Source organism: Nocardia colli, assembly GCF_008704205.1.
GTDB classification, from domain to species: Bacteria; Actinomycetota; Actinomycetes; order Mycobacteriales; family Mycobacteriaceae; genus Nocardia; species Nocardia colli.
Map to the genome: position 1 here is coordinate 1 of NZ_VXLC01000018.1, position 115343 is coordinate 115343.

At 67.4% G+C, this 115343-nt stretch carries 109 protein-coding genes and 2 pseudogenes (1 of these 111 running past the window's edge); 68 read left to right on the forward strand and 43 right to left on the reverse strand.

Features of this window, described 5'->3' with window-relative positions:
• Nucleotides 1–67: 67 nt before the first annotated feature.
• A complete protein-coding gene (locus F3087_RS31905; RefSeq protein WP_150405821.1) occupies nucleotides 68–610 on the reverse strand; it encodes an HD domain-containing protein in 543 nt (180 codons plus the stop codon).
• 141 nt (nucleotides 611–751) lie between these two features.
• Between F3087_RS31905 and F3087_RS31910 the strand changes: the two genes are divergently transcribed.
• The 3 genes from F3087_RS31910 (at nucleotide 752) to F3087_RS31920 (ending at nucleotide 3491) form a co-directional block, all read left to right on the forward strand.
• Entirely contained in the window at nucleotides 752–1915 is a 1164-nt protein-coding gene (locus F3087_RS31910) for a glycosyltransferase (protein WP_150405822.1), read from the forward strand.
• 143 nt (nucleotides 1916–2058) lie between these two features.
• On the forward strand, nucleotides 2059–2250 hold the full coding sequence (locus tag F3087_RS31915; protein WP_150405823.1) for a DUF3046 domain-containing protein: 192 nt from the start codon (nucleotides 2059–2061) through the stop codon (nucleotides 2248–2250).
• Nucleotides 2247–3491 (forward strand): phosphotransferase, encoded by a 1245-nt coding sequence (locus F3087_RS31920; protein WP_223885503.1) that lies wholly within the window; start codon nucleotides 2247–2249, stop codon nucleotides 3489–3491. The genes F3087_RS31915 and F3087_RS31920 overlap by 4 nt, the downstream gene beginning before the upstream one ends.
• Nucleotides 3492–3494: 3 nt before the next feature.
• On the opposite strand, the gene F3087_RS31925 is transcribed toward F3087_RS31920, so the two are convergent.
• A complete protein-coding gene (locus F3087_RS31925) occupies nucleotides 3495–4013 on the reverse strand; it encodes a CGNR zinc finger domain-containing protein (protein ID WP_150405825.1) in 519 nt (172 codons plus the stop codon).
• Nucleotides 4014–4167: 154 nt separating this feature from the next.
• Between F3087_RS31925 and F3087_RS31930 the strand changes: the two genes are divergently transcribed.
• The 3 genes from F3087_RS31930 to F3087_RS31940 are packed head-to-tail and all read left to right on the forward strand — an operon-like array spanning nucleotide 4168 to nucleotide 6039.
• Entirely contained in the window at nucleotides 4168–4629 is a 462-nt protein-coding gene (locus tag F3087_RS31930) for a VOC family protein (RefSeq protein ID WP_150405826.1), read from the forward strand.
• A gap of 48 nt (nucleotides 4630–4677) precedes the next feature.
• Nucleotides 4678–5565 (forward strand): pyridoxamine 5'-phosphate oxidase family protein, encoded by an 888-nt coding sequence (locus F3087_RS31935; protein ID WP_150405827.1) that lies wholly within the window; start codon nucleotides 4678–4680, stop codon nucleotides 5563–5565.
• 24 nt (nucleotides 5566–5589) lie between these two features.
• Nucleotides 5590–6039 carry a nuclear transport factor 2 family protein gene (locus F3087_RS31940; RefSeq protein ID WP_150405828.1) on the forward strand — a complete coding sequence of 150 codons (450 nt, stop codon included), beginning with the start codon at nucleotides 5590–5592 and terminating at the stop codon, nucleotides 6037–6039.
• Nucleotides 6040–6209: 170 nt separating this feature from the next.
• Here the strand turns inward: F3087_RS31940 and F3087_RS31945 are convergent, their stop codons facing one another.
• A complete protein-coding gene (locus F3087_RS31945; protein ID WP_223885504.1) occupies nucleotides 6210–7619 on the reverse strand; it encodes an MFS transporter in 1410 nt (469 codons plus the stop codon).
• Between the two features lie 98 nt (nucleotides 7620–7717).
• Between F3087_RS31945 and F3087_RS31950 the strand changes: the two genes are divergently transcribed.
• The 4 genes from F3087_RS31950 (at nucleotide 7718) to F3087_RS31965 (ending at nucleotide 11228) form a co-directional block, all read left to right on the forward strand.
• Entirely contained in the window at nucleotides 7718–8740 is a 1023-nt protein-coding gene (locus F3087_RS31950) for an Lrp/AsnC family transcriptional regulator (protein WP_150405830.1), read from the forward strand.
• 261 nt (nucleotides 8741–9001) lie between these two features.
• Complete coding sequence (gene recA, locus F3087_RS31955) at nucleotides 9002–10045, forward strand: recombinase RecA (RefSeq protein WP_150405831.1); 1044 nt, start codon at nucleotides 9002–9004, stop codon at nucleotides 10043–10045.
• 343 nt (nucleotides 10046–10388) lie between these two features.
• Nucleotides 10389–10937 carry a recombination regulator RecX gene (gene recX, locus F3087_RS31960; protein WP_150405832.1) on the forward strand — a complete coding sequence of 183 codons (549 nt, stop codon included), beginning with the start codon at nucleotides 10389–10391 and terminating at the stop codon, nucleotides 10935–10937.
• Between the two features lie 81 nt (nucleotides 10938–11018).
• A complete protein-coding gene (locus tag F3087_RS31965; RefSeq protein ID WP_150405833.1) occupies nucleotides 11019–11228 on the forward strand; it encodes a hypothetical protein in 210 nt (69 codons plus the stop codon).
• A 147-nt stretch (nucleotides 11229–11375) separates the two neighbouring features.
• Here F3087_RS31965 and F3087_RS31970 read toward each other — a convergent pair whose 3' ends face one another.
• Nucleotides 11376–11696 carry a hypothetical protein gene (locus F3087_RS31970; RefSeq protein WP_191094242.1) on the reverse strand — a complete coding sequence of 107 codons (321 nt, stop codon included), beginning with the start codon at nucleotides 11694–11696 and terminating at the stop codon, nucleotides 11376–11378.
• 351 nt (nucleotides 11697–12047) lie between these two features.
• Here F3087_RS31970 and F3087_RS31975 point away from each other — a divergent pair, with 351 nt between their 5' ends.
• The 3 genes from F3087_RS31975 to F3087_RS31985 are packed head-to-tail and all read left to right on the forward strand — an operon-like array spanning nucleotide 12048 to nucleotide 13603.
• The gene (locus F3087_RS31975) at nucleotides 12048–12269 is read left to right on the forward strand and encodes a hypothetical protein (RefSeq protein WP_135232271.1); all 222 of its coding nucleotides are present in this window, start codon (nucleotides 12048–12050) and stop codon (nucleotides 12267–12269) included.
• Nucleotides 12250–12768 carry a DUF6879 family protein gene (locus F3087_RS31980; RefSeq protein WP_150405834.1) on the forward strand — a complete coding sequence of 173 codons (519 nt, stop codon included), beginning with the start codon at nucleotides 12250–12252 and terminating at the stop codon, nucleotides 12766–12768. The genes F3087_RS31975 and F3087_RS31980 overlap by 20 nt, the downstream gene beginning before the upstream one ends.
• On the forward strand, nucleotides 12749–13603 hold the full coding sequence (locus F3087_RS31985) for a helix-turn-helix domain-containing protein (protein WP_150405835.1): 855 nt from the start codon (nucleotides 12749–12751) through the stop codon (nucleotides 13601–13603). Before F3087_RS31980 ends, F3087_RS31985 begins: the two co-directional genes overlap by 20 nt.
• A gap of 12 nt (nucleotides 13604–13615) precedes the next feature.
• Here the strand turns inward: F3087_RS31985 and F3087_RS31990 are convergent, their stop codons facing one another.
• The 7 genes from F3087_RS31990 to F3087_RS32020 form a co-directional block, all read right to left on the reverse strand.
• Nucleotides 13616–15871, reverse strand: coding sequence for a M20/M25/M40 family metallo-hydrolase (locus F3087_RS31990; protein WP_150405836.1), 2256 nt, complete (start codon nucleotides 15869–15871; stop codon nucleotides 13616–13618).
• Between the two features lie 232 nt (nucleotides 15872–16103).
• Nucleotides 16104–16415: a hypothetical protein gene (locus tag F3087_RS31995; RefSeq protein WP_150405837.1), complete on the reverse strand. Its 312-nt coding sequence runs from the start codon at nucleotides 16413–16415 to the stop codon at nucleotides 16104–16106.
• A gap of 12 nt (nucleotides 16416–16427) precedes the next feature.
• Nucleotides 16428–16697: a hypothetical protein gene (locus F3087_RS32000; protein ID WP_150405838.1), complete on the reverse strand. Its 270-nt coding sequence runs from the start codon at nucleotides 16695–16697 to the stop codon at nucleotides 16428–16430.
• A gap of 341 nt (nucleotides 16698–17038) precedes the next feature.
• Complete coding sequence (locus F3087_RS32005) at nucleotides 17039–17938, reverse strand: amino acid ABC transporter permease (RefSeq protein ID WP_150405839.1); 900 nt, start codon at nucleotides 17936–17938, stop codon at nucleotides 17039–17041.
• Nucleotides 17935–18615 carry an amino acid ABC transporter permease gene (locus F3087_RS32010; RefSeq protein WP_150405840.1) on the reverse strand — a complete coding sequence of 227 codons (681 nt, stop codon included), beginning with the start codon at nucleotides 18613–18615 and terminating at the stop codon, nucleotides 17935–17937. The genes F3087_RS32005 and F3087_RS32010 overlap by 4 nt, the downstream gene beginning before the upstream one ends.
• A 95-nt stretch (nucleotides 18616–18710) precedes the next feature.
• On the reverse strand, nucleotides 18711–19547 hold the full coding sequence (locus tag F3087_RS32015; protein WP_150405841.1) for a glutamate ABC transporter substrate-binding protein: 837 nt from the start codon (nucleotides 19545–19547) through the stop codon (nucleotides 18711–18713).
• A gap of 97 nt (nucleotides 19548–19644) precedes the next feature.
• The gene (locus F3087_RS32020) at nucleotides 19645–20373 is read right to left on the reverse strand and encodes an amino acid ABC transporter ATP-binding protein (protein ID WP_150406037.1); all 729 of its coding nucleotides are present in this window, start codon (nucleotides 20371–20373) and stop codon (nucleotides 19645–19647) included.
• Between F3087_RS32020 and F3087_RS46135 the strand changes: the two genes are divergently transcribed.
• From F3087_RS46135 to F3087_RS32030, 3 genes are all read left to right on the forward strand, one after another.
• Nucleotides 20357–20650, forward strand: coding sequence for a hypothetical protein (locus F3087_RS46135; RefSeq protein WP_191094265.1), 294 nt, complete (start codon nucleotides 20357–20359; stop codon nucleotides 20648–20650). The genes F3087_RS32020 and F3087_RS46135 overlap by 17 nt on opposite strands.
• A gap of 93 nt (nucleotides 20651–20743) precedes the next feature.
• Complete coding sequence (gene miaB / locus F3087_RS32025) at nucleotides 20744–22303, forward strand: tRNA (N6-isopentenyl adenosine(37)-C2)-methylthiotransferase MiaB (protein ID WP_150405842.1); 1560 nt, start codon at nucleotides 20744–20746, stop codon at nucleotides 22301–22303.
• A complete protein-coding gene (locus F3087_RS32030) occupies nucleotides 22300–23046 on the forward strand; it encodes an Rv2732c family membrane protein (protein WP_396897593.1) in 747 nt (248 codons plus the stop codon). The genes miaB and F3087_RS32030 overlap by 4 nt, the downstream gene beginning before the upstream one ends.
• Before the next feature lie 199 nt (nucleotides 23047–23245).
• Here the strand turns inward: F3087_RS32030 and F3087_RS32035 are convergent, their stop codons facing one another.
• Nucleotides 23246–24607, reverse strand: coding sequence for a DUF349 domain-containing protein (locus F3087_RS32035; RefSeq protein ID WP_150405843.1), 1362 nt, complete (start codon nucleotides 24605–24607; stop codon nucleotides 23246–23248).
• 253 nt (nucleotides 24608–24860) lie between these two features.
• Here F3087_RS32035 and F3087_RS32040 point away from each other — a divergent pair, with 253 nt between their 5' ends.
• From F3087_RS32040 to F3087_RS32065, 6 genes are all read left to right on the forward strand, one after another.
• Nucleotides 24861–25610, forward strand: a complete 750-nt coding sequence (locus F3087_RS32040) for a class III extradiol ring-cleavage dioxygenase family protein (protein ID WP_150405844.1) — start codon at nucleotides 24861–24863, stop codon at nucleotides 25608–25610.
• A complete protein-coding gene (gene miaA, locus F3087_RS32045) occupies nucleotides 25607–26539 on the forward strand; it encodes a tRNA (adenosine(37)-N6)-dimethylallyltransferase MiaA (protein WP_150405845.1) in 933 nt (310 codons plus the stop codon). The genes F3087_RS32040 and miaA overlap by 4 nt, the downstream gene beginning before the upstream one ends.
• Nucleotides 26536–27372, forward strand: a complete 837-nt coding sequence (locus tag F3087_RS32050; protein ID WP_150405846.1) for a TrmH family RNA methyltransferase — start codon at nucleotides 26536–26538, stop codon at nucleotides 27370–27372. The genes miaA and F3087_RS32050 overlap by 4 nt, the downstream gene beginning before the upstream one ends.
• 33 nt (nucleotides 27373–27405) lie before the next feature.
• Nucleotides 27406–28308, forward strand: a complete 903-nt coding sequence (gene dapF, locus F3087_RS32055) for a diaminopimelate epimerase (protein ID WP_150406039.1) — start codon at nucleotides 27406–27408, stop codon at nucleotides 28306–28308.
• Between the two features lie 401 nt (nucleotides 28309–28709).
• The gene (gene hflX / locus F3087_RS32060; RefSeq protein ID WP_150406040.1) at nucleotides 28710–30164 is read left to right on the forward strand and encodes a GTPase HflX; all 1455 of its coding nucleotides are present in this window, start codon (nucleotides 28710–28712) and stop codon (nucleotides 30162–30164) included.
• A gap of 913 nt (nucleotides 30165–31077) precedes the next feature.
• The gene (locus tag F3087_RS32065) at nucleotides 31078–31983 is read left to right on the forward strand and encodes a lysophospholipid acyltransferase family protein (protein WP_150405847.1); all 906 of its coding nucleotides are present in this window, start codon (nucleotides 31078–31080) and stop codon (nucleotides 31981–31983) included.
• 900 nt (nucleotides 31984–32883) lie between these two features.
• Here F3087_RS32065 and F3087_RS32070 read toward each other — a convergent pair.
• The gene (locus tag F3087_RS32070) at nucleotides 32884–34875 is read right to left on the reverse strand and encodes a glycosyltransferase family 39 protein (RefSeq protein ID WP_150405848.1); all 1992 of its coding nucleotides are present in this window, start codon (nucleotides 34873–34875) and stop codon (nucleotides 32884–32886) included.
• A 256-nt stretch (nucleotides 34876–35131) separates the two neighbouring features.
• Here F3087_RS32070 and F3087_RS32075 point away from each other — a divergent pair, with 256 nt between their 5' ends.
• A complete protein-coding gene (locus F3087_RS32075; protein WP_150405849.1) occupies nucleotides 35132–36277 on the forward strand; it encodes an acyl-CoA dehydrogenase family protein in 1146 nt (381 codons plus the stop codon).
• A gap of 90 nt (nucleotides 36278–36367) precedes the next feature.
• On the opposite strand, the gene F3087_RS32080 is transcribed toward F3087_RS32075, so the two are convergent.
• Nucleotides 36368–37006 carry a MerR family transcriptional regulator gene (locus F3087_RS32080; protein ID WP_191094244.1) on the reverse strand — a complete coding sequence of 213 codons (639 nt, stop codon included), beginning with the start codon at nucleotides 37004–37006 and terminating at the stop codon, nucleotides 36368–36370.
• Between the two features lie 105 nt (nucleotides 37007–37111).
• Here F3087_RS32080 and F3087_RS32085 point away from each other — a divergent pair, with 105 nt between their 5' ends.
• A complete protein-coding gene (locus tag F3087_RS32085; protein WP_150405851.1) occupies nucleotides 37112–38443 on the forward strand; it encodes a YhgE/Pip domain-containing protein in 1332 nt (443 codons plus the stop codon).
• Here the strand turns inward: F3087_RS32085 and F3087_RS32090 are convergent.
• The 5 genes and pseudogenes from F3087_RS32090 to F3087_RS46815 form a co-directional block, all read right to left on the reverse strand.
• A complete protein-coding gene (locus tag F3087_RS32090; protein ID WP_150405852.1) occupies nucleotides 38423–38866 on the reverse strand; it encodes a GNAT family N-acetyltransferase in 444 nt (147 codons plus the stop codon). The two genes, F3087_RS32085 and F3087_RS32090, sit on opposite strands and share 21 nt — an antisense overlap.
• Nucleotides 38867–38909: 43 nt before the next feature.
• The gene (locus tag F3087_RS32095; protein WP_150405853.1) at nucleotides 38910–39629 is read right to left on the reverse strand and encodes an energy-coupling factor ABC transporter ATP-binding protein; all 720 of its coding nucleotides are present in this window, start codon (nucleotides 39627–39629) and stop codon (nucleotides 38910–38912) included.
• A complete protein-coding gene (gene cbiQ, locus F3087_RS32100) occupies nucleotides 39626–40387 on the reverse strand; it encodes a cobalt ECF transporter T component CbiQ (protein WP_150405854.1) in 762 nt (253 codons plus the stop codon). Before cbiQ ends, F3087_RS32095 begins: the two co-directional genes overlap by 4 nt.
• On the reverse strand, nucleotides 40388–40741 hold the full coding sequence (locus tag F3087_RS46810) for a PDGLE domain-containing protein (protein ID WP_223885525.1): 354 nt from the start codon (nucleotides 40739–40741) through the stop codon (nucleotides 40388–40390).
• Between the two features lie 33 nt (nucleotides 40742–40774).
• Nucleotides 40775–41437, reverse strand: a pseudogene (locus F3087_RS46815) (energy-coupling factor ABC transporter permease); the annotation flags it as partial.
• Nucleotides 41438–41575: 138 nt separating this feature from the next.
• Between F3087_RS46815 and F3087_RS32110 the strand changes: the two are divergent.
• Complete coding sequence (locus F3087_RS32110; protein ID WP_375904457.1) at nucleotides 41576–41929, forward strand: ArsR/SmtB family transcription factor; 354 nt, start codon at nucleotides 41576–41578, stop codon at nucleotides 41927–41929.
• A gap of 103 nt (nucleotides 41930–42032) precedes the next feature.
• Nucleotides 42033–42215 (forward strand): YegP family protein, encoded by a 183-nt coding sequence (locus tag F3087_RS32115; RefSeq protein WP_150405857.1) that lies wholly within the window; start codon nucleotides 42033–42035, stop codon nucleotides 42213–42215.
• Here F3087_RS32115 and F3087_RS46820 read toward each other — a convergent pair whose 3' ends face one another.
• Nucleotides 42216–42521, reverse strand: a complete 306-nt coding sequence (locus F3087_RS46820; protein WP_223885505.1) for a hypothetical protein — start codon at nucleotides 42519–42521, stop codon at nucleotides 42216–42218.
• 710 nt (nucleotides 42522–43231) lie between these two features.
• Nucleotides 43232–44710 (reverse strand): FAD-dependent monooxygenase, encoded by a 1479-nt coding sequence (locus F3087_RS32125; RefSeq protein WP_150405859.1) that lies wholly within the window; start codon nucleotides 44708–44710, stop codon nucleotides 43232–43234.
• Nucleotides 44711–44803: 93 nt separating this feature from the next.
• Here F3087_RS32125 and F3087_RS32130 point away from each other — a divergent pair, with 93 nt between their 5' ends.
• From F3087_RS32130 to F3087_RS32215, 18 genes and pseudogenes are all read left to right on the forward strand, one after another.
• Entirely contained in the window at nucleotides 44804–45451 is a 648-nt protein-coding gene (locus F3087_RS32130; protein WP_150405860.1) for a TetR/AcrR family transcriptional regulator C-terminal domain-containing protein, read from the forward strand.
• Between the two features lie 71 nt (nucleotides 45452–45522).
• On the forward strand, nucleotides 45523–45897 hold the full coding sequence (locus F3087_RS32135; protein WP_150405861.1) for a hydrogenase maturation nickel metallochaperone HypA/HybF: 375 nt from the start codon (nucleotides 45523–45525) through the stop codon (nucleotides 45895–45897).
• Nucleotides 45855–46685 (forward strand): hydrogenase nickel incorporation protein HypB, encoded by an 831-nt coding sequence (gene hypB / locus F3087_RS32140; protein ID WP_150405862.1) that lies wholly within the window; start codon nucleotides 45855–45857, stop codon nucleotides 46683–46685. The genes F3087_RS32135 and hypB overlap by 43 nt, the downstream gene beginning before the upstream one ends.
• Nucleotides 46686–46783: 98 nt before the next feature.
• Nucleotides 46784–47839: an NADH-quinone oxidoreductase subunit B family protein gene (locus F3087_RS32145; protein ID WP_150405863.1), complete on the forward strand. Its 1056-nt coding sequence runs from the start codon at nucleotides 46784–46786 to the stop codon at nucleotides 47837–47839.
• An 11-nt stretch (nucleotides 47840–47850) separates the two neighbouring features.
• On the forward strand, nucleotides 47851–49647 hold the full coding sequence (locus F3087_RS32150) for a nickel-dependent hydrogenase large subunit (RefSeq protein WP_150405864.1): 1797 nt from the start codon (nucleotides 47851–47853) through the stop codon (nucleotides 49645–49647).
• Nucleotides 49648–49676: 29 nt separating this feature from the next.
• Nucleotides 49677–50618: a NifU family protein gene (locus F3087_RS32155; RefSeq protein WP_223885506.1), complete on the forward strand. Its 942-nt coding sequence runs from the start codon at nucleotides 49677–49679 to the stop codon at nucleotides 50616–50618.
• Entirely contained in the window at nucleotides 50615–51256 is a 642-nt protein-coding gene (locus F3087_RS32160; protein WP_150405865.1) for a DUF5947 family protein, read from the forward strand. Before F3087_RS32155 ends, F3087_RS32160 begins: the two co-directional genes overlap by 4 nt.
• A 17-nt stretch (nucleotides 51257–51273) precedes the next feature.
• Complete coding sequence (locus F3087_RS32165) at nucleotides 51274–51927, forward strand: DUF6084 family protein (protein WP_263407248.1); 654 nt, start codon at nucleotides 51274–51276, stop codon at nucleotides 51925–51927.
• Nucleotides 51924–53249, forward strand: coding sequence for a hypothetical protein (locus F3087_RS32170; protein WP_150405867.1), 1326 nt, complete (start codon nucleotides 51924–51926; stop codon nucleotides 53247–53249). The genes F3087_RS32165 and F3087_RS32170 overlap by 4 nt, the downstream gene beginning before the upstream one ends.
• Nucleotides 53250–53263: 14 nt before the next feature.
• On the forward strand, nucleotides 53264–53383 hold the full coding sequence (locus tag F3087_RS47525) for a DUF6893 family small protein (RefSeq protein ID WP_375903795.1): 120 nt from the start codon (nucleotides 53264–53266) through the stop codon (nucleotides 53381–53383).
• A 16-nt stretch (nucleotides 53384–53399) separates the two neighbouring features.
• Entirely contained in the window at nucleotides 53400–53726 is a 327-nt protein-coding gene (locus tag F3087_RS32175; RefSeq protein WP_150405868.1) for a hypothetical protein, read from the forward strand.
• A pseudogene (locus F3087_RS32180) lies at nucleotides 53686–54216 on the forward strand (hydrogenase maturation protease); the annotation flags it as partial. The gene F3087_RS32175 and the pseudogene F3087_RS32180, both read left to right, overlap by 41 nt.
• Nucleotides 54217–54366: 150 nt before the next feature.
• Nucleotides 54367–54609: a HypC/HybG/HupF family hydrogenase formation chaperone gene (locus F3087_RS32185; RefSeq protein WP_150405869.1), complete on the forward strand. Its 243-nt coding sequence runs from the start codon at nucleotides 54367–54369 to the stop codon at nucleotides 54607–54609.
• Nucleotides 54606–57635 (forward strand): Kae1-like domain-containing protein, encoded by a 3030-nt coding sequence (locus F3087_RS46825; RefSeq protein WP_223885507.1) that lies wholly within the window; start codon nucleotides 54606–54608, stop codon nucleotides 57633–57635. Before F3087_RS32185 ends, F3087_RS46825 begins: the two co-directional genes overlap by 4 nt.
• A 16-nt stretch (nucleotides 57636–57651) precedes the next feature.
• A complete protein-coding gene (locus F3087_RS32200; RefSeq protein ID WP_150405870.1) occupies nucleotides 57652–57975 on the forward strand; it encodes a HypC/HybG/HupF family hydrogenase formation chaperone in 324 nt (107 codons plus the stop codon).
• Nucleotides 57972–59084 carry a hydrogenase formation protein HypD gene (hypD, locus tag F3087_RS32205; protein WP_150405871.1) on the forward strand — a complete coding sequence of 371 codons (1113 nt, stop codon included), beginning with the start codon at nucleotides 57972–57974 and terminating at the stop codon, nucleotides 59082–59084. The genes F3087_RS32200 and hypD overlap by 4 nt, the downstream gene beginning before the upstream one ends.
• A complete protein-coding gene (hypE, locus tag F3087_RS32210; protein WP_150405872.1) occupies nucleotides 59077–60156 on the forward strand; it encodes a hydrogenase expression/formation protein HypE in 1080 nt (359 codons plus the stop codon). Before hypD ends, hypE begins: the two co-directional genes overlap by 8 nt.
• A 138-nt stretch (nucleotides 60157–60294) precedes the next feature.
• Nucleotides 60295–61065, forward strand: a complete 771-nt coding sequence (locus tag F3087_RS32215; protein WP_223885508.1) for a DUF6390 family protein — start codon at nucleotides 60295–60297, stop codon at nucleotides 61063–61065.
• Here the strand turns inward: F3087_RS32215 and F3087_RS32220 are convergent.
• From F3087_RS32220 to lexA, 4 genes are all read right to left on the reverse strand, one after another.
• Nucleotides 61048–61446, reverse strand: a complete 399-nt coding sequence (locus tag F3087_RS32220) for a YybH family protein (protein WP_150405873.1) — start codon at nucleotides 61444–61446, stop codon at nucleotides 61048–61050. The two genes, F3087_RS32215 and F3087_RS32220, sit on opposite strands and share 18 nt — an antisense overlap.
• 749 nt (nucleotides 61447–62195) lie before the next feature.
• The gene (locus tag F3087_RS32225; protein ID WP_150405874.1) at nucleotides 62196–62645 is read right to left on the reverse strand and encodes a pyridoxamine 5'-phosphate oxidase family protein; all 450 of its coding nucleotides are present in this window, start codon (nucleotides 62643–62645) and stop codon (nucleotides 62196–62198) included.
• A 197-nt stretch (nucleotides 62646–62842) separates the two neighbouring features.
• Nucleotides 62843–64891 carry an ArnT family glycosyltransferase gene (locus F3087_RS32230; RefSeq protein WP_150405875.1) on the reverse strand — a complete coding sequence of 683 codons (2049 nt, stop codon included), beginning with the start codon at nucleotides 64889–64891 and terminating at the stop codon, nucleotides 62843–62845.
• Between the two features lie 123 nt (nucleotides 64892–65014).
• Nucleotides 65015–65671: a transcriptional repressor LexA gene (gene lexA, locus F3087_RS32235; protein WP_446430531.1), complete on the reverse strand. Its 657-nt coding sequence runs from the start codon at nucleotides 65669–65671 to the stop codon at nucleotides 65015–65017.
• A 392-nt stretch (nucleotides 65672–66063) separates the two neighbouring features.
• Here lexA and F3087_RS32240 point away from each other — a divergent pair, with 392 nt between their 5' ends.
• The 3 genes from F3087_RS32240 (at nucleotide 66064) to nrdR (ending at nucleotide 68765) form a co-directional block, all read left to right on the forward strand.
• Nucleotides 66064–66606, forward strand: coding sequence for a hypothetical protein (locus tag F3087_RS32240; protein WP_150405877.1), 543 nt, complete (start codon nucleotides 66064–66066; stop codon nucleotides 66604–66606).
• Between the two features lie 205 nt (nucleotides 66607–66811).
• Nucleotides 66812–68065 carry a hypothetical protein gene (locus tag F3087_RS32245; protein WP_150405878.1) on the forward strand — a complete coding sequence of 418 codons (1254 nt, stop codon included), beginning with the start codon at nucleotides 66812–66814 and terminating at the stop codon, nucleotides 68063–68065.
• A 229-nt stretch (nucleotides 68066–68294) separates the two neighbouring features.
• The gene (nrdR, locus tag F3087_RS32250) at nucleotides 68295–68765 is read left to right on the forward strand and encodes a transcriptional regulator NrdR (RefSeq protein WP_150405879.1); all 471 of its coding nucleotides are present in this window, start codon (nucleotides 68295–68297) and stop codon (nucleotides 68763–68765) included.
• A 4-nt stretch (nucleotides 68766–68769) separates the two neighbouring features.
• Here nrdR and hrpA read toward each other — a convergent pair whose 3' ends face one another.
• A complete protein-coding gene (gene hrpA / locus F3087_RS32255) occupies nucleotides 68770–73020 on the reverse strand; it encodes an ATP-dependent RNA helicase HrpA (protein ID WP_150405880.1) in 4251 nt (1416 codons plus the stop codon).
• 126 nt (nucleotides 73021–73146) lie between these two features.
• On the opposite strand from hrpA, the gene F3087_RS32260 reads away from it, so the two are divergent.
• The gene (locus tag F3087_RS32260) at nucleotides 73147–73773 is read left to right on the forward strand and encodes a Pr6Pr family membrane protein (RefSeq protein ID WP_150405881.1); all 627 of its coding nucleotides are present in this window, start codon (nucleotides 73147–73149) and stop codon (nucleotides 73771–73773) included.
• A gap of 210 nt (nucleotides 73774–73983) precedes the next feature.
• Nucleotides 73984–75207 (forward strand): aminotransferase family protein, encoded by a 1224-nt coding sequence (locus F3087_RS32265; RefSeq protein WP_150405882.1) that lies wholly within the window; start codon nucleotides 73984–73986, stop codon nucleotides 75205–75207.
• A 109-nt stretch (nucleotides 75208–75316) separates the two neighbouring features.
• Here F3087_RS32265 and F3087_RS32270 read toward each other — a convergent pair whose 3' ends face one another.
• Nucleotides 75317–75835 (reverse strand): GNAT family N-acetyltransferase, encoded by a 519-nt coding sequence (locus tag F3087_RS32270; protein ID WP_150405883.1) that lies wholly within the window; start codon nucleotides 75833–75835, stop codon nucleotides 75317–75319.
• Between the two features lie 128 nt (nucleotides 75836–75963).
• Between F3087_RS32270 and F3087_RS32275 the strand changes: the two genes are divergently transcribed.
• Entirely contained in the window at nucleotides 75964–77595 is a 1632-nt protein-coding gene (locus tag F3087_RS32275; protein WP_150405884.1) for an acyl-CoA synthetase, read from the forward strand.
• On the opposite strand, the gene F3087_RS32280 is transcribed toward F3087_RS32275, so the two are convergent.
• Nucleotides 77596–78324: an SDR family NAD(P)-dependent oxidoreductase gene (locus F3087_RS32280; RefSeq protein ID WP_150405885.1), complete on the reverse strand. Its 729-nt coding sequence runs from the start codon at nucleotides 78322–78324 to the stop codon at nucleotides 77596–77598.
• Nucleotides 78325–78580: 256 nt separating this feature from the next.
• Here F3087_RS32280 and F3087_RS32285 point away from each other — a divergent pair, with 256 nt between their 5' ends.
• From F3087_RS32285 to F3087_RS32300, 4 genes are all read left to right on the forward strand, one after another.
• Nucleotides 78581–79579 (forward strand): AraC family transcriptional regulator, encoded by a 999-nt coding sequence (locus F3087_RS32285; protein ID WP_223885526.1) that lies wholly within the window; start codon nucleotides 78581–78583, stop codon nucleotides 79577–79579.
• 95 nt (nucleotides 79580–79674) lie between these two features.
• Nucleotides 79675–80385, forward strand: a complete 711-nt coding sequence (locus tag F3087_RS32290; RefSeq protein ID WP_150405886.1) for a DUF5134 domain-containing protein — start codon at nucleotides 79675–79677, stop codon at nucleotides 80383–80385.
• 69 nt (nucleotides 80386–80454) lie between these two features.
• Nucleotides 80455–81132 (forward strand): ECF RNA polymerase sigma factor SigK, encoded by a 678-nt coding sequence (sigK, locus tag F3087_RS32295; protein ID WP_150405887.1) that lies wholly within the window; start codon nucleotides 80455–80457, stop codon nucleotides 81130–81132.
• On the forward strand, nucleotides 81125–81853 hold the full coding sequence (locus tag F3087_RS32300; RefSeq protein WP_150405888.1) for an anti-sigma factor: 729 nt from the start codon (nucleotides 81125–81127) through the stop codon (nucleotides 81851–81853). Before sigK ends, F3087_RS32300 begins: the two co-directional genes overlap by 8 nt.
• A 12-nt stretch (nucleotides 81854–81865) precedes the next feature.
• On the opposite strand, the gene F3087_RS32305 is transcribed toward F3087_RS32300, so the two are convergent.
• From F3087_RS32305 to F3087_RS32315, 3 genes are all read right to left on the reverse strand, one after another.
• The gene (locus F3087_RS32305; RefSeq protein ID WP_150405889.1) at nucleotides 81866–82540 is read right to left on the reverse strand and encodes a PhzF family phenazine biosynthesis protein; all 675 of its coding nucleotides are present in this window, start codon (nucleotides 82538–82540) and stop codon (nucleotides 81866–81868) included.
• A gap of 151 nt (nucleotides 82541–82691) precedes the next feature.
• Nucleotides 82692–83231, reverse strand: a complete 540-nt coding sequence (locus tag F3087_RS32310; RefSeq protein ID WP_150405890.1) for a carboxymuconolactone decarboxylase family protein — start codon at nucleotides 83229–83231, stop codon at nucleotides 82692–82694.
• A gap of 84 nt (nucleotides 83232–83315) precedes the next feature.
• Nucleotides 83316–83903, reverse strand: coding sequence for a peroxiredoxin (locus F3087_RS32315; RefSeq protein WP_150405891.1), 588 nt, complete (start codon nucleotides 83901–83903; stop codon nucleotides 83316–83318).
• Nucleotides 83904–84028: 125 nt separating this feature from the next.
• On the opposite strand from F3087_RS32315, the gene F3087_RS32320 reads away from it, so the two are divergent.
• From F3087_RS32320 to F3087_RS32340, 5 genes are all read left to right on the forward strand, one after another.
• A complete protein-coding gene (locus F3087_RS32320) occupies nucleotides 84029–84937 on the forward strand; it encodes a hydrogen peroxide-inducible genes activator (protein ID WP_150405892.1) in 909 nt (302 codons plus the stop codon).
• 81 nt (nucleotides 84938–85018) lie between these two features.
• Nucleotides 85019–85456: a gamma-glutamylcyclotransferase family protein gene (locus F3087_RS32325; protein ID WP_150405893.1), complete on the forward strand. Its 438-nt coding sequence runs from the start codon at nucleotides 85019–85021 to the stop codon at nucleotides 85454–85456.
• Between the two features lie 276 nt (nucleotides 85457–85732).
• Nucleotides 85733–86281, forward strand: coding sequence for a TetR/AcrR family transcriptional regulator (locus tag F3087_RS32330; RefSeq protein WP_223885509.1), 549 nt, complete (start codon nucleotides 85733–85735; stop codon nucleotides 86279–86281).
• 74 nt (nucleotides 86282–86355) lie between these two features.
• Nucleotides 86356–87090, forward strand: coding sequence for an SDR family NAD(P)-dependent oxidoreductase (locus F3087_RS32335; protein ID WP_150405894.1), 735 nt, complete (start codon nucleotides 86356–86358; stop codon nucleotides 87088–87090).
• Nucleotides 87090–87290, forward strand: a complete 201-nt coding sequence (locus tag F3087_RS32340) for a tautomerase family protein (protein WP_150405895.1) — start codon at nucleotides 87090–87092, stop codon at nucleotides 87288–87290. Before F3087_RS32335 ends, F3087_RS32340 begins: the two co-directional genes overlap by 1 nt.
• A gap of 56 nt (nucleotides 87291–87346) precedes the next feature.
• On the opposite strand, the gene speD is transcribed toward F3087_RS32340, so the two are convergent.
• From speD to F3087_RS32360, 4 genes are all read right to left on the reverse strand, one after another.
• Complete coding sequence (speD, locus tag F3087_RS32345) at nucleotides 87347–88549, reverse strand: adenosylmethionine decarboxylase (RefSeq protein WP_150405896.1); 1203 nt, start codon at nucleotides 88547–88549, stop codon at nucleotides 87347–87349.
• Between the two features lie 8 nt (nucleotides 88550–88557).
• Nucleotides 88558–89658, reverse strand: coding sequence for a type III PLP-dependent enzyme (locus F3087_RS32350; RefSeq protein WP_150405897.1), 1101 nt, complete (start codon nucleotides 89656–89658; stop codon nucleotides 88558–88560).
• Nucleotides 89659–89830: 172 nt separating this feature from the next.
• On the reverse strand, nucleotides 89831–92329 hold the full coding sequence (locus tag F3087_RS32355; RefSeq protein ID WP_150405898.1) for a DEAD/DEAH box helicase: 2499 nt from the start codon (nucleotides 92327–92329) through the stop codon (nucleotides 89831–89833).
• A 35-nt stretch (nucleotides 92330–92364) separates the two neighbouring features.
• Nucleotides 92365–93318 carry a proteasome assembly chaperone family protein gene (locus F3087_RS32360; protein ID WP_150405899.1) on the reverse strand — a complete coding sequence of 318 codons (954 nt, stop codon included), beginning with the start codon at nucleotides 93316–93318 and terminating at the stop codon, nucleotides 92365–92367.
• Nucleotides 93319–93563: 245 nt separating this feature from the next.
• On the opposite strand from F3087_RS32360, the gene F3087_RS32365 reads away from it, so the two are divergent.
• The 3 genes from F3087_RS32365 (at nucleotide 93564) to F3087_RS32375 (ending at nucleotide 96408) form a co-directional block, all read left to right on the forward strand.
• The gene (locus F3087_RS32365; RefSeq protein ID WP_223885510.1) at nucleotides 93564–94268 is read left to right on the forward strand and encodes a DUF5642 family protein; all 705 of its coding nucleotides are present in this window, start codon (nucleotides 93564–93566) and stop codon (nucleotides 94266–94268) included.
• A 476-nt stretch (nucleotides 94269–94744) separates the two neighbouring features.
• Nucleotides 94745–94996 carry a hypothetical protein gene (locus tag F3087_RS32370; RefSeq protein ID WP_150405900.1) on the forward strand — a complete coding sequence of 84 codons (252 nt, stop codon included), beginning with the start codon at nucleotides 94745–94747 and terminating at the stop codon, nucleotides 94994–94996.
• Nucleotides 94993–96408, forward strand: a complete 1416-nt coding sequence (locus F3087_RS32375; protein ID WP_223885511.1) for a DUF4192 domain-containing protein — start codon at nucleotides 94993–94995, stop codon at nucleotides 96406–96408. Before F3087_RS32370 ends, F3087_RS32375 begins: the two co-directional genes overlap by 4 nt.
• Nucleotides 96409–97063: 655 nt before the next feature.
• Here the strand turns inward: F3087_RS32375 and galE are convergent.
• Nucleotides 97064–98044: a UDP-glucose 4-epimerase GalE gene (gene galE, locus F3087_RS32380; protein WP_150405901.1), complete on the reverse strand. Its 981-nt coding sequence runs from the start codon at nucleotides 98042–98044 to the stop codon at nucleotides 97064–97066.
• 3 nt (nucleotides 98045–98047) lie between these two features.
• Entirely contained in the window at nucleotides 98048–98734 is a 687-nt protein-coding gene (locus F3087_RS32385; RefSeq protein WP_150405902.1) for a metal-dependent transcriptional regulator, read from the reverse strand.
• 198 nt (nucleotides 98735–98932) lie between these two features.
• On the opposite strand from F3087_RS32385, the gene F3087_RS32390 reads away from it, so the two are divergent.
• A complete protein-coding gene (locus tag F3087_RS32390; RefSeq protein WP_150405903.1) occupies nucleotides 98933–100201 on the forward strand; it encodes an acetoin utilization protein AcuC in 1269 nt (422 codons plus the stop codon).
• Nucleotides 100194–102866: a bifunctional acetate--CoA ligase family protein/GNAT family N-acetyltransferase gene (locus tag F3087_RS32395; RefSeq protein WP_150405904.1), complete on the forward strand. Its 2673-nt coding sequence runs from the start codon at nucleotides 100194–100196 to the stop codon at nucleotides 102864–102866. Before F3087_RS32390 ends, F3087_RS32395 begins: the two co-directional genes overlap by 8 nt.
• 429 nt (nucleotides 102867–103295) lie before the next feature.
• Here the strand turns inward: F3087_RS32395 and F3087_RS32400 are convergent, their stop codons facing one another.
• Nucleotides 103296–103856, reverse strand: coding sequence for a TetR/AcrR family transcriptional regulator (locus F3087_RS32400; protein WP_150405905.1), 561 nt, complete (start codon nucleotides 103854–103856; stop codon nucleotides 103296–103298).
• Nucleotides 103857–104283: 427 nt separating this feature from the next.
• Between F3087_RS32400 and F3087_RS32405 the strand changes: the two genes are divergently transcribed.
• A complete protein-coding gene (locus F3087_RS32405; RefSeq protein ID WP_150405906.1) occupies nucleotides 104284–105303 on the forward strand; it encodes a hypothetical protein in 1020 nt (339 codons plus the stop codon).
• 397 nt (nucleotides 105304–105700) lie between these two features.
• Here F3087_RS32405 and F3087_RS32410 read toward each other — a convergent pair whose 3' ends face one another.
• From F3087_RS32410 to F3087_RS32420, 3 genes are all read right to left on the reverse strand, one after another.
• A complete protein-coding gene (locus F3087_RS32410) occupies nucleotides 105701–106669 on the reverse strand; it encodes a sigma-70 family RNA polymerase sigma factor (RefSeq protein WP_150405907.1) in 969 nt (322 codons plus the stop codon).
• 194 nt (nucleotides 106670–106863) lie between these two features.
• Entirely contained in the window at nucleotides 106864–108384 is a 1521-nt protein-coding gene (locus F3087_RS32415) for a DUF7782 domain-containing protein (RefSeq protein ID WP_150405908.1), read from the reverse strand.
• A gap of 208 nt (nucleotides 108385–108592) precedes the next feature.
• On the reverse strand, nucleotides 108593–109333 hold the full coding sequence (locus F3087_RS32420) for a VOC family protein (protein ID WP_150405909.1): 741 nt from the start codon (nucleotides 109331–109333) through the stop codon (nucleotides 108593–108595).
• A gap of 150 nt (nucleotides 109334–109483) precedes the next feature.
• Here F3087_RS32420 and F3087_RS32425 point away from each other — a divergent pair, with 150 nt between their 5' ends.
• Nucleotides 109484–110764 carry an MFS transporter gene (locus F3087_RS32425; RefSeq protein WP_150405910.1) on the forward strand — a complete coding sequence of 427 codons (1281 nt, stop codon included), beginning with the start codon at nucleotides 109484–109486 and terminating at the stop codon, nucleotides 110762–110764.
• Between the two features lie 1465 nt (nucleotides 110765–112229).
• On the opposite strand, the gene F3087_RS32430 is transcribed toward F3087_RS32425, so the two are convergent.
• Nucleotides 112230–112583 carry a DUF3099 domain-containing protein gene (locus F3087_RS32430; RefSeq protein WP_449583833.1) on the reverse strand — a complete coding sequence of 118 codons (354 nt, stop codon included), beginning with the start codon at nucleotides 112581–112583 and terminating at the stop codon, nucleotides 112230–112232.
• A gap of 162 nt (nucleotides 112584–112745) precedes the next feature.
• Here F3087_RS32430 and F3087_RS32435 point away from each other — a divergent pair, with 162 nt between their 5' ends.
• On the forward strand, nucleotides 112746–112991 hold the full coding sequence (locus F3087_RS32435; RefSeq protein ID WP_085998233.1) for a DUF3039 domain-containing protein: 246 nt from the start codon (nucleotides 112746–112748) through the stop codon (nucleotides 112989–112991).
• A 12-nt stretch (nucleotides 112992–113003) separates the two neighbouring features.
• On the opposite strand, the gene F3087_RS32440 is transcribed toward F3087_RS32435, so the two are convergent.
• Nucleotides 113004–114119, reverse strand: coding sequence for a YihY/virulence factor BrkB family protein (locus F3087_RS32440; protein WP_150405912.1), 1116 nt, complete (start codon nucleotides 114117–114119; stop codon nucleotides 113004–113006).
• A 281-nt stretch (nucleotides 114120–114400) separates the two neighbouring features.
• Between F3087_RS32440 and F3087_RS32445 the strand changes: the two genes are divergently transcribed.
• A protein-coding gene (locus tag F3087_RS32445) for a DEAD/DEAH box helicase (protein WP_150406049.1) crosses the window boundary here: on the forward strand, nucleotides 114401–115343 show its 5' portion. 743 nt of this gene lie beyond the right edge of the window; the window shows 943 of its 1686 coding nt (coding positions 1–943); its start codon is at nucleotides 114401–114403; the stop codon falls past the right edge of the window.

Here is a 115343-nt window from a genome sequence, read left to right on the forward strand (position 1 = left end):
TGCATCGACCGCGTGAATCCGCCTCGGGCGATGCCTGCACCAGTTCCCCATGATCTTGATTGAGCGCTCATCGCGCGGCGACACGCCGAATGACGGGGAGCCAGGAGTCGAGGGGGGCGACGGTGAGGCCGACGACTTTGCCCGCGTCGTCGGCGCGGCGCAGGGCAAGGGCGGCTTCGAAGTCCGGGTCGCTGCGGAACTCGGTGACTTCCGCGGCGTTCATCGGGCCGCCCTGCGCGATCAGGGTGCGTTGGCTGGACGGGGACAGGCCCTCGGTGTGCGCCGAATCCGTCGCTGCCAGATAGCGTTTCGCGACGACATGCAGCTCGACCAGGCGGGCAACGCGCGCACCGAGCAGCTCGCGGATCGCGTCCGCGCCGTGCCTGCCGTGACCTGCGTCGTCACCGGGCACGAGCTGGTGGCCGATGTCGTGCACCAGTCCCGCGACCTGCAACTCCTCGTCCTGCGGATACCGCTGCCGCAGCAGTTCCGCGCACTGCCGGTCGTGGTCGAGGATGTCGACCGGATCGCCGCTGCGATCCGGCATGTCCCAGACGTCCTCGCCGTCGGCCAGCAGCACCATCAATTCGTCCACCGTGGACACCCGCACGATCGCTCCCTCTCCGACATCAATTGGTCTAGACCATATCGCGGTGCGCGCCGGAGGTCACGTGAAGTTCAGCTGACGAGCAGGTGAAGACGCGGGACATGGGTGTGACCGAGCCGTCGGGCGGTGTGGCACGCTATGCGGATGCGAGTAGCCGTAGTCGCGGGACCCGATCCGGGACATGCGTTTCCCGCCATCGCGTTGTGCTTGCGTTTCCTGGCCGCCGGTGACGAGCCGGTGCTGTTCACGGCCCCGCGCTGGTTCGAGGCGGCGCGGGACGCGGGCATCGGCGTGCGCCGGCTCAAGGGCCTGGCTCCCCGCCCCGCCGACGACGACACCGACGCCGGCCAGCGCATCCACGAACGCGCCGCGCACATCTCCACCGAGATCATGCCCGACCTCGGCGCCATGCTGCCGGAGCTGGTCGTCTCCGATGTGCTGACCGCGGGCGGCGGCCTGGCCGCGGAACGCCTCGGTGTGCCCTGGGTGGAGCTGTCCCCGCATCCGCTCTATCTACCGTCGAAGGCCTTGCCGCCCATCGGGAGTGGCCTCGCACCCGGTGAAGGGTTGCGCGGCCGGATGCGCGACGGCGTGCTGCGCACCATGACCGCGCGGGACATCCGCAACGGTCTGCGTCAACGCGAACACGCTCGCGAAGGCATCGGCCTGCCCGCCACCGACCCCGGCCCCGCCGCCCGCCTGATCGCCACCCTCCCCGCGCTGGAGGTGCCGCGCCCCGACTGGCCGGACAACGCCCACGTCATCGGCCCCCTCTTCTGGGAACCGACCGACTCGATCCTGGCGCCCCCACCGGGCGACGCCCCCTTGGTGATGGTCGCCCCCTCCACCGCCCACACCGGCGTGACCGGCATGGTCGAAACGGTCCTCGACGCCCTCGCGGGAGCCGATGTCCGCGTGGCCATCTCGACCCTCGACCCGCCGCCCGCCGACCTGCCCCCTTGGGCCACAGCAGGTCTGGGCCGCCAAGACGAGCTCCTCACCCACGCCGCGGTAGTAGTCGGCGGCGGCGGCCACGGCCTGCTCGCCAAGTCCCTCTCCGCCGCGGTCCCGATCGTCACCGTTCCCGGCGGCGGCGACCAATGGGAACTCGCCAATCGGGCCGTCCGCCAAGGCAGCTCACTCCTCGTCCGCCCCTTGACCCCCGCCGCGGTTCGCGCCGCCGTCGTGGAAATCCTTGCCACACCGACCTTCGCTACGGCCGCGAAACAAGCGGCTTCGACCGCCACGGAAGTAGCCGACCCGATCCGGCTCTGCCATCAGGTCCTCGACACGGTCCGGGCGGGTTAGCGCCTTACCCCGTGTGCCGGCCATTACGCCTACGCCGCGCGGGAAACCTCGAGCCGGTGGTGCAACGGGGAAGCCGCGTGGTCGCTGCTCCGCACGGCAACCGTCGGCGAGTAGCGGGGCGGGGTGCGGGTATGTTGGGTGCGGTGCGATTGACGGAGTTCCAGGAGCTGTTGCATACCGAATTCGGGTCGGCACGGGGCGATGCCCTGCTGGCCGATCACGTGATCCCGTCATTGGGGCGGACGGGGTCCGATGCCATCGAAGCGGGGGTCGATCCGCGCGACGTGTGGCGGGCGCTCTGCTCGGAGTTCGACGTGCCGCGGGGACGGTGGTGAGCGTGCCGGGCCAGGCGGTGGATCGGGACGGTCCGCTGTATCGGTTCGACGAGCGGGAGCGGATGATTCCGGTCGACCCGGAACGGCTGGCCGCGCGGCTGGCGAAGGCCGAGCCGGTCGACTTCGCCGGATATCGGCAGACCGGGATCGAGGCGATGCTGCTCGGGCGCTACGACCAGGCCCTCGATCTGCTCGACCGGGCGCTGGAACTCGTGGACACCGAGGAGCGCCGGATCACGGTGTGGATCAACCTCGGCGACGTCTACCGCTATCAGGGCGACGCGTTCACCGCCGAGACGCTGTACCGCCGCGCCGTCGAGCACGCGCGAGTGGCCGCGCCGGACGTGCTGTCGTTCGCCGTGCAACACCTCGGTAAGGCGCTGGCCGAACAGGATCAGCTGACCGAGGCGCACGCGCTGCTGCGCGAGGCTCTCGACTTGCGCACGGCCGAGGGCGATTCCGAGCAGATCGAATCCACCCGGGTCGCGCTGGAGCGGCTGGCCGCGCTGCCGATTCCGTTGCCGCCGAAGGTCGCCGCGCTGCTCGGCACGGAGCCGACCTGGTCGGACGAGCACGAAGGGCAAAGCGGCGGCGTCGCGTTCGTCAACGAGGCGTACTGGGTCAAGCGGGGGCCGAAGGCCGTGGTGGAGCACGAGCGCCTGAACTGGTTGCGCGACCGGGGAATTCGGCTGCCGGAGATCCTCGTGTTCGACGGTGACGTGCTGGTGCTGGCCGATGCGGGCGCGTCGAGCCTGGCCGCACGAGACGACGCGGGATCGGGTGACGCCTCGGTCGGCGCGGTCATGGGTGAGCTGCTGCGCCGGCTGCACGGCATTCCGGTCGCCGAATGCCCGTTCGACGGGCGGCTCGACGTGGTGCTGGCGCAGGCGCGCCGCCAGGTGATCGAGGGGTTGGTCGATCTCGACGACTTCGAGGAAGAGAATCGCGAGATCACCCCGGAAGATGTTCTGGCGCAACTGATTGCCGAGCGTCCGGACCCGGAGGATCTGGTCGTGGCGCACGGCGACTTCACCCCGCCGAACGTGCTCGAAGGCTCGATCCTGCTCGATGTCGGCGCGCTCGGCGTCGCCGACCGCTATCGCGACCTGGCTCTGGCCGTGCGTGACCTGCGCGACGACTTCGGCGAAGCCGAGGTGACCGCCTTCTTCACCGCTTACGGTCTCGCCGAACCGGATCCCCGGCGCCTGGAGTACTACCGCCTGCTCGACGAATTGTTCTGAGGCTCAAGGCTTCTTCGCGTAGTGCCGGGCCGCCTTGGTGCGGTTGCCGCAGGTCGCCATCGAATGCCAGCGCCGGGTGCCGTTTTTCGAGGTGTCGTAGAAGAACAGCACGCAGTCGGGGTGCGCGCACTGGCGGATGCGGTCCGGGGCCTCGGCGAGCAGGTGGAGCAGGTTGTCGGCCGCCAACCAGGCGGGCAGCCAGGTGATGTCGGGGACGTCGATGACGTTCTCGGGGCCGGCGTCGGTGAGGGTGCGCCGGATTCGTCCGTGCTCGAGCACCTCGTTCAGTGCTGAGTGTGTTGCGCTCTGCACCACGTCGTAGATGGCGGTGCGCGCCGTCAGGATCGCGGTGAGGGTCGCTTCGTCGGCGGTCGCACGGTCGGTCAGCCCCGCCGAGGCCAGCCAGATGCCCAGACCTGCCACATCGGTGAGCAGGTCCTGCGGCTGTCCATGCTGGTTCCACCGCGTGTCCAGCAGGTCGAGTGACAGCGGTTCGCCGAGGTGGGGGCGTGGATCGTGCATGACTGAGGGTATCGAGCTCCTTCTGGTGGTCGAGGCAACAGGCGCGTCTCTAACCGTTCAAAGTCAGTTTACAGGTTGACTGCGGGATCGAGTCGCGGTTATCGTCTAACCAGTTAAACCGCTAAAGACGGTTTCGCCTGTCGAGGAGGATCACATGACCACGGTCGCCGCACCCCAGCTCGCCACCGGGCACATCGGCTTGAACGTCTCCGACCTGGAGCGCTCGGTCGATTTCTATAGTCGCGCACTGGGATTCGAGCAGCTCACCGCGAGCACCGACGGCGAGCGGAAATGGGCGTTCCTCGGCGCGGGCGGCAAGCTCTCGCTGACGCTGTGGCAGCAGAGCGCGGGCTCGTTCTCCGTCGAAACGCCGGGCCTGCACCATCTTTCGTTCCAGGTCGACTCCCTCGATCAGGTGCGCGCGGTCGAGGCGGCTCTGCGCGAGCAGTCGGTGCAGATCCTCCACGACGGCGTCGTCGCGCACGGCGAAGGCGCCACGTCCGGCGGCATCTTCTTCACCGACCCCGACGGGATCCGGCTCGAGGTCTACGCGCCGAGCGGCGCCGAGTCCGCACCCGCGCCCAGCGGCGAGGCCCCGACCTGTGGATTCTTCTGAGCCGCAGCGTTGTTGAACGGATCACCTCGCCCGACGGGAGTATTTGCGATGGCGCCCTTTCATTCCGGTGAACTCGCCGTCCAGCAGCGGATGGGGCAGGCCGACATCGCCGACCGGGTCGGCCGGTCGATCCGCGCCGATATCCCGGCCGTCGCCGCGTCTTTCCTGGCCGAGCAGCCGATGGTGGTGATCGCGGCCGCCGACGACGCGGGCCGGCTGTGGGCGAGCGAACTGGTCGGGCCGCCGGGCTTCATGCACGCCGTCGACGCGGACACCATCGCCGTCGACACACAGCCCACGGCGGGAGATCCGTTGCGGGAGGCGCTGACTCATCCGGCCCGGATCGGCATGATCGCGCTGCAACCGCAGCGTCGCCGGCGGATGCGGATCAACGGCGCCGCGACGGCCGCGGGCGGCGGCCTGCGCATCGCCACCGAACAGGTCTACGCGAACTGCCCGAAGTACATCACCCGCAGGCACATCGAGTCCTATCACCCGGACCTCGAGCCGCCGCTGCCGCGACGCAGTACCGAACTCGATGCCCGTCAGCAGGCGGCGATCACCGCGGCCGACGCGTTCTTCGTCGCCACCGCCGACGCCGAGGGCAATGCCGACGCCTCCCATCGCGGCGGTAACCCCGGCTTCCTGCAGGTACTTTCGCCGACCCGCCTGCGCTGGCCCGACTATCGGGGCAACTCGATGTTCATGACCCTCGGGAACATCGAGGTGAACCCGCGCTGTGGCATCCTCGTCCCGGACTGGACCACCGGCGGCACCCTCCAGCTCACCGGAACCGCCGAGTTGACCTGGGCGCCGGAAACTTTCACCACCGGTGCGCAATGCTCGATCGACTTCACCGTCACCGAGGTCGTCGAACGCGCCGGCGCGGGCCCGCTGCGCTGGGGTCCGCCCGAGCTTTCCCCCGTCAACCCCTGAGTCACCAGAGAAAAGGAGTCGTCCGTGCGACCCCCAGTGCCACCGTTCGATCTCGAATCCGCCAAAGTCAAGGTGCTCGCCGCCGAAAACGCCTGGAACACCCGCGATCCGGAGAAGGTCGCCGCCGCCTACACCGAGGACTCGGTGTGGCGTAACCGCGACGAGTTCTTCACCGGCCGCGCCGCCATCATCGAATTCCTCACCCGCAAATGGGCTTCGGAGAACGGCTACGCCCTCCGCAAGGACCTCTGGGCCTTCGAGGGCAACCGCATCGCCGTGCGCTTCCAATACGAATGGCACGACGAATCCGGCCAATGGTGGCGCAGCTACGGCAACGAACAATGGGAATTCGCCCCCGACGGCCTGATGTCGCGCCGCGAAGCCAGCATCAACGACGTCCGCATCCCCGAATCCGCCCGCCGCATCCACGCCCCCCGCGAACCAGGCGACGATTCGGTCCTGCCCCAGCAGTAGCCACTCTCCGGACTTGCGCTGCGAACGGGACATGACGGCGGCAGAGTGCGGCGTGGAGCCGGATGGTGTGCTGGCCGCGCATCAATTGTTATGGCGCGCAGGATATTGCTAGCGAATACGTGCGCGTGGGGAGAATTGATGCGCGGCGTCAGGTGGAGCGCGGTGGGGGGTCAGGCTGTGGCGACTTTCTGTTGGGTGTTGTCCGGTGCTGCGGCGGGGCGCTGGTGGTGGAGCAGGGCGTAGGCGGTCACGCCGAAGACGATGCCGACAGCTGCGGCGACCGTGAAGGCGGCGTCGAGGCCGGTGACGAAGTGCGGCAGCGTCATCGGCTGGTCGGCGTCCGATACACCGCGAAACACCGTGCCCAGCACCGCGACTCCGAGGGCGAGACCGAGCTGCCGGGCCGTATTCACCGCGCCCGCCGCCGTGCCACCCTGCTGCGGCGGCACCGCCGCCATGCCCACCGACACCAGCGCGGGCGCGTTGATCCCGATCCCCGCACCGATCACCACGAACCCGGGAACGATTGCCGCCCAAGATGATCCGGCATCGACCACGGTCAGCAGCCCCGTGCCGATACCGACCACCACCAGCCCCGCGCCGATGGTCCACTTCGGCGCGACGTCATGCATCAGCCGGCCGAACACCCCGGCGACCAGGAACGCCGTCGCGGCCATCGGCAGCAGGGCCAGGCCTGCGTGCAGCGGAGTCATCCGCAACTGCTGCTGCAACCACAGTGAAACCAGGGGAGTGCAGGCGAAAGCCGCGAACGTCTGCCCGCTTGCCCCGAGCAGCGTCGCGCCGAAGTCGCGATTGCGCAGTAGCGCCAGCGGGAACATCGGTGCGGCGCTGCGAGTTTCGACGATGGCGAAGATCGCTACCGCGGCGGCGCCCACTACCAGCGCGGTCACCGCCCGGCCGTCCGACCAGCCATGCTCACCGCCACGAATGACGCCGTAGGTGAGCGCGGTCGCCGCGGTGGCGAAGGCGAGCATGCCGGGCACGTCGACGGCCTTGTCCGCCCGCCGCACCGACGCCGGAAACACGCTGACGGTCAACGCGATTGCCAGCACCGCGATCGGCAGATTGACGAGGAAGATCCACCGCCAGGACAACGCCTCGGTCAGCACGCCACCCAGCACCACCCCGATGCCGGCCGCCGCACCGGACACCGCGCCCCAGACGCCGAACGCGATGCCGCGGTCGCGCCCGGTGTAGGTCGAATGCAGCAGCGACAGCGTGGTCGCGAACATGGCCGCGCCGCCGATGCCCTGAACTACCCGCGCCGCAATGAGATTCGACGAGGTGTCGGCAATCCCGCAACCGAGCGAAGCGAGCGCGAACAAGACCAGACCGGCAAGGTAGGCGCGTTTCGCGCCGACCCGATCGGCAAGCGAACCGAGCACGAGCAGCAGCGCTGCCAAAGCCAGCGCGTACCCGTCCACCACCCATTGCAGGCTGGACAACCCGGCATGCAGATCGGCCGCGATGTCAGGCAACGCGACATTCACGATGGTGACGTCGATGAGCAGCATCAGCGTGCCGAGACACGCAGCGAACAGGGGGAGCCATTTCTTCACGGGTGCCTCCACGGCGGAATCGAACGATATCGACGCCAAGCGTGCGGCAATCGAACGTATCGCCCTAGTCGGATGGGCTCTCGCGTTAGATTCCTCCTATGCAGCACGATGATGCTCCGGAATCCTCCGCGCTGGACGTTCTCGATCGGCAGATCCTGCACGCGCTGGTGCACGACGCCCGGATCCCGTTCGCCAAGCTCGGCGCCGTCCTCGACGTCTCCGAGCAGACCGTCGCGCGCCGCTACCGTTCGCTGCGCGAGCGCGGCATCACGCACGTCTCCGGGCAGGTGAACGCGGTCCCGCTCGGGCACGCGCGCTGGGTGCTGCGCATCAAATCGACCCCGGACAAGGCGCTGGGATTGGCCGAATCACTGGCCAGATTCCCGGATTTGAGCTGGGTCACGCTGCTGTCCACCGGCTCCGAGGTGACCTGCGTGAGCCGGCCACGCTCCCTCGAACGTCGTGACGCATTGCTGCTGCACACCTTGCCGCGGGCCAGTCAGGTGCGCGAGGTGACCGCGCACGAGGTGATGCACCGCTTCGAAGCCGACGAGGAATGGCCGCGCTTCAGCCACCTGTTCACCGAAGAACAGCTGCGTGAGCTGGGGCCGCAGCGTTCCCGGCAGGCGGGCGCCGGACCTGATATCCCACCGGATCTGACGCCCGAGGACGAGAAGATGCTCGCGCTGCTCGGTCGCGACGGCCGCGCGCCGTACGCCCAGATCGCGGCCGAAACCGGTTGGACCGCACCGCGAGCCGCGCGCCGAATGGCCGAGCTGGTCCAGTCCGGCGTGCTGTATTTCGACCTCGACTTCGCGATCGAACGCATGGGCTACGGCGTGCGCGGGGCGCTGTGGCTACGGGTCCGCCCGGCCGATCTGGACGCGGTGGGCCGGGCGATGGTGAACCACCCGGAGATCGTGTTCGCGGCCGCGACCACCGGCCCGACCAACCTGATGGCATCGATCGTCTGCCGCGACACGCCCCACCTCTATCGCTACATCACCGAGCGCCTGGGCCCGCTGGACGGCATCACCGATTTCGAGGTCACCCCCTCGTTGCGCGTGCTCAAGCAGGCGCAGACGCTGCTGCACAGCGACCGGGTATCGCTGGTGCGTTGACCCAGGTCGAATACGGATTTCGGGCGCACCCGGATAACGTGCCGGACACCCGGCTAACCTGACCTGCGGCTCACCGCCGGCTGCCGAAGGCGCTGAGCTGCGCACACCAGTCCGGCCGGAAACTCGGAGCGGCAGAACCGGCCGCGTCGCTTGACTCGAACACGTGTTCGTCTAATCTTGCCGTCAGAACTTGTCGGTGCCGCCCTCTAATGTTGGCGCCAACCACAGCAGAGACTTACCCGTCGAAAAGGGGATCAAGACATGGCACCACAGGCGTACGACCGCGACAAGGCTCTCGAACTCGCACTCGCTCAGGTCGAGAAGAACTTCGGCAAGGGCGCGGTCATGCGTCTCGGTGAGGAAGTACGTCAGCCCCTCGCGGTGATCCCGACCGGCTCCATCTCGCTGGACGTGGCGCTCGGCATCGGCGGCCTGCCGCGCGGCCGCATCGTCGAGGTCTACGGCCCGGAATCCTCGGGTAAGACCACGGTCGCGCTGCACGCGGTGGCCAATGCCCAGGCGGCAGGCGGCGTCGCCGCGTTCATCGACGCCGAGCACGCGCTCGACCCGGATTACGCGAAGAAGCTGGGCGTCGACACCGACGCGCTGCTCGTCTCGCAGCCCGACACCGGTGAGCAGGCGCTCGAAATCGCCGACATGCTGGTGCGTTCCGGCGCCATCGACATCATCGTCATCGACTCGGTGGCCGCGCTGGTGCCGCGCGCCGAGATCGAGGGTGAGATGGGTGACAGCCACGTCGGCCTGCAGGCTCGCCTGATGAGCCAGGCGCTGCGCAAGATGACCGGTGCGTTGAGCAACTCCAACACCACCGCCATCTTCATCAACCAGCTGCGCGAGAAGATCGGCGTGATGTTCGGTTCCCCCGAAACCACCACGGGCGGTAAGGCGTTGAAGTTCTACGCCTCGGTCCGCCTCGACGTGCGCCGCATCGAAACCCTTAAGGACGGCACCGACGCGGTCGGCAACCGTACCCGGGTGAAGGTGGTCAAGAACAAGGTCAGCCCGCCGTTCAAGCAGGCCGAGTTCGACATCCTCTACGGCCACGGCATCTCCAAGGAGGGCTCGCTCATCGACATGGGTGTCGAGCACGGCTTCGTGCGCAAGTCCGGCTCCTGGTACACCTACGAGGGCGACCAGCTGGGCCAGGGCAAGGAGAACGCCCGCAAGTTCCTGCTGGAGAACACCGACATCCGCGACGAGATCGAGAAGAAGATCAAGGAGAAGCTCGGCATCGGCGCCGACGTGACCGCGGACGCGGGCACCGAGGTCCCCGCCGATTTCTGATCCGATGAACGGCCGACGCTCGCCCCAGCCGCGCCGGACCGCGCCCGATGAGTCGCGGTCCGAGCCGGTGCAGGAGATGCGCCGTCGGCTTCATGAACTCCTGTCCGCCTCTGGTGCCTCCACCGATCCACTCGGATCTTGGCCCGGCGAACAGGACCCCGGACGAGTCCGGTCGGCCGAAGGTGGTTCGGCCGAATCGGACACGTTGGGAACTCGGTCGAGCGCGTCCGATCCGCAGCGGGCGCGTTCGGCTGGGTCCGGCCGCGGACGACGAAAGTCGTCCCGGCGCACAGACTCCCAGTCGGCTGATTCCGAACATGCCGAAGGCCGATGGGCGGATCCGGTGGCGGCCGGATCCGAGCGGGGTGGCCGCTCTCCGGAGCTCACCCCGCCAGGCGGGACGGTCGAGCAGGCGAAGGAGGCATGTCTTCGCCTGCTCGCCGTCCGCGCCCGCAGCCGGGCCGAACTCGCCCAGCGCTTGGCGACCAAGGGCTACAGCGTCGAGATCACCGACCGCGCCCTCGACCGGCTCACCGAGGTCGGCCTGATCAACGACGCGGCCTTCGCCGAAGAGTGGGTACACGCCCGGCACACCTTCTCCGGCAAGGGCAAACAGGCACTCGCCCAGGAACTTCGCCGCAAGGGCGTCGCCCAATCCGACGCCGAGGCCGCCCTCGACGCGATCAGCTCCGACGACGAGGAAGACCGCGCCCGCGAACTCGTCCGCCGCAAACTCCGCAGCATCCCGTCCGGACTCGACCGCGAGAAGACGATCCGCCGACTGGTCGGCATGCTCGCCCGCCGCGGATACAACCAGTCGACGGCCTTCACCGTGGTCAAAACCGAACTGGCTCGAGCGGAGTTCGACACGTCAGATCTGGAACAGGATTAGGCACCGTTTCGAACGAGGCGTTCTCCGGCTGGTCGACGCCTCACCGAGGTCGTGTTCACCCCTACCAGTGGGAGCGATGCCATGAGCAAGTTCTTTGCCATCCCGCGAGTCGATACCTATTTCGTTCTGATGACCACCGTCATCACCGTCTTGGGCATCAATCCCCTGATCGACGTATTCCGCGGCACCGCATCGCCCCTCGATTGGATCCTGGTGATCCTGGTGGTCATCAACTGGATTGTCGCCGCGATCGCGCTGACCAGGTGGTACCACCACCGGAGCAACCAATGACGACCCGGTCAGGATTCCCTGCATTCCTGTTGCACCCCGGCGATGATCGATGAACTGCCCGCCGCCGCGCCGCACATCGTCGAAGTCGCGACTGGATACCGATCACCGGCAGGGTCGTCCCGTCGGCCAGCTCCAGCCCGCTTGACATCAGTCCAGGCGTTCGAGCCCGTCCGGGCGCTGCTCGCTGCCCGTTTCGTCGAGGGGCCTTGCCTCTTCCGTGGTCCCGGGCGCAGGCCACCGGTCCACTGGCAGAACCCAGCGCGCGTAGGTGTTCTCCGGATTTACCGTGATCACGTCGCACACCCGCACCACCCGGTCCAGCTCGTCGGCGAGATGCGCGAGATTCGGCATGACGACGGCGTCCGCCCCCACCCGCTCGATCGCGTTCAGCAGCTGCCGCACCGGCTGCTCGGTCTGCGCGCCGAACACCACGATCTTGGTCAGCTCATACCCGAGTCTCTTTGCCACACTGCGAATCTGCGTCTCGTCCCAGACCTGCGACACCCCCGACACATCGCGGCGCAGGTACCCGATCGCCGTAGGCCGTCCCCACATCCCCAGTTGCCCTCTCCTTGGTTACCGTCTGGCGTGCAACCTCCGAGATTAGAAGTGGCCGGCACCGAATGGACAGCATGTTGCGAAAAGTTGCGGACATTGGCGGGGCGGGTTCCTGGCTGGAACCTTCCCGGATTTCCCTGCACCACATGCTTATTCGATCACTTGACCAGCAAACCGGCCCTTGACCGGTGGTCCGGCAGGGCGAGACAATCGACGGGCTCGGGGCAACAGTTCGCAACATCCCAGGACAAGGGGTCAACGATGCGTCTGACTTTTATCGGCGAAGATCCGGGCTCGAATCCGAACGGTTCGCCCACGGTGTATCGCACCGACCGAGATTCGTGGATCGTCCAGGGATGGGTAGTCACCGACCCCGAAGCACTTGCCCACATGAACATTCCGCAGGGCGAAACCTGTGTGGAGATCCCGGACCGAATGATTCAGTTCTTCAGGAAGGGAGACCGTGGCATCGATAGCCTATGAAGAGTTCGAGCGATTACTGGGCGAGTTCGTGGTGGAGTCAGTGCATCTGGAGACTCGGGACACCTACAGCACGGCGGTCGAGCTGCCGCATATCGCGCAGTGGACGGCCGGCGAGCCCGACGACCTGGTCTGGTTGCAAGACTGGTGCGCAACGGTTCGCGACCACGTGTCGGCGGGCCGATCGGTGCGCCGGGCCAGAATTGTGTCCGAACCGCTGAGCGACTATCAGCGTTGGTCGCACAGCATCGCCGCGCCGATGGTCGAGGCCGGCGAGGATATCCGCTGGGTGCCCCGGCGCCGGACGTCCTCGGTCGCCATACCCGGCAACGATTTCTACCTGCTGGACAACCGGCTCGTGATCTTCCTCCACTACGCGGGCAGCGGCGTGGCCACCGACCAGGTCACCTCCCTCGACCCGCACGATATTCAGCTGTGCCGCACCGCCTTCGAGGCCGTGTGGCCGCTGTCCATACCGCACCGTGACTACCGGCCCAGCTAGTTCCGCGCAGGAGGCCCGACGGGCCCTCGGTAACCGGCTGCGGGACATTCGCAAAGCCGCCGGTATCACCATCCGTCAGCTCGGCGCGGAGACCGGCCAGCATTTCACTCGAGTGTCCAAGATCGAGAACGGCGTGCAGTTCCCGACCGATCGTGACATCAGCGCCTGGTGCCGGGTCTGCGCCGCCGTCGATCAGGAGCTCGACCTGGTGGCGACGTTGCGCGCGGTCGATTCGGCCTACCTCGAATACCGGCGGCAGAGCCGGGCCGGCATGAAGCGCGTGCTCGGCGCGCACACGCCCGAGCGATATCAGGCGACGAAGGTGTTCCGCATCTACGAGCACAACGTAATCCCCGGTCTGTTCCAGACGGCGGAGTACACGGCGGCCATGCTGTCGTTCTGGATCCGCTTCCTCGAGACACCCAACGATCTCGAGGAAGCTGTCGCCGTCCGCATGGATCGGCAGCGCGTGCTGCATCGCGGCGGCAAACGGTTCGTCGCAGTGCTGGAGGAGCAGGCGCTGCGCACCTGGTTCGGCACGGCGGAAGTCCAAGCGGGACAACTGGGCCGGCTGCTGGAGTTGATGTCGATGCCGAACATCTCGCTCGGCATCATTCCGCTCATGACCGAGCGCGAGGCGGTCGGTTCCACCGGATTCTGGATCTTCGACGACGCGATGGTCGCGCTCGAGACGCCGACCGCGGGTATTCAGGTCACCCAGCCGGCCGAGTGCGCGTTGTATGCCCGGATGTTCGAGGTGCTCAAGGGTGCGGCCGTCTATGGCCGGGAGGCCCGGGGTTTGATCTTGCAGGTGCTGAGCGAACTGGACGGATAGGGCCGCGAGATCTCACAACCCCGGAATGGTGACGAAGACCGCGCCCGCGCTGTCCTGCCGGAAGTAGATGTCGCCCGGGGGATTTCGATAAGACGGGATGCCGGAGTCGGGGAGCCAGGTGTAGTCGACCAGCTGGAGTGACAGGGGTCCGGCCGGCGCGACCAGTTGGACGTCGATTCCGTCGGGTGCGGGGGCATAGAACTGGAAACCCGTTTTCGGCACCGGGGTCAGGTCGCGACCGGCTACTCGCAGGGCGGTCGGTGCCGTCTCGTAGCGCAGAGCGATGCTCGTGGCGGCGCGCGTGGTGCGCAGACGCAGATGTACCGTGCGTTGTCCGGATTCGGTTGTGTCGGACAGTATTTCGGCAGTCGGCGGCGAGAGTTTCGCGGCCGTCGCGGGTCCGCTGGCGGTGGTGGTCGGCCAGAGCTGAGCGAACGGCCGGCTCGGCGCGCCCTCGCCGACGAAGTTGCGGGTCCACCGATCGGGGGAGTCCCGTGACAGCCACAGGGCCTCGTTGCGGTCGGCGTCGAGTGCGTACACGAGCTGCGATGTGAGCGGATGCTGATCGTCGAAACGGTCCACCGCCAGCCCGGCGGCGGCCAGCGCGACGGCGACGACGAACGCGGTCGACGGAATCGCCCAGCCGCGCCGATCCGGCCACGCCTGGGTCAGGGTCAGCAGGAGGAGCCCGCCGAGCAGCACCACTGCGGGCGCGACCAGGAACGGGGCGGTGGTGATGCCGGTCTGCAACGCCGGCCACGTTGCGCTGCCGAGGAATACCGCCGCCGGTATCAGGAAGACGGTCAGCACCGGCAGCCGCCAGCGCTCGGGCACCGCGAAGGTGGCAGCCACTCCGACCGTCGCGCCCAAGGTGGGCACGACCAGCACATGCGCGGTGGCCGGCGCGACGATCGCGAGGATTCCGCCCAGAACCGCCAGGCAGCACAGCAGTCCGGCCATGGCGGCGGTGGCGCCGAAGAGTCGCCGCGCGATTGCGTACCAGGCGAGGAGTACCGCGGCGGACAGCACGAGGATCGATACATAGTAGAACTCGGGCCGATAGGGATCGACGAACAGCGGCCGATATTCCGGCCGGATCAGCTTCACCACTTCCCACAGCCCGTACACCGCACCTGTCGCCAGCGGCGCGGGGACCAAAGCTGTTGCGGCGGAACCGAATATCTTTCGCAGACTCGTCTCGCCGGCGCGTCGAAGGTGCCGGCTGAGCCATCCGACGGCTAAGACGGTGACCGCTGCGAGCGCCATGATCACCCAGAATGGCAGCACGACGAGCATTCCGAACGGCAGCTGGAAAAACGAACGATCGGCGTCGTCCTTCGTCCTGAGATCCTTACCGCCGAACTCCTTGACCAGCGCGAGACTGTTGTCGCCCATCTGCTGCACTGTCGCCAGATCCACGTGTGCCGGGTCGTCGAAGATGTTGTGGTAGTAGGCGCTACGACCGGCGTAGGCCCAGTCGAGCACCCGCAGCCCGCCCGGCTCGAACGACGCGAAGTCGGTATTGCTCCCCGTCTGCGCGCCCGCCAGCGTCGTGGTCAACGAGTCCGTATTCGGATACGGCGCGACCTTTTCGACGGCATCGACCAGCGCGCCGTCGGGATGAGTGGTCCGCCACAACAACACCGGCCCGCCCGCCCCACGCGCCTCGTGGTTGACGACCACCCCGTTGTCCCGGCCGTCCTTGCCTGACGCGACAAACGCCTCCGCCCCGAGCAGCCCCGTCTCCTCCGCATCGGTCAGCAGCACCACCACGTCATTGCGCAACGTGCTGCCGCCGGCCCGCAGCGCCCGCACCGCCTCCAGCACCGCCGCCACCCCGACCCCGTCGTCATTCGCGCCGGGCCCCGAAGCGACGGAATCATAATGCGCCGTCAGAAAAACCGTTCCCGTCGAATCCGTCCCCGGCATCCGGGCAACGATGTTCGCCACCCGCGCCATCCCCACCACATCCCGCCGCAGCGACCCCGGATACCGCCCGACCCCATCCTGAATCTCGGTATCCAACCCGAGCCCCCGCAACGCACCGACCAAAACATCCCGAACCCGATCATGCTCCACGGTCCCCACCGGATGCGGCCGCTGCGCAATCTCCCGCACCACCCGAAACGCCCGCTCAGCACTGAAAACATCCTGAGCCACCGACTCCCCCCGATACCCATGCGGCTGCTGCTCCCACACCGTCCCCACCACAACACCAAGCAGCACCACAAACGCCAGGACCCCGGAAACCGCTCGCCCAACCCGCACCCCCGCGATGGTAGCCGCCCCCTCCGACACCCCACCCGCCCCCAATCCCACCGCCCCTCGTCAGAGGGCCCGGCGCCACAGGTGCACGCCTACCCGACCAAACATCGCCGTAGTCTCCGCAACCCAAAACGCGGTGCGCTGGAGCGAGTTACCGCATCCAATGACCGCAGCATCCGCCCTGGCGGTTCCCGGTCGGATGCCTCCGGCGACCGCATGGCGTAACGGACGTTTGTCAGGAGTCCCTGGTCTGTATTCCAGCCTTGGACTCGATGGTGAATTCGGGGCAGATCACCAGAGATTGGCCGTCCCGTACCCAGTTCGGCGCAGTGCGCGGGATTATCTGTGTGCCGTCGAAGCTCATGCAATCCACGGTCGCGCGATAGCTCCCGCCGTTCGGGCTTGTGCAAAAGGCGATGGCACCTCGCCCGACCAATTTAGATGTGCAATTTGCCGGGGCGTCCGCAGTGGCAGCTGCTGAGCCCAGAATTTGCGCGACCGAAGTGACGGCGAAGAGGCCGGCAATGGCGATGTATTTGATTCGCATGTGTTATCCCCCTTAGTTCTTCGTGTCGAGGCCGCTCGAGGACACGTACTGTGCGCCTTGGCAGAATGCCCTCGATACGGTGGTCGCGTTTTCCCACTTCCCGTATTGAAACGACCGTTCGCCCGTGCCGGCGTCTTCGCACACCGCTACCGCGCGGTGCTGTCCCGAGCCGGAACTACATACCGTGGTCACCGAGATCTTCCTGAAATCGATTGTGTCGTTGCAGTTTTCCGGTCTTGCGGAGGCGACCCCGGTGCTGAGCGCTGCCACCAGTGCCCCCATGCAGGCAACTGTCAAGGCGCCTGATGTCACTCTTGTGGTCACGGACGGTTGTTTGCGAACTGAACTGGTATACCGCATAGTTCTACCTTCGATGGATGATCGCATTTGGCAACGAACATGACTTGGACAGCCCCCGCCTGTCCGCGCCCCCCTCTGATTTCTTCTTCCAGAGGTTTTGACGCACCAGAGCTGCGATCGGTTCCATCGGATTTTGCAGGGTTCCAAAACGCCTAATCGGGCACTCCGACCTGCAACGACCCACGCCATCAAACGCGAACGGCGGTGCGCTGGAGCGGATCACCGCGTCCAAGGCACCGCCGCATCGCGTCGGGGTCGAGCTGTTACTTCTTGGTGAGGTCCATTCCGGGTGCGGCATCGGTGAGTACCGATTCCGCCCCGAGTACGGCGCCGCCACCCTTGCCCTTCTTGCGTGCGCGCAGTCGCCGCTCCAGTCGCGTAGCGACCTGGGTCAGGGCGCTGTTGAGCACGACCATGACGACGGCGATCACCATGAGGCTGGGGATCGTGTTCTGTTCGGCCGAGCCGAGCTGCTGGCTGGAGCGAACGATCTCGACGTAGGTGATCTGGTAGCCGAGCGCCGAATCCTTCAGCGCGACAACCATTTGGGAGATCAACGCGGGCAGCATGGCGGTGATCGCCTGCGGCAGCAGGATCAGCCGCATCAGCTGGTTCTTGCGCATACCCAAGGCCACCGCGGCCTCGGTCTGCCCCTTCGGCAGCGAACGAATGCCCGCTCGCACGATCTCCGCGACGACCGAACCGTTGTAGATGGTCAGCGCGATCACCACGGCGGCCAGCGCCAGATCATCGGATTTGAACACCTGATACTTCGCGAACGTGAAGAACAGGAAGATCATCAGGATCAGCACCGGAATGGCTCGCGCCACTTCGACGATCGTGCCCGCGACCAATCGCACCAGGCGATGTTCGGACAATCGCAGAATGCCGAAGATCATGCCGATCACGAGCGCGAACACGATCGACAGCAGCGCCGCGACGACGGTGCCCTTCAGGCCGGGCAGCAGATACGTCTGCCAGACCTGCAGGTCGAGGAACGGCTTCCACTTCTCGGCGGTGAACTGTCCCTTGTCGGCGAAGCCGCTGTAGAGCACCCAGAGGAAGGATGCGACGACGACAACAACGACGACCGAATAGATATGGTGCCGAAGGCGTCCGCGGGGGCCTGGTGCGTCGAACAGCACCGAAGGCGCAGCAGTCATCGTGCGACCTCGAATCGTTTGGCGAGCCAGCCGAAGAGCAGGCCGGTCGGCAGAGTCAGGATGACGAACCCGAGGGCGAAGATGGCGCCGACGGAGATGACGTCTGCGGCGTTCTCGTTGATGTCGGCCATCAAGAACGCGGCCTCGACCACGCCGATCGCGGAGGCGATCGTGGTGTTCTTGGTCAACGCGATGAGCACGCTGCCGAGCGGGGCGATGACTGCCCGGAACGCCTGCGGCAGCACGATGAGCCGCAGATTCTGGCCGAAGGTCAGGCCGAGCGAGCGACCCGCCTCGGACTGGCCCATGGCGACGGTGTTGATGCCGGAGCGCAGGGATTCACAGACGAACGCCGCGGTGTAGATGCTGAGACCGACGATGGCGTAGCGGAAGTTGTTCTGCGCGACCGAATCCGGTCCCTCGCCGGCGAGCTTCCAGCCCATCGTGGTGTAGAGGCCCAGCGACATGAAGACGATGATCAGCGTGAGCGGGGTGTTGCGGAAAATGGTGACGTAGGCGGTGCCTACCGCGCGGGCGATCGGTACGGGGGACACACGCAGCGCGGCGACTAAAGTGCCCAGGATCAGCGCGCCGACCGCCGAAAGGACGGTCAGTTTGATGGTCACCCAGAAGGCGTCGAGGATTTGATCGTCATACCTCGAGATCAGGTCGAACACGGCGTACGTGTCCCTCCCATCGGGTCTCGATTGTCAGGGGGAGTGCGGCGGGTGGCCCGGCCCGGTGAGATCGGGCCACCCGTGCGGGGTAGAACTCAGTACCGGTCGACCTTCGGCGGGGCCGGCGCCTGGTATCCGGATCCGCCGACGCTCGCGTCGAACGCCTTCTTCCAGGAACCGTCGGCGAACATCGCCTCGATCGCGTCGTTGACCTTGTCGCGGAGCTCCTTGTCGCCCTTCTTCAGGCCGATGCCGTAGTTCTCCGTGGTGAACGGCTTGCCGACGACCTTGAACGCACCGGTGCTCTGCGCCGCGTAGCCGGCCAGGATGATGTCATCGGTGGTCACCGCGTCCCACGAGCCGGCGCGCAGGCCCTCGAGGCACAGCGAGTAGGTGTCGTTGGCCTGCAGCTGGGTGTCCTTGAAGTTCTTGTCGATGTTCTGCGCGGGCGTGGAGCCCTTCACCGAGCAGACCTTCTTGCCCTTCAGCGACTCCGGGCTGCCGATGTCGGTGTTGTCCGCACGCACCAGGAACGACTGTCCCGCAACGTAGTACGGGCCGGCGAAGTCGACCTTCTGCTTGCGGGCGTCGTTGATCGAGTAGCTGGCCACGACGTAGTCGACCTGACCGTTCTCGATCAGCGTCTCGCGCTGGGCGGACGGCGACTCCTTGAAGGTGATGCCTTCCGGCTTCACGCCGAGCTTGCCGGCCACGTACTTGGCGACCTCGACGTCGAAGCCGCTGTAGGACCCGTCCTTGTTGCGCAGCCCGAGGCCGGGCTGGTCGAACTTGATGCCGATGGTGAGCTTGCCGTCCTTGGCGTGATCCAGGGCGGACTTGCTGTCACCGCCGCCACACGCGGTGGCGGTCGCGGCGACGACGGTCAGCGCGATCGCGCCGACTCCGAGTCGCAGGGCACGGTTGATCCTCATCGAGTTTCCTTCTCCCTCTCATGGGTTTGCTGGCCGTGGTCTTGGAACAAGGCCGTCCAAATGTTCGGCACGGGCGCAGCGGGTCGATCTCTATGTTTCAGTGGCTCAATATCTTGCCGAGGAAGTCCTTGGCACGATCGGACTTCGGCGCGGTGAAGAAGACCTCTGGTTCGGCGTCCTCCACCACCTGGCCGTCGGCCATGAACAGGACCCGGTTGCCCGCGCGACGGGCGAAGCCCATCTCGTGGGTGACCACCAGCATGGTCATCCCGTCCTTGGCCAGCGAGACCATCACGTCGAGCACTTCCTGGACCATTTCCGGGTCCAGTGCCGAGGTCGGCTCGTCGAACAGCATCACCTTGGGGTTCATCGCCAGTGCGCGGGCGATGGCGACGCGCTGCTGCTGGCCACCGGAGAGCTGGGCCGGGTACTTGTCCGCCTGATTGGCGATGCCGACCCGGTTCAGCAGTTCCATGGCGTGCGTGCGCGCCGCGTCCTTCTTGATCTTGCGGACCTTCATCGGCGCGAGCATGACGTTCTCGACGATCGTCTTGTGCGCGAAGAGGTTGAACGATTGGAAAACCATGCCGACGTCGGCGCGCAGCGCGGCGAGTCCGCGGCCTTCGGCGGGCAGGGGGACACCGTCGATGGCGATGTCACCGGAGTCGATGGGTTCGAGGCGATTGATAGTGCGGCACAGCGTCGATTTCCCGGAACCGGAGGGCCCGAGAACAATGACTACCTGTCCTTTGGGGACTTCCAGGTCGATATCGCGCAGGACGTGTAGGTCACCGAAGTGCTTTTGCACGTTGCGCATCGAGATCATCGGCGCGCTGGCGGCGCTGGCGTCCCCGGTTGAAGCGTTCCCGGTTGTATCGGGCGCGGCGGCGTCGTCGGTCATGGTCCAAGACTGTAAAGGCAAAATGTGGATTTGCCCGAGTTTCGGCGACACACCGTTTTGCCGCGCCGAGCTGACACGTCCCGTTAACGCGCTCGTCCGGTTCGTCCGAATCGCGATCGTCGAACGCCTGGGCGGGCGCGACCGCGACGCAGCGTGCCTGATCAGCAAGGGTGTGTGCTGCGACACCCGATGCCGTAAGTGAGCGGGCCGACGCCAAACGTGCCGCCGTTTGGCGGCGCGTTCCCGAGGCCGATGCCCCTAAAATTGGGGTTGCCGCTGCCCGTACTCTGGACGCGTGGATTCGATCGGACAGGCAGTGTTGAACCCCACCCAACTCCCCACTGACGGCTCGCGCAGCTACGAGGTACGCACCTTCGGCTGCCAGATGAACGTGCACGATTCCGAACGCTTGTCCGGACTCCTGGAGGACGCGGGTTACGTGAAGGCCGCGCCGGGGGCGACGGCCGACCTGGTCGTGCTCAACACCTGCGCGGTGCGCGAGAACGCGGACAACAAGCTGTACGGCACCCTCGGTCATCTGGCGTCGATCAAGGCCGACCAGCCGGGCATGCAGATCGCCGTCGGCGGCTGCCTGGCGCAGAAGGACCGCGGCACGGTCGTGCGCAAGGCGCCGTGGGTGGATGTGGTGTTCGGCACACACAACATCGGCTCGCTACCGGTCCTGCTGGAACGCGCGCGGCACAACGCCGAGGCGCAGGTGGAGATCCTGGAGTCGCTGGAGGCGTTCCCGTCGAGCCTGCCGGCCAAGCGCGAGTCCGCGTACTCGGGCTGGGTGTCGATCTCGGTGGGTTGCAACAACACCTGCACCTTCTGCATCGTTCCGTCGCTGCGCGGCAAAGAGGTCGACCGCCGTCCCGGTGACGTCCTCGCCGAGGTGCAGGCGCTGGTCGACCAGGGTGTGCTGGAGGTGACGCTGCTCGGGCAGAACGTGAACGCCTACGGCGCCTCGTTCGCCGACCCGGAGGAGACGCGCGACCGCGGCGCGTTCGCCAAGCTGTTGCGGGCGTGCGGCGGCATCGACGGACTCGAGCGCGTGCGCTTCACCTCGCCGCACCCGGCCGAGTTCACCGACGACGTGATCGAGGCGATGGCCGAGACGCCGAACATCTGCCCGCAGCTGCACATGCCGTTGCAGTCCGGTTCGGACAAGGTGCTCAAGTCGATGCGCCGCTCCTACCGCAAGGCACGCTTCCTGGGCATCATCGAGAAGGTGCGGGCGGTGATGCCGCACGCGGCGATCACCACCGACATCATCGTCGGGTTCCCGGGGGAGACCGAGGAGGATTTCCAGGAGACCCTGGACGTGGTCCGGCAGGCGCGGTTCACCAGCGCGTACACCTTCCAGTACTCCAAGCGACCGGGTACGCCGGCTGCGGACATGCCCGATCAGCTGCCGAAAGCCGTTGTGCAGGAACGCTATATGCGGCTCATCGCGTTGCAGGAGGAAGTCTCGCTGGACGCGAATCGGGCGCTGATCGGTACCGAGGTCGAACTGCTGGTCGCCGACGGGGCGGGCAAGAAGAACGCCGCCACCGCGCGGATGAGCGGTCGCGCCCGCGACGGCAGGCTGGTGCATTTCCGGCCGGACGGCACGCCGGAGTCGATCCGTCCCGGCGACATCGTCACCGTCGACATCACCGAGGCCGCGCCGCATCACCTGATCGCCGACTCGCCGATCAAGTCGCATCGGCGCACCACCGCGGGTGACGCGCACGAACGCGGCGTCACCCCGAAGACCGAGCCGATCGGTGTCGGCCTCGGGCTGCCCCGCATCGGCGCGCCCGCGCCGGAACCGGTCGCGGCCGCAGGCTGTTCGACCGGTTGCGGCGCATGAACGACAAGCCTGGCGACGACGGCTTCGTGGCCGGTGGCGCGGAACCCGACCACAAACCTACTACCGGCGGTAGTGGGTCGGCCGCGGCGAACGAACCCGGTGATGGCACAGTGGACGCGGGCACAGCAGCGAACCACGAACCAGCCGAACGAAACGAGGGTTCAGTGAACTCGGTCGAGAGCAGCAACTTCGAGCAGTTCCGCGATGATCTCGATGCGGTGGAACGACGCATCGCCGGCGAGATCGATCCCGGCGTGCGCGCCATGGTGGTGGCCGGCGCGGTGTTCGTACTGCTGCTCTCGCTGGTGCTGCCGCACGCCGGCGGTGCGCGCGGGTTCGACGTGCTGCTCGGTACCGAGGCGGCGCGGATGGAGCACATCGGGCTGCCGTCGCGGATCTTCGTCTGGTTCCTGGTCGTTTTCGGCGTCGGGTTCTCGACGCTCGCGCTGATGACGCGGCGGTGGTTCCTGGCGTGGATCGCGGTCGCGGGCACGGCTATCACCAGCGTGTTCGGTGTCTTCTCGATCTGGCACCGGCAGACGCCCGGCATCAACAACTACCACGGTGCCGGACCGGCCATCGGCCTCATCTTGGGCACCATTGCCGCGATCGTGTTGACGTTCCACTGGATTCGCGTGGTGTGGAGTCGCACCGCGCTGCAGCTGGCGGCGGAAGAGCAGCGCCGCAATGCGTCGATCGCCGCCGAGGAGCGCGACCGTCGTCGCCTCACCGGCGAAAAGTGAAGTAGCGGTACAACTTCCTGAGGCGGGTCTATGTCGATTCGCGTGCTGGACTCCGCCAATCGACAGACGCGCGTGCGGATACCGGCAGCCGCACACCTCCTGACGAGGCGCATACCGAATCGCATGCAATTCGGTATGCGACACATCAAGGAGTGTGCGGCTTTCAGCGATCGGTGCCGCCGCCCTCAGCGGGTCGACGTCAGCGGTTGGTGACCGCGCCCTCCGCCGCCTCGGCCCACTCCCGCCACTGCTTGGCCTGCTCCAGCGCCTTCTCCGCATCGCGAGCCTTACCCGCGGCCTGAGCCTTGGCAGCCTGCTCCTCGAATTGCGCTACCCGCTCACGGAATTGGGCTGCCCGCGCCATCGCCTCCGGGTCGGTGCGCCGCCACTGCGCGTCGACCGCGTCGCGGACCCGCTTCTCGATAGCGCGCAGCTTGCCTTCCAGCTCCTGCATGCGTTCGCGCGGAACCTTGCCGATGGCGTCCCACTTGTCCTGCAATTCCCGCAGCGACGCGCGGGCGGCCTCCAGGCCGTTGGCCGGGTCGATGTGCTCGTAGGCCGTCAGCAGTTCTTCCTTGGCGGCGGCGTTCGTGTCGAACTCGGCGTCGCGTTCGGTGACCGCGGCATTGCGGGCGGCGAAGAACACGTCCTGTGCGCTCTTGAACCGCCGCCACAGCGCCTCGTCGGCCTCGCGCGGCGCGCGGCCCGCGGCCTTCCATTCGGCGAGCAGGTCGCGGAAGATGCCCGCGGTGCCGACCCAGTCGGTCGAGCCGGACAGTTCCTCGGCGCGCACGCACAGCTCTTCCTTGCGCGTCTTCGCCGACGCGCGTTCCCGGTCGAGCTCGGCGAAGTGCGCGCCGCGCCTGCGGTTGAACGCCTCCCGGGCCTTGGAGTAGCGCTTCCACAACGCGTCGTCGACCTTGCGGTCCACGCCGCGGATCGACTTCCACTCGTCGAGGATCTCGCGCAGCCGATCGCCCGCGGCCTTCCACTGGGTGGATTCGGCGGCGATCTTCTCCGCCTCGGCGCACAGCGTTTCCTTGCGCTCGGTGTGCTCGTGGCGCGCCTTGTCCTTCTCCTCCTTGGCCTGCGCGGCAGCCTCTTCGGAGTGTTCGGCGATCGCGGCCAGGCGCTTGGTCAGCCCGTCGATATCGCCGATGACGGCGGCGGTGGGCAGCGATTCGGCGAGGGCGACGGCGGCGGCCTTGGTCTTGCGCGCGTCCGCGCCGGCCGCGAGGCGGGCTTCCAGGAGCGCGACCTCGGTGGCCAGGTCGTCGAACCGGCGGCCGAAGTGGGCCAGCCCCTCGGCGGCGTCCCCGGCCTGCCAGGAGCCGACCTGGCGTTCGCCGTCGGCGGTCTTCACCCAGGCGGTGCCGTCGTCGTCGACCCGGCCCCAGGCGCTGGGATCGGAGGTGGTGGGCACCACGGGATGCGGATGCTGAGTCTGGCCCGGCGTCGCGTGCGGCTTGGGAGGTTGGACCGAGCCGCCGGGTTTCGGGGCACCGGAAGAGCGCGGCATCGCGCCGGGGCTGGCTTTCGCGGTTCCGTTGCTGTCGGTCATTGCTCCTCGTCCCTGCCGCGCGTCACGGCTGCCTGGTTACGCCCTAGCTCATCCCATTGAACCCGGTCCGAGCGCTTGTGACCATCGACCCAGGCCTTCACGTGCAGGAATCTCGGGGATTGCAACCCCTGATGACCTGGGTTGTAGCTCATCGAACAGTATCAATCTCGACCAGCTTTGCGGCAGAGACACTCGAACCCGGGCGGTACCCGCGGTGCGTAAGGGCGTCGCGCGGAACGGTTACGGTTAACCCGTGTTCTCGATTGCCGCCCTGGTCCCGTCGCCGCCGATCCTGGTGCCCGAGCTCTGCGGCGGTGTGACGGGCGCGATTCCCGGCCGGCTCGACGATCCGCGCGCGGTGCTGCGGGCGGCCGTGCTGGCTGCCGCGGAAAGGCTTGCGGGAGTGACAGACCGCTGGACAGTGATCGGCACCGGGGCCGCCGACCAGGTGTTCGGTCCCGAGGCGGTTGGTACGTTCCGCGGGTTCGGCGCGGACGTGCGGGTCGCGCTTTCGCCGGACGCTACGGCTGAGCCGGATCCCCAGCATCCGCTGCCGGTGTTGATCGCTGGGTGGTTGCGGGGACAGGTGGCGCCGGCGGTGAGTGCCGAGGTTCGCATTGTGGCTGAGGACACTCCGGTGGCTTGTTGCTTCGAGCTCGGCGCGAAATTGCGTGCAGAATTGGACAATTCGGACGAACGGCACGGGGTGCTTGTTATCGCCGACGGTGCCGCGACGTTGTCGTTGAAGGCGCCCGGATATCTCGACGAGCGGGCAGCCGGCGTGCAGGACGAGCTGGACCGCGCGCTGGCCACAGGAGACCGGGCCGGATTACGAGCGCTGGATCCCGGCCTGTGTGCGGAATTGGTGATGTCCGGCCGGGCTGCCTATCAGGTGCTGGCCGGGCTGTTCGACGTCGATCCGGTGGTCGAGACGTTCTATCAGGACGCTCCGTTCGGCGTCGGTTATGACGTGAGTCTGTGGCGACCGGCGGAGTCCGCGTGAGCGATCCAGGCATCACCCCGATCGCCGTCGTCGGTCCTACCGCGACCGGCAAATCGAATCTCGGCCTCGACCTGGCCGAACGACTCGGCGGCGAGATCGTCAACATCGACGCGATGCAGCTCTACCGCGGCATGGATGTCGGCACCGCGAAACTCACCGTCGAAGAGCGGCGTGACATTCCGCATCATCAACTCGATGTGCTCGACGTGACCGAAACCGCGACCGTCGCCGCGTACCAGTCCGCGGCGAGCGCGGACGTGGTCGAGATCATGGCGCGCGGCCGCGTCCCGGTGATCGTCGGCGGCTCGATGATGTATGTGCAAGCGCTGCTGGACAAGTGGGAGTTCCCGGCCACCGACCCGGTCGTGCGCGCCCGCTGGGAAGCCGTGCTCGCCGAGGGCGGGGTCGATGCGGTGCACGCGGCGTTGCAGGCCGCCGATCCGGCCGCGGCGGCCACCATCCTGCCCACCGACGGGCGGCGCATGGTGCGCGCGCTCGAGGTCGTCGAACTCACCGGTCAGCCGTTCGCCGCGTCCGCGCCCGAGATCGGCACGCCGCGCTGGGGCACCGTGATCATCGGCGTCGACCGCGACACCGCCGCCTTGGACGAGCGGATCGAACGCCGCACCGAGCTGATGTTCGCCGCCGGACTCGTCGACGAGGTCCGCGCTTTGCTCGACCATGGACTGCGCGACGGCGTCACCGCCCGGCGCGCCATCGGATACGCACAAGTCCTGTCCTACCTCGACAACGAATACGACTTGAAGCACGCGCGAGAACGCACCCTCATCGGTACCCGGCGCTACGTTCGACGGCAGCGCTCGTGGTTCCGGCGCGACCCCCGGGTGCACTGGGTGGACGGCGCCGCCCCCGATCTGGTGGCGACCGCGCTCGCCCTGCTCGACGAGAAAGAACGGACTCCGCAGTGACCCGACGTGTGAGCACCCGCAATGCCTCGGTCCAGGTGTGGCAGGCGTATCTGAACAACCGGACCAAACGTCATCGGGACGGACGCTTCCTGGTGCAGGGCGTGCGCCCGATCACCCAGGCCGTGGCCAACGACTGGCCGTTGGAGACGCTGCTCTATCGCCTCGGGACTCCCGATCTGTCCGGTTGGGCCAGGGAGGTGCTCGACACCAGCGACGTGCCGCAGGTCGGCCTGGTGCCGGAGCTGATGGCCGAGCTCGGTGAAAAGGTCGGCGGCATACCGGAATTGGTGGCGGTCGCGGTGTCGCGGCAGCAGGAACTGGACACGTTCGAGCCGGGGGAGCCGGGCGAGGACGCGCCCGTGGTCGTCGTGTTCGACCGGCCGAACTCGCCGGGCAACCTCGGCACGCTGATCCGATCGGCCGACGCGTTCGGCGCCAGCGGCGTGATCGTCACGGGACACGGCGCCGACCAGTACGACCCGCAGGCTGTGCGCGCGTCCACCGGGTCGTTGTTCGCGATGCCGGTGCTGCGTGCGGCCGGCGCCGCCCAGGTTCTGGAGTTCCGGGACCGGCAGGTGCAGCGCGGCATTCCGACCCGGATCGTCGGCACCGACGAGAACGGCCCGCGCGCGGCCTACGATCACGACTTCACCGAGGCCACCATCCTCGTCGTCGGCAACGAGACCAGCGGAATGAGCGCCGCCTGGCAGGACGCCTGCGACGACATGGTGCACATCCCGATGGGCGGCACCGCGAGTTCGCTCGGCGCGCCCTCGGCCGCGGCCGTCGCGCTCTACGAAATTTCCCGGCAGCGCCGGACGTTTGCCAAATGACGAGCAGTTAGGGAGAACACGCACGTGTCGGATATCGCGTTCACCAAAGGGCACGGCACCCAGAACGACTTCGTGGTGCTGCCCGACCTCGAGGTTCAGCTGGAGCTGACCGCCGAGCGGATCAGCGCGCTGTGCGATCGGCAGCGCGGTCTCGGGGCCGATGGTGTGCTGCGGGTCGCGCGAGCCGGCGCGTTGCGCGCGGCCGGGGTGCTGTCCGAGCTGCCGCCTGCGGTGAGCGAGACCGACTGGTTCATGGACTACCGCAACGCCGACGGTTCGATCGCCGAGATGTGCGGCAACGGGGTTCGCGTTTTCGCTCACTACCTGGTGTCTTCCGGTCTGGAGACCGCGCACGAATTCGTCGTCGGCAGCCGGGCCGGCGGACGCCCGGTGGTCGTGCATTCCGCCGGTGCGGTCGACGGTGACGTCACGGTCGACATGGTCACCGTGGACATGGGCACCGTGCGCGAACTGGGCGAATCCACCGCCACCGTCGAGGGCTGGGCCTACTCCGGCATCGGCATCGACGTCGGCAACCCGCACCTGGCCTGCGTCGTCCCCGACCTGTCCGCCGACGCCCTGGCCAAACTCGACCTCACCGTGCCTCCCGGCTACGACCCCGACCTCTTCCCACACGGCGTCAACGTGGAAATCGTGACCGCCCTCGCCGACGGCTCCGTCGACATGCGCGTCTACGAACGCGGCGTAGGCGAAACCCGTTCCTGCGGAACCGGAACCGTCGCCGCAGCCGCAGCGGCCCTGGCCCGCGAAGGATTCGACATCGCCACCGACACCGGCGAAGTCCGCGTCCGCATCCCCGGCGGTGAGGTCACCGTCGGCCTCGCCAACGGCACCGCCTGGCTGCGCGGCCCCTCGGTCCTCGTCGCATCGGGCACTATCGCCGAGGGCTGGTGGCAGCACCTCGGATCGCTCTAGGTGCTCTGTCATCGGACGAGGCAGGGCGGGGCTCGGGCGCTTCGGGAGACATAGCTGAACTGCATAAATGCTCAATGCCGAGCGTAGTAGGCGGGTCGGCGGCGAAACTCGCTTGACCGCGGTCCAGCGGTACGGAACCGTGATGGGCGTAATCTGAGGGGACACCGGCACACAACCAAGTGCCAACGATGATGTCGATCTGCTTACCGGGGAGCGGTTTTTCTACCGGTCCGAGTAGCAATCGATGAGGTTGAATGACGAAATCCAAGACGTACGAATTCACTCCGGCCGACGACTTCACCGAGACGGCCGATGACGACATCCAGCTCGACGCTGCCGCTGACGGCGCTGGGGACGACGACGCCGTCACCGGCGATGTCGTCGCCGAGCACGCCGCGCGGATGAAGCGCTCCGGCGGCTGGACGTCCGCCGAGCCCACGGTCGGCGAGATGCAGCTCGACGAACGCAGCTCGCTGCGTCGCATCGCCGGGCTGTCCACCGAACTCACCGACATCACCGAGGTCGAGTACCGGCAGCTGCGCCTGGAACGGGTCGTGCTGGTCGGGGTGTGGACCACGGGCAGCGCCGCGCAGGCCGACGCGAGCATGACCGAACTGGCCGCGCTCGCCGAGACCGCCGGTTCCGAGGTGCTCGAAGGGCTGATCCAGCGCCGCGACAAGCCGGACCCGGCCACCTACATCGGTTCCGGCAAGGCCGAAGAGCTGCGGGCCGTGGTGCTCGAAACCGGCGCCGACACCGTCATCTGCGACGGTGAATTGACTCCCGCGCAGCTGACCGCGCTGGAGAAGGTAGTCAAGGTCAAGGTGATCGACCGGACCGCGCTGATCTTGGACATCTTCGCCCAGCACGCCACCTCCCGCGAGGGCAAGGCGCAGGTCGCGCTCGCGCAGATGGAATACATGCTGCCGCGACTGCGCGGCTGGGGTGAGTCCATGTCCCGGCAGGCCGGTGGTCGCGCCGGCAGCAACGGTGGTGTGGGTCTTCGTGGTCCCGGTGAGACGAAGATCGAAACCGATCGTCGGCGCATCCGTGAGCGGATGGCCAAGCTGCGCCGCGAGATTCGTGAAATGAAGACCGCGCGCGACACCATGCGGGCCCGCCGCAACTCCAGCGGCATCCCGTCCGTCGCGATCGTCGGCTACACCAACGCGGGCAAGTCCAGCCTGATGAACGCGCTCACCGGCGCCGGACTCCTGGTGCAGGACGCGCTGTTCGCCACCCTGGATCCGACCACCCGGCGCGCCGATCTCGACGACGGCCGCGAGGTCGTCTTCACCGACACCGTCGGTTTCGTCCGGCACCTGCCGACCCAGCTGGTCGAGGCGTTCCGGTCGACGCTGGAGGAGGTCACCGGCGCCGACCTGCTGCTGCACGTGGTCGACGGCTCCGACGCGCTGCCCGCCGAGCAGATCAAGGCGGTCCGCGAGGTGATCACCGACGTGATCAAGGAACAGGGCACCCCCGCCCCGCCGGAACTGCTGGTGGTCAACAAGATCGACGCCCTCGATCCCATGGCCCTCACCCGCCTCCGCGGCCAGCTCCCCGACGCGGCCTACGTCTCGGTCCGCGCCGATCTCGGCATCGACGCCCTGCGCGACCGCCTCGCCGAGGTACTCGGCGGCCTCGACGCCGAAATCAGCATCCTGCTGCCCTACAGCCGAGGCGACCTCCTCGCCCGCATCCACGCCGACGGCCGCATCATCGACTCCACCCACGAGGAAGGCGGCACCCGAGTCCACGCCCGAGTCCCGCACTCCCTCGCCGCGGCCCTCTCCGAATACGCCCACGCCGGCGGCTCCGCCACCCCCGAAACCAACGGCCACACCGCCCCTTGACCCACCCGGACTCTGTCCACACGTCAACCCCAGCCAGGTCCCACCCGACAAGCTCCGGCCGTCGACCGGGACCTGCCTGACCACTCACTCGGCCCTCGCCGCAACCATGTCCCGCTCGGCGAGCTCTCTACCGTCGAACGGGACCTAGCTGAGGCTTGACTCGCATTTCGGCACAGACATGTCCCGTTCGGTGAGTTCGCTGCCGTCGAGCGGGACTCGGCTGAGGGTTTCCCGCGCTTCGGCGGAACCATGTCCCGTTCGGCGGATACGGCTTCGCCTGTCGAGCGTGGTTGGGGTGAGTAGGCCGTGTGGGTTGCACCATGTGGCCGCGCAACCGGCATCTAGCGGACCACGCACCGAACGAAGTATCGAACGGGACCTGGCCGAGGGCTCACTCGCACTATGCCGCAGCTATGTCCCGCTCAGCGGCTGCGCGGGGCAGGTGTGGGGTCAGAGGTATCTGACCTCGATTGTGGCTGTGCCGTCCATGGGCACTTCGAGGCCGTGAGCTCGGGTGATCGCGGTGTCAACGCCGGTGTCGGCGGTGTGGTCTTGGGTGAGAACTTGGAGGTGGTCCGGCGGGAATTCTTTGCTCCTCGGCTTGGACCAGTGTTGGCTCGGGTTCATTGGCTGGCTCGCTGAGGTGCGGCAGGGAAAACCGGTCTGCTCCGGTTGCCCCTGGTTGGCGCGCATGAGTCACGCTGCGCGCAAAGGTTGTGTTGGAGCGGGTGAAATTGGCAGCAAATTCGTGCGGTGGGGGAGGAATGGTGCGGGGCAGGCTGGGGGTGGTTTTCGAGGGTGGGGAAGATCGGTAACTTCATAGCAGACCGAGTGGACTGTGTCGGCGCTCACATGTGATGCGGCACAGTGGATTTCGTTACGGTATCGTTCGGGGCGACATCAGGAGGGATGTATGTCGCACGACCGTTCGGGTTCGGCCGATTCCGCAGGCAAGGCGTCTGGTGCGCTGGTGCTCGACAAGCCTGCGCTCAGTGACGGGGCTCCGCTGGCGGTTTCGCTGACCGACAGCGATCTTCGGGTAATCGAGGCGCTGCTGTCGCCGCTGCGGGCGTGGACGAGTCCGCGGTTCTACGGACTCGACAACATCCCGACCGATGGGCCCGTGCTGCTCGTCGGCAATCACAATCTGATGGGCGGCATCGACGCCCCGCTGCTGCTGCCCGAGGTGCTGCGCCGGCGTGGCCGGCTGATTCGCGGGCTCGCCGAGAACGTGCTGATCGCGGTCCCCGGCGTGCGGCACTTCCTGCATCGCTACGGCGCGGTCCGCGGCACCCGCGGCAACTGCCTGGCCCTGCTGAAGCGCGGCGAGGCCGTCATCGTTTTCCCCGGCGGCGGTCGCGAGGCGGTACGCCGCAAAAACGAGAAGTACCTGCTCAAGTGGGAGGGCCGCACCGGCTTCGCGCGAATGGCGATCGAAGCGGGCGCGCCGATCGTGCCGGTCGCGATGATCGGCGTAGACGACGCCTACGACATCGTGATCGACGGCGACCACCCACTGCTGCGCCCTCTGCGCTGGACCGTCCAAGCCCTCGGCATGAACCCCGAACTGACACCCCCACTGCTCCGCGGCCTCGGCCCCACCGTCCTCCCACGCCCCGAACGCTTCTACTTCTCCGCCGGCACCCCGATCGACCCGGCCCCCTGGCGCGACGCCGACGACATCACCACGGCCGCAAAGGAATTGCGCGACGTAGTCCGCAAGGCACTGGAGGAGGAACTGAAATTCCTCTTCACCGAACGCGACCACGACTCCGGCCGCACCCTCCTCGGCCGCGTACGCGACCGCCTCCGCCGCTGACATCGGGCGGGATTGTGCGGTCGGTCCGTCCCTCGCACCGAGCTGACAGCCTGACCTGGCGAGCGTCTGCCACTAGCAATCGGCGGATGTGTGGGTAGCCTGCCCCCCGCTGAGCTGGCCACCTGACGTGAAGAGTGCCTGCCTCGGCTGCTGGCGCTCAGCGGATGTGTTCGGGCGGTCCGTCCTCCGCGCCGAGCTGGCAACCTGACCTGGCGAGCGGCAACCTCGACCGCCTCCGCCGCTGACATCCAGCGGGCTTGCGCAGTCCGTCTGTCCCTCGCGTCGAGCTGACAACCAGGCTTGGCGAGCGCCTGCCTCCGCCACTGGCAATCGGCGGATGTGTGGGTGGTCTGTTCCTCCCGCTGAGCTGGCTTCCTGACCCGGGGGAGCGCCTGCGTTGGCTGGTGGCGTTCGGCGGATGTGTGCGGGCGGTTCGCCTGCGCCGAGCTGACTATCTGTTCTGGCGAGCGGATACCTCGGCCGCCTCCGCCGCTGACATCCAGCGGATTTGCGCAGGCCGTACGCTCTTCGTCCGAGCCCGCCTCCGCCACTGACATCGTCGGCGGGTTACATGTGTGGCCCGTCCTCCACGTCGAGCTGACGATCTGACCTGGCGAAGGGCTTACCTCGATCGCCTCCGCCGCTGGCATCCAGCGGCTTGCGCAGCAAGTCTGTCCCTCGCGTCGAGCTGACAACCAGGCTTGGCGAGCGCCTGCCTTCGCCACCTCCGCTACTGGCATCCAGCGGATTTGCGCACGCAGTCCGTCGCGCCGAGCTCAACGCTCGTCCTGGCGAGTGCGCATGGGCCGTAGTGACGTCGCCGCACCACTTTTGATTTCCCGCACCGAGAATTGCATGCGAATTTCGGTGCGGGAAATCAGAAGTGGTGCGGGTTGAGGGTTAGTTGGGGTGGGGGGTTAGGTCGTAGACGGCGATGTTGCCTATGTGGGTGGCGGTGTAGTGGTGGCTGACCCAGGTGGCGATTTCGGGTTTTCCGGTTACCTGCCAGGGGGTTTCGGGGGTGGTTGGGGCGGGTTGGCCGCCGGTTTTCCAGGAGGCGGGGAGTTGCATCTCCTGGACCAGGTAGTAGGTCAACTCATGATCGGCCACGATGTGCTGGAACTCCTCTAGCGTTGGTGCCGGGTCTTCGGCCGCGAATCCGCCGATGGCGATTACCGGTGTGCGGCTGGCCAATTCGAGGGCGGCGGCGATCGAGCCGCGATCGACCGCGGCGGACCATCTGGTCGTGCTGCTCATCAGCATCGTGACGAGTTGCGGGTTGGTGAAGGCGCCGCCGTCGGCGAAGTTCTGGGTTTGGCGGTGGATCAGGGCGGCGATGCCGGTCTCGACGGGCTTGGCCGGACCGACGACGGGACTGCGGCCGGTATGCGCCTGCGGCAAGGTGGCCGCCGCATAGGCCGTCGATCCGCCGAGTCCGGCGAGCACTCCGACGACCAGCAGAACCGCGGTCACCCTGGTCCGCGCGGCACGCCACCCCGCCGGAACCGGGACCACGGTCACCAGGACTCCGAGCGCAGCGACCACCGCCACCGCCGCGACAGTCCAGCGCAACCACGGCATCCAGTCCGAATTACGTTGCAGCACAACCAAAGACCACAATCCCATGGTCAGGATCAACGCGGCCGCCCCGAGCTTGCCGAACAGCTCGTCCCGCCGTCGCCACAGCTCGTACACGCCAACCGCGAGCATCCCGGCCGCAGCGGGCGCGAGAGTCAGCGTGTAATAGGAATGCTCGATCGCCTTCATCGCACTGAACGCCCCACCCATGGTGATCAGCCACAACCCGAAAACCAATGCCGCCCCACGTATTTGATCAGTACGCGGTGCATTCCACCGCGACGCCAGCACCACCACGAACGCCAACAGCGCAGCCGGCACCAGCCACGAGATCTCGAACCCACTCTCCCCGACGAACAATCGACCAAGACCCGGCGACCCGAAATCATTGAAACTCTGCAACAACCCCGGCGGCGTTTGATACCCGGCCGGTAGCGCGATCTGACCAGTCGCCGGCGTATTACCGAGGAACCGGCCAAAACCGTTGTAGCCCAACACTGAATCCATGAACGAGTTGTCCGCCGACCCCGCGAGATAAGGCCGCGACGACTCAGGCCACAAAATGGTCAGCAACACATACCAACCCGCGGAAACAACCAGCGCCGCAGCCGCACCAACCAAGTGCCACAACCGATTACGTAACGAAGTCGGCGCAACAATCAAATAAGTGACACCCAACGCGGGCAACACCATCAACCCTTCGAGCAACTTCGCCAAAAACGCGAACCCCAGCGCCACCCCCGCCAACATCAACCAACGCCCGTCCGCCCGCTCCAACGCCCGGATCGTGCAATACCCGCCCGCCGTCATCAGCAACACCAACACCGCGTCCGGATTGTTGAACCGAAACATCAACGCCACCACCGGAGTTGCCGCCAGCACCAGCCCGGCCAGCAACCCCGCACCCCGGCTGAGCGTCGCCCGCGTCACCGCCGCATACGTCAACCCCACCGCCCCCACCGCCATCAACGCCTGCGGCACCAGCATGCTCGCACTGCTGAACCCGAACAGCTGCCCGGACAGCCCCATCACCCACTGCGAGACCGGCGGCTTGTCCACCGTGATGAAGTTGCCCGGATCCAGCGACCCGAACAGTAACGCCTTCCAGTCCCGCGACCCAGCCCAGGCCGCACCCGCGTAGAAGTTGTTGCCCATGCCGTTCACGCTGATGTGCCACAGGTACGCGATCGCGGTTCCGAGCAACAGCACGGCCAGCCCGGCACGTTCCACCGGACGCGCCGGGGGCAGAGCTGTCGGACTGGGGGATGAGGCAACGGAACCGGTCGGAGCCGTCGCGATGAGGGTCGCCGCCATTGCGCAACGGTCGCATGCTGATGTTCACCAAAAGTTGGACAGCGGGTTAACACGGCGACGGAATTGTGTGGTCGAGGACACGGCCGGTTCCGCCGCGGTTTGTCGAGAATCTCGATCTTCTTCCGCGCACCCCGCCGCAGGGCCTGGTTAGCAGACGATTACGCCCCAGAAGTGAACTGCGATTCTCATTCCGGGTACCGTATGAGACAACGACGGGTCGGTGTGGACCGGCCGGTGTGGTCACTAGGAGGTTGGTGTGGAGCGCACACTGTTCGAACCCGAGCATGATCTGTTCCGGGAGTCGTTCCGCAAGTTTCTCGATCAGCACGTCGCGCCGAACCACGCGAAGTGGGAAGAGCAGGGGATTGTCGACCGCGAGGTCTGGCTCGAGGCGGGCAAGCAGGGCTTCCTCGGTATGGCCATGCCGGAGGAATATGGCGGCGGCGGGGTCAAGGATTTCCGCTACAACGCCATCGTGGCCGAGGAATCGGTGCGCGGCCAGTACTCCGGGCTCGGTTTCGCCCTGCACAACGATGTGATCGCCCCGTACCTGTCCGAGCTGGCCAACGAGGAGCAGAAGCAGCGCTGGCTGCCCGGCTTCTGTTCCGGCGAGATCATCACCGCGATCGCCATGACCGAGCCCGGCACCGGCTCCGACCTCCAGGGCATCAAGACCCGCGCGGTCCGCGACGGCGACGACTGGGTGCTCAACGGCTCCAAGACCTTCATCACCAACGGCATCAACTCCGACATCGTCATCGTGGTCGCGCAGACCGACCCGGAGAAGGGCGCGATGGGCTTCAGCCTGCTCGTCGTCGAGCGCGGCATGCCCGGCTTCGAACGCGGCCGCAACCTGGACAAGCTCGGCCTCAAGGCGCAGGACACCGCCGAGTTGAGCTTCACCGATGTCCGGGTGCCCGCCGCCAACCTGCTCGGTCAGGAGGGGCAGGGCTTCATCCACCTGATGCAGAACCTCCCGCAGGAGCGCCTGTCCATCGCCGTGATGGCCGCCGCCGCGATGGAGGCCTGCCTGGACATGACCATTCAGTACGTCCGCGACCGCAAGGCATTCGGCAAGCCGATCGGCACCTTCCAGAACACCCGTTTCGTCCTCGCCGAACTCGCCACCAAGACCACCGCCGTGCGCGTCCTGGTCGACCGCTTCATCGAGGACCTCAACCGCGGCAAGCTCTCCGTCGAGGACGCCGCCATGGCGAAGTGGTGGAGCACCGAGGAGCAGGTCGAGCTGATCGACCGCTGCCTGCAGCTGCACGGCGGCTACGGCTACATGAAGGAATACCCGATTGCCAAGGCGTACATGGACGCTCGCGTCCAGACGATCTACGGCGGCACCACCGAGATCATGAAGGAAATCATCGGGCGTTCGCTGAAACTGTCCTGATCGCAAGCTGTTTCGACGATGAGGTGGCGCGCGGCCGATGACGCCGCGCGCCACCTCTGGTCATTCGCCGACGCCGACGTTCAGCAATCCTCAAGTGCCCGAAGGTGTATCGCTGCGCTGCCGGGCTTGATTCTCGTGCGCGAGCCGACGCAACAAGGCCAGCACCGGCCCGAACAACGCGCTGAAGACCACCGCGCGTTCGGCCAGGGTCACGTTGTCGCCGAGCTGCTGCATGTGTGTGGCGTCGAGCCGCGCCACCGATTCCGCCAGCTGCGCGTACGGCAGCAATTCCTCGATGTCCCAGTCCATGTCGAGGCGCTGTAGCGCACGCATCCGCTCGTCGAGCGCCGCCCGGTGCGGCGATTGCTCCGAGACGTCCCACCCCATCCGCTCGACCAATTCCGCCGCCCACACCGGACCGTCCTCGTCCGGTACCGAGGCCGCGCCCTCGGGTAGATCGGTGGGCATGGCGTAATCCACGATGCCCAGCACCTCCGCCGGACTGTGCGGTTCGTCCAGTGCCGCAAGGACATCGCGAACCGCGGCGACCGGGAGGCCGCCGAATCGGGTCATCGCCCGGATCAATTCGAGCCGGCGCAGGTGTCCCTCGTCGTAGTCCGCTGTGGTCGCGCGCAGCGAGCGACCCGGGGGCAGCAGTCCTTCCCGTCGATAGAACTTGATGCTCGCGATCGGCACGCCCGACCGCTCGCTCAGTTCCGACAGCTTCACGGTGCGTACCTCCGCGGGTGTGACGAAGACCCGATGGTCCTCGTTGGATAGTGCAGCTATCCTACATTGGATAGTTCAAGTATCCAATCATGGGGAAAGAAGCCGATGACCGAAAAACCGCAGGCTGACGCCGTCCGCGTCACCGCACGTCAGGTACTGCGCTCGCGCAAGATGTGGGTGCCCGCAGGCGTCATCCTCAGCGTCTTCGCCTTCCTGCTTTCCCTGGCGTACATGGGTGCGATCGTGAACCCGCGGGCAGCGATGCACGAGTTGCCGGTCGGGCTGGTGAATTCGGACGCCGGCGCGGCCCAGGCCGATGGCCGGTTGAATATCGGGCAGCGGATCACCGACGGCATCACCGCCGCGTCCACCGATGGCAAGGTGGCCTGGAAACAGCTCACCGAGCAGCAAGCCCGCGACGAGATGGCCGAGGGCAAGCTCTACGGCGCTCTCGTCGTGCCGGCCGACTTCACGTCTTCGGTTCTCGCCCTTGGTGATCCGGCCCGGCAAGCCGGACAGCACCCGGCGGTCACCATCCTGACCAACCCTGCCGCGGGCAGCCTCGCGTCATCCCTGGCGTCGAGCGTCGCCCAGCAGGCCGCCCATACCGCCTCTGCCCGCCTGGGTGATCAGCTGACCACGGTCGCCCGGCAGCACCAAACGCTGACCGTGGACCAGCAGTACCTGCTCGCCGATCCGATCTCGATCCGCACCGACGTCGGCCACGCGCTCAGCGAGAACAGCGGCCTGGGCATGACCGCCTTCTTCTACACGCTGCTGCTGGTGATGTGCGGATTCATCGGCGCGAACGTCTTGAACGGTCTCGTCGACTCCGGCTTGGGTTTCGCGCCGAGCGACCTGGGCCCGTGGCACAGTCACGGACCCAAGGCGCCCATCGACCGTCGCCATACCCTGTACACCGCTTGGGGATTGATGGCCGGGCTGGCCGTGCCGATGGCCACGTTGATCATGATCGCGTCCATCGCCGTGCTCGGCATGGACGCCGGCCACCTGCCCCTGCTGTGGGTGTTCTCCTACTTCGGCATCGTCGCGGTCGGCATCAGCTGCCTGTCGATCCTGGCGACCTTCGGTACGCCTGGCATGTTCGTGTCCACCTTCGTCTTCATCGCGCTGGCGATCCCGTCGTCCGGCGGCACGATTCCGCTGGAGACCGTGCCCGCGTTCTATCGGCACCTCAGCGTGTTCGAACCCATGCGGCAACTCACCGGAGGCGTTCGAGCGATCCTGTACTTCAACGCTTCCGGTGACGCCGGGCTGTTCCGAGCCTGGACGATGATGGGCGTCGGGCTGATCCTCGCGCTTGTACTCGGGTATGCGGCGACCTCGTTCTACGAGCGCAAAGGCCTGCACCGCCACCCGGAGTCCGCGCCTACGCCGGCGAGCGCTCAGCGGGAGTCAGTTCTGCTCGAGGGGTAGACGGTAGGTGAGGGAGTCGCGGGGCGTGAAGCCTGCGCGTTGGTAGAGGCGGTTCGCCGCTTCGCGGGACGGTCGCGACGTCAGATCGACCGTGCGGGCGCCGGCCTTGCGGGCGAGTTCGACTGCGGTGTTGGTGAGTTCGAGCGCGACGCCCTTGCCCCGGGCAGACTCGTCGACGACGACGTCTTCGATTCGGGCGCGGATGCCGGTCGGGATCGCGTAGGTGATGAGCGTGAGGGTGCCGACCAGGCGCGCGTCGGTCTCGGCGAGGAGCAGTGTCGCGGAATCGGATTCGATGAGTTCGGCGAGCGCGTCGACGGTGAGCGGCGCTGCCGTCTTCGAGAGCTGGCGGACCAGCGCGTTCAGCTCCTGTGCGAGTTCGGCCGTGGCATGGAGTGCGGTCGAGATCTGGATATCACTCATGCGGTCAACGTAATCGACGGCCACGGCGGGCGATCGGTCGCGGTCAGCTCAGCCGGTGTTTGGCGAGAAGTGCTGTGTCGTCGAGTATTTCGTCCGTCGGTCCGTTCGCGACGATGCGGCCGCCGTCGAGGATGACGACGCGGTCGCAGATGCGCTGGGCGTAGGGGAGATCGTGCGTGACCATCAGGATTGTGGTGGGGAGGGCGGTCAGGACGTCGGCGAGTTCGCGGCGGGCGACGGGGTCGAGGTTGGCGGCCGGCTCGTCCAGGACGAGTACCTCTGGGCGGCAGGCCAGGACGGTGGCCAAGGCGGCGCGGCGGCGTTCGCCGACGGAGAGCTGGGTGGGGGAGCGGTCGGCTCGGTCGGACATGCCGACGGCGGCGAGGGCGTCGCGGACGTTTTCGTTGAGCTGGTCGCCGCGAACGCCGAAATTGGCGGGTCCGAAGGCGACGTCCTGTTCGACGGTCGGCATGAACAGTTGATCGTCGGGGTCTTGGAAGACGAGGCCGACGCGTTGCCGGATGGTGCGAACGGTGCTGCGGTCCAACAAGGTTCCGCCGATGTGCACCTCGCCGGATTCCGCGGTGAGCACGCCGTTCAAATGCAGCATGAGGGTGGATTTTCCGGCGCCGTTGGGACCGAGGACGGCGACCCGTTCGCCGGGCTGGATATCGAGATTCACCCCGTGTAGCGCGCCGGTTCCGTCGGGATAGGCGAAGGTCAGGTCGACCAGACGTACTGCGGGCGTGGCGAGATCGGTCATCGGAGCACCCACGCGGTCAGGCAGACGCAGATCGCGACAGCAGCGGGTACGCAGCCGAGCAGCCACTGGGTTCGGGTCGCGGGCAGCGTGCCGAAATCCGGTACGGCGCCGTCGAACCCGCGCGACAGCATCGCCAGATGAACTCGCTCACCGCGTTCGTAGGAACGCAGGAACAGGGTGCCCGCGCCACGTGCGGTCGCGCCCGCTTGGCGGAGGGTGCGCGGATCGTCGCCGCGGGAGATCCGCGCCAGCCGCATCCGCGCCGCCTCTTCCAGGAGCACGTCGACGTAACGGAGCATCAGCACGACAATCGTGACGATCATGCCGGGAACCCGCAGCCTGGTCAGTCCACCCGGCAGTTCACGCACGCTCGTCGTGGCGGCCAACGTCAACGAAACCCCCACGCCGATAGTCCCTTTCGCCACAATTCCCCACGCCGCATACAGTCCGGTCGTCGACAGCGACAACCCGAGAAACGTCGTCCTCGGCTCACCCGCCGCGAACGGCAGCAGCACCGCCAGCACGACGAAAGGCAGTTCGATGAGCAGCCGCGGCCCGATCCAGCGCAGCGGAATACCCGCCCACCGCCACAGCGCGACCAACCCGAGCGCGTAGCAACCGAACGGCCAGAACAACTCCCGCGGCGTCGCCACGACGGCGAACACCGTGAGCACCGCGCACACGATCTTCACCTCGGCCGGAACCCGATGCGCCGGTGAACTTCCCGGCAGATACAGGCGATGGCTGGTAACGGTCACTTACGCCGACTCCGACTGAGCGGCCGGATGCTTGCGTCGTCCCGTGCGGATCAGGTTCACCACCGCGAACAACACCGCGAACGCGGCGGCCACCCCGAGAATGCCTGCCACGCCGGTGAGTTTGTCGTCGCCATCGATCGTGTACCCGGCCAGCGGCGATTTCGCGAGGTGGTGTTCCGTGGCGTTCTTGGCGATGCAGTCACCCTGGAGTTGTTCGGCGCCGTCCACCTGAACGGCCGTGCAGCCGCGCTGGGTGGTGGCGTCGAGCCCGTCCGGCTGCGAACTCGCCACGTAGGACAGCAGTCCCGCGACGAGCACGGCCACCGCGGCGAACGCGAACAAGAACCCGGTCATCGACAACCTGGGCCGCAGCGGTGTCGCGGCCGTACGGCGCTGACCGGTAACCCGTAGTAGGTAAACGAGATCGGGTCGCGCATTCACCACGGCGATGAGCGTGATCGCGGTGATGATCCCTTCGCCGACACCGATCAACGCGTGCGTGACCAGCATGTACCCGGCGACCGCCCCGACGGTCGAACCCGCAGCGCCACCGATCGCGTACTCGATCACGAACCCCATTGCGGCACCGACAGTTCCGACGAAGGCGGCGACGAATCCGACGATCCCGATTCCCGCATCCGCCCGGCGCCGGGACAGCACCGGCAGGACCAGACGAGCGACCGTATATCCGACGGTCACGCCGATCAGCGACATGTTGGTGATGTTCGTCCCGAGCGCGGTCAACCCGCCGTCGGCGAACAGAAGCGCTTGAACCACAAGCACAATCGCCACGCACAACGCGCCGACGTACGGCCCGACCAGGATCGCGGCGAGCGCACCGCCCAGCAGGTGCCCGCTCACCCCGGGCATGATCGGGAAGTTCACCATCTGCACCGCGAAGATGAACGCGGCCACCAGTCCGGCCATCGGCGCGGCCCGCTCGTCCAGTTCGGCGCGCGCCCGCCAGCCGGCGAATCCGAGGCCCGCGACCGCGATCACCGCGAAGATCAACGAGGTCGGCGCGTTCACGATGCCGTCGCTCATGTGCATGGCCTGGGTGGTGCTGCTGCTCACCCCTGAAGACGATACGCGCGATATCTGATCAACTGAACAGATGTTCTGATATCGCAAGCACTGGTCGTATGCGCCCAGGACCGGCAGAGTGGACATGTGGCAGTGAGCATCCCGCTGGACCCCGATCACGCAGGCCGTGCCGCATCGGGTTTGGACATCGCCGGCATCGAGCACTGGGCCGGCCGCTTCGAACTGCTTTCCGACGCCAACCGGCTCCGGCTCCTGGTGTGCCTGCATCACGCGCCCGATATCAGCGTCAGTGATCTCGCCGCGGCGGTCGGCATGTCCGGCACCGCCGTCTCGCACGCCCTGCGCCTGCTCCGTCATCAAGGGTGGGTGGCCAGTTCGAAGCACGGCCGCATCGTCCGCTACCGCCTCGCCGACGACACGATTCACGACCTGCTGCACTGGATCGGCGCCACGCACGCCGAGGAATCGATCCAGCACGAGGCGGTCGGTAGCACCTGACCGTCGGCTTTGCCGAATGATCGCTACGGCGATTGAGCGGGCATCGATCGGTTATCCCGCTTGGGACAGGTGTTATCCGGTCGAACGAAAGACGAGGTTAGTGATGGCCGCGAAATTCGAGCTGTACACGGACAAGGCCGCGAAGACCCGGTGGCGACTCAAAGCGCCGAACGGTGAGGTCATCGCCGCGAGCCAAGCCTATGAGAGCAAGGCCGCGGCGAAGAACGGCATCGAGTCGGTACAGAAGAACGCCTCCGTCGCCACCATCGACGACCAGACCGGGTAATCACTCGGCGACGAGAACCACCTCGTTGCCGGAGATTGCCCAACCCGCACCTTCGCTGGTTGCGCCCCGCAGTCCGTCCAGGACTCCGGGGCCCGCGAGCGCGCCGCACCTGGCATCGGCCAGCGCCGCGAACGCGAACGTGCGCCGCGCGGTCCACTGCGTGGAGTGCACGAGCCGTCGGCTCAACTGAACGAAACCCTCGACCGCAGCGGCAATTACCCACGCGTCGGGCTCCCCGGCAGTGAGGCGCCGCGCCTGCCGCAACCAAGATGCCGCGTCCTCCGGCCAATCCACCACAGCCGACACGCGGCACCCACGCGCACGCCACGCCGAAGCAAAAGCCTCCGCGGCAGCGACAGAGTTCGCATCCCGGCTGTGCCCAATGCTGACGGTCGTCCCATTCCGACCCTGTTGCTGCAACATCACCAGCAGACGCTCGAGCTCCGCATCGGTGTGCGGCAGGGGCGCTGGCCCCGAAGTCAACAACCCTAGATTCCGCAACCGAGGCGACGGCCGCCCATTCCCCCACCCAGCAGACCCCCAACCGCGCTCAGCCAATCGAGACGCGTGAACCCCAGACAACCTCCGCTGCATACTCACACCCTGAAAACGCCCCCACCCCACCATCCGTGAGATACCAACCCAATCCCGCCAGGTCCCACCCCACCCCACTCACGCGCCCAGCGGGACATGGCGGAGGCATATGTCGAGTAGACGCTCCGCCACGCCCCGCTCGCCGAATGACCAGGCCGCCAGGCCGCTCCCAGTCACGTCGAACGGGACGTGAAGGAGGCGAATGTCGGGTGGGCGCTCCGTCATGTCCCGCTCGCCGCCAGCTCAGGACGCTGGGCCGAACCAGGTGATCAGTGCGTCGCCGGGCCGTCATCGCTGGCCTGACCCCCGGCTCGGACGCGCATGTTGCTTCCGCGCATCTCCGACGCCGAACGTACATCGACCGGGACCTTACGGCGGCGAATGTCGAGTGGATGCTCCGGTTTGTCCCGTTCGGTGCCGGCTCAGGAGGCTGGGCCGAACCAGGTGGTCAGTGCTTCCAGGAGGCCGTTGTCGCTGGGCTCGTCGGTGACCCAGGCTGCGTAGCCGTCGGGTCGGATGAGGATGGCGGCGGGGACTGCGATGGTGCCAACGGCGGGGACGGCCCAGTGGTTGTCGTGGGTGCGGGCGTCGATCACGTCGATGCGGTTCTGCCATCCGGTGGGCAAAGGGACTTGGTTTCCATTGAGGCGCAACAGAATTGGGTGGCCTGGGCGCAGTAGTTCGAATACTCGGGTGTCGCCGTCGGCGGTGCTGAGGTGTCCGTCGGGCACTCGTCGTCCGGACAGGGGATGGTCGCCCTTGGTGTCGTAGCGGATGTCCAGGCCGGTGATCATCAGGCCGAGTCGTTGCCGGACCGCGTCCATGTCGATCAGATCGCCCATGACGTCGCGCAGGGCTTCCATGTGCGCGCCGGGCCGCTGCAACGCGGTCTGCGCTCGGGTGTTGTTCAGGACGCGCGCGCCGACCGGGTGCCGTTCCGACTCGTAGGTGTCGAGTATCTCGGATGAATTGGTGCGCAACGCGATTGCCAACTTCCAGCCGAGGTTGACCGCGTCCTGCACCGACAAGTTCTGTCCCTGCCCGCCCGCGGGGTAGTGGATGTGTGCGGCATCTCCGGCGAGGAAAACACGACCGTTGCGGTAGTGCTCGGCCTGCCGTGCCGCGTCCCCGTAGTGGGTCACCCAGCGCGGGCTGTGCATGCCGAAATCGGTGCCGGCGATCTCGAGGTAGTTGGCCCGGAACTCCTCGAACGTGAGCGTCGATCCGCGCGGCAGAACGAGGTCGTGCCGCTGCACGACCAGCCGATACCAGCCGGGCTCGAACTGGACCACGGAGTAGTCGCCGGCCCCGCGCCGCCGGCCGAAGAACTGCGCCTCCGGCGGATCGGTCAGTTCGACATCGGCCAGCATGCCGGTCGCGGTCGCGTCGGTGCCGGGGAAGCCGATGCCGGCCAGCTTGCGCACCGCGCTGCGCCCGCCGTCGCAGCCGACCAGGTAGGCGGCGCGAATCGTGCGGGGACCGTCGGGCCCGCCGACCTCGACATCGATCCCCGTCGCGTCCTGCCGGAACCCGGCCACCGGTGATCCCCACCGCACCGGCGCACCCAATTCGGTTGCACGCCGGTCGAGTTCGCGTTCGACCACCGATTGCAGCACCGCGAGCATGAACGGGTACCGGGTGTCGAAATCGCCGAAGTTCATCATCAGCGCACCGAAGTGCCCGCCGGGCAGCACCCGCCCCTGCGGCAGCAGATCGTCGAGCAGTCCGCGCTGATCGAAGATCTCCATGGTGCGGGCGTGGATGCCGCCGGCCCGCGATTCGCCGGTGCGCGCGGGCAGCCCGTCGAGCAGCACGACGTCGACTCCGGCGAGCCGCAGCTCGCCGGCCAGCATCAGCCCGGTAGGCCCGCCACCTGCGATAACAACCTCGGTGGTCTCCATGACGCTCTCCTTAACAACGTTAAATCCCTTAACGATGTTAAGTAGACGTGAACGTTGTTAAACTGTCAAGAGATTCCCGACAGGAGGCGGCACGTGAAGCTCGATTCCCAGGTCATCGCCCAGGCGGCGCTCGACCTGCTCGACGAGGTCGGCCTCGACGGCCTGACCATGCGCAAGGTCGCCGCCGCGCTCGACGTGCAAGCCCCCGCGCTCTACTGGCACGTGAAGAACAAGCGCGAACTGCTCGACGCGATGGCACGTACCGTCTTCATCGCCGCGATCGACGGCGTCGAGGCGCCGCGGCGGGGTGAGTCCTGGCAGGATTGGACGATCGGGCTCGCCGCCCGGCTGCGCCGCTCGATGTTGCGCTACCGCGACGGCGCGAACGTGCTCGCCGGCACCTATGTCGACGACGAAGCAATGTGGCGCACAGTGGAATTGACGCTGCGCACGCTGGAGGACGCCGGCTTCGCCCTCCCCGAGGCGGCCCGCGTCTTTCCGATCTTGCTGCATTACACGGTCGGCTTCGTGATCGAGGAACAAGCCCGCGGTGGCGCGGAATACGACAGCAATCCCTACCGTCCGGACCGAATCGAAACGGTCCTGGATGCTGTCCGATTCCCGCTGGCCGCAAAAATGGTAGACGACCTTTTCACAGCGGACTTCGACGCCGAGTTCGACTACGGCCTGCGCGTCATTCTCGCCGGAATCGTCGCCACCCGAACGGGACAAGCGAACTGATTCGGCCACGATGCCCGCGCGCGCGGAGGTAGCCTCGAAAGGGGTTCCTACTCGATGATCCGAGAACCGCGATGCACGAAATGGCCATTACCCAGAGTGTCATCGACGCCGTGTGCGAGTACGCGGCAGGCCGGACCGTACACAGCGTCACCGTCGAGGTCGGCGCGTTATGTGCGGTAGTACCCGACGCGATGCAATTCTGTTTCGAACTCGCCGCCGAGGGGACGGTCGCGGAAGGGGCGCGACTCGTCATCGAGCAAATACTCGGCACCGGCGAATGCCGGTCTTGCGGCGCCGAATTCGGCTTGGCCGATCCGATTGTGCTGTGTCGTTGCGGGAGCGCTGATGTCGAGATCCTTTCCGGGCGCGACCTTCGCATCCGGTCGATGGAAGTGAGCGAAGCATGTGCGCAACCTGTGGATGTGGCGACGACGCGGCAGCCGTGATCCGCGTCCCGCACGAACACCACCAGCACGGTGATCATGAGCACGACCACGAGCACGGCCATGATCATCACCACGGCCCGGGCGCCGATCACGTACACCTGCCCCGCACCGAGACGGTCAGCCTGGAACTGAAGGTGCTCGCCAAGAACGACGAACTGGCACAACACAATCGGGAGTGGCTGGCCGAGCGCGACATCCTCGCGCTCAACATGATGAGCTCGCCGGGCGCGGGCAAGACCACGCTGCTCGAGCGGACCATCCGCGAGCTCGGCGAGTTGCCGGTGGCGGTGATCGAAGGCGATCAGGCGACCCTGCTGGACGCCGAGCGCATCCAGGCGACCGGCTGCAAGGTCGTGCAGATCAATACCGGCGCCGGTTGCCACCTGGACGCGGAGATGATGCACCGCGCGCTGGAAACCCTGGACCCGGCGCGCGGCACCTTGTTGTTCATCGAAAATGTCGGAAATCTGGTCTGCCCGGCACTGTTCGATCTCGGCGAGCGCAGCAAGGTCGTGGTTATCTCGGTGACCGAGGGCACGGACAAACCGCTGAAGTATCCGCACATGTTCGCGGCCGCCGAGTTGGTGCTGATCAACAAGATCGATCTGCTGCCTTATGTCGACTTCGATCTGGACAAGTGCGGCGAGTTTGCCAGGGCGGTGAATCCCGGTGTCGAGATCCTGCCGCTGTCGGTAACCACAGGTCACGGCGTGGATCGCTGGTACTCCTGGCTTTTGGAGCAACGTCGTCCTCTGAAATCGGCCAGCCTTGAGGATGCTGTCAAGTAGGGTCTAAAATAACGTGATCAGGATCACATTCGGATGATGTGTCTTCAAGCCCAGAGAGACCGCAAACCCGATGATCCGCTGTGGAAGGTGGCAGCTAGATGCCAACTCAAGAAGCAGTGCGCGCCGAAGAGACTCTGATCCATGTGCTCTGGATCAACGCGGGTCTGAGTTGCGATGGTGACTCGGTAGCACTAACCGCCGCCACCCAGCCAAGTATCGAAGAGATCGCCTTGGGCGCCCTACCCGGGCTCCCCAAAATTGCGGTGCACTGGCCGCTGATCGATTTCGAGTGCGGCCCGAACGGTGGGGCCGACGACTTCCTGGAGTGGTTTTTCAAAGCCGATAGAGGCGAACTGGAACCCTTTGTGCTGGTCGTAGAGGGTTCGATACCTAACGAGAATTTGCACGACGAAGGCTATTGGTGTGGTTTCGGCAACAACCCCGCGACGGGCCAGCCGATGACCACCAGCGAGTGGCTGGATCGCTTGGCGCCCAAGGCGACCGCGATAGTCGCGGTCGGCACCTGCGCCACCTACGGCGGCATCCACGCGATGGCCGGCAACCCGACCGGTGCGATGGGCGTGCCCGACTATCTCGGCTGGGACTGGAAGAGCAAGGCCGGCATTCCGATCGTCTGCGTGCCGGGCTGCCCGATTCAACCGGACAACCTCTCCGAGACGCTCACCTACCTGCTCTATATGGCCACCGGCCAGGCCCCGATGATCCCGCTCGACGAGGCACTGCGGCCCAAGTGGCTGTTCGGCGCGACCGTGCACGAAGGTTGCGACCGCGCAGGCTATTACGAGCAGGGCGATTTCGCGACCGAATACGGGTCGCCGAAATGCATTGTCAAACTGGGCTGTTGGGGCCCGGTCGTCAAATGCAATGTGCCCAAACGCGGTTGGATCAATGGTGTCGGCGGCTGCCCGAATGTGGGCGGCATCTGCATCGGCTGCACCATGCCCGGCTTCCCCGACAAGTTCATGCCGTTCATGGACGAACCACCCGGCGGGAAGCTCTCCTCCGCCGCCTCCGGGCTCTACGGATCCGTGATCCGCAGCCTCCGACACATCACCGGCCGCACGGTCGACCAAGAGCCGCGCTGGCGGCACAAGGGCGAGAAGCTGACAACTGGCGCGACTCGCACCTGGTAGGAGGATCTTCGATGACTGCCATCGTTCCCGAGCCGTCGCACAAGAAGATCGAACCCAACAGCCTCGTCGAGATGGCCTGGGATCCGATCACGCGCATCGTCGGCAGCCTGGGTATCTACACCAAGATCGACTTCGAGAACCGGGAAGTCGTCGAGTGCCACAGCACTTCGTCGATCTTCCGCGGCTACTCGATCTTCATGAAGGGCAAGGATCCACGCGACGCGCACTTCATCACCAGCCGCATCTGCGGCATCTGCGGTGACAACCACGCGACCTGCTCCTGCTACTGCCAGAACATGGCGTACGGGGTGAAGCCGCCCGCCCTCGGCGAGTGGATCGTCAATCTCGGCGAGGCCGCCGAGTACATGTTCGACCACAACATCTTCCAAGAGAACCTGGTCGGCGTCGATTTCTGCGAACGGATGGTCGCCGAGACCAATCCCGGCGTGCTGGCCATGGCGGAGAAGACCCTCGCGCCGCACTCCAACGACCACGGCTATCGGACCATCGCCGACATCATGCGGGCGCTCAACCCGTTCACCGGCGAGTTCTATCGGGAAGCCTTGCAGGTCAGCCGGTATACGCGCGAGATGTTCTGCCTGATGGAAGGCAGGCACGTGCATCCGTCCACGCTGTATCCCGGCGGCGTCGGCACGGTCGCGACGATTCAGCTGATGACCGACTACATGTCCCGGCTGATGCGCTACGTCGAGTTCATGAAGAAGGTCGTGCCGATGCACGACGACCTGTTCGACTTCTTCTACGAGGCGCTGCCCGGTTACGAACAGGTCGGCCTGCGCCGCACCCTGCTCGGCTGCTGGGGTTCGTTCCAAGACCCCGACGTGTGCAACTTCAACTACAAGGACATGGCCGAGTGGGGCCGCAAGATGTTCGTGACCCCGGGTGTCGTCGTCGACGGCAGACTGGTCACCACGTCGCTGGTCGACATCAACCTCGGCATCCGAATCCTTTTGGGCAGTTCGTATTACGACGACTGGACCGATCAGGAGATGTTCGTCAAGGCCGATCCGCTGGGCAATCCGGTGGACCGCCGGCATCCCTGGAATCAGCACACGAACCCCAGGCCGCAGAAGCGCGACATGGACGACAAGTACAGCTGGGTCATGTCGCCGCGCTGGTTCGACGGCAAGGACCATCTCGCGCTCGACACCGGCGGCGGACCGCTCGCCCGCCTGTGGCCGACCGCGCTGGCCGGGCTGGTCGACATCGGCTACGTGAAGTCGACCGGGCACAGCGTGCAGATCAACCTGCCGAAGACCGCGCTGAAGGGACCGGTCAGCTTCGAATGGCACATCCCGGTGCACGGCAGCAACACGATCGAACGCAATCGGGCCCGCACCTACTTCCAGGCCTACGCCGCCGCGTGCGCATTGCATTTCGCGGAGAAGGCGCTGGAGGAGATCCGGGCCGGCCACACCAAGACCTGGGAGAAGTTCGAGGTGCCCGACGAGGGCATCGGCTGCGGCTTCACCGAGGCGGTGCGCGGCGTGCTGTCGCATCACATGGTGATCCGGGACGGCAAGATCGCGAACTACCACCCGTATCCGCCGACGCCGTGGAACGCCAATCCGCGCGACAGCTACGGCACACCGGGCCCGTACGAGGACGCGGTGCAGGGTCAGCCGATCTTCGAGGAGAACGATCGCGAGCACTTCAAGGGCATCGACATCATGCGCACCGTGCGCAGCTTCGATCCCTGCCTGCCCTGCGGCGTGCACATGTACCTCGGCGAGGGCAAGACGCTGGAGAAACTGCACTCACCGACGCAAACGCTGACCGCGGAGTGAGGCCCGGTCGAGCGGAGGGGTCGGAAGAGATGACAGTGGACGATCGCCCGGGAGGCCAACCAGACACCGCACTCGATGACGAAACCCGCTGGCGGACAGCGGGTGACCGGATCGAGACCCTGCTGGACGCGAGTTCGGCCGGTGGTGCCATGGCCCGTGAGCGCGCCGAGAATCTGGTACGCGAGGTCGCGGATCTGTACGGCGCGGGGTTGCAGCGCGTGCTGCGGCTGCTCGGCAACGACGCCGGCGCGATCGAGCGGCTGGCGCGCGACGATCTGGTCGCCAGCCTGCTCCTCGTGCACGGATTGCATCCGCACGACGTGCACACCAGAGTGCGGACGGCGCTCGACACCGTGCGGCCCTACCTCGGGTCGCACGGTGGGGACGTGGCGTTGCTCGGCGTCGAGGACGGGGTGGTGCGGCTCGAGTTGTCGGGCAGCTGCAAGACGTGCCCGTCGTCGTCGGTGACCTTGGAACTCGCGGTCGAGGACGCGGTGCGGGCGGCCGCACCCGAGATCGTGTCCATCGAAGTGGCGCAGCCGCCCGCCGAATCGGCGGGCGTGATCTCCGCCGACTCGCTGTTCTCCCGGGTGCACGCCAACGGCCAGCAGTCCGGCCAACCCGCCGGAAACTGGTTCGCCGTACCGGAACTCGGGGAACTTCGACCCGGGGAGGTGGGGGGATTCGCGATCGCCGGGCTGGTCGTGCTGGCCTGCCGGGTGGGCGACAACCTGTTCGCCTACCGGGATCACTGCCCGAGCTGCGACCGCTCGCTGGCCGGCGCCGCGCTGCATCGGCGGGTCGGTTATCCGGTCGGTGACGCGGTGCTGCGCTGTCCGAACTGCCTCGCGCATTTCGATGCCGTGCGGGCCGGCGCGCGCGTGGACGGCGACGGACATCTCGAACCGCTGCCCGTGCTGGTGCGTTCCGGGGAACTGTCGGTGGCCGTGCCGGTGGGGGTGAGCGGATGACCTCACCGTTTCGCGCCTTGCAGCGCATCACCGCCGACCGCCCACCCGTGACGCCGGTCGGCGAGCGGTGCGAGATGTGTGCCGAGCCGATCGCCGACGAGCATCAGCATGTGGTGAATGTCGAAGGCAGGCAACTGATGTGCACCTGTCGCGGGTGCTATCTGCTGTTCACCGATCAGGGCGCTCAGCTGCGCTATCGCGCGGTACCGGACCGCTACCTGCATTTCCCGGACTTCACCATCAGTCAGGGGGAGTGGGACGCGCTGGAAATCCCGGTGGGCCTTGCCTTCTTCTTCCGCAACTCCGCGCTGGACCGGACCGTCGCGTTCTATCCGGGACCGGCCGGCGCCACCGAATCCGAACTGCCGCTGGCCGAATGGCAGGCGGTGCTGGAGCGGCATCCCGAATTGAGCGTGCTGGCACCGGATGTGGAGGCGCTGCTCATCCGGGTGCCCGAACGCGGCACCGGCGAGGCGACGTGCCTGCTGCTGCCGATCGACACCTGTTACGAGTTCGTCGGCCGAATGCGCACGCTGTGGCGGGGATTCGACGGCGGCCGCGACGTGCACGACTACCTCGATCAGTTCTTCGCCGCGGTGTCGGCACGGGCGCGACCGGCCCCTGCGGGCGGTGCGTGATGAGTCCGGTCAACTCGATGACCTTCGCGGTTCTCGACGTGCAGCCGGAACCCTTTGCCGTTGCGCCGAATCTGACCGCGCGCATCGGGATCGCCTCGCTCGCCGAGGAACCCGTGCACGCGATCGCGTTGCGCGCGCAGGTGCGCATCGAGCCGCACCGCCGCCGGTACTCCGAGGAGGAGGGTTCGGGTCTGGCCGACCTGTTCGGTCCGCGGGAACGCTGGCGCGACACCCAGCGGACCTTTCTCTGGATGCACTGCGCCACCATGATTCGCGGATTCCACGGCGGGTCCGAGGTGGATCTGCCGATGCCGGTCACCTACGACTTCGAGGTGACCGGGTCCAAGTATCTGCACGCGTTGCGGGAAGGCAGCGTGCCGTTGCTGTTCCTGTTCAGCGGGACGGTATTCCTCAAAGGGACAACGGGTTTCGGCATCCAGCAGATTCCGTGGGATCGCGAGGACAAGTTCGACATGCCGATCTCGGTGTGGCGCGACGTGATGGCCGCGCACTATCCGAACTCCGGGTGGGTGCGGTTGCGCAGGGAGACCCTGGATGCGTTGGCCGCGTACAAGTCCGGACACGGCATGCTCGGGTTCGACGACGCGGTGAATCAGCTGCTGGCGCGGTGTACCGAGCAGACGTCGAACGGCGGCGAGGTGCAGCCATGACCGACGAGACCAGGGCCAGGGCACGCGCCGTCGCCGACGCGGTGCTGTACGAGGGTTATCTGCTGTATCCCTATCGGGCGAGTTCGCGAAAGAACCAGTCGCGCTGGCAGTTCGGTGTGATCGGCCCAGAGGGAGCGGCCTCGGCCGGGCTCGGCGAGGAATCGAGTATCTCGGCGCAGTGCCTGATCGACGCGATTCCCGACACGGCGATCACCCTGACGGTCCGGTTCCTGCAATTGCAGCGGCGGGCAGTCGAGGACCGCGACGGAGTACGGACTGCGGAGCTGACCGTCGGTGCTCAGTCGTGGATCGCCTGGGACGAGGCCACCGAACGCGAAATCGTGATCGGTCCGGTGCCGCTCGCCGCGGGAACATGGCCGGCGCAGGTGGGCGGTGGCACCGACATCGAGGACATCACGAGCTCGAAGGGGAACCTCGCCGGCCGTCTGGTGCGTACCCGGCTCGCACTCGAGGCGGAACTCGAACTCTCCGTCGAACACGACGCCGGCTACGTCCGGCTCTCGGTGCTGGTCCGCAATGTCGGCCCGGCGGCGACGGACCAGCGGGACGCCATCGCCCGATCGCTGATCGGCGCGCACATCATCGCCGAAGTAACCGACGGACAGTTCATTTCGCTGCTCGAACCACCGGCGGACGCGGCCGAGGCCGCGGCCCGCTGCGTGCGCGACCGCTGCTTCCCGGTGCTCGCCGGACCGCCCGGCGACCACAGCCTGCTGCTGATCTCGCCGATCATCCTCTACGACCACCCGGAGATCGCCGAGCAGAGCGAGGGCCCGCTGTTCGACTCCACCGAGATCGACGAGATCCTCACGCTGCGGGTGATGACCATGACCGACGAGGAGAAGGCGCAGGCCCGCGCCACCGACGCGCGGGCAGCCCAGATCATCGACCGCTGCGACGCCATGACGCCGGAGTCGATGCAGCAGCTGCACGGTGTGCTGCGCGACCCGCATCTCGGTCAGGCGCAACTGATTCCGGAGATCCCCGAGGGCGTCGACTGGTGGGATCCGCTGGCCGACAACGCCGTTCGACCAGAGTCCGATGCGGTATCGATCGCCGGGGTGCGGGTGCACAAGGGCAGCCGGGTGCGGCTACACCCCGCGCGGCGGGCCGACGCGCAGGACCTGTTCTTCGACGGCAAGGTCGCCCGCGTCACCTCGGTGCACGAGGACGTCGACGGGCACGCCCACGTCGGCGTCGTCATCGAGGACGACCCGGCGGCGGATCTGCACGAATGGTACGGCCGCTACCTGTATTTCGCGCCGGATGAAATCGAACCACTCGCCAGCCCAGAAAAGTAGAAGGAAGGCCCGATATGGAGATCGTCGGAATTATTGCGACCGCAGTCGTCGCGGTGATCGTCCTCGGCGCCGCATACATCGGCATTCGCTCGATACCGGATTTGCGGCGGTACCTGAAGATTCGTCATATGTAGCACTGAGGAGAACGTCATGACCGACCCTGATCAGCGCGAAGAACCCCAGTCCGAGCGCGGCGAGCCGGGCTCGCGCGATACCGGCGCCGATGCGGTCGCGGCCGGTCCGGCGGACCGACCGGCGGGCGATATCGGGCACGAGGAGACGACCTCGGCCGAGGGCAGCGACCCCGGGCGGCAGGTGGAATTCACCAACGAGACAGCCGGTTCGGATGCCGAGGCGCCGATCCCGCCGTACGAGGGCCGCAAGACCGAAGCCAACGATCCGGAGGAGACCGCCACCGGCGACGTCGGCGGCGCGGATGTCGGCGGGGCGACCGCGCCGACCGAGGATCAGGGGTGATCTGACGACGACGGTGCTGGTCGCGGGGATCGGCAATATCTTCCTCGGCGACGACGGGTTCGGACCGGAAGTGGTGCGGCGGTTGCCGCGCCACCCCGATCCCGCGGTGCGCGTGGTCGATTACGGGATTCGCGGGATGCATCTGGCGTATGACCTGCTCGACGGGTGGGATGCGCTGGTACTGATCGATGCGGTGCCGAATCGTGGTGCGCCGGGCAGCGTTCGGGTGTTCCAGGCCGAGCCGGATGGCGCCGGCGCCGCGAATCTCGATGCGCACGCGATGAATCCGGAGGCGGTGTTCGCCAGTGTTCGCGCGCTGGGCGGCACGCTGCCGCCGACGTACGTGGTCGGTTGCCAGGTCGAGACCGTCGAAGAGGGCATGGGGTTGTCCGAACCCGTTGCCGCCGCGGTGGATACGGCGATCTCGGCGGTCGCCGAGGTGCTCGGGAGCTTGTCGCCGGACTCGACCGCGGCATCTCGCGGCCCCGAACCTGCTGCCGTGGATGGCCTGTCCGCATCGAACATCAGGCTCGCACCGGGCGTCTTGTCCGCAGCGGACGTCACGTTGTCGGCGAACGCCGAATCCGCGGCGTCGTCGCGTAATGAACCGCCATCCGCGGGTCGAGAGGAGGAGTGACCGATGTGCCTCGGCATTCCCGGCCGGGTCGTCGAAATCCTCGACGGCTACCACAATCAGATCGCGCTGGTCGATGTCCAGGGTGAGAAGCGGAAGGTGAATATCGGTCTGCTGGAGGACGATCCGGCGCGGCCCGGCGACTGGGTGATCATCCACATGGGCTTCGTGCTGGAGAAGACCGACGAGGCCGGCGCGGCGGCGGCGCTGTCCGGGTTGCGCATGCTCGGGAGCGGTGAAGAACCATGACCGCGCACCGGTCGCGGCGCAAGGTGGTGGTGCGCGGCGTGGTGCAGGGGGTCGGCTTCCGGCCCTTCGTCTACACCACCGCCGCGGAGCTGGCGCTGTCCGGACGGGTGTCGAACGACAGTTCCGGCGTGATCGTCGAAATCGAAGGCGCACCGGCCGATCTGGACGAGTTCGTCCGCCGCATGCGGGAGAACCCGCCGCCGCTCGCCGTGGTCGAATCGGTCGAATCGGAGACCATTCCCCTGCGCGGCGGCACCGGCTTCCACATCGCAGACACCACCCGCGACGGCGCCGGCCGCACCCTGGCCTCGCCGGATGTCGCCATCTGCGCCGACTGCGCCCGCGAACTCGCCGACCCCGCGAACCGCCGCCATCGCCACCCCTTCATCAACTGCACCAACTGCGGCCCCCGCTTCACCATCATCGCGGCCCTGCCCTACGACCGCCCCCACACCTCGATGGCCGACTTCCCGATGTGCGCCCGATGCGCCGCCGAATACGCCGACCCCACCGACCGGCGCTTCCACGCACAACCGATCGCCTGCCCCGACTGCGGCCCCGCCCTCGCCTACACCGGCCCCGGTGATCCACTGACCGCCGCCCGAAACCTGTTGCGCGACGGCGGCATCCTCGCCGTCAAAGGTATCGGCGGCTACCACCTCGCTTGCGACGCAACCAATGAGGCCGCCGTCGCCGAACTGCGTAAACGAAAGCAGCGCGGCGACAAGCCATTCGCGCTAATGGTGCCCGACTTGGATACGGCTCGCGCGATAGTCGAGGTGGACGCCGCAGCCGCTGCCCTACTCACGAGCCCGGCGAGACCAATCGTGCTCTTGGCTCGCCGTGATGTCGCGAGTTCCGCTCCGGCGGCAGGCACCTCGCGGGCGGCAGATGACTCGCAGACGGTAGACAACTCGCAGACGGTTGACAACTGGTCCACGGCAGGTCGCCTGCCTACCGAAATCGGCACAGAGTCGATTTCGCCGGCGCGGCCAGGGTCCGAGTCCACCCAGCAGTCGGCACGGCTCGAATCGGCCGGGCCCGTCGGTCTGGCTGTGCCCGTAGGTCTGGCTGAGGCCGTCGGTCCGGCTGTGCCCGTCGGCTTGGCTGAGACGGGCCGGCCGGTGCACCGTCGGCCCGACGTCCGGATCGGCGTCGCGGGCAGCGCCGACCCTGTGCGGGAGGGGCGCGCAGTTCCGGACGCCCGCGGCGTAGGGTCCACGTTGCGCACTGAGCCTCCAGGTATGGCCCAGCCTGCACCGTTCACCGACCTCACGCTGGAATCGGACGGAGACGCCAGGCTCGCCGAATCCGTCGGGCTGTCCCGGCGAGCGAGGATCACTGGGTCGACCACAGCATCGGCGACAGCGCGGGAGGCGACCACCGAGCGCGACAGCCCCATGGTTCCGGGGCCCCACGGCGTGGGACACACGCAGTCCAGTGAGCCTTCAGCCATGGTCTGCCCGCAGCCGTCCACCGGTCTCGCCGCGGACCTGAAAAGCGATGCGGTGTTCGACGCACCGTTTGAGCTGTCCGGGGACGCTGAAATCGCCGCGCCCGTTGGCGCAGCGCACGTCAGGGCAGCGGACGGTCAGCTCGGCGTGATGGGCAGCGGCGTGCTCCCTGCGGCCTCGGTAGCGCCGGGCAATCCAGATCTGGGCGTCATGATCGCCTACGCGCCGTTGCATCTGCTGCTGTTCGGGCTGCCCGGGGATTCGCCGGGGCCGCGGGTGCTGGTCATGACTTCGGGAAACCTTGGTGGGGAACCGATTTGCTATGACGATGAGGATGCGCGAATCAGGCTTACCGGTCTCGCGGATGGCTGGCTTTCACATAACCGGCGCATTCTCGTCCCTTGTGACGATTCAGTGGTTCGGCTGGTCGACGGGATCGAGCTGCCCGTGCGCCGCTCGCGTGGCTATGCGCCGTTGCCGCTGGCGCTGCCCATCCCGATGCCTCCGACGCTAGCTGTCGGTGCCGATCTGAAGAACACCTGTGCGGTGGCGGATGGGCGGTATGCGTGGCTGAGCCAGCACATCGGGGACATGGACGACCTCGCCACGCTTCGTGCGTTCGGTGACGCAGAACATCACCTCGAGCAGCTGACCGGCGTCGAGCCGATCCAGATCGTCGCCGATGCGCACCCGCGCTACCGGTCCACCGCATGGGCGCAGCGCAATGCGGGGGACCGGCCGGTGCGTCTGGTGCAGCACCATCACGCGCACATCGCGTCGGTGATGGGGGAGCACGGATTAGGCGCGGCGGCAACGGTTCTCGGCATCGCGTTCGACGGCACCGGGTTCGGCCCGGATGGCGCGGTGTGGGGTGGCGAGGTACTTGCCGCGGGATACAAGGGTTTCCGGCGGTTGGCGCGTCTGAAGTACGCGCCGTTGGCGGGTGGTGACGTGAGCGTGCATCGTCCGTATCGGATGGCGCTGGCACACCTGTGGGCGGCGGGTATCGAATGGTCGGATTCGATACCGTCGGTGCGGGCCTGCCCGCCGGCCGAACGTGCCGTGCTGAGACATCAATTCGAGACCGGTCTCGGCTGCGTGCCGACCTCCAGCATGGGCAGATTGTTCGACGCGGTGTCGTCGCTGGCCGGTGTCCGGCACGTGGTGGACTACGAGGCGCAGGCGGCGATCGAGCTCGAAGGGCTGGCGCGCGGCGTATCGGACGAGGCTGGGTACCGATTCGAGATAGCGACCGACGAGCCCGCGCTGCTCGACCCGGCTCCGGTTCTCGCCGCGGTCATAGCGGATGCGGCACAAGGCGTTCCGGCCTCTGTGATCGGCGCTCGCTTCCACGACGCGGTCGCACACCTGATTCTCGAACTGGCGGTGGCCTATTCGACACCGTCGACCCCGGTCGCCCTCTCCGGCGGCGTCTTCCAGAATGCCCTGCTGCTCTCCCGCGCACGCGGCCTGTTGCAGGACAACGGCTTTCACGTCATTTCCCACCGCAGGCTGCCGCCCAACGACGGCGGGCTCGCGTTCGGGCAGCTACTCGCGGTCAGCGCGGGATGAGGAAAGGAGTCCAACCATGTGCCTGGCCGTACCAGGAAAGGTGCTCGACCTGCAGGAACGTGACGGCACCCTGATGTCGACCGTCGACTTCGGCGGCGTGCACAAAGACGTGTGCCTGGAATACATCCCGGACGCCGCGATCGGCGACTACGTGGTGGTCCACGTCGGCTTCGCCATCCAGCGCCTGGACGAGGAATCGGCGCTGGCGACGCTGGCCGAATTCGAACGCCTCGGCGTACTCAACGAGGAATTCGGCGACGGCTTCGCGCTCGCGGCCAAACAGGCCGGTCTCGCCGATCCCACCGCACCAGCCCAACCAGATTCAGAGGTGACGTCATGAAGTATCTCGACGAGTTCAGCAATCCGGACCTGGCCGCGAAGCTGCTCGACCAGATCCGCGCGGTGACCACGCGGCGCTGGGCGATCATGGAAGTCTGTGGCGGGCAGACGCATTCGATCATCCGGCACGGCATCGACCAACTGCTGCCGAACGAGATCGAGATGATCCACGGTCCCGGCTGTCCGGTGTGCGTCACCCCGCTCGAGGTGATCGACAAGGCGCTGGCGATCGCCGCCCGCCCCGGGGTGATCTTCTGCTCGTTCGGCGACATGCTGCGTGTGCCGGGCAGTTCGAAGGACCTGTTCCACGTGAAGAGCGAGGGCGGCGACGTGCGCGTGGTCTACTCGCCGCTGGACGCGCTGAACATCGCCCGGGACAACCCCGACCGCCAGGTGGTGTTCTTCGGCATCGGCTTCGAAACCACCGCTCCGGCCAACGCGATGACCGTTTACCAAGCCAAACGCCTTGGCATCGAGAACTTCTCGCTGCTCGTCTCGCACGTGCTGGTGCCGCCCGCGATCGCGGCGATCATGGAATCGCCGAGCTGCCGGGTGCAGGCGTTCCTCGCCGCCGGACACGTGTGCAGCGTGATGGGCACTGAGGAATATCCGCCGCTGGCCGCGAAATACAAAGTGCCGATGGTGGTTACCGGTTTCGAGCCGCTCGACATCCTGGAAGGCATCCGCCGCACGGTGATTCAGCTCGAGGCGGGCAAATTCGAACTGGAGAACGCCTATCCGCGCGCGGTGCAGGCGGCGGGTAACCCGGCCGCGCGGGCGATGCTGCGCGACGTCTTCGACGTGACCGACCGGGCCTGGCGCGGCATCGGCATGATCCCGCAGAGCGGATGGAAGCTGTCCGAGCGCTATCAGGACTACGACGCCGAGCTGCGGTACTCCGTCAGCGACATGCACACCGACGAATCCTCGATCTGCCGTTCCGGCGAGGTGCTGCAAGGCCTGATCAAACCGCACGAGTGCGCCGCGTTCGGCAAGGAGTGCACGCCACGGAACCCATTGGGCGCCACCATGGTTTCCTCCGAGGGCGCGTGCGCGGCCTACTACCTGTACCGGCGTCTGGACTTGCCCGCGGAGGTGGCTCATGCCTGACGAGACGGTCGTCAACGGGGCGACCATCGACATGGAGAGCTGGGTCTGCCCGATGCCGCTGCGGGACTCGCCCAACATCGTGATGGGCCACGGCGGTGGCGGCGCGATGTCCGGCGAGCTGATCGAGCACCTGTTCCTGCCCGCCTTCGGCGCCGCCGCGGACGCCGGGCTCGGCGATTCCGCGGTGGTCACCCTCGGCGGCGTGCGGCTCGCGTTCTCCACCGACTCGTTCGTGGTGAAACCGCTGATCTTCCCCGGCGGCTCGATCGGCGACCTCGCGGTGAACGGCACGGTCAACGACCTCGCGATGTCCGGTGCGCGCCCGATGGTGCTGTCCACCGCGTTCATCCTGGAGGAGGGCACCGCGCTCGCCGACATCGCGCAGGTCGCCAAGGCGGTCGGCACGGCGGCGCTCGCGGCCGGCGTCACCCTGGTCACCGGCGACACCAAGGTGGTCGATTCCGGGCACGGCGACGGCATTTTCATCAACACCGCGGGTATCGGGCTCGTGGACGAGGGCGTCGACATCCGGCCGCAGCGGGCGCGACCCGGTGACGTGGTGATCGTCAGCGGCGACATCGGCGTGCATGGCGTGGCGGTGATGAGCTGTCGCGAAGGGCTCGAATTCGGCACCACCGTGTGCAGCGACACCGCGCCGCTGAACGGCCTGGTTGCCGCGATGCTCGCCACGGGCGCGGACCTGCACGTCATGCGTGACCCCACCCGGGGTGGCGTGTCGGCCACGCTCAACGAGATCGCACGGGCCGCGAAAGTCGGTGTGGCACTGGATGAACGGAAGCTACCGGTGCCCGCCGCCGTGCGTGACGCGTGCGGTCTGCTCGGGCTCGACCCGATGTACGTCGCGAACGAGGGCAAGTTGGTCGCCTTCGTCGCACCGGAGGAAGCGGACATGGTGCTGGCCGCGATGCGCGAGCATCCGCTCGGCTCCCGGGCCGCCGCCATCGGCGTCTGCGTCGTGGAACACCCCGGCATGGTGGTCGCGCGGACCGCGCTGGGCGGCACCCGCGTGGTCGATCTCCCGGCGGGGGAGCAGTTGCCCCGAATCTGTTGAGCCAAGGTCGCCCGGTGACTCGGCGTCGATAGCTGGGGCGAGCGGTCGCCCCGGAGCTGTCGCGGTGGCACTCGCGCTGTCGATCTCCTCGCGGGGAGGTGCCTCCGGACCTGGTGAGATAGAGGGGAATCGAACGCGTTGCGAGAGGAGTCCGCGATCGAGCGGGTCGAGAGTGGTACGGAGATCTTCGCCAGGTACGCCTACGCGCCGAACCGGCTCGGGTTCTGCGGCCCGCCCGAGGCCGTCGCGCTACGCGGCGGCACCGAGGCCGATGTGCGTGCAGTGGCCAAGCAGTTCTCCGGCGCCTGGCCCTACTTGCGGGTGATGTCCAGGCTCACCGGAATCGCCGATCCGCTGGATCGCCGTCTCGTCGAGTCGTATTGGCTCGGCGGCGGAGTGTGCGCCGACCTCGACCCCGATGTGTTCACGGCCGAGCTACTCGCCGTCATCGGTCCACTGGCCGGCCACTACTGGACCCATCTGACCGCTGACCTCGCCGGCGAGGCGGCCGCCAACCACTGCTTCCATGTACTCGGCGTGTACCCATGGACCCGGTTGCTCGGCAAGGGGAAGAGCAACCATCCGGTACAGGTCCTCGACGGCTGTCGCATCTCCTGGGGCACCGTAATCGACTGCGTGGGAACCGATATCACGCTGAGCCGGAGCGAATTGGTTTGGGACGGACACGCATTGAGCATGGCGGAACCCACAAACCAGCACGCCGAAATCTGGACCGACGGCTACTCGGCCGTCCCCGACGTGACCCCCGGCGATCAGGTCGCCGTGCACTGGGGTCGCCTGTGTGGCCGGTTGAACCCCAGCCAGCTCCGAAACCTCCAGGCCAGCACCGCTCGTCAACTTCAGGTAACCAACGAGCGGCTGGCCGGACCGTCAGCTCGCGACACCTGAGGGATTGTCGATGACGTAGCGCCACTGCCCGTCGGCGCCGCGTCGGACAATATCGGTCGCAGTTCCGCCCAAATCGATCTCGCGTCCGTCGGGACCGGTGCCTGTCAAGGACCAGTCGATCACGAGCAGCGCGATGTCATTTGCGACAACTGCTTGGCGCAGTGCGGCTTTCATGGGGACGCCCAAACCCATGAAGTCGGCCAGGGCAGCGGAGCGATCGGCTCCGGTGACCGGATGCCCGGGTTGGGGGACCACAACAGCGTCAGGTTCATAGAGCACGTCGAGCGCAGCAAGATCACGCGCATTGAACAACTCGACCCAGCGTGCGACATGCGCAGCCAGGTCGGCGTGTGTAGGCCCCGCATCGTGATTAGTCGTCATGTTCAACCAGCGTATCCACGCCCCAGGATCCGCACCACAGCCAGTCGGCCGGTGATGGCCCGCCGAGGTCAGTATGTCGGCCTCGTCAGGTCGTAGACCGTGACTTTTCCGATGTTGCCCGAGTCGCACTGGGCAGCAACCCAATCGGCGATTTTCCCGTTTCCGGACGGCCGCTCGAAGAGCGTATCCCTCTCCCGAGCCTCGCACCCCAGTTAAGCATCCAGAAGAAGCATAAGAGCCACCAACGGACACGGTGAAAGCTCCACTCACACACTTCCGCGACCAAATCCCGTTGACCATGAACACGAGCGGGTTATGACAGCGGCCTTACTCGCGCGTTGCCGCAGCGATGTCCCGTTGATCGTGAACGTGGTCGGTGAGTGGGACATGGGGGCGGCTCTACTCGTGCTTTGCCGCGGCGATGTCCCGTTGGGTGTGGGCGTGGTCGGTGAGTGGGACATGCTGGTGGTTCTACTCGTGCTTTGCCGCGTTCATGTCCCGTTGGGTGTGAAGTCGGCGCTCGTTAGGTAGCGCTGGCCTCGAGGGGGCGGGATGTGCGCTCCTTCTCCGGGTCCGCACCTCTGCGGGGTGCCCAGAAAGGGAGTCCCGCTTCGAAAACCGTCGTCTCCATCCTTGAGCGTGGGGTGGTTCATGATCAGGGGGACTGGGGTAAATGCGCCTCTCGACGAATGCCGACTTCGGTTCCCTGATCTTGATCGTGCACTGAGTATCGAGATCAGATGCTGCGGCTAGCGGCGTTTGGTGACCTGCACGCCTTGGCCGGGGTGCCAGACCTCGACGATCAGTAGTTGTTGCTCCTGGTCCACGCTGGTGAGCACGGCGGCGGTGAGGTCGAGGCGGAAGGCGTGGTCTTCGCCGGTGGGGTCCGCGCCGGCCGCTGCCCGGTCCGCCGGATCGGTCAGTTCGATAGCGACGCCGGACACTTTGGCGTCGCCCTCGGACGGGTGCGCATGAATCGCACAGCGACCGTCCCGCCGAAGGTCTCGTACTTTCTGCGCGTTGGGCATGGATCCGAAGACCAGGTCCGCGCCGTGGAACGCCACTTCCGAACCGCTGACCCGCGGCGACCCGTCGCGCCGAATCGTTGCCAGCACATGACTCTCGTGTAGCTCGAACCGCCGCTTCACCGCCGCCGCCAGCTCCGGAGCCTCGTTTTCGAAATCGCGCCAACTAGCCACGCACCCACTATTCCACCGCCCACCGACACAATTCTGGCTGATGACCAACGGGACATGCGGGCGGCAAAGTGCGAGTGCGCGCACCGGCATGTCCCGTTGATCGTGGGGGGCACCGCTGCGGCGAGACAGTGGGCTCCTGGTGCCGAGGTCTGCAGTCTCTCTGGTGAACTGAGCCCGTTTTGGCGCAGGCGTGCGGGTCAGGGGTGGGTGGGGGTGGTGAGGTCGTAGACGGCGACGTTGCCGATGTGGACCGAGTCATAGTGGGCGGCGACCCAATCGGCGATCTCCTTGTTTCCGGATGGCCGCCACAGGCCGGGTTTGGTCGGCGGCTGGTTGGGTGCGGTTGTCGGTTGGCCGGGGTCGGGGATGATTCCGGGTTGGTCCGCGACCTTCCAGGAGTCGGGGAGTTGTACTTCCTGGGCGAGGTAGTAGGTCACCTGGTGGGTGGTGACGAGGTGTTCGAAGTCGGGGAGGGTGGGGACCGGGTCGTCGGAGGTGAAGCCGCCGATGGCGATTACGGGGGTGCGGCTGTCGAGTTCCAGGCCGGCGGCGGTGGAGGAGCGGTCGACGGCGGCAGACCATTTGGTTGTGGTGTTGCGGAGCAGCTCGGATACCTGGGGTTCGGTGGAGCCGTCGAGGAATGCGGTGACGGCGCGGCGCATTTGGTTCGCGGGGCCGGGCTTTTCGGGTCTCGCCGGTCCTACGGACGGACCTCCGCCCGTGTGTTCCTGGGGCAACGTGGCGGCCGCGTAGGCGGTGGTTCCGCCGAGTCCAGCCAGCAGGCCCGCGATAACCAGCACCGATGTGGCCCGGGCGCGCAGTCGACGGGACACGGCAGGGAAGGCGGTGGCGAGCAGCCCGAGGGCGGCGAGCACTGATACCGCGAGCAAGGTCCAGCGCAACCACGGCAGCCAGTCGGCATTCCGGTTCAGCAGTACGAAGGCCCAGACCCCGGTCGCGAGAATCATTGCGGCGGAACCGATTCGACCGAATACCTCAGAGCGCCGCCGCCAGACCTCGTGCACGCCGATGGCGAACATCCCCGCCACCGCCGGGCCGATGGCCAGTGTGTAGTAGGCGTGCATGCCGCCCTTCATGGTGGTGAACGCGATCCCATCGATGATCAACCACAGGCCGAAAACCAATGCCGCACCACGAATTTGGTCGGTGCGCGGCGCGCGCCACCGAGAAACCAATACGACGACGAACGCCAACAGGGCGGCGGGCAACAACCAGGAGATCTCGAAGCCGATCTCACCGGTGAACAGCTTCCAATGCCCCGATCCGCCGAAGCCACCGAACCCGCCGAAACCGCCACCGCCGAGATTGCGCGGCATTTCGTAACCGGGCGGCAGTTCGAAGCGATTGCCGCCGCCTCGATGATTCTGACCGAGGAAACGCGCGAATCCGTTGTAGCCCAACACTAAATCCATAAAGGTGTTATTGGTCGACCCGGCCAGGTATGGACGTGACGAAGCAGGCCACAAAATAGTAAGCAGCACATACCATCCGGACGAGACGATCAGTGCCGCGGCAGCACCGGTCAAGTGCCACAACCGATTCCGCAGTGTAGTCGGGGCGACGATGAGGTAGGCGATACCCAACGCGGGCAGCACCATCAACCCTTCGAGCATCTTGGCCAGAAACGCGAAACCGAGCGCGACCCCGGCCAGCATCAGCCAGCGCGGGCTCGCGTGCTTCAGCGCTCGAATGGTGCAGTACGCACCGGCGGTCATGAGCAGCACCATCACGGCGTCGGGGTTGTTGAACCGGAACATCAACGCCACCACCGGGGTAGCGGCCAGCACCCCCCCGGCGAGCAGTCCGGCGCCGCGGCTGTCGGTCGCGCGGGTGACCGCGGCGTAGGTCAGCGCGACGGCGCCGACGGCCATCAACGCCTGCGGGATCAGCATGCTCGCGCTGCTGAAGCCGAACAGCTGACCGGACAGCCCCATTACCCACTGGGAGACGGGCGGCTTGTCGACGGTGATGAAGTTGCCGGGATCGAGGGAGCCGAACAGCAACGCCTTCCAGTCGCGGGAGCCCGCCCAGGTGGCGGCGGCGTAGAAGTTGTTGCCCATGCCGTTGACGGTGATGTGCCATAGGTAGGCGGCGGCGGTGCCGATCAGGAGCGCGACGAGTCCCACCCGTTCCCAGCGGCGGGCCGGTGGCAAGCCCGTCGGTTCGGGAGTGTCGGCGGTGTCGGTCGCATCGGGCAGGGCCGGGTCGGCGCTGATCGTGGTCACTGCAGGAGCATGACCGGCGCAGCGGTGAAGGCGCTGGGCGCTCGCTGGCAATGTGCTGTGAACGCCGCGGACGCGCGAACGGCCGCCCGGATCACCGTGCGGCCGTTCGTGTGTCGAGCTCGGCTAGATCTTGCGGATCACCGTGACGACCTTGCCGAGCACCTGTGCGTCATTGCCGGGAATCGGTTCGAACACCGGATTGTGCGGCATCAGCCAGACATCCTTACCGGTGCGCTTGAACGTCTTCACCGTGGCCTCGCCGTCGATCATGGCGGCGACGATGTCCCCGTTGTCGGCGACGTTCTGCTGCCGCACCACCACCCAGTCGCCGTCGCAGATCGCCGCGTCGATCATCGACTGGCCGACGACCTTCAGCAGGAACAGCGAACCCTCGCCGACCAGTTCACGCGGCAGCGGGAACACGTCCTCGACCGCCTGCTCGGCCAGGATCGGGCCACCGGCGGCGATCCGGCCGAGGACCGGCACGAACGTCGGCGTCGGCCGGCTCGGATCGACTGCGGCGCTGTCGGATTCGTCCACCGCGGCGGCGTGCAGGCTGGTGACCGCGCGCCCTACCTCGTCGAGGCCGCGGACGTCCACGGCGCGTGGACGATTCGGGTCGCGTCGCAGAAAGCCCTTGCGCTCCAGCGCGCGCAGCTGATGCGCCACCGAGGAGGTGGAGGTCAGCCCGACGGCGTCGCCGATCTCGCGGATGCTGGGCGGGTACCCGCGCTCGCTCACCGAAGACCGGATCACGTCCAGCACTTTGCGTTGACGCACGGTGAGATCCGCTTCGGTAACCGCCGTGTCGACGCCGCCTTCGCTCTCTACGCCCGTGTCGTCTGTGTGCCTCACCGCAACCGCCCTTCCTTGCTGTGTCCGGGCTGATCCGCCGCCCGGCATATCTGTGCATGGCCTGTCCTGAATTTCGTCTTTCGAATCTAGTCCGGTCGAGCCGATGTTTCAAACATCTGTTCGAGAGTGTCGGGCGTTTCCTGCTGACATTGTCGGTGGCACGTGGTAGAAATCGAACATCAGTTCTTCGAACACCTGAGCGAACAATGCATCGAAAAGCGGCACTGAACAGCGGTACCGACCAGCCCGACCGGTCCGCCCAGCTCGAACACCCCAGCTCGAACACAGACGGAGCACCCACCACGGAGGTTTGTCCGATGAGCACTGCGATCAGCGACATCAACACGGAAATCGGTACGACCGGTGCGGAGCTCGCGCCCCGGGTCGACGACGTCCGTGAGATCGATACTCGCGTGGTCGACCCGCGCGAGATCGGTGCGGCGGAGATAGATCTCGCCTTCGAAACGGTCCCGCGGGTGCATCGGGGCACCTTGCGCACGCGGACACTGGATTCCACCCATCGATCCACCGTCGACCGGCGTCCGCGCAACGCGCGGCCCGGTGGCGGGGTGGTCGTATACGACCGTGGCACACGCACTTCGACCGTGCGCAAGCCCAGCGGCGCGCATCCGGGTGAGCTGGTCGAGCAGGCGCAGGTGGGATTCGCCGTGCTGGCGGTGGCCGCGCTGATGAGTGCGTTCGTGGTGGTCGCGCTCATCACGCTGGCGCACCTGCGGGCAGGGGACTGGGGTGGCGACACCTCGACGAGTACGGTGCCCGCGGTGGTCGACGGTCAGTCGGCGCCTGTCGACGTTGTGCCCGGAAGTGTGCTGCCGCAAGGTGATATCGCGCCGCGCTGATCGCGGGGGTCTGCTCGTAGCCCCCATCCGCCTCGTGAATCTTGTCGAGTAGCGGGCTCGACGCCCGACTTGCCGGCCGATCGCGAAGTGACCGAATTTGTTGATCGTCGACTAGAACATGTTGCTAGTGTGCTGAAAACGTGATCTGGCAAGGATCTTTGCCAGACACGACCTTGGCCCATCGACGAGTTCGGGACAGCTAGCAATGACGCATCTCGCCCCCGCACGCCCTACCCGGCTGCTCGCCCGAATCCTCGGGCTCGCCCTGTGTCTCGTCTTCGGGTTCGCCTCGATCCCGGCGGCCCAGGCGGCACCCGTTTACGCGCAGTATCTGGACCTGCCGTCGGTCAACGGTGACGGCGCGGGCGGCGGCGGCCTGAATCCGGCTCTCCCGCTGGACGAATCGACCCTGGCCACGGCCCTCGACGAAGCCCGCGCCGACGGCGTGCCACCCCGCCGGTACGCGACCCTGCTGCATCAGTACTGGCTGGTCGTCGCGACCCGTAACGCCGCCATCGACCTCGCGGCCTGGGACCCGGCGCGCGGCGTGCACGCCAACGAGCGCACGTTCAGCCAGGTGTACGTCAACTATCTGCGGCTCACGACCCAGCACCCGGAGTTCTACTGGGCCGGGCTGGCCGGCATCGCGGGCGGCTCGTTCGCCTCCGGCTTCTTCGACATGAGCGACGTCGGCGTGGTGCTCGACGTGCCGGGCATCCATCAACTCGGCAACGCGGTGGCCGACCTGTTGCGCGGCACCCCACCGGAACTGGTGCGCGAACTACCCGCCGACATCCGCCTGCTGGCCGCCGAGGGCTCACGGCTCACCGCCGAGGACGTCGCCTGGTACCAGACCCGGCTGATGATCATGCAGAAGCACATCTTCACCGACCTGGTCCCGATGCACGAGGCGTACGTCGCGCTGGGCATGCGGGGCATCGACGAGATGTACGACGCGGGCGTGCTCGACACCGACATCCACACCGCGTGGCAGTCCATCGCCGCGGGCACCCGCGACGGCAATATCGACGCGCTGATCCGGATGACCGACCGCGAGCAGAATCGGGTGATCGCCGATCAGTGGGACGCGACCTCGTCCGGGCGCGCCCCGATCGGCCGTGTTCTCACCTATGTGAGCACCATCGCAGGCAAACCCGCCGTGCCCGGCGTCCGTGCCCCAGGCGTGTTCGCCCCGGCCACCGTCCGCGCTGACCTCGGCGGCCGCACCCTGGCCCTGCGCACGCCGCTGCCCGACTTCAACTGGGCCGATCGCGACACCCGCTGGACCTACATCACCGGCGACCTGGTCCCGCGCCATATCGATATGGAACTGAATCCCGCGCTCGGGCCCGCCGTGCTCGGCGAGTCGTTCTGGAACAAACTCGCCCGTGGCCGCCTGATTCCGCGGCTGCCCGAGCTCATCGCGGACCTGACCTCGCAGTGGCAGGTCGTCGAATAGTCCGGCCGGACGCGGCGATTGCGGGGGCATCGCCCACCGGTAAAGGGTGAGTGGGACAACCCGAGTACCCGGACGGGTATCCTCGAAGTGCTATGCAGGTATTCCGCATATCGCCTGAGGTTTACCTGGTGCCGGGGTCTAGGCCCCTGTACACGTGCTCGCCGGGACGGTCACCCCGATCGGTTGCCGGGCCGGCCGCGAGCGCGCGCATCGACGAAGGATCTCCCGGATGCATTGCCCGTACTGCCGACACCCCGACTCCCGGGTGGTGGACTCGCGCGAGGCCGACGAAGGCGCGGCCATCCGCCGCCGCCGCGCGTGCCCGCACTGTGGGCGGCGGTTCAGCACGGTAGAAACCGCGATCCTGTCCGTGGTCAAACGCAGCGGCGTCACCGAACCGTTCAGCCGGGAAAAAGTCATCCGCGGCGTGCGTCGCGCCTGCCAGGGCCGCGAGGTCGACGACGACGCACTGAACCTGCTCGCGCAGAAGGTGGAAGACGCCGTGCGCGCCAAGGGTTCCCCCGAGGTGCCCAGCCACGAGGTGGGCCTGGCCATCCTCGGTCCGCTGCGCGATCTCGACGAGGTCGCCTACCTCCGGTTCGCCTCCGTCTACCGGTCCTTCACTTCCGCAGCGGATTTCGAGCGCGAGATCCAGGAGATGCGCAGCGCGCGCGAGGCCGCGGCGGTCGCGGTCGAATAAGCGGTCAGCGGCGGACAGCGGCGATCGCGCGTTCGATGCGCTTGACGGACACCGGGTATGGGGTGCCGAGCTTCTGGGCGAACAGGCTGATCCGGAACTCTTCGATCATCCACCAGATCTCGGTGACGGCCGGGGCGTTGCGGCGGTTCTCCGGCAGGGAGTTGACCAGGCGGTCGTAGGCGGTGAGGGCTCGGTCGAGTTCGATCATGCCCTGCCGGTCGCGGACTGCCGAGCCGGGCAGCGTCTCCAGACGGACGACGGCGGCCTGCAGGTATCGGGGGAGTTCGCGTAACCGGGTGCTGCCCCATTCGGAGACGAAGCCGCGGAAGACGAGGTTGTCGAGTTGGTCGCGTACGTCGTCGGCGATGTCGTGTTCGGAGGTCTCGGCCAGGGCCGCCGAAACCCGGTGTGCCTCAGCCAGAATCGGCACGACCAAGCGGACCAGTTGGGCCACAGCGGAGACGAAGCCGGGGCGGATCTCGGCGACCAGTGCGGTGAAATCGTCCGGGTTGTGTACCGGTCCGCCCGCGGCGGCGATGAGCTCGTCGGCGGCCGCGGCGCGGCAGTCCTCGATCAGCGCGTCCAGCGAGCCGTACGGATTCTGGGTCAGCGCAAGACGATCCGTGGGACGCAGGCTCGACGTGACCGCGCGGACCGAGGTCGGCAGCGCGTTCAGCACTAGCGTGCGGGTGCCGGCGCGCATCGCGGTGGCTTGTGCGGCAGGGGAACTGAGCACCCGGACGGCCACGCCGTCGCCCTCGGGGACGAGTGCGGGATAGCCGGTCACGGTTTGCCCGGCGACCTCGCGGCGGACCGTCGGCTCCACCGTGCCGAGCGATTCCGACGTCCATGTCACTGCGGGTGCTCGTTCGGCGCCCGCGGTCGCGCGGGCGACCGACGCGGCAACCTGTTCGGCCAGTTGGGTTTTCAGCGCTGGGAGGCTTTTGCCCCGGGCCAGCACCTTTCCTGCGGTGTCGACGGCCGCGAAGGTCATCCGCAGATGAACCGGTAGTGCGGCAGTGTCCAGGTCGGTCGGGTCGATGGTGATCGACCCGAGGCGGGACAGTTCCCGCGCCAGCCCGATGCGCAGTGGTTCCGCGCGCGGGGTGAGGGCCGCCAGTGCCGCTGCCGCGAAGTCCGGGGCCGGAACGACGCTGCGCCGCAACGCCTTCGGCAGCGTCTTGATCAACGCCGCGGCCAGCTCGTCGCGCATGCCCGGCACCAGCCAGTCGAAGCCGACGGCCCGCACATGGGCCAGCTGCTCGACCGGGATGCGGACGGTGACACCGTCTTCCTCGTTGCCGGGTTCGAACTGATAGGTGAGCGGGAAGCTGAGTTCGCCCTGTCGCCAGGCATCGGGGAACGCGGACGGATCCAGCGCCGCGGTGCCCGCATTGACCACCGTCGAGGTCGAGAAGTCCAGCAGGGCCGGGTCTTTGCGGCGCGCGCTCTTCCACCAGCTGTCGAAATGCCGCACGGACACGATGTCGGCGGGCAGGCGCTTGTCGTAGAACTCGAACAGCACCTCGTCGTCGACCAGGATGTCGCGGCGGCGGGCGCGGTGCTCCAGATCGGCGACGTCATCGATCAATTCGCGGTTGCGGTGGAAGAAGTCGTGGCGGGTCTGCCATTCGCCCTGCACGAGTGCGTGTCTGATGAACAGTTCGCGCGACAGCTCCGGATCGATCCGGCCGTAGTCCACCTGCCGGCCGGTCACCAGCGGGATGCCGTACAGGGTGACGCGCTCGTAGGCACTGGCCGCGCCGCGTTTGGCCGACCAATGTGGTTCGGAGTAGGTGCGTTTCACCAGATCCCCGGCCAGCCGCTCGGCCCACTCCGGCTCCACCTTGGCCGCCATCCGCCCCCACAGCCGCGACGTCTCGACCAGCTCCGCCGCCATCACCCAGCGCGGCGGCTTCTTCGCCAGCGACGAGCCAGGGAAGATCATGAACTTCGCGTTGCGCGCCCCGAGGAACTCCCGCGACTCCGCCTCCCGCAGCCCGATATGCGACAGCATGCCCGCGAGCAGAGCCTGATGAATGCCGACGGAATCCCAAGGCATGTCATCGGATTCGACCGCCGAGCCACCAGCCGCCTGCCCGCGCCCGCGCTTCGAGCCACCGGCTCGACCGCCGCGAGACGCGTTGGCGTCCTGCTGGCCAGCTCTCCCGGCCGAGGCCCCGCCTCGGGTGCCTTCGCCAGTCCGTTGCCCTTCGGCCGACAGCGTACGGCGAGCGCCATCTTCGGTGGCCTGCTGTGAGCCGGGCTGTCTGTCTGGTGCGTTGTTGCGGCGTCCGCGGCCACGGCGCGAACCACGGCCTGGCTGCTCCGATGCGCGCGTCGGGTCGTCTGCTTCGTCGGAGCGGCCCGGCCCGCCGTCGGCCGACCAGCCGAGTCCCCTGGTGATGGTGCGCAGCTGGCCGTGCAGGTCCTGCCATTCCCTGATGCGCAGGTAGTGCAGGAATTCCTCGCGGCACATGCGGCGGAACTGGTTGGATGACAGCGACTTTCGTTGCTCGTTCAGGTAGTCCCAGAGGCGCAGGTAGGCCAGGAAGTCCGAGCCTTCGACGATGAATCGTGCGTGTCTGGTGTCGGCGGCTTGCTGGTTGTCGGCGGGGCGTTCGCGCACGTCCTGAATCGACAGTGCCGCAACGATGATCAGCACCTCGGCCAGATTTCCGCTGCCGTGCGCCTCGACCAGCATGCGGGCCATGCGCGGATCGACCGGGAGTTGCGCCATGTCGCGCCCGATCGGGGTGAGTGTGAGTCCGGCGTCGGATTCTGGGTCGTTGCCTGTCCGGCGGCCCAGTGCGCCGAGCTCTTCCAGCAGCGCGATGCCGTCGCGGATCGCCCGCTTGTCCGGCGCCTCCACGAACGGGAAGTTCTCGATATCGCCCAGCCCGAGCGAGGTCATCTGCAAGATGACGGCGGCCAGGTTGGTGCGCAGGATCTCCGGTTCGGTGAACGCGGGCCGCGATTCGAAGTCGTCCTCGGAGTACAGCCGGATGCAGATGCCGTCGGCTACACGGCCACAGCGACCGGCCCGCTGCCGCGCCGAAGCCTGGGAGACGGGTTCGATCGGCAGCCGCTGCACCTTGGTGCGCATCGAATAGCGCGAAATGCGTGCTGTCCCAGGGTCGACCACGTACCGGATGCCCGGCACGGTCAGCGAGGTCTCCGCGACGTTGGTGGCCAGCACCACCCGGCGACCGGTGTGCGAGGCGAACACCCGATGCTGTTCGGCGCTGGACAGGCGTGCGTAGAGCGGCACGATCTCGGTGCGCGGCAGTTTCAGATCGCGCAAAGCATCGGCGGTGTCGCGGATTTCGCGTTCGCCGGACAGGAACACGAGCACGTCCCCGTCGCCCTCGTCGAACAGCTCGGCGACCGCGTCGCCGATGGCGTCCACCGGGTCGCGGTCGACCACCCGGGTGTCCTCGTCGTCTTCGTCGTCGGCGCCGGGCAGCTCCAGCGACAGCGGCCGATAGCGCAACTCCACCGGATAGGACCGGCCGGACACCTCGACAATCGGTGCGGGAGTGCCGTTCTCGTCGGCGAAGTGCCGGGCGAACAGCTCCGGGTCGATGGTCGCCGAGGTGATGATCACCTTGAGATCGGGCCGGCGCGGCAGCAGCTGTTTGAGGTAGCCGAGCAGGAAGTCGATATTGAGACTGCGTTCGTGCGCCTCGTCGATGATGATCGTGTCGTAGCGGCGCAGCAGCCGGTCGCGCTGGATCTCGGCGAGCAGGATGCCGTCGGTCATCAGCTTGATGAGCGTGCGGTCGGAGGCGTGGTCGGTGAACCGGACCGTGTAGCCGACGACGTCGCCCAGTTCGGTGCCGAGCTCCTCGGCGATGCGTTCGGCGACGGTGCGCGCGGCCAGCCGGCGCGGCTGGGTGTGCCCGATGGTGCCGCGGATGCCGCGCCCGAGTTCCAGGCAGATCTTCGGGATCTGGGTGGTCTTGCCGGAGCCGGTCTCGCCGGCCACGATCACCACCTGATGCTCGGCGATGGCCGCAGCGATGTCCTCGCGGCGCTGGGTGACCGGCAGCTGCTCGGGGTAGCGGATCTCCGGCACGGCGGCCCGGCGCGCGTCGATGCGGAGCTCGGCCGCGGCGATCTCGGCCTCGACCTCGCCGAGGTCGCCACCACGCGCCCGATCGAGCCGGCGGCGTAGCCGGTATTCGTCGCGGAGGGAGAGATTCGCCAGGCGGGTGCGGAGCTCGCGGGGGCCGGTGTCAGCTGTCCTGGTCATTGCATTCATAAGCGTAGCGAAGGGCGGCAACTGGTATTTCCGTCAGGCGGCCCGACCGGGTTGCCGACAGTGTGCGGACTGTCCGATTTCCCGGGTCAACCGGGGTTGATATGCGAAGATCGGGCGATGGACGCCGAATCGGGCACGGCTTGGGTGTATCGCGGTCTGCGGATCGCCTTCGGTGTGCTCGGCGTCGTCGCGCTGGTGTGGATCCCGCTGCGCAATCTGCACGAGACGGCGTTCTCCACCGGAAACTACTTCAGCTACTTCACCATTCAATCGAATGTGCTCGCCGTGCTGGTGCTGCTGATCGGCGGTCTGCGCGACCCGGACAGTCATCGCTGGGAGGTGCTGCGCGGCGCGAGCGCGCTGTATCTGCTCATCACCGGCGTGGTGTACGCGGTGCTGCTGGCCAATATCGATGTGATGCTCACCGATCGCTGGATCAACGACATCCTGCATCGGGTGATGCCGATCGTGCTGGTCGCGGACTGGGTGCTGGTACCGGCCCGGCAGCGGCTGACCCTGTCGCCGCGCCTGGTCAGCCTGTGGCTGATCTACCCGTTGATCTACGGCATCTACACCCTCATTCGCGGCCCGATCGTCGATTGGTACCCGTATCCGTTCCTGGATCCCCGGCAGCAGGGCTACGTCTCACTGGCCATCGGCTTGATCGTCCTCACCGCTGTCTTCACCCTCCTGGCCGTGGCCATAGCGGCCGTCGGCGGGCTGGCCCGCCGTCGCACGCCATGACCTCGCCGAACGGGACCTCACCGAGGCGCGTCTCGATGTTTGCCGCGGCCAGGTCCCATTCGCTGCTCGCGGAGACGTGTTGATGGCCATACGGGTCATCGGGCACGATGGCATTCGGCCTGGTGAGGCCGGTTTTACGGGGATTGATGAGCAGGTAGCCCTAGCGGCGCGATTCGGAGGGCGACACCTTCCTCCGGTAAAGGTGGACACATGAACTCGCTATGGCATGGATTTGCCGACATGGGTGCGGTCGAGCGGGACGGCGCGTTCGTCGTCGCCCGGGGCGAGGGCGCCTACATCTACGACGCCGACGACAACCGCTACCTGGACGCGACGGCCGGGCTCTGGTTCACCAACGTCGGCCACGGCCGCGGCGAGATCGCCGACGCGGTCGCCGCGCAGCTGCGCCGGATCGCGCACTACTCCAACTTCGGCGACTTCACCGAACCGGCCACCCAGCAGCTCGCCGAGCGGCTCTCGGCGATGGCGCCGGTGCCGGGCAGCAAGATCTTCTTCACCTCCGGCGGCTCGGACTCGGTGGACACCGCCGCCAAGCTGGCCCGCCGCTACTGGCACGAGCTCGGCAAGCCGGACAAGACGATCGTGGTCGGCCGGCAGAAGGCTTACCACGGCATGCACGTCGCGGGCACCGCGCTGGCCGGCATCCCGGTCAACCGCGAGGGCTACGGCGAGTTCATGGCCGACGCGCGGACCATCGAATGGGACGACCCCAAGTCGCTGCTCGCTCTGATCGAGGAGATCGGCGCCGACCGCATCGCCGCGTTCTTCTGTGAGCCGATCATCGGCGCGGGCGGCATCTACCTGCCGCCGGACGGCTACCTCGCCGAGGTGCGCCGCATCTGCCGCGAGCACGAGATCCTGTTCGTGGTCGACGAGGTCGTCACCGGCTTCGGCCGGATCGGCGGATCGTGGTTCGCCTCGTCCCGCTTCGACCTGGAGCCGGACCTGATGACCACGGCTAAGGGCCTCACCTCCGGGTACGTTCCGATGGGCGCCGTGTTCATCGCGCCGCACATCGCCGAACCGTTCTTCGCCGGCGGCGTCTGGTGGCGGCACGGCTACACCTACGGCGGGCACGCGGGCGCCGCCGCGGCCGCGCTGGCCAACCTCGACATCGTCGAGCGGGAGAACCTCTTGGACGAGGCGGCCCGGCTGGAGGCCACGCTGCACGCCAAGCTCGCGCCGCTGGCCGAGCACCCGCGCGTCGCGGAGGTGCGCAGCGGGCTCGGCGCGGTCGCCGCGGTTCAGCTGGTCGATCCCGCCGAGGGCCTGCCGATGGTGAAAACGTTGCGCGCCCACGGTGTTTCGAGCCGCGCGGCAGGCCAGGGCGCGATGCAGATCTCGCCGTCGTTCGTGATGACCGACGAGCAGGTCGACGAGCTCGTCGAGGGCTTCACCCGCGCGCTCGGCTGATTCCCGCACGCCTTTTGATTTCCGGCACGCCTTTTGATTTCCCGCACCGAGAATTGCATGCGAATCTCGGTGCGGGAAATCAGAAGTGGTGCGGCGCACGGCGTGCGGCTCAGAGGGGGCGCGTCATGAAGTGGCTGTACGGGTCGGGGGCGTAGTCGCCGAAGGGTTCGCAGAACTCGAAACCGTGTGCGGCGTACAGCTTTTGGGCGGGGATGAAGAACTCGGGCGTGCCCGTTTCCAGGCTCATCCGTCGATATCCGCGCGCCTTCGCCTCGGTGAGCAAGTGGCGCAACAGGATCGAGGCGACGCCGCGGCGTTTGTGCGTCGCGGCGGTGCGCATGGACTTGATCTCGGCGTGCTCGTTGTCCAGGCGTTTGAGCGCGGCGCAGCCGGCCAGGGTGTCGCCGTCCCACCCGCTCCAGAAGGTGATCTCCGGCCGGCGCAGGGCGTCGAGGTCCAGGGCGTGCATGCTGTCGGCGGGGGAGTGCCTGGCCAGTTCGGCCACGTGCTCGGTGAGCAGGACGGCGATCTCCGGTCCGGAGAGGTCGTCGACGACGATGCGCAGGTTCGGCTTCGCGGCGGTGACCGGGACGTCCGCGGTAGCGGACTGGTCGGTATTTCTAAGCATCCGTCCATGATGCATTCCTCCGTGGGTGAGCGCGCACTCGACGGATTCCGATCGAACAGGCTTTACTGAGAGGGCACCTGCCCGCACTTGCTCGGCGGACACCGTTGTCCGGCCAGGGGGTATGAATCATGAAGCTCGCCAAGGTCACCACGCTGGCAGCGGGCATTGCCCGCCGCGCCGCCGACGAAACCTATTACGCCGCACTGGCGGTGCGCGCGGGGCTGGTGACCCCGGAACGGCCGGATCGGCTGGCCAAGATCGGCGCGGCGGCCTATCGATTCGGCATGCTCGGCGCGATCGCCACGCTCGCGGCCCAGCGCTACCGGGATCGCATGGCGATCATCGACGAACTGGGCTCGCTCACCTTCCGTGAACTCGACGACCGCACCAGCGCGCTGGCCAACGCCTGGCGGGCGCGCGGTCTGCGCGACGGCGAGGTCGTGGCGATCCTGGCCCGCAACCATCGCGGCTTCCACTGCGCGGTATTCGGCGCGGCCAAGTGCGGTGCTCGAATCGTGCTGCTCAACACCGATTTCGCGGGCCCGCAGCTGCGTGAAGTGGTGGCCAGGGAGGGCGCCGATCTGCTGGTGTTCGACGAGGAATTCGCCGACGTGCTCGGCGATCTCACCCCACCGCGCGGCCGCTATCGCGCCTGGGCCGAGCAGCCCGGCGTCGACACCCTGGACAATCTGATCGCCGGCGCGGCCCGCACCACCCCGCGGCGCGCCACCACCACCGCGAAGGTGGTCCTGCTGACCAGCGGCACGACCGGCACGCCGAAGGGCGCCCCGCGCCGCGAGCCGACCTCGCTGGCCCCGCTCGGCGCGATCCTCGACAAGGTGCCGTTCCGGGCCCGCGAGATCACCGAATGCCCCGCGCCGCTGTTCCACACGCTCGGCTTCGCGCATGTGTTCATCGCGCTGGGTTTCGGTTCGACGCTGGTGCTCCGGCGCCGCTTCGACCCGCGGGCCGCGCTGGACAGCTTGGATCGCAATCGGGTCACCGCCTTGGTGGCCGTGCCGGTGATGTTGCAGCGGATGCTCGATCTGGGGCCGGAAGCTCGTGCGGGACATGACTTCTCCGCGCTGCGGATCATCTTCGTCGCCGGGTCGCAGCTCGGTGCCGAGTTGTGTGTCAAGGCGACCGACGCGTTCGGTCCCGTGGTCTACAACCTGTACGGCTCCACCGAGGTGGCCTACGCGACCATCGCCACCCCCGCTGACCTGGCCGTCGAGCCGGGATGTGTGGGTCGCCCGGCGGCGAGCGCGACGGTGAAGATCCTCGACGAGAACGGTGCGGAGCTGCCGACGGGGCAGACCGGAAGGATCTTCGTCGGCAACAACTTCCAGTTCGAGGGGTACACCGGCGGCGGCGACAAGGTCCGCGTCGGCAACCTGATGTCCACCGGGGATGTCGGCCACTTCGACAGTGCGGGAAGGCTTTTCATCGACGGACGCGACGACGACATGATCGTCTCCGGCGGCGAGAACGTCTTCCCCAACGAGGTCGAGGAACTGCTCGCCGCGCATCCGGCGGTCGAGGAGGTGAGCGCGTTCGGCGTGCCCGACGAACGCTACGGGCAACGGCTGCGCGCGGTAATCGTTGTGCGGGAAGGGCATTCGCTCATCGAGGACGAGGTGCGCGAGCACGTCAAGGCGCATCTGGCTCGCTTCAAGGTGCCGCGCGATGTCTTGTTCATCGATGAACTGCCGCGCAACCCGACCGGGAAGGTGCTCAAACGCGTGCTGCGCGAGCTGTGATCAGCGCTGCCCGTCACGGGCGAACATGCGCCGCAGGAACCCACCCGGCGGACGCAGCGCGGCCCGCAGGCCGCTGGCCGGTGGCACGCTGATCAGGCCGCCGCGCCGATGCAGGACGCAATCGATGACCGCGTCGGCGACCGCCTCCTGATCCGCGAGCGAGCCCGACGCGACCGTGCTGACGATCACGCCCCGGCCGGACAGCTCCTGATCCAGCGCCGCACCGAGACCGACCACGCCGTGCTTGGTCGCGCAGTACACCGCGACGCCGAGCGCCGCGGTCACCCCGGCCGCGGTGCCGATGTTGACGATCTGCCCGTGCCCCTGGCTGACGAATCGTTCTGCCGCCAAACGGGTTCCGATGATCACCGCGCGCAGATTGACATCGATCTGCAGATCCGACTCGGCCTCCGACTCCGCGAGGAACGGCCCCGACGGCATGACGTCGGCCGCGTTCACCACCACGTCCAGGCCGCCGAGTTTGCGTTCGGCACAGGTCAGGAAACTGCCGAACCGCGCGCTGTCGGTGATGTCGAGCGCCAGCCCGAGCACCGTGCCGCCGTGGGCTCTGGCGAGTTGATCGGCGGCCGCGCGCACCGCGCCCACGTCCACGTCGCCGATGACGACATCGGCCCCCTCCACCAGGAACGCCAGCGCGGTCTCGCGTCCGATGCCGTGCGCACCCCCGGTGATCGCGACCCGTTTGCCAGCGAGTGTCTTCCGAGACATATGTTTTCGCCTGCCTTTGTCTCGTTCAAACGCTAGATTGTCGCTGGACGGCCCTCCATGCGATATCGGGTCAGGGCATTGCGCAATCCGGCCAAGCGGTGCAGATCGAACCGGTCGGACGGTTTGTTCGATGGTCCGAACCCCTTGGGAGAGCGGAACTTACGATCTCCGGCCAGAAACCTTGCGCAATTCGGCCATAGCAAGCAACGATGGACGAGTGGCCTCATGGGAGTGGCGGCGGTCGGTGACACACGCGGTGATCCTTGTCGAGCTGGGAGAGGATCACGGTCTCACGCAAAACCAGTGCCTGCGTGGCACAGAGCTGGATCCACGCGTGCTGAAGACGCCCGGAGCGGAGATCACCGCCGCGCAGGAACTCGGGATCGTCCGCAATCTCGTCACACTGCTCGACGACAAGCCCGGCTTAGGCCTGGAAGCCGGTACCCGCACGCACATCACCACCCTCGGCGTGTTCGCGCTGGCCGTGCTCAGCAGCCCGACGATGCGGCAGGCCATCGACGTCGCCATGCGCTACTTCAGCCTGATGACCTCGTTCTCCCGCGCCTGGCACGTCTACCGGGGCGAGGAGATCTGGCTCTACGGCGACGACCGCGAACTGCCCGAAGACCTGCGCGGCTTTCTCGCCGAACGCGACGTGTCCGCACTGCTGACGAACTGGTTCCTGGTGTTCGGCGTGCCGCCGCCGGTGGTGCGCGTCGAGGTGGCCGGCGGGCTACTGCCCAGGCTGGCACCGATTTTCGAGCAATTCGAGATCCCGAGCAGCGACTCCGCGGAACTACAGACCGCGATCTTCGACGCCACCGGTATCGACGAGCCGATGCCGCAGGCGAGCCCGCTCACCGCGCAACTGTTCGAGGAGCAGTGCGACGACCTGCTGCAACGGCGCGGACTGCGGCAAGGCGTGGCCGGATCGGTGCGGTCGATGCTGATGCATCAGATGAACGGCAGGCTCAGTCAGGAAGACGTCGCGGCCGGGTTGCACATGAGCCTGCGCACCATGCGCCGCCGGTTGTCCGAGGAGGGCACGTCCTACCGTCAGCTCTGCGCGGAAACCTTCGGCACCCTCGCCGAGGAACTGCTCTCGACCGGACTGACCGTCGAGGACGTCGCCTTCCGGATGGGATATTCGGGCGCGCCGAGCTTTTCGAACGCGTTCAAGCAGTGGCGCGGCGTGTCGCCTGGGCGATTCGCCCGCTCGGCCGTCGACCGCTACCGGCAGACGGTGCCGCACTGAGCGTGCGGGCCCGGCGAAAAGGGCACCCCTGTCGTTGACGGGTGCGAGCATAGAACGGGCAGGTCCACGGTCGCCGCGACGAGAGGTGGTGGGGTGTGGCGCAGTTCGTGCAGGAGTACCCCGCATTGCGGTGGTCGGTGGTGGCGGCGTTCCTGGTCGCGGGGGCGATCGTGCTCGGGCGGCTGGTGGCGCCCGCTCGACTGGTGGAGGGTGCCGAATCGGTAGGTTCCGGTTCGGCGGATCGGATTCGGCGGCAAGGAGATTCGGCTCCGGGAGGCTCGGTGCCGATCGCCGGATATCACGAATCCGACGCCGCGCACCTGATCATGTGTTTGGTGATGCTCGCGATGCTGATCTTTCCGGCGGCGGCGAGCCCGCTGGCCGTGCGCGGCGTGCTCACCGCGATGGTCGTGGTCTTCGCGGCTCTGTTGACGAGTCGAATCCTGGAGCGGCACAGCGCGGCCGATCGGCCGCCGGCGGAGCGGCTCGTGCCACTGGGCTACCACGCGGTAACCGCCGCCGCCATGCTGTATGCCATGTCCGGGCACGCGATGTCCGGACATTCCGGCGGTCCCGCCCCGATTCCGGCGCTCGGGCTGGCCGCGCTGTTCGCCGCAGACGCGTTGGTGGTCGCGCTCGCGGTCGGCCGTCCGTTCGTCGACACGCCGGGCTACCTGGGTGTTCTCCTACGCTCGGGTGGGTGTGTCGCGGCGTTGACCGGGCCTCGGCAACGCGCGGGGATGGTGCCGCACGTGGTGATGGACCTGGGTACCGCATACATGTTGATCGCGGCAGTTTCGGGTTGACCGGTGCCGCAGACCAATCCGTGAGGTAGTGCATACCGAACCCCTGTCTATGCAGGCAGGTATTCGGCGATGACGAAGCACGGTTTCGCGATAGCCCATCGGCCCGGCGAGGCGGTAGGCGAGGCGGACGATGACCTGTTACGCCGGTGCCCGCTGCCCAGCGAACTCGATCGAAAACGCGCCGCGCTGGCCGCCCGCCGGCTCGTCATCCTGCTCGCGGAAACCGGCGCCGGCGATCGGGCCGCGTTCACCGAGTTCTATCGATGCACCAGCCCGCGGGTCTTCGGGCTCGCCGTGCGAATTCTGCGCAGCCACGCCGCCGCGGAGGAAGTCGCCCAGGAGGTGTACCTCCAGGTGTGGTCGACCGCCGACCAGTACGACTCCGCGCTGGCCAGCCCGATCGGCTGGCTGATGATGCTCGCGCACCGCCGCGCGGTCGACCGGGTGCGCGCGGAGGCCGCCTCCGCGGGCCGCGACCTGGCCTACGCCCACTCGCACGGCGGCCGCGATCACGACGTCGTCGCCGAATCGGTGACGCAGCGGATGGAGGAGCAAGAGGTCCTCGGCTGCCTGGGCGCGCTCACGTCCACCCAGCGTGAGGCGATCGCACTCGCCTACTACAGCGGGCGGACGTACCGTGAAGTCGCAGACCATCTATCGGTGCCGCTGCCGACCATCAAGACCCGCATTCGCGATGGGCTGAAGAGACTGGAGAAGTGCTTGTCCGTAGAAGGCGCCGATGGCTGACGAACTCCCGCGACCCGACGCGGAACTGCTCGACCTGGCGTACCCGTGCGCGCTCGACGCGGTGGGGGATATCGAACGCCGGCATATCGAGGAACGGCTGGCGAAGGCCGATCCGGCTGTGCGGCAAGCATTCTCGGAGACGGTCGAGCGGATGCACGAGGTGATGGCGCGGGTCGCGGAACTCGATGCGCACGCGCCGCCGCCGGAGCTGGAGGCGCGGATTCTGGCGGCGCTGCCCGACGACGGGCGCGACCGGCTGCCGTCCGCGTGGCAGCGGCGGATGCGATGGGTGGTGCCGGTGGCCGCGGCGGCCTGCCTGGTGATCGGCGGCGGGCTGGTCGCCGACCGGATCGGTACGCAGCCCGCCTCGGTGCCCGGGGCGGAACAGGTGCACCGGCAACCGGATGCGCGGACGCTGTCCAAGCCGGTCGTCGGCGGCGGCAGCGTGGTGGTGGAGTTCTCGGCGCAGCAGCGACTGGCGACGATGGCGTTCGACGGGGTGGCCGCGCCGCCGTCCGGGCGGGTGTATCAGGCGTGGCTGGTGCCTGCCGGCGCGCAGCCGGTGCCGCAGTCGGCCGGGGTGTTCACCGAATTACCCTCGGTGGCAAGGCCGTTCGTGATGTCGTTCGAGTCGGGGGAGACGTTGGCGCTCACGGTCGAACCGTCCGGCGGATCCAAGGCGCCGACCACCGATCCGATCGCCGGGGTGCTCTTGCCCTGAGCGTCGGTGCGTTCAGATCTCCACTGATTGGTCGGCGACCACGCGGCCGCCGAGGCGGACCCAGCCGTCGGAGTCCCAGGCGGTGAAGAGCTGGGAGCCCTTGCCCTGCGTGATGACCAGGCCGCGGCGTAGTAGTGCGGTGATGGCGACGGCGGCCGCGCCGGTCGCCTCGTCCTCGGCGATGCCCAACGTGGGGGCGAACATTCGCGAGCGCAGGGCGCCGCGGTTCTGATCGGTCCAGGCCCAGAAGTAGTGCGGGCCGCCGGTGAAATCGTCGGGTCGCAGGTTGGCCAGTTCGTCGAGGTCTTCGATCTGGTGGAAGGTGAAGTCGGGCGCCCATTCACCGCGTGCGGTGATCCAGGTGAGGCCCTCGGTCAGCTCGACCGCCACCGGGCCGGCCGGGACGGTCAGCCGGCGCACCGGGATGCCGCGTTCGGCGAACCACCACGCGGTGCCCACCGACGGGTGTCCGGCGAACGGCAGCTCGACGGCGGGGGTGTAGATCCGTACCCGCGCGACCTCGTCGACCGGGTCTTCGACCACGACGGTCTCGCTGTAGCCGGCCTTCGCCGCGAGTGCTTGGTGCTCGGCCTCGGGCACGTCCGCGGCCCGCGCGATGCCCAGTTCATTGCCGAAACGTCCGGCGGAATCGGTGAATACTCGCACCACGTCAACCTGTGTGCCCATGGTTGCCGAGCCTACTAGTCAGGTCCGATACGGGGCTGTCGCGTAGCCCACACTCCGCGTTGATCGCGGCGTCGTCGCTGGTCGGCGGGGTACGGCAAAGGCCGCCGACGGTCCGTTGACCGGACCGTCGGCGGCCTCTGCACGGGGTTGCTCAGACCGCCGCGGCGGCCAGCGTCTCGGTGGACTGCACAGCCTGGCCGACACCGGCGACGATCGCGGCCGCGCGCAGCGACTCGAAGATCACCTCACGGGACACGCCCGCTTCGCGCAGCGTGTGCTCGTGCGCCTCCAGGCAGTGCCCGCAGCCGTTGATCGAGGACACCGCGAACGACCACAGCTCGAAATCGGCCTTGTCGACCCCCGGGGTACCGATGATCTGCATGCGCAGACCGGCCCGCAGGTCGTCGTAGCGTCCGCCGAGGAATGCCTTGCCCCGGTAGAACACATTGTTCATGCCCATGATCGAGGCGGCGCCGAGCGCGGCGTTGTACGCCTGCTCGGACAGCACATCCGCGGCCTCCTCGGCGATCTCGCGCAGCGTGGTCGCCGACCGGGTCGCGGCCGCCGACGCCAGCAGGGTGCCCCACAGCTGCTGTTCGTTCAGCACCGTGGTGCGCGCGAGCGATGACAGATTGAGCTTGAGGTCCTTGGCGTACTCGGGGAGGGAGTTCTTCAGGTTCTCAATGCTCATGTATCTCTATCCTCGGGTCATCCCCGCCGACGCGGGGAACAGTCAATTCAGGGTCGATCATCTAGTGGCGCAGCGCTTCTGCGGTCAGACGCTCGCGGCGAGCAGTTCGCCCGCGTTGATGGTCGGGTCGCCCTTCTTCCAGTTGCAGGCGCACAGCTCGTCGGACTGCAGCGCGTCGAGCACCCGCAGCACCTCGTCGACGTTGCGGCCGACCGAACCCGCGGTGACCGAGACGAACTGCACCTCGTTGTTCGGGTCGACGATGAAGGTCGCGCGGTCGGCGACGCCGTCGGCGTTGAGAACGCCGGTGGCAGCGGCCAATTCGCGCTTGAGGTCGGACAGGATCGGGAAGGGCAGGGTCTTCAGGTCCTCGTGCTGGGCGCGCCACTGGAAGTGCACGAACTCGTTGTCGACCGAGGCGCCGAGCACCTGCGCGTCACGATCCGCGAATTCCTCGTTGAGCTTGCCGAACGCGGCGATCTCGGTCGGGCACACGAAGGTGAAGTCCTTCGGCCAGAAGAAGACGATCCGCCACTTGCCCGCGTGATCGTCGCTGGTGATCGTGGTGAAGTAGTCGTCAGGCTGCTGAGCGTCGACCTTCGACAGATCACCACCGATGACAGCGGTGAGGTTGTATGCCGGGAATTGGTCGCCGATGGTCAGCAAGGCCATGCCTAATCTCCTCAGTTCTGTGATGGGTTTGCTAGCACTGTGCAGAAAAGCAGAAAAGCTCACTTGCGATCTTGCCGAAGGGCTGCTGAAAGGTAAAGGTGATCAGTCGCACTACACTGATAGCCGTGACCGATCAGACTTATCAGCCGACCCTGTCACAGCTGCGTGCGTTCGTGGCGGTCGCGGAATACCGCCACTTCGGCACTGCCGCAGCGCGGCTCAGTGTGAGCCAACCCACGCTATCGCAGGCGCTCGCGGCACTTGAACACGGGCTCGGACTGCAACTGATCGAGCGAAGCACGCGGCGGGTGCTCGTCACCGCGGCGGGGATGCGGTTGCTGCCCAAGGCCATGGCGACGCTCGAGGCGGCGGACCGTTTCGTCGCGTCGGCGAACGGTGACGGCCTCGGCGGCACGTTGCGGATGGGCATCATTCCGACGGTTGCTCCGTATGTGCTGCCGGGTCTTCTTCCCGAGTTGCGGAAGAAGTTACCCGCGCTACACCCGCAGGTCATCGAGGACCAGACCGCGCGACTGCTGGACGGGCTGCGCACCGGTGTGCTCGATGTGGCGCTGCTCGCGTTGCCGACCGAGGTACCCGGCTTGGTCGAGATCCCGCTGTACACCGAGGAATTCGTGCTGGTGACCCCGCGCGGGCACGAGCTGGCCGGTCGCACCGATCTGGCTCCGTCCGTGCTCGACTCGCTGCCGCTGTTGCTGCTCGACGAGGGGCACTGCCTACGCGACCAAGCCTTGGATCTATGCCGCTCTGCCGAGGTTCATCCCGCCGCGGTCGGTGATACCCGCGCTGCCTCGCTGGCGACCATAGTGCAGTGCGTCGCAGGCGGTCTCGGCGTGACGCTCATTCCGGAAATGGCCGTCGCGTCCGAAACTGCCCGGGGCACACTGGATACCGCGCACTTTGCTACTCCTGCGCCGGGTCGTACCATCGGCCTCGCGTACCGCACCTCGACCGCCCGCGCGGAGGATTACGAATACCTCGCCGCGATCATTCGCACCAAGCGTCCGGTGTAGGAGACGTTGGGCGTCAGGCGGTTTCGGCGTCGATCTTGCGATGATGGTCCGGCGCAGGTGTGTTGATCGGAGGAGCTGCGAATGGAGCCGTCGACGAGGCGATGGGAACAGTGTGCGGCGCAAGGGTATTCGTTGTTCGTCTACGGCACGCTGCAATTCCCGGAGGTGCTGGAAGTATTGATCGGCCGCGTGCCGCAACGTCGAGCCGCCACGGCATCGGGCTGGCGAGTCGCGGCGCTACCCGGTCTCCGGTACCCGGGCCTGGTCCCGGAGTCGAGCGCTCTGGCGCGCGGCCTGACTCTCGACGGCCTCACCGCCGAGGAGTGGGAAATCCTCGACGCCTTCGAAGACGATCAATACGATCTCCGCCCAATCCCATTGGCTTCCTCCGCGGATCCGGCCTGGACATACATCTGGACTGCCCCTGTCGCGCAAGATGATTGGCACCCTGACCACTTCGCCATCGACCACCTCCCGCACTTCGTCACCCAGTGCGCCGAATGGCGGCGTGGGCTGTAGCCGGTGGCCGACCTCGAATCCCCGCGCCCTTTGCGGGGAGTAGTACGGCCCAGTGATTTGGTGAGAGGGAACTGGTGCTGTTGGCTTCTCGCGTTTTGCCGACATCAGCTCCTCGTGATCATCTGTCCAGTAGTTGGCGGGCGGCGCGGGCTCTAGCGAGACGTACGGCCCTCGCTCCGCGGCTGGTGACGGGCTGGATTGGCGTTTGTAGACGACCGGTCGTATATTGAGCGTATGGCGCGACCGCGACGGAGTGGGGACACTCGGCAGCTTCTGGTGGAGGAGGGGGCTGCCGGCTTCTTGGCGAGTGGGTATCACGGGACCGGGATCAAGCAGGTCCTGGACAAGGTCGGCGTGCCCAAGGGGTCGTTCTACAACTACTTCGACAGCAAGGAGAGCTTCGGGCGGGCGGTGATCGAGCATCATTCGCTGTGCGTGCAGCGGAATTTGACCGAGGCGTTCGGGGCGGCGCCGGATCCGGTGAGCGGGTTGCGGGCGTTCTTCGGGCGGCTGATGGACGAGTTCGTCGCGGCGGAGTTCACCGGCGGATGCTTGATCGCGAATCTGGGCGGCGAGCTGGAAGGTAGTGAGCTGCTGCGGGAGTCGTTGTCGAGCGCGTGGGGTGCGTGGCGGGACCGGGTGGCCGAGCAGCTGCGAGAAGCGCAGGGGCTCGGGATGATTCGTAGCGACATCGATGCGACCGACCTGGCGGATCTGCTGCTCGAATCGTGGGAGGGGGCGGTGATCCGGATGAAGATCGACCGGACGCTGGCGCCGCTGAACAAGTGTCTGGATCGTTTACTGGGGGACTACTTCCTGCCCTGAGCTGGTCTTTTTAATTCAGTCATTTTTCATGACCATTCCAAGACGACCGGTCGTATCAACAGAAGGAGAAGCATATGACGAAGACGGTGATCGTGACCGGATCCTCCAGCGGGATCGGGCAGGATATCGCCCGCGCTTTCGTGGAACGCGGGGACAACGTGGTGCTCAACGGACGCGACGCGAGCAAGCTGGCCGACGTGGCCGCGGCGCTCGGTACGCCTGCGCGGGTCGCTACGTTCGCGGGCGATATCGGCGCTCCCGCAACGGGTTCTGCGCTGGTGAACGCGGCGGTCGAGCGGTTCGGCGGTGTGGACGTGCTGGTGAACAACGCGGGAATCTTCGGCGCCAAGCCGTTCGTGGACGTCACCGAGGCGGACCTCGACAGCTACTTGAACGGCAACCTCAAGGGCACGTACTTCACCACGCAGGCGGTGGTGCGCCAGCTGAAGCAGCAGGGCGCCGGCGGCAGCATCGTGAACATCGGCACGGTGCTCATCAACCACGCGCTGGCCGGGCTGCCCGCCTCCGCGGCACTGGTCAGCAAGGGCGGCGTGCACGCGCTGACCACCAGTCTCGCCGCGGAACTCGCGGCCGACGGCATCCGGGTCAACGCCGTCGCTCCCGGCATCATCCGCACCCCGCTGTTCGGCGACGGCGACGAAACCGCTTCCGGCCGACTGGCTTTGCTGAACCGCATCGGCGAGGTGTCCGAAACCACCGCAGCCGTCCTGTATCTCGCGGACGCCGAGTTCACCACCGGCCACATCTTCCCCGTCGACGGCGGCTTCATCTCGGGGCGGGCCGCCTGATGCCGTACGTCAACATCAAGGTCACCGACGAAGGCGTCACCCGGGAACAGAAGGCGCGCTTGATCAAAGGCGTCACCGACCTGCTCCAGGAAGTCCTCGACAAGGACCCGGCCACCACCTACGTGGTCATCGACGAGGTCGATCTCACCAACTGGGGCGTAGGTGGCCTCAACGTCGAGGACTACCGCAGGCAATCCTGACCTGCGAAACACGCCGGCCCCCAAGCGAAAACGCTTGGGGGCCGGCGTGGTTGGTACTACACGCGCAGGGCGTACGGTTCGATCGCGCCGCGCACGAGGGCGCGGGCGTCGACGGTTTCCGGACGGTAGGGCAGCGTGACCAGACGATCGGTCATCGCCTGCACCGGATCGTCCATCCGCTCGTTGCGGCCGAACAGGAACGTCCATTCGTGCTCGTCGCTGCCGTACTGCACGACCGTGTCGAACTGCTCGTGGAAGCGGTTCCAGGAACGCTTCAACGTCTCGTTGCGCCACATGGTCGCGCAGCCCGCCTGGGCGCTCAGCACGCCGCCGGGGGCGAGCAGCGCCCGACATCGGGACAGGAACTCCGACTCGTAGAGGCGGTTGTGCTGCGCGTCTTCGACTCGCTCGTCCGGCAGGTCGATCACGATGACGTCGTAGCGGGTGCCCGCCTCGGCGGCCTCGGCCAGGAAGTCCCAGCCGTCGGCGTAGTGCACCTTGATCGGGCCCTCGCCCTTGACCGCCGCGGTCAGCTCGTCGGTGGTGTAGCCGTAGGGCAGGTGCTCGGCGCACAGCTCGACCTCGAGCTGATCGATGTCGACGTGATCGACCAGCGACGCGCCGGCCTCGACTGACATCTGACTGGCCACGCCCTCACCGGAACCGATGATGAGCACCTTCTCCAGCTTCTCGGCCAGCGCGAAGGCGGGGACCATCATCGCCTCGTGGTAGGTCACCTGGGAGAACTCCGTGGACTGGCGATCGTCGTCGGAGAACAGGCTGATGCCCTGCTCGGTGCGCGCGATCACCATGTGCTGGAACGGAGTACGGGTGTCGACGATGATCTCGTGCAGATCCCAGATGCGGGTCAGGCCCGCGCCCACGGGTTCTTCGATGCGCTGCGAGCCGTGCCCGCGGCGGATGACCTGCATTCGAACATCCTTGGGAGACAACCGGTCCCGTAGGTGCTCGACAGCTTTCGACGCGCCTGCGCCGATACTGCCGCAGGTGAAGACGTCGACAAAGATGTCGCCGGACTCCGGATAGGTGTGAATCGAGGCGTGAGACTCCGACAACAGCGCGAGGACAGTCACCCCCTGCGGATCGAACTTCTTGTGTACGACATCGCAGATGGTGACGCCCGCCGCGATCAAAGACTCACGCAACGCCGATTCGAGTCGTTCGAGGTCGTCGCAAAGGGTCGCGTCGACACCACCGAACTCGGCCAGCACGTGCCAGCCGGTGAAATCCGCCGTCATGGGCAAACTCACTCTCGCTCAGCGCCCGAGACATGAACGGTCAAGGGCGGAAAACCATTGAAGGACACCGACGAATAACTCGCGGTATAGGCGCCGGTGTCGAGGATCTGGATGCGATCACCGGCTCGCAACGTGGTCGGTAGGAGGACTCGCGTGCGTTGATACAGTACATCGTCTCCGTCGCAGGTCGGACCGGCCACCACTGCCTCGTCGACAGGGTCACCGTCGCGATCCGTGACGAATCGATAGGCGATGTACTCGTTCTCGGTCTCGGCCATTCCGTTGTAGCGGCCGATGTCGAGATACACCCAGCGCCGGGCGTCCGGCGCGATGCGCACGCCGATGACTTCGGCGTGGATGATGCCCGCGGAACCGACCAGCGCGCGGCCGGGTTCGACCACCAATCCGGCGGTCCCGGGCAGGAATTCGGTCGCGGCGGCGTTGATCACCGTCGCGATCTCGGCGAGGGCGGGCGCCGGATCGGCGTACGCGATCGGCAGTCCGCCACCGATATTCACCGAAGGGACGTGAATGTCCTTGTCGGCCAATGCTTCCACGATCCGGCCCGCCTGCTCGATGCCGATCCGCCAGGCGTCCGGATCGAGCTGCTGGGACCCGACGTGGAAGTACGGCCCGCCGACGATCAGCCCCAGATCACGCGCCCGCACCAGCAGCCGGAACGCCTCGCCCGGCGTGCAGCCGAACTTGGTGCCGAACGGGGTGCGCGACTCGGGAGCCGAAGCGAGGAACCGGCATTCGACCTCCGAGCCCGGCGCGTGCTCCACGATGCGCAGCAGGTCGTCCTCGGTGTCGAAGGCGTACCGGCGCACGCCGAGCGCGTAGGCGCGGGCGATGTCGGCGGCCTTCTTGATCGGGTTGCCGTAGCAGAGCGTGTCCGGCTCGACGCCGAGCGCGAGGCACAGCTCGATCTCGCCGATGCTGGCGACATCGAACTCGGCGCCTTCCTCGTCGAGGGCTCGGATGATCTCCGGCACCGGACTTGCCTTGACCGCGAAGCGGATCCTTGCCGCGGGCATGGCGGCATGGAGCGCGTGGAAGTTCGCACGCACTCGCTCGGGATAGATGACAAGAAACGGTGATTCGGGCATAGTTGATCTTTCGCTTGGGCAGCAGCGGAGAGAGTATCAGCGGCCCCTACCCAGAAACGAATCCGTCAAACCTCGTGTCGGCGGCACCCCAGCGAAGCACCCGCTGACGGGCCGGAGATAGCCGCTGACCTGTATGGATTCTGTAGTGATTCGGGTGGGGCGGGCGGTGCGGTCAGCCTGCGGACACCGTGATTTCGTCGAAGACGACCTCACCGGCGGCATCGGACTCGACCAGGTCCACCACGCCGACGATCGACCAGCCGTGGTCGCCCGCCGGGTCGTCGAGAACCTGACGCACCTGCCAGAAACCGGGTCTTCGTTCGATCTGGAACAGTTGCGGTCCGCGCGCGTCCTGGCCGATGCCGATGCGCTCGTACTCGTCGAAATACGGGGCCAGATCGGTCTCCCAGTCCGGCCCGGTGCCCATGTCGGCCAGCAGGTCCCAGCGGCGCAGCGAGGCCAGCTCGACCCGGCGGAACATGGTGTTGCGGATCATCACCCGGAACGCGCGCTCGTTGGCCGAGATGGGGCGCACCGTCTCGGCGCCGAAGGCGAGCTGGTCGGCGTCGATCTCCGCGCCGGGGTTGGTGAGCTGCTCCCACTCGTCGAGCAGGCTCGAGTCGACCTGGCGGACCAGTTCGCCGAGCCACTCGGTGATGTCGTCGAGTTCCTCGGTGCGCGCGGAGTCCGGCACGGTGCGGCGCAGCGCGCGGTAGGCGTCGGCGAGGTAGCGCAGCACGACGCCCTCGGAGCGGGCCAGCTCGTAGAACGAGATCAGCTCGGCGAAGGTCATCGAGCGGTCGATCATGTCGCGCACCACGGACTTGGGCGACGGCGCGAACTCCGACACCCACGGATGGCCGGCGCGGTAGGTCTCGAAGGCGGGCTCGATCAGCTCGGCCAGGGGCTTGGGCCAGGTGACCTCTTCGAGCAGTTCCATCCGCTCGTCGTACTCGATGCCGTCGGCCTTCATCTCATTGATCGCCACGCCGCGCGCCTTATGCTGCTGAGCCATCAGCAGCTGGCGCGGATCCTCCAGGGTCGATTCGATGAGGGACACCACATCGAGGGTATAGCCGGGCGCGTCTTTGTCGAGCAGTTCGAAGGCGGCCAGGGCGAACGGCGACAGCGGCTGGTCGAGGGCGAAGTCGCGTTGCAGGTCGACGGTGAGGCGGGCGCGGCGGCCTTGCGCGTCGGGTTCGTCGAGCTGCTGGACCACGCCGGCGTCGCGCAGCGCGCGGTAGAGGCGGATGGCGCGCAGGATGTGCTTGCGCTGGGCCGGCCGCGGCTCGTGGTTGTCCTCGAGCAGGTGGCGCATGGCGTCGAAGCAGTTGCCCGGACGGGCAATCACGTTGAGCAGCATGGAGTTCGTCACATTGAAGCGCGACACCATCGGCTCGGGTTGCGCGGCGACCAGGCGGTCGAAGGTCTCCTCGCTCCACGAGACGAAACCCTCGGGCGGCTTGCGGCGCACCACCTTTCGCTGCTTCTTCGGGTCGTCGCCGGCCTTGGCGAGCAGGCGGGTGTTCTCCACCTCGTGCTCGGGCGCCTGCACGACGACGGTGCCCATCGTGTCGTAACCCGCGCGCCCGGCCCGGCCCGAGATCTGGTGGAACTCACGGGCTTTCAGCCGGCGGGTGCGCACGCCGTCGTACTTGGTCAGGCCGGTGAGCAGCACCGTGCGGATGGGGACGTTGATGCCGACGCCGAGGGTGTCGGTGCCGCAGACGACCTTCAGCAGGCCCTCTTGGGCGAGGCGTTCGACCAGCCGCCGGTACTTCGGCAGCATGCCCGCGTGATGCACGCCGATGCCGTGCCGGATCAGCCGCGAGAGCGTCTTGCCGAAGCCGGAGGCGAACCGGAATTCGCCCAAAGCCGTGGCGATGGCGTCCTTTTCGGCCCGAGTGGCGAAATTCACGCTGGTCAGCGCCTGGGCGCGCTCGAGCGCGGCGGCCTGGGTGAAATGCACCACGTAGACCGGGGCCTGGTGGGTGGTGACGAGTTCTTCCAGGGTTTCGGTGATGGGAGTGCGGGCGTAGGAGAAGGTCAGCGGGACCGGGCGTTCGGTGCCCGCGACGATCGCCGACGGGCGGCCGGTGCGGCGGCGCATGTCCTCGGCGAAGAAGTCGACCTCGCCGAGGGTAGCCGACATGAGCAGGAATTGCGCACGGGGGAGTTCGATGAGCGGGACCTGCCAGGCCCAGCCGCGATCGGGGTCGGCGTAGAAGTGGAATTCGTCCATCACGACCTGGCCGACGTCGGCGGCCGAGCCCTCGCGCAACGCGAGGTTGGCCAGGATTTCGGCGGTGGCGCAGATGATGGGCGCGTCCGCGTTGACCGCGGCGTCGCCGGTCACCATTCCGACCTTGTCGGCGCCGAACACCTCGCACAGGGCGAAGAACTTCTCGCTGACCAGCGCCTTGATCGGGGCGGTGTAGTAGGTGCGCTTGCCCTGGGCCAGCGCGATGAGGTGCGCGCCGACCGCGACCAGCGACTTACCCGAACCCGTCGGCGTCGCCAGGATGACGTTGGACCCGGACGCTAACTCCAATAGCGCCTCGTCCTGCGCCGGATACAGCGGGGTGCCCTGCTCCGCGGCCCACGCCCCGAAGGACTCGTACAGGGCGTCGGCGTCGGTTCCCGGTATCTCCAGCAGCTCGGTCAGATCCACTCCGAACACCCTACGGGCTGGCGCCCGCAGGGTTGTTACCGCTGCTCGCCTGTCTCCGGGCCGGTTTCGCCCTCATAGCCACCCTGCTCGGCCAGGAAGCGTTCGAATTCGGCGCCCAGCTCGTCACCGCTGGGCAGCTCGCCGTCGCCGACGAGCAGGCTCGACTGGCGTTCCTGCGCGCTGACGAAGCTGTCGTACTGGCGTTCCAGCGCGTGCACGACCGTCTCCACCTCGGAGTTTCCGGCGATGTGCTCGTTGACCTGTTCGCGGACCCTGGCCGCCGCCTCGCCGAGCGCGGCCAGCGGGATCTCCAGGCCTGCGTTGTCGGCGACGTTCTCCAGCAGGGTCTGCGCTGCCTCGGGGTACGCGGTCTGCGCCAAGTAGTGCGGCACGTGCACCGAGAAGCCCACGGACTCCTGACCGTGCTGCGCCATCCGGTATTCCAGCAGCGACGACGCGCTGCCGGGCACCTGGAGTTCGCCGGGCCAGCGCTGATGCTCGGCGATCAGGTCGCTGTCCGACGAATGCGCGGTGACGCCGAGTGGACGGGTGTGCGGGATCGCCATCGGGATGGCGCTGAGGCCGATGCTGCGGCGCACGCCGAGTTGCTCGGCGAGCAGCCGTACCGCAGTGGTGAACTTCTCCCAGCGCAGGTCCGGTTCGATGCCCGCGAGCAGCAGGAACGGGGTGCCCGCCGTGTCGCGCAGCGCCCACAGGTTGAGCTCGGGCTCGGCGTACTCGGAGAAGTGATCGGTCTTGAACGTCATCAAAGGGCGGCGCGAGCGGTAGTCCAGCAGCTCGTCCACGTCGAACGAGGCGACCAGTTCGCTCTCCAGGCTCTCGCGCAGGTGCGTCGTCGCGAGCCGCACCGCATGCCCGGCATCGGTGAAGCCCTCGAGTCCGTGCACCAGAACGGGACCCTCGCCGTCGTCGGACGACAGCTGCGGAGCGGGAAACTCCAGTTCGTACATTCGCGACTCGTGGTCCATCGCGTGCTCCTTCCTGCGCGGTTCCGCCGGCACGGGTGTTGCTCGGTCCTCGACACCGAAGTCATTCGAGACGAGCAGCGTCCGAGACGGGAACCAGGTCCATTGTCCCCCATGTGGGTGACAGCCACCGCGCACGGCCGGACACCGACCCATACGACGAGGCAACAGCGTCGGCGCCCCGCGCATTCCCGGTGCGGCGGCGTGGCATCGCGGGCGGGCATCGGGAGTTTGGCACAGTGGGGTGGGTGACTGTGGCGGATTCGGCGCGCAAGGGGGCGGGCATCGCCATGTCCGCAGCGTGTTTCGCGCTGCTCGCCGGGTGCGGGTCGACAGTAGACGGGCATCCGGTCGCGGGGGAGCAGACCGTGGTTTCGCGGCACGTCGGTGCGGCGTTGCCGGCGTTGCTGGTGGAACCCGGGCAGTTTCCCGCTCGGTATGCGGCGGTGGTGTTGCCCGCCGAGGCGGCGGCGCAGGCGGCGGGGGATTTGACCGGGATCGGGCGGGGTGGGCGGGTGCAACCGGAGCGTTGTGTGCCGCCGCAGCAGGAGTTCGGCGCGGACAAGACGGCGATCGCGGTCGGGACCGATGATGCTGCGCGGGCGACGATCACGGTGGAATTGACGCGGACCGCGCAGCCGCTCGCGGTGCTGCGGAGTCAGCTGAAGCAGTGCGGGTCGGTGCAGGTGAGCCGGGGTGCGGCGATGACGACCGTGACGACCGAGCTGGATCCGGCGCCGCCGATCGACGCGGACGACACGGTGGCGTTTCGGCGGACTGTGCAGCCGGATGTCGGTGGGGCCGGGTTGAAGCAGGCGATGCGGACGTTGGCCGGGCAGGTGGGTGATGTGCGAATCACTGTGACGTATATGTCTTTTTCAGGCGCTGAGCCGGATATGACGGCGATGGATCAGCTGTTCACGACGGCTGTGCAGCGGGTTCAGAAGGGGTAGTCGGCCGGGTACGGTAGCAAGCCTGGCTGACAGCTCCAGCCAGCTCCAGCGTTGGAGAAGAGCTGCTGAAGACGGTTTGTCCACAGCAGCCGAGAATTCCACAGGGTGGGTGAATCGCCTGGTCAGCGTGGCGGGCGCGGCGGGATGAGCGGGCACTCTCGACGCCATGACCACTCCCGCGAACCCACATTCCTCCGGTCCTGCTGACGCACAGGCCGATTCCTCGTCCGATAGCGCGACTCAGGCTCAGGACGAACTCTTCTGCTCCCGTCCGTCGCTGCTCAGCGGCAAGCGGACCTCTCGCGCGCCGGTGAGCCTCGCTACCGCCTTGCGATCGTGCCAGTTCCTTCGATCCGGTGATCGTGCGCAATCCAATTCTGCGGGCCCACAGGAAGACACGGTGCGGACAGCGCGCCAGGTGCCTTCTGCCGGCTCCGTAGCGGCAGACGCTGCGGAGCAGTCGGACGAAATGGTGCGTGCCGAAGATGTTGTGCGGCCGGACCGAGCAGTGCGTCCGGATAAAACGGCGCATCTGGATCGGGCAGTGCCGCTGGACGAAATGGCGCACCCAGATGGCGCAGGGCGGCTGGATGAAACGGCGTACCTGGCTGGCGCTGGGCGGCCAGACGAAACAGGTGACCTGGATCGCGCAGGGCGCTTGGACGAAACGGCGAACCCCGATCGGGGTCGGCAGTTGGAGGACGCTGCGCAGCCGGGACGCCCGGTGACGTCGGAGGATGACGTGTTGCGGTCAGGTGATGTGGTGCGACTCGGCGATTCCGTGAAGCCGGGCAGTGCGATGCATCCGGATGATGTGCTGCCCGAGGAGATCGGCACGCTGGGGGAGATCGCTCGCGGCGGCACCGAGGTGGCCGCGAACAGGGAGCGCGACGATGCGGACGAGTTCCTCGATGACGAGGAATTCGACGAGTCCGGCGATGCGGATTTCAGTGTCGCGGGTGGTGCGTACGGTGTGGGCGATCGTGGGCGGGTGCTTGTCTGTGCGGATCAGGCGCCGCCCTTCGATGCGGATGCGCCGGATTGTGCTGTGTGCGTGGATGAACCGGGGGAGGTGATCGCGGCGGTGCCGGCGATGATCGGGTTCCCGCCGGAGCGTTCGCTGGTCGTGCTGGTGTTGCGGTCTTCGGGGCGGGGTGCCGGGTCGATCATCGACGCGGTGGTGCGGTTCGATCTGGATCAGAACGGTGGGCGGCGGCTGCGGGCGGGGATGGTGGCGCAGTGTGTGCTGCAGATCTGTGCGCACGATGACATCGCCGAGGTGCTCGTGGTGGTGGTCGATGATCGGGCGGTGGAATCGCCGCGGCGCGCGGAGACCGGGGAACGGTGTGGCACCGGGCGATTCGAGGTGCTGATCGACGCGCTGGATCGGCGGCTCGCCACCCACGAGATCGCGTTGACCGGTGCCTGGGCGGTGCGCGCGATCGAGCCGGAGCAGCCGTGGTGGAGTCTGGTCGGCCCGGATCGGCAGGGGACGGTGCCGGATCCGTCCGCCTCGTCGGTGGCGCTGTCGCATGTCCTCGACGGCAGGCAAATTCGTGGCTCGCGCTCCGAGCTGACCGCATTGGTGGCCGAGGATGTCGAGGTGCGCGATCAGGTGGCGGCGATCCTGGATGGCGCGCTGTCGGTAGCTCGCGACCGGTACGCGCGGGCGGTGCGCCGCGGCGATCCGAGCGACTACAGCAGGCAGGCCCTGGACTACGTGCTGTGGCAGATCGCGAACACCGAGTCCGGTGTCCAGCTCATGGTCCCCGAACTCGCGGAACTCGCTGCCGCCCTGCGCGACCGAGCCGTCCGCGACGCCATGTTCGCGCTCGCCGTCGGCGACCACGCCGTAGCCGCCGAGGGCCTGTGGGCCGCCCTCACCCGCGCCCTGACCGGTCGCGACCGCGCCGAAGCCGCGTCACTGCTCGGCTACAGCGCCTACGTCCGCGGCGACGGCCCCCTCGCCGGCATAGCCCTCGAAGCAGCCCTGGACGCCGACCCCGACCACCCACTCGCCACCTTGCTGGAGGCCTCACTCATGGTCGGCATGCGCCCCGATCAACTCCGCCGCCTCGCCCGCAGCGGCCACGACACCGCCGCCGACCTCGGCATCGACCTGGGCTCTCCCGCACCATGAATCGCGCGTCGGCACGGGGCGCGCGTCGATCTCTCCCGTCCAGTGGCGAGGGAATAGCAAAGCTCACGCCTGCCAGCAATCCTGTTTGGTGCCAACGGAGTTCGAAGGGGATGACGGGCCGCCCCGCGTGCGTGACAGCGGCCGTGCGTTGCCTCATCGGAACCGAAAGCCGTCAATTGAGAAGGTATTCGGCGGTCAGCGTGAACAAGTCGTCGGTGTGCGTGTCCTGACCGCGTTTTTGTTTGGTGCGGTCGAGCGAGGATCGGATCGACCATGACAATGCCAGCAGAGTTCGAAGGGTGACGGGCAGCGTCGCGTGCAAGACAGCGGCAGTCCGTCGCCTCTCAGCGGAAGTTGTCAGTCGGGGCGGTACTCGGCGTTCAGCGTGAACAAGCGGTGTGCGCGTTCTGATCAGTCTCTCGGCGGCGTGCTGCAACGGGGAGTCTGGGATCGCCAATGTCAGTGCCAACACAGGTTGGAGGGGCCGGTCGGGCCGGTGCGGAATGTCCTGTGAACGCCGAGTGGTCGAGGAATTGGACACCTGAGCGAGCCTGCGCTCGGCGGCAGTGAGTGCAGTAGAGCCTGTGGATTACTGAATGGCCGGGGCGGGCGGCGTGAAAGCCGTGCCGCCCCGGTCAACCGGAGACGTGGAACCTCAGTGGGCGCTGTGGGCGCGGTCGCCGAGGGTCTGGAGGAATGTCCAGGCGTCGGAGACGATTTCGTCGAGGTCGTTGTGTTCGGGGTGCCAGCCGAGGTCGGCGATGGCGCGGGCGCTGGAGGCGATCAGGGTGGCCGGGTCGCCGGGGCGGCGCGGGGCATCCTGGGCGGTGATGGGGAGGCCGGTGACGCGTTCGCAGGCCGAGATCACCTGGCGGACCGAGAAACCGGTGCCGCTGCCGAGGTTGTAGACGCGGTGCGTGCCGGGCTCGGAGGTGGCCAGGGCCAGCAGGTGGGCCTGGGCGAGGTCGCGGATGTGGATGTAGTCGCGGACCGCGGTGCCGTCCGGGGTCGGCCAGTCGGTGCCGAACACCGAAATCGCCTTGCGGTGCCCGAGCGCGACCTGCAGCACCAGCGGGATGAGATGTGTTTCCACCACCCGGTTTTCGCCGAGGCCACCGTAGGCGCCGGCGACATTGAAGTAGCGCAGGCTGGTCGCCGCCAGTCCGTGCGCGATCGAGTAGGAGGTGATGGCGTGATCGATGGCGAGCTTCGACGCACCGTACGGGTTGGTCGGCCGGGTCGGCGCGTCCTCGGTGATCGGCACCTGTTCGGGTTCGCCGTACACGGCCGCGGTGGAGGAGAACACCAGCCGTGGCGTGCCCGCGTGGCGCATCGCCTCCAGCAGCTCGAAGGTCTTCACCACATTGCCGTGCCAGTACTTCTCCGGCTGCTGCACCGACTCGCCGACCAGCGACTGCGCCGCGAAATGCAGGACACCGTCGAAGGATTCGGCGCCCAGCAGCGCGGTCGCGGCCTGCGCGATGTCGCCCTCGACGAACCGGGCTCCGGACGGCACGCCGTCGGCGTTGCCGGTGGACAGATCGTCAACGACGACGACCTCATGACCCTCTTCGAGCAGCACCTGCGCGCACACGCCGCCGACGTAGCCGGCGCCACCCGTGACGAGAAGTTTCACCCGTCAGACCAGCTTCACCTGGACGGCGTGGGCCATTTCGTCCGACAGCTCGAAACCGTCGTGACCCGGCACGGTGATGACCACCGAACCCGGCTTGTTCTCGACCGTGACGCGCGCGTCGGGCACGACGCCCGCTTCCCGCAGCTGGCCGATGACCTCGGGATCGGTCTGGATGTGCTCGGCGAGCCGGCGCACGACTACCGCGTGCACCTGACCGTGCGGCAGATCCGAGAGCCGGACCAGGGTCTCCTCGGCGTGGTTCTGCGCCACGATGCCGAGCTCGTCCAGGCCGGGGATGGGGTTGCCGTAGGGGGAGGTGGTCGGGTGGTTGAGCACCTCGACCAGGCGCCGCTCCACGTCCTCGCTCATCACGTGTTCCCAGCGGCAGGCCTCGGCGTGCACGTTCTGCCAGTCCAGGCCGATGATGTCGACGAGCAGGCGTTCGGCGAGCCGGTGCTTGCGCATCACGGCGACCGCCATGCCGCGGCCCTTCTCGGTGAGCTCGAGATGCCGGTCTCCGGCGACCAGCAGCAGACCGTCGCGCTCCATCCGCGCGACAGTTTGGCTCACCGTCGGTCCACTCTGTTCGAGGCGCTCGGCGATGCGAGCGCGCAGGGGCACCACGCCCTCCTCCTTGAGGTCGTAGATGGTACGGAGATACATCTCCGTGGTGTCGACCAGATCTTTCACCTGTTACCCCTTCGTCGGCACGAATTCTACCTACGCACACCGACACGGCCCTGCGCCGGACGGTGTCGCGCCGCGCGGTGCGCGGCAATGCGGGATTCCGGTCGGCGCACGGCTTGCCGCCGCGATCGCTCTTCTCTGTATTTCTACTGCATAGCAACGTTCGACGGGGTCCGTACCTTCCCGCGTAGCGTTGCGACCATGGCCACTGCACCGCGCAGGGAACACCCGGCGCCACCCGGCGAACAACGCAGCCGCGGAACCGTCGTCTGGACCGACCGGTTTCTCGACTACACCTGGACCCCGGAGCATCCGATGAAACCGGCGCGCCTGAAGTTCACCATGGCGCTCGCCGAAAGTCTCGGATTACTCGACGGTGTCGAGTTATTGGCACCCGCCGCGGCCGATCGGGCGGACCTGCTGCGCATTCACACCGCCGACTACATCGATGCGGTCGAGCACGCCACGCCACCGGCCGGATCGCCGCAGGCGCCGCCGTACGGCCTGGGGTCCTCGGACAATCCGGTGTTCCCCGGCATGCATCAGGCCGCTTCGGTGATCGTCGGCGGCACGCTGGCGGCCGCGCGGGAGATCGCCGAGGGCCGGACCCGGCGCGCGGTCAGCATCGGCGGTGGCATGCATCACGCGATGGCGGACTCGGCGGCCGGGTTCTGTGTGTACAACGATGCGGCGGTGGCCATCTCCTGGCTGCTGGACCACGGCTTCGACCGGATCGCCTACCTCGACGTCGACGTGCATCACGGCGACGGCGTGCAGCGGGCGTTCTACGCCGACCCGCGGGTGCTCACCGTCTCACTGCATCAGCACCCGGCGACGCTGTGGCCGAATACCGGCTGGCCGGAGGAGACCGGCATGGGCGCCGCCGAGGGCACCGCGATCAACCTGCCGATGCTGCCCGGCACCCGAGACGCACAGTGGCTGCGCGGTTTTCACGCGGTGGTGCCCGGCGCGGTCGCGGCGTTCCGTCCGCAGATCGTGGTCAGCCAATGCGGGGTGGATACCCATCGCGAGGATCCCCTGGCAGATCTCGAACTCACGGTGGACGGTCAGCGCGCCGCCTTCCGCGCGATGCGCGACCTCGCCGACGAATACGCCGAAGGTCGCTGGCTCGCCGTCGGCGGCGGCGGATACGGCCTGGTCCGGGTGGTGCCGCGGGCCTGGACACATCTGCTCGCCACCGCGCTGGACCGCACCATCGCACCCGAAACCGTGATCCCGCAGGACTGGCTCGATCGGGTGCGGGCGGAGGTCCCGCAGGTGGATCCGCCGCGCACCATGGGTGACGGCGGCGACATCGCCTACCGCCGGTGGGATGGGCCGGGCGGCACGGGGGAGACTGGGGACGCGCGGGAGGACCGCGCCCAACGCGCCATCGACACGGCCGTGCTGGCCACCCGCCGAGCGAGTTTCGGACTGCTCGGCCTGGACCCGGAGGACCCTCGTGACTGACCCCGTAGACACTCCGGACACCCCGGCCGTGCCGCCGCCCCCGCCGCAGCACTGGTTCGCCGACGTGCTCGCCTCCGACGGCGGCGTGGTCCGGCTGCGGCCGATCACGCCCGACGACGCGGACGCGTTGCAGGAATTCCACGCGGCGCTGTCCGACCGCACCCGGTATCTGCGCTATTTCGGTCCGTACCCGCGGATTTCGCCGAAGGACCTGTATCGGACCACGCACGTCGACTATCACGACCGGGTCGGCCTGGTGCTGGTGCTCGGCACCGCGATCATCGCGGTGGGCCGCTACGAGGGGCTCGACCGGGTCGGCCGGCGGTCCGCGGAGGTCGCGTTCGTGGTGGCCGACGGGCATCAGGGGCGCGGGCTCGGCTCGATTCTGTTGGAGCACTTGGCCGGTGCCGCCGCGGAGAACAAGATCGAGACCTTCGTCGCCGAGGTGCTCGCCGAGAACACCACGATGGTGACGGTGTTCCGGGACGCGGGCTACCAGGTCGAGCGCAGCCGGGACGGGTCGGTGCTGCATCTGGAATTCGCCATCGATCCGTCCGAAGCCCTGCTCTCCGTGCGTGATTCGCGGGAGCGCGCTTCCGAGGCGCGCAGCGTGGGCAATCTGCTCACCCCGCGATCGGTGGCGGTGATCGGTGCGACGCCGAGCGCGGGCCGGGTGGGTGGCGCGGTGCTGAACAACCTGCTGTCCGGGGTGTTCCAAGGGCCGGTGTTCCCGGTGAATCCCAATCGGCACTCGGTGCGCGGGGTGCGGGCGTACGCGACGGTGCGCGAGATTCCGGACGAGGTCGATCTCGCGGTGGTCGCGGTGCCGCCGGAGGCCATCGGCTCGGTGCTCGACGACTGTATGGCCAAGGGCGTCAAGGGACTTGTGGTGCTCACCGCCGGATTCGACACGACCGGTGTCGGTGGCGGGGAGGCCGAACGCGAATTGGTCGCCGCCGCACGAGGGCACGGGATGCGGGTGGTCGGGCCGAGCGCGCTCGGTATCGCGAATACCGATCCGTCGGTCGCGCTCAATGCGACGTTGGCGTCGCTGCTGCCCGGTCGCGGGCGGATCGGATTCTTCTGTCAGTCCGGGCCGTTGGGTGCGGCGATCCTCGGGGAGGCCGCGGCCAGGAATCTCGGTCTGTCGACATTCGTCTCGGCGGGTGACCGTGCCGATGTGTCCGGCAATGACCTGCTCCAGTACTGGGATACCGACCCGGACACCGACGTCGTCCTGCTGTATCTGGAGAGTTTCGGTAACCCGCGCAAGTTCTCCCGGATCGCGCGCCGGGTGGCCCGGACCAAGCCGATCGTCGCGGTCAGCAGCGGCAGGCATGCGGCTCAACCGGCCGGTGATATGGATCGCTCGATCGTGCGAGACCTGTTCGCGCAGGCGGGAATTGTGCAGGTCGACTCGATCTCGGAGTTGTTCGACTGCGCTGCGCTGCTCGGATATCAGCCGCTGCCCGGCGGCTCTCGGTTGGCAGTCGTCGGTAACAGTGCGGCGCTGAATTGGCTGGCCGTCGACGCGGCACAGAGTGAGGGACTGGATGTCGGCGACCCGGTGAATCTGGGCCCGCAGGCGACCCCGGGCGCTTACCTTGACGCCACGGTCGCAGCGCTGCGTTCGGACGACATCGATTCCGTGCTGGTGGTTTTCGCGCCACCGGTGCCGTTGCCGATGGCGGGTTTCGCCGACGCGATCCGTGCCGCCGCGGCGGAGGTGCCCGACGCGAACAAGCCGATTCTGACCACTTTCGTTGCCGAGCAAGGCATTCCGAATCTGCTGTCCGTCCGTGGCGTGGGCGCTTCGGCGGTGCGCGGGTCGATTCCCTCGTACCCCGATCCGGAGCGGGCCGCGCGAGCATTGGCTCGGGTCCGGCGTTACGCGGAATGGCGGACCCGGCCGGTGTCACAGGTGCTGCGCCCCAACGGAATCGACACCGAACGCGCGCGGCGCTTGGTCGCCCAGTGGATCGCCGAATCGGGCGGCCGCCGGCTCACCGACCTGGAAACCGTCGAACTGCTCGACTGCTACGGCATTTCGGTGGTCGAGTTCCGTGAGGTACGCAACGCCGACGAAGCGGTCGCCGCGGCCGAGGAACTCGGCTACCCCGTCGCCGCGAAGGCGACCGGCGAAATGTGGCGGCGCCGACCGGATCTCACCGGCGTCCGCCTGGACCTGTGGCGGCCGGAAGCCGTGCGCCAGGGTTACGCCGACCTGGCCGAACTGTGCGGCGACCCGGTCCTGCACATTCAGAAAATGGCGACCAAGGGTGTCGGCTGCGTCCTGCGCGTCCAAGACGACCCGTCCTTCGGCTCGGTCATCGAATTCGGTCTCTCCGGGCTGATCATCGAACTCCTGGGCGACCGCGCCTACCGAGCCCTCCCGCTCACCGCCGACGAAGCAACCGCGCTCATCGACGCCCCCCGCGCCGCCCCGTTGCTTTCCGGCACCCCCGCCAGCCCCCGCGTCGACAAGGCAGCGTTGGCCGAACTGGCCCAACGCATCTCAGCCCTCTTCGACGACCTACCAGAAATGCGCGAACTCTCCTTCGACCCAGTCCTCGCCTCCACCAACTCCGCCGAAATCCTCTACGCCCGAGGCCGAATCGGCCCCGAACCCAGCCGCTTCGACACCGGCCCCCGCCGCCTCGGCTGACTTGTTGGAGCCGCGCGGGGTTCGCTTCCGGCGTGTGCCTCCATCCGCCTGGCGGAGGCCTTGTGCGCGCCGGGTCGAATCGGCCGCGAACCCGAGTCTCTTCGACACCGGCCCGCGCCGTCTCGGCTGTTGGAGCCGCGGGTTCACTTTCGGCGTGCGTGTGCTTGCTGCGGCGTGATGGAGATCTTGTGCGCGCGGGGGTCGAATTGGTTCCGAACCGAGTCGCTTCGACACGTGCCCCGCGTCGGCTCGGCTGACTGGGGAGCCGTGCGGGCCGCTTCCGGGCTGTGCTCGCGGCCGTCGACGTGGCGGAAATCCTCTTCACGGAGTCGAATCGGCTCGGACCGAGCGGCGTTGAGACCGGTCTCGTCCCTCGAGCTGCGGTGTTGGCCGGTTGAGCTTGCGAGCGAAACTCACTGGATGGGTGAATTAGTTCGGGGTCGATCCGCGTTGTCGTACGAGTGGCAGGTAGACCTCGTCGATGATTTCGACGAGCACGTTGTCGGGGGCTGTTGGGACGCCTCGGGTGACGAATTCGTTGCGCAGCAAGACGATTGCCACCGTGGCGACGCGGGGGTGCAGGGCTTCGGGTGCGCATTCGCCGCGGGCGACGGCGCGGCCGAGCACGGTGAGCCAGAGGGCGGCGGTGCTGTCGGCGGATTGATCGGGGAGTTGCGCCGAGAGTTCCGAGGCTCCGCCGGCTGCTGCCATCAGTTCGCGCAGGATCGCGCCGAGCGGGGAGCTCCAGTGGCGGTTGGCGCCGCGTAGCAGTTCGAGGGCGTCGGTGCGCAGGTCGCCGGTGTCGGGTGCGTGCACCGCGGTGGTCAGTTGGCGGTAGGCGGCGATGCCCAGGGCGAGGCGGTTCGGCCAGCGTCGGTACAGGGCGTTCTTGTTGGTGCCTGCGCGGGCGGCGACCTTGTCCATGGTCAGGCCGGCGTACCCGGATTCGGTCAGCTCGTCTGCGGCGGCGCGCAGGATCGCGTCCTCCAAGGCAGCACCCCGTCGCCGCGTGGGCTGAGCTGCCGGCTGCTGTGCGCCTGGTAGCTCAGTTGCCGGCGATCGCGTGCCGGTCCGCTGAGCCGCCTGCGGTGGCGTACCAGCTCGCTGCGTTGCCGATTGTTGGGTTTCGGGCTGCCGTGCCGGTTGACCCGCTGGTTGGGGTGCGTCCAACTGCTCTGTGTCTGGTTGCCGAGCTGCCTGCTGTTGTGTGCCGGTTTGCCGTGCTGCCAGGCGTTTCGGATCCGGCTGCCGGATCGGCTGTGCGTTTGGTTGCGAGGCATCGGCCTGCCGCATGCTCCCTCTCTCTGTTTGACCGGGAATGTCTAGATGGATCGTACCCTAAATATTTATATTGACTGCTCAATGGACTAGTAATTACGGTACTAAACGTACCTTAAACGTCGAAAGGGCATTACTCATGCGAATCAAGGGCATCAGCTACGACACCGGTTTTCTCCGCGACGGCACGTCTTCTCGCGCGCACTTCGACCCCGTAATGGTCGAGCGCGAACTGCGCGTCATCCGCGACCATCTGCACTGCAACGCGGTCCGCATCATCGGCGGCGACTCGGAGCGGCTGGAACTCGCGGCGGCCTATGCGGCCGATCTCGGTCTGGCGGTGTGGTTTTCGCCGTACCCGCTGGAGTCGACCGCGGACGAGATGCTGACTCTGTTCGCCGACTGCGCGGAGCGGGCCGAGCGGATCCGGGGGCGCGGAGCCGAGGTCGTGTTCGTCACCGGCGCGGAATTGAGCCTGATGGGCAAGGGGTTCTTGCCCGGAGACACGGTCGAGGAGCGACTCGAACTGCTGCTGCGATCCGAGGGGCGGGGCGATCGGATCCTCGCGGCCGGCGCGGCCGTCAACGACGTGCTCGCGAAAGCTGTTGCGCTGGTTCGGGAGCGGTTCGGCGGCCCGGTCACCTACGCGTCGATCCAGTTCGAACGCGTCGAGTGGTCGCTGTTCGACATCGTGTCCGTCGATCTCTACCGCTCGGCGGAGGTCGCCGGCCAGTTCCGCGACGGTGTCCGCACCTTGACGGCACAGGAAAAGCCGGTTGCCATCACCGAATTCGGCGCGGCTACGTACCTCGGTGCGGGTGATCGCGGCGCGCAAGGGTTGGAGATCGTCGAGTACGACTCGCGCGGCCCGGTTCGTCTCACCGGCGAGTACGTCCGCGATGAGGAAGGCCAGGCGACGTATCTCCGCGAGCTACTGGAGGTGTTCGACACCGAGGGTATCGACGCGACCTTCGTTTTCCTGTTCGCCCTCTACGACCACGTGCATCGCCCCGACGGGGACCCGCACAACGACCTGGACCTGGCCAGCTATGGCATCGTCAAGGTCTTCGAAACCGGCTACGGGCACGCCTACCCGGATATGCCCTGGGAGCCGAAGGCCGCGTTCACGACTCTTGCGGAGTTCTACGGCGAGAACTGACCGCCGATTGGTACCGACTCACACGATCGAACCGCGCACGAACTGCGTGGGCGCGCAATCGCACTGACCGAGACTTCGCGGAATGCGTTGTCGCCTGCGGAGTCCCCTGCACCCAATGTGAGCGTCGGGGAGGGCCAAAGGTTGGCCGATGGCATTGTTGACGCTTCACGGAGCCGTCAGGCCCTCGGAATACGTGCCCAGAGTTCGTCGCGCCGATCGCATCGGCGGATCAGGCAGGATTCACGCCGACCGGTTCGCGGCTCCCGGAGGGGGCGGAGAGCGCGGCACCGGCCGGCGTTGGCAGGTGACCCCGAAGGTCACCGAGTCGCACGCCGGACCTGTCTGGGGAATGGTCCGGCGTCATGAAGGTGCCGGGGTGTTCCGGCACGGGAGGGGATCAGCTGGCGTAGGCGCGGAGGCGGTCGGCCCGCTCGCCCTTGCGCAGCTTCGACATGACCTCGCGCTCGATCTGCCGGACCCGCTCGCGGGACAGGCCGAACAGCTTGCCGATCTGGTCGAGGGTGCGCGGCTGGCCGTCGTCGAGACCGAAGCGCAGGCGGATGACCTGCTGCTCGCGCTCGTCGAGGGTGGCCAGGACGCTGCGGACGTCGTGGTGCAGCAGTCCGGCGATCACCGCGGACTCGGCCGAGGTGGCCTCGGAGTCCTCGATGAAGTCGCCGAGCGGCGCCTCTTCGTCGTTGCCGACCGGCATGTCCAGGCTTACCGGGTCGCGGCTGTGATCGAGCAGATCGGAGATCTTCTCGACCGGGATGCCGGACTCGTTGGCCAGTTCCGCGTCGGTGGCTTCGCGGCCGAGCTGCTGGTGCAGCTCACGCTTGATCCTGGCCAGCTTGTTCACCTGTTCGACCAGGTGGACGGGCAGCCGGATGGTGCGGCTCTGATCGGCCATGCCACGGGTGATGGCCTGACGGATCCACCAGGTGGCGTAGGTGGAGAACTTGAAGCCCTTGGCGTAGTCGAACTTCTCCATGGCGCGGATCAGACCCAGGTTGCCTTCCTGGATGAGATCCAGCAGCGGCATGCCGCGGCCGGTGTAGCGCTTGGCGAGCGAGACCACAAGGCGGAGGTTGGCTTCCAGCAGGTGCGACCGCGCGGCTTGACCCTCGCGGACGATTTGCGCCAGATCCCGTTTGCGGGTGGCCGACAAGCGTTTGCCGGTCTCCAACAGGTTCTGGGCGTAGAGGCCCGCCTCGATACGCTTGGCCAGCTCGACCTCGTCGGCGGCCGTGAGCAGTGCGGTGCGGCCGATCCCGTTCAGGTACACGCGTACCAGGTCGGCTGCGGGGCTCTGGGCGTCGAGGTCCTGATCGCTGATGCGCACACGAGTGGTGGCGGGGCTTGTCATGACTTGCCTCCTGTCGGTGGTGTCTCACTCCGAACAACGGACCCGACAGAGAGAAAGTTCCCCGTCTCGGCTCAGATAAACCGCTCTGACGTGCGGTTTTCATCACTCTCGTCTGAGAAGTTCCTGAGAAGGTCTCAGACGTGGAACGCGCCTGTTGTCCGGTGCCTGCACCGACCTACCCGCGATTGCCGGAATTACACGGGGCGTACCAGTCCGTGGCGGACCAATCCGGCCACCACGGACAGCGCGTCGGCCGCAAACTCCGGGGTCACCTCGTCAGATCCTTGGGCAACCGCCAGCAGTTCGATCAACTCGTATAACGGGAGCCCATCGGCCCGCATTCCCGCCAGCAGAGAGATCGTTGTCTCGTCCACCTCGTGCTGCCAGCGGGGTCCGTCGCCGCGGTGCACGCGGGCCACCTGCTGCGCCCAGCCGTCGGGGCCGGGCAACGATACGCGTTCCAGCGCGGTGGCCGGGTCGACCACGAAACGTGAAGTCCAGGCGAGTTTTTCGTCGCCGGCGACGGCGCGCAACCAGGCCGAGCGGTCGAAGTAGCGGGTGGCCTCGTCGCCGAGCGGATCGTCGAAACCGTGGGTGAGGTCCTCGGCGAGCAGTTCGGTCGGGGCGTCGATGGCGCGCAGGTAGACGAAGCCGAAGCCGATGCCCTCGACGTCGGCCTCGGTGAACGCGTCGAGCCATTGTTCGGCGCGGGCCTGGGCGACCGGGTCGCGTGGATCGAGGCCGGCGTCGCGCAACCAGGTGCCGACATAGAGGGCGGGGTCGGCGACGTCGCGCTGTACTACCCAGGCGTCGACGCCGTGCGCGGGCAACCAGGACGACACGCGATGCCGCCAGTCCTCACCGTCGACGTGCACCCAGGCCGCGAGCATCGCCGCGGTTCCGCCGGGGGCGAGCAGGTCTGCCGCCTGCCCGATGACCAACTCGCTGGCGCCGTCGAGGGCGAGGCCGGAATCGCGGTAGGTGTGCTCGATCCTGGCCGGGCCGACGACGAACGGCGGGTTCGCCACGACCTGATCGAAACGGCGTCCGGCGACGGGCTCGAACCAGGAGCCTTCGAGGAGTTCGATGTCGAGTCCGTTGAGCGCGGCGGTTGCTTCGGCGAGCCACAGCGCGCGGGTGTTGACGTCGGTCGCGGTCACGGTGTTCGCATACGACGCGGCGTGCACGGCTTGTACGCCGCAGCCGGTGCCGAGGTCGAGCACGGAACCGACCTTGCGGGTCGGTGTCGCGCGCAGCAGCGAAAGTGAGGCATGGCCGACGCCGAGCACGTGATCTTCGGTGAGCGCGCGCCGGCGCATCGAGTCGTCGAGATCGGACAGGACCCAGCGAGTTCCCGCTCCGGCATCCAGCGGACGCAGATCGAGCGCCGCCCGAACCATGTCCCCGTCCCGCTCCAGCAGGCCCGCCGCCACCGCCCGCTCGAGATCCACCGGCACCAGCGCCGCGGCGACATCCCGCTCCGGCAACGGGTCTCCGAGCAGGAGCAACCGAATCAACGTGCCCAGTTCCCCCGCATCCCGCGCGGCTCGGCGCACCGGCACCGGCTCCGACCGCCCCAACGCCGCGTGCACGTCCTCGCCGAGCACCTCCAGCAGCGTGTCGGCGTCATACCCGACCCGGGTCAGCGCCGTCCGCAGATCGGGGCAGAGCGCGGTGAGCAGGGATCCGGTGGTCGTAGATCGGTTAGTAGGCACATCGGTACTCTGCCACCGCCACCGATCCACACTTGCCAGGTGTTCGCCGTGTCACACGGGTCAGCGGCTATTCACTCGACTGGGCTCGTTGATCGGCGGTCTCGACCGTCGACGCTCCAGCGAGTTAGCGGCCTGCCCGACAACTCGATCGCTCAGGCGAATATGGTTGGTGCCGAACCATATTCACGCCGACAAGGCCTGCTCGCGGTCAGACGCCCTGCGGGTCGCGGGCGGTGACGCAGTAGGTGGCGTCGGCGGGGTCACTCATGACGATCCAGTGTTCGAAGCGTTCTGTCACTGTGGCGCCGAGGGTTTCGTGCCAGGCGGCGGTGGCGGCGATGTCGGAGGACGACAGGTCGATGTGGGCGCTGGTGGGGCGGTCTTCGTCGAGGCGTTGCAGCAGGAGCTGGATCGGCAGGGACTCGGTGGCGCGCAGGCGGGCGAATTCCGGGAGGCGGCCTTGCTGGAAGTTCCAGCCGGTCAACGACTTCCAGAATTCGGTCTCGGTGGCGTGGTCGGTGGGGCCGATGTCGAGGCAGACCTGGTCGAGCCGGCTGAGGGTGCCGTCAGGGGCGGCGACGGCGGGCGCGGGGGTGCCTTTGGCGCGGCCACTCGGTGTGAGACAAAAGGTTTGGCCGCCGGGGGAGCGCAGGACGGCGTAGTCGGGGTGGTTCGCGACCAGGTCGGCGCCCAGGTCGAGCGCGGTGCGCACGGCGGTCGGGATGTGGTCGACGTCGAGGTCCAGATGGACGCCGCCGAGCCCGGTGACCGACTGCATCTTCACCCCCGCCGCGGCGAAACGCGCGGGATCGGGGAGCAGCGTGAGGAATTCGTCGTGTTCGCCACGGCGCGCGGACAGTTCGGTACCGGTGATGGTGGACCAGAACTTCGCGCAGTCGTCGAAACGCTGTGCGGGGCGGTCCAGGAAGGCCCAGATCCACCGAATCATGTTCACTCCTGTCTAGTGCCTCGAGACACGATAGGGAACGCCGCGCGCGGTGTCGAGCGTATTGGCGTGTCGGCCGCGCTGGCACGATCTTGGTGGTTTGTGGCATTCCGGCCACTCGTTGGGTGCGCGGTTTTCCGGCACGCTCAGCGGGTGACCGAACTGCAGACGCCGCCGAGTGTTCCCTCGAACAACACCGTGACCAGGCTGCATCCGGCGTGGATCGTCGCGGGGGTCGGGTTCATCGCGTTGCTCGGGGCCGCGGCGTTCCGCTCGGTGCCCAGCGTGCTGATGGATCCGCTGCACGAGGAGTTCGGCTGGTCGCACGGGACGATCGGGGCGGCGGTTTCGCTGAATCTGCTGTTGTACGGGCTGATTTCGCCGTTCGCGGCGGCGTTGATGGATCGGTTCGGCATCCGCAAGGTGGTGTCGGGTGCGCTGGTGCTGGTTGCCGCGGGTGCCGGGCTGACCGTGTGCATGACGCAGCCGTGGCATCTGATGATGACCTGGGGGCTGTTGGTCGGCGTCGGCGTGGGCTCGATGTCGATGCCGTTCGTGGCGACCATCACCGGACGGTGGTTCGTGCGGCAGCGCGGACTGGTGACCGGGGTGCTCACCGCGGCGGGTGCGACCGGTCAGCTGGTGTTCCTGCCGCTGGTGTCGATGCTGGCGCACGAGCACGGCTGGCGGCTGCCGTCGCTGATCGTCGCGGGGACGGCGTTGGCCGTTGTTCCGTTGGTACTGCTGTTCATTCGCGATTTCCCGAGCGATGTCGGAGTCACCGCGTACGGCGCGGAGCCGGGCAGCGTGGTCGGTGTCCGGACACCGGCGACGGTCGGCGCGACGCGCGCGCTCACCGTGCTGGCCAAGATCGCGCGGACGCCCGGATTCTGGTTGCTGGCAGGAGGATTCGCGGTCTGCGGCGCGTCCACCAACGGATTGGTCGGCACCCACTTTGTCAGCGCCGCACACGATCACGGCATGCCGCCGACCGCCGCCGCGAGCCTGCTGGCCGTGGTCGGCATCTTCGACGTGGCCGGCACCATCGCCTCCGGTTGGCTGACCGACCGCATCGACCCGCGCTACCTGCTCGTCGGCTACTACGTCCTACGCGGCCTGTCCCTGCTGATCCTGCCGTCGCTGCTCGGCCCGCACACCCAGCCGAGCCTGTGGGTCTTCATCATCTTCTACGGCCTCGACTGGGTGGCCACGGTCCCGCCGACCGTCATGCTCTGCCGCGAACTCTTCGGCAACGACGGCCCCGTGGCCTTCGGCTGGGTCTTCGCGTCCCACCAGATCGGCTCCGCCATAGCCGCCACCGGCGCCGGCGTGATCCGCGACATCCAGGGCACCTACGACCTCGCCTGGTACCTGGCCGGCGCCCTCTGCGCCACCGCCGCCGTCATGTCCGCCTTCATCCGCCGCAAGGCCTGACCCCAACAACTCGTCACCCCACCAACGGGACCTGGCAGAGCCTCCACCCACCCGCTGCCTCAGCCGTGTCCCGTTGAGCGCCAACACTGTTTGCGAACGGGACCGCAGGCCGGACCTACTCGCCCGATTCCGCCGTCATGTCCCGTGGGCATGGGCGGTCACGTCCTGTTCGAAGACCTGGCTGTGTCCGCGCGATTCCCGGTGACCGCGCTCGGTCCCGACCGATAACGTGCGCCAGCGTGACCTGAACCCGCAGATGATTCGTGGGCGGGACGAGAGGGCGCGCTACCCGGCCGACTCCACCGCTATGCCCCGTTGAACGATGGCGTCGTTCGCGAGTGGGACATGAGAGAGGATTCACTCGCCGATTCCACCAACGGGTTCAGTTCGATGTCGATGCTGTCAACGAGCGGGCCTAGACGGCCCCTCATCTGCGCTGTTTCCGCCGTGTCCCGTTGAGCGTCAACTTTCTTCGCGAACGGGACATGAGGCGGGTCCCACTCGACCAGTTCCGCCGCCAGGTCCCGTTCGACGCTGGTGCTGTCGACGAGCGGGACGTGCTGGTGGCTGCTCGCGTCCGATGGCTCGGTAGCGTCCCGTTCGGCGTTAACCCTGGGCGCGAGCGGGACATCGAGGCGGGTCCTCTCGGTTGATTCCGCTCGCATGTCCCGCAGGCCGTTCGTGCTCGTGAGTGGGACATGGCCAAGCGGCTATTGGTCGAGGCTGCGGCTATGTCCCGTTGCGTGCCAGAGTTGTTCGCGAACGGGACCGAGAGCTATTCGCTCGAAGTTTCTACCGTGTCCCGCTGGATGCCAGCCTGATTAGCGAACGGGACATGAACATGGATCTAATCGACCGTTGCCGCCACCATGTTTCGTCTGCCCCCGGTTTGATTCGTGCGAGGACATCGCCGGCGCGTCCATCCGAGTGATGGTTCGGTCGTGCCCCGTTGGGCGTTAACCCGTTGCGCGAGAGGGACATGAGGCCAGGGCTACTCGACCGTTGCCGCGACTATGTCCCGTTGGCCGCTGGTGCAGCGCGCGAGCGGTACGCGATGGTGCGGACGCTCATTGATTTTCCGACGGCGCCCGAGTTCGTCGCGAGGGAACACAGCAGAGCACCTACGCGAGAGCACCTACGCGCGCTCGACCCCTCAGCAATGTTCCGTTTCATGCCAGCCCGATTCGCGAACGGGACGTGAGGGCGTAACTACTCGGCCAATTCCACCGTGATGACCCGTTGGAGGTTGGCGCTGTCGGCGAGCGGGACATGATGGTGGCTGCACTCGGGCGATATCTCGGTTGCGTCCCGTTGGACATGGGAGTTGGTCGCGAGCGGGACATCGATGAGGGGCTTCTCGTTTGATGTCGCCGTCGTGTCCCGTTGGAGGCATGAGCCGTTCACGAGTGGGACATGGTGGATGGATCCGCGTTCGACGCCAGGTCCCGTTGGGCGTACGGAGCTGTCAGCCGTCGATGGATTTGTGGGAGCGGGCTTCGATCGCGGTGCGGCGTTCGTCCCAGCGGCTGGGTTCGTCTTTGCGGCGGGGTGGGCGGTCGTTGGCGATGAGGACCGCTATCCAGGGGAGTGGGATGGAGACGGCGATGATGAGGATGGCGAGGAGGGCGCTGTGGAAGGTGCTGTAGGCGATCGCGGCCAGGACCAGGCAGGGGATGCGGAAGGCCATGATGATGGTGTAGCGGCGGACCCGGGAGCGATGCTGATCTTCGAGCGACGGCTGGGCCTCGGTGATCAGGACGGGATGCTTGTCGTCGGCGCCGGGGAAGTATCCGGCGGAGCCAGCGGAAGCCGGCGGCATCGTCACGTCCGGGCGCTCACCACGGCCGATGTCGTCGGCATTGGGGGAGTCGCCGTGCTGCTGCATGCCTCCGAGTCTTCCACTGTCGGAGCAGCAGCGCACACAGCGTGGTCAGGCGGACACCGGACCGTGATCGGTCACCGCCGGCGCGGATGCGGCATCATGGAATCCGTGAGCACCGACACCATGGTTCGCCCCGATTCGACCACCGACGAGTCGACGAGCGACGACACCCCCAAGTTCTTCCACTACGTCAAGAAGGACCGGATCGCGGAGAGCGCCGTCATGGGCACCCATGTCGTCGCGCTGTGCGGTGAGGTCTTTCCGGTGACGCGCTCGCCCAAGCCCGGTTCGCCGGTCTGCCCGGACTGCAAGAAGGTCTACGACGGGCTCAAAAAGGGCGATTGAGCCGGCGTCCGGCTAGGACGCCGCGCGCGGTCGATCGGGTGTGTCCGACGATGACGGCGGAGACTTCTCCGTCGTCTCGGTGGTTTCTGCCTCCGCATCGGACGAGTCCCCGGTCAACTGGTTGGCGATCCACTCCTTGACCTGCTCCATCCGGGTCGCGCGCGCGGGCCAGAACTCCTGCACCGCGGCGTTGAACTCCGCGCCGAGGATCACCGCGAACCCGAGAAAATACGTGAACAGCAGGAACGCGATCGGCGTCGCGAGTGCGCCGTAACTCACGCCGGTCTGGGTGACCCAGGCCAGATATCGTCGCAGCACCTCGCTGGCCGCGATGAAGAACACGGCCGCGACCAGCGCCCCGCCGAAGAGCCGGTGCCAGGGCAGCGAGGTGTGCAGCGCCAGCTTGTACAACGTGGTCAGCACGATGATCAGCAGCAACCCGACGCCGGGGTAGTAGAAGAAATCCAGCAGCTGCAACCCGGTCGCCCGCCACGGCGCGGGCAGCACCCGCCCGATCAGCGCGGGCCCGAGCGCCACCAGCGGCAGGATGAACACCGACGCGACCAGGAACGCGACATACAGCAGCAGCGCGAAGATCCGCTGCCACACCGGATGTCGCAGGTCCTGCTGATCGTGCGCCTCGACGATCGAATCGACGAACGTCGCCATCGCCGACGACCCGGCCCACAGCGACAGCACGAAACCCACCGAGACGACCGCGCCGCGCCCCTTGCCGAGCACATCCTTGACGGTCGGTTCGATCAGATCCGACACCACGCTCGAGCTGAACAGGTCCCGGCTGAACGAGATGATCTTGGATTCGACGATCTGCACGGTGTCCGGCCCGAACCAGGTGCCGACATAGCCGAGGCTGCCGAGTACGCCGAGCAGCAGCGGCGCGAGCGAGAGCGTCTGCCAGAACGCGGCGGCCGCGGATTTGGCGAAGATCGAATCATCCCAGGCCTTCACCGCGACCCGCACCGCGAGTTTGACGGTATTGCGGCGCGCGCGACGCGCCCGGATGGTCAACCGTTGACCGAAGGTCAATTCGCGCGCGGCGATGCCCCCGCTGAGCGACGGTATGTCGGTCCGCAGCGGGTCGCTCGGCAAGGCGTTCTGGTCGGTCATCGTGACTACAGCATCGCGCACCGGGCGTCCCCGCACCGGATTCCGGGGGCGACGTGTCGTCGGGCAATCGGTGAACTCCGGCGTGTCGGTAGTTGAACATGTGATGCCCATCGCCCACGCCGCGTCGGTTTAGCAACACGCCGTGCCGGGCCAGTAAGGTCGACTGGGTGACTGGGTCGGGTGGCGCCGCTGTGGCGGGAAAAGCGGAGACACCGGGCGATTCGGTTAGACCCGATGCGTCGGGGACGCCGAACAGCTCCGGTACATCGAGCGGCGGTTCGCTGCGTGCCTGGCAGCGCCGGGCGTTGACCAAGTACCTCGCGTCCAAACCACGCGACTTCCTCGCGGTGGCGACGCCGGGCGCCGGTAAGACCACGTTCGCGCTGCGGGTGGCCGCCGAGCTGCTCGCCGATCGCACCGTGGATCAGATCACCGTCGTCGCGCCGACCGAGCACCTCAAGCATCAGTGGGCGCACTCCGCGGCGCGCTCGGGCATCCAGCTGGATTCGCGGTTCTCCAACGCGACCGGCGGCACGTCCGGCGACTATCACGGTGTCGTCGTCACCTACGCCCAGGTCGCCTCGCATCCGTCCAGGCATCGGGTGCGCACCGAAAACCGCCGGACACTGGTCATTCTGGACGAGATCCACCACGCGGGCGACGCGAAGAGCTGGGGTGAGGCGACCGCCGAGGCGTTCGGCGACGCGACCCGCCGGCTCGCGCTCACCGGAACCCCGTTCCGCAGTGACGACAGCCAGATCCCGTTCATCACCTACGAACCCGACGAGTCGGGTTTCCCGCGCTCGCGCGCCGACCACGCCTACGGTTACTCCGAGGCGCTCGCCGACGGCGTCGTCCGGCCGGTGGTCTTCCTCGCCTATTCCGGCGAGGCGCACTGGCGCGACAGCGCGGGTGAGGAGCACACCGCACGCCTCGGCGAGCCGCTCAACGCCGAACAGACCGCTCGGGCCTGGCGCACCGCGCTCGACCCGGCCGGCGACTGGATCTCGGCCGTGTTGCGTGCCGCGGACATGCGACTGCGGCAGTTGCGCAGTTCGGGCATGCCGGACGCGGGCGGCCTGGTGATCGCCACCGACCAGGAGCGGGCGCGCGACTACGCCGAACTGCTGGAACACATTTCGGGCACCAAGCCGGCGCTGGTGCTGTCCGACGAACCGACCTCCTCGGATCGGATCGAACAGTTCGGCGCGAGCACCGAGCCGT

Coding starts and splice junctions, on each gene's coding strand:
- F3087_RS47525 (WP_375903795.1), top strand. CDS start 53,264: ATGGAGATCGTCGGAATTATTGCGACCGCAGTCGTCGCGGTGATCGTC.
- F3087_RS32335 (WP_150405894.1), top strand. CDS start 86,356: ATGACGAAGACGGTGATCGTGACCGGATCCTCCAGCGGGATCGGGCAG.
- F3087_RS32015 (WP_150405841.1), bottom strand. CDS start 19,547: ATGAGGATCAACCGTGCCCTGCGACTCGGAGTCGGCGCGATCGCGCTG.
- F3087_RS32260 (WP_150405881.1), top strand. CDS start 73,147: ATGGACGCCGAATCGGGCACGGCTTGGGTGTATCGCGGTCTGCGGATC.
- F3087_RS32265 (WP_150405882.1), top strand. CDS start 73,984: ATGAACTCGCTATGGCATGGATTTGCCGACATGGGTGCGGTCGAGCGG.
- speD (WP_150405896.1), bottom strand. CDS start 88,549: ATGACGGCGGATTTCACCGGCTGGCACGTGCTGGCCGAGTTCGGTGGT.
- F3087_RS32270 (WP_150405883.1), bottom strand. CDS start 75,835: ATGCTTAGAAATACCGACCAGTCCGCTACCGCGGACGTCCCGGTCACC.
- hypB (WP_150405862.1), top strand. CDS start 45,855: ATGTGCGCAACCTGTGGATGTGGCGACGACGCGGCAGCCGTGATCCGC.
- F3087_RS32440 (WP_150405912.1), bottom strand. CDS start 114,119: ATGACCGACCAGAACGCCTTGCCGAGCGACCCGCTGCGGACCGACATA.
- recA (WP_150405831.1), top strand. CDS start 9,002: ATGGCACCACAGGCGTACGACCGCGACAAGGCTCTCGAACTCGCACTC.
- F3087_RS32200 (WP_150405870.1), top strand. CDS start 57,652: ATGTGCCTGGCCGTACCAGGAAAGGTGCTCGACCTGCAGGAACGTGAC.
- F3087_RS32170 (WP_150405867.1), top strand. CDS start 51,924: ATGACCGACGAGACCAGGGCCAGGGCACGCGCCGTCGCCGACGCGGTG.
- F3087_RS32280 (WP_150405885.1), bottom strand. CDS start 78,324: ATGTCTCGGAAGACACTCGCTGGCAAACGGGTCGCGATCACCGGGGGT.
- F3087_RS32315 (WP_150405891.1), bottom strand. CDS start 83,903: ATGGCCTTGCTGACCATCGGCGACCAATTCCCGGCATACAACCTCACC.
- F3087_RS32405 (WP_150405906.1), top strand. CDS start 104,284: ATGCGAATCAAGGGCATCAGCTACGACACCGGTTTTCTCCGCGACGGC.
- F3087_RS31925 (WP_150405825.1), bottom strand. CDS start 4,013: ATGCACGATCCACGCCCCCACCTCGGCGAACCGCTGTCACTCGACCTG.
- F3087_RS32185 (WP_150405869.1), top strand. CDS start 54,367: ATGTGCCTCGGCATTCCCGGCCGGGTCGTCGAAATCCTCGACGGCTAC.
- F3087_RS31910 (WP_150405822.1), top strand. CDS start 752: ATGCGAGTAGCCGTAGTCGCGGGACCCGATCCGGGACATGCGTTTCCC.
- F3087_RS32245 (WP_150405878.1), top strand. CDS start 66,812: ATGACGCATCTCGCCCCCGCACGCCCTACCCGGCTGCTCGCCCGAATC.
- F3087_RS31975 (WP_135232271.1), top strand. CDS start 12,048: ATGCGTCTGACTTTTATCGGCGAAGATCCGGGCTCGAATCCGAACGGT.
- sigK (WP_150405887.1), top strand. CDS start 80,455: ATGACGAAGCACGGTTTCGCGATAGCCCATCGGCCCGGCGAGGCGGTA.
- F3087_RS32175 (WP_150405868.1), top strand. CDS start 53,400: ATGACCGACCCTGATCAGCGCGAAGAACCCCAGTCCGAGCGCGGCGAG.
- hypD (WP_150405871.1), top strand. CDS start 57,972: ATGAAGTATCTCGACGAGTTCAGCAATCCGGACCTGGCCGCGAAGCTG.
- F3087_RS32305 (WP_150405889.1), bottom strand. CDS start 82,540: ATGGGCACACAGGTTGACGTGGTGCGAGTATTCACCGATTCCGCCGGA.
- hrpA (WP_150405880.1), bottom strand. CDS start 73,020: ATGACCAGGACAGCTGACACCGGCCCCCGCGAGCTCCGCACCCGCCTG.
- F3087_RS32125 (WP_150405859.1), bottom strand. CDS start 44,710: ATGGAGACCACCGAGGTTGTTATCGCAGGTGGCGGGCCTACCGGGCTG.
- F3087_RS32410 (WP_150405907.1), bottom strand. CDS start 106,669: ATGACAAGCCCCGCCACCACTCGTGTGCGCATCAGCGATCAGGACCTC.
- F3087_RS32005 (WP_150405839.1), bottom strand. CDS start 17,938: ATGACTGCTGCGCCTTCGGTGCTGTTCGACGCACCAGGCCCCCGCGGA.
- F3087_RS32035 (WP_150405843.1), bottom strand. CDS start 24,607: ATGACCGACAGCAACGGAACCGCGAAAGCCAGCCCCGGCGCGATGCCG.
- F3087_RS32300 (WP_150405888.1), top strand. CDS start 81,125: ATGGCTGACGAACTCCCGCGACCCGACGCGGAACTGCTCGACCTGGCG.
- F3087_RS32135 (WP_150405861.1), top strand. CDS start 45,523: ATGCACGAAATGGCCATTACCCAGAGTGTCATCGACGCCGTGTGCGAG.
- F3087_RS31995 (WP_150405837.1), bottom strand. CDS start 16,415: ATGCGAATCAAATACATCGCCATTGCCGGCCTCTTCGCCGTCACTTCG.
- F3087_RS32435 (WP_085998233.1), top strand. CDS start 112,746: ATGGAATCCGTGAGCACCGACACCATGGTTCGCCCCGATTCGACCACC.
- nrdR (WP_150405879.1), top strand. CDS start 68,295: ATGCATTGCCCGTACTGCCGACACCCCGACTCCCGGGTGGTGGACTCG.
- F3087_RS46825 (WP_223885507.1), top strand. CDS start 54,606: ATGACCGCGCACCGGTCGCGGCGCAAGGTGGTGGTGCGCGGCGTGGTG.
- F3087_RS32160 (WP_150405865.1), top strand. CDS start 50,615: ATGACCTCACCGTTTCGCGCCTTGCAGCGCATCACCGCCGACCGCCCA.
- hflX (WP_150406040.1), top strand. CDS start 28,710: ATGAAGCGCTCCGGCGGCTGGACGTCCGCCGAGCCCACGGTCGGCGAG.
- F3087_RS32340 (WP_150405895.1), top strand. CDS start 87,090: ATGCCGTACGTCAACATCAAGGTCACCGACGAAGGCGTCACCCGGGAA.
- F3087_RS32065 (WP_150405847.1), top strand. CDS start 31,078: ATGTCGCACGACCGTTCGGGTTCGGCCGATTCCGCAGGCAAGGCGTCT.
- F3087_RS32085 (WP_150405851.1), top strand. CDS start 37,112: ATGACCGAAAAACCGCAGGCTGACGCCGTCCGCGTCACCGCACGTCAG.
- F3087_RS32095 (WP_150405853.1), bottom strand. CDS start 39,629: ATGACCGATCTCGCCACGCCCGCAGTACGTCTGGTCGACCTGACCTTC.
- F3087_RS32070 (WP_150405848.1), bottom strand. CDS start 34,875: ATGGCGGCGACCCTCATCGCGACGGCTCCGACCGGTTCCGTTGCCTCA.
- F3087_RS31930 (WP_150405826.1), top strand. CDS start 4,168: ATGACCACGGTCGCCGCACCCCAGCTCGCCACCGGGCACATCGGCTTG.
- F3087_RS32350 (WP_150405897.1), bottom strand. CDS start 89,658: ATGCCCGAATCACCGTTTCTTGTCATCTATCCCGAGCGAGTGCGTGCG.
- F3087_RS32090 (WP_150405852.1), bottom strand. CDS start 38,866: ATGAGTGATATCCAGATCTCGACCGCACTCCATGCCACGGCCGAACTC.
- F3087_RS32020 (WP_150406037.1), bottom strand. CDS start 20,373: ATGATCTCGATGCGCAACGTGCAAAAGCACTTCGGTGACCTACACGTC.
- F3087_RS32150 (WP_150405864.1), top strand. CDS start 47,851: ATGACTGCCATCGTTCCCGAGCCGTCGCACAAGAAGATCGAACCCAAC.
- F3087_RS32360 (WP_150405899.1), bottom strand. CDS start 93,318: ATGGACCACGAGTCGCGAATGTACGAACTGGAGTTTCCCGCTCCGCAG.
- F3087_RS32220 (WP_150405873.1), bottom strand. CDS start 61,446: ATGACGACTAATCACGATGCGGGGCCTACACACGCCGACCTGGCTGCG.
- hypE (WP_150405872.1), top strand. CDS start 59,077: ATGCCTGACGAGACGGTCGTCAACGGGGCGACCATCGACATGGAGAGC.
- F3087_RS32030 (WP_396897593.1), top strand. CDS start 22,300: ATGAACGACAAGCCTGGCGACGACGGCTTCGTGGCCGGTGGCGCGGAA.
- F3087_RS32240 (WP_150405877.1), top strand. CDS start 66,064: ATGAGCACTGCGATCAGCGACATCAACACGGAAATCGGTACGACCGGT.
- F3087_RS32430 (WP_449583833.1), bottom strand. CDS start 112,583: ATGCCGCCGGCTTCCGCTGGCTCCGCCGGATACTTCCCCGGCGCCGAC.
- F3087_RS32275 (WP_150405884.1), top strand. CDS start 75,964: ATGAAGCTCGCCAAGGTCACCACGCTGGCAGCGGGCATTGCCCGCCGC.
- F3087_RS32115 (WP_150405857.1), top strand. CDS start 42,033: ATGGCCGCGAAATTCGAGCTGTACACGGACAAGGCCGCGAAGACCCGG.
- F3087_RS32165 (WP_263407248.1), top strand. CDS start 51,274: ATGACCTTCGCGGTTCTCGACGTGCAGCCGGAACCCTTTGCCGTTGCG.
- F3087_RS32325 (WP_150405893.1), top strand. CDS start 85,019: ATGGAGCCGTCGACGAGGCGATGGGAACAGTGTGCGGCGCAAGGGTAT.
- F3087_RS32420 (WP_150405909.1), bottom strand. CDS start 109,333: ATGATTCGGTGGATCTGGGCCTTCCTGGACCGCCCCGCACAGCGTTTC.
- F3087_RS31935 (WP_150405827.1), top strand. CDS start 4,678: ATGGCGCCCTTTCATTCCGGTGAACTCGCCGTCCAGCAGCGGATGGGG.
- F3087_RS31965 (WP_150405833.1), top strand. CDS start 11,019: ATGAGCAAGTTCTTTGCCATCCCGCGAGTCGATACCTATTTCGTTCTG.
- F3087_RS46810 (WP_223885525.1), bottom strand. CDS start 40,741: ATGACCGGGTTCTTGTTCGCGTTCGCCGCGGTGGCCGTGCTCGTCGCG.
- F3087_RS32000 (WP_150405838.1), bottom strand. CDS start 16,697: ATGGGGGCACTGGTGGCAGCGCTCAGCACCGGGGTCGCCTCCGCAAGA.
- F3087_RS31950 (WP_150405830.1), top strand. CDS start 7,718: ATGCAGCACGATGATGCTCCGGAATCCTCCGCGCTGGACGTTCTCGAT.
- F3087_RS32145 (WP_150405863.1), top strand. CDS start 46,784: ATGCCAACTCAAGAAGCAGTGCGCGCCGAAGAGACTCTGATCCATGTG.
- F3087_RS32310 (WP_150405890.1), bottom strand. CDS start 83,231: ATGAGCATTGAGAACCTGAAGAACTCCCTCCCCGAGTACGCCAAGGAC.
- F3087_RS32155 (WP_223885506.1), top strand. CDS start 49,677: ATGACAGTGGACGATCGCCCGGGAGGCCAACCAGACACCGCACTCGAT.
- F3087_RS32390 (WP_150405903.1), top strand. CDS start 98,933: ATGGCCACTGCACCGCGCAGGGAACACCCGGCGCCACCCGGCGAACAA.